Genomic DNA, 111,996 nt, shown 5'->3' with positions numbered 1-111,996 from the left:
GTTCGGCGATCCTGCTGACGCAGGTCATCCCCTGGCGTCCGCCCGGCAATCGCCCGGCGTCTCAGGCGGAAGTGGATATCTGCCGGCCCTTCATCGAGCGGCAGATCGCGCTGGCCGAACCCAAGGTGATCCTGCTGCTCGGCAATTTTTCGGCACGCTTCTTCTTCGGGGAAAACGATACGATTCACGGCCTGCGCGGCCGCTGGAAGGAAATCGCCGTCGCCGAGCACGCCATTCCCGCGATCGCCAGCCTTCATCCTCAGGATCTGTTAACCGCACCCGTCAATAAACGGCTGGCCTGGAACGACCTGCTCGCTTTTCAGGCGAAGCTTAAGTCCCTCTCGCTGCTCAGAAATTAGCCGAAGTTGAATAATTTGTGAAACAGCCCATGCGTTTTTCGCATAGCTGCATCGCGTTATGACGCATTGCGGAATTTATGCTGCATTGCAATATAGGCCTGTGTCTTGGGAGGAATCACAGGAACCAAGGCCATGAACAAGCGTTTTCGTCCTATCCATTGCGGGTTTGAAACCCTTCGCCTCGCCGGCGACCAAGTTCGTTCCACGCACGGCTACAGCCGTTTCGGTTTTGCCACGAACGAACAGATGGTTGCCCGCGGCACCGGCGTCAACAGCCGCACGGCGCGCCCGACCGCCGTCTTCTCCGACTTCCAGCAATATTGAGCGGCAGGCGCTTCGCCTGCCCTCCGCGTCAAGAGTAGCTTGCATGTCCACGATCCTGATATCGCTTCTGCGCAACATCGACACGTTCGAACATATCCGCGCCGCGGTCTGCGCCGCGCGGGAATATGAGCGCGAGCGGGTCAAGCCGGGCGATGCCGGCACAAGCGCTGCGGCAATCGTTCTCTGATCGGACGTACAGTCGTTTGAGCTTAGGCGTCGGGCGTTGCCGATTCCGATTTTCGAGCGGGTGAGGTCGCCCATTCGAAGGCTTCGTCGACATAGGCGAACTTGACCGCCTGCCAGGCGCAATATTGCTCGACGAAATCCCGCGATACCCACAGATGCGTCTTGCGCGTTTCGTCCTGCCAGCCGACGCAGCCGCGCTGCGCCGCCTTTGCCAGCAGCCGCTGCAGATGGGTGCGCGACATCATGAAATCGCTCGCGAGCGCGCGGGTTTCGACACGGCCGACGGGGAACCTGTCCAACTCGGCGTTTTCGATATCCATCCGGGCCATAAAGTGGTCGACGACCAGTCCGCCGGCCTCCGTCCAGAGAAACAGCGCCACCTGCTCCGGCGGCTCGCGCCAGGCGGCGTCTTCCAGGCAATGGCGGGCAATACGCGGCTGGATGAGCCTCATCAATGAAGGATTTGCTTGAAAAGTGGCTGCCCTTTCGCCGCCGTCGAGCAGGTCGAGTGCGGCGAGATTGCCGAGAATCCACGCAAACATAGCCTGATGGCTGACTTCGGCCGGTTCGAAATGGCGCGGCCGCCGCCGCTCGTCGCCGGGCGTGTGGGTGATGAAGCGGTAGGTGTAGAGTTCCTCGATGAAGGCAAGCACGGTGTTGCGGCTTGCCACCTTATGGGCGGTGATGCGCCCGGTCAGCCGCACGGCGGTAAAGCCCGACGTCGGGTCGCGCGGATCATATTCGAGGTTGAGGGCATAGGCAGTCTGGGTCAGAAGCCAGCGCTGCTGGGAGGCGAGCAATCGCGCCAGCCGCGGGCCGGCATCGAACATGCCGCGCAGCTGCCCGGCCAAAAAGCGGATGCTCATCAGGAAGGAGCAGTTCCCCGCCAATTGCTCCGCCGTGAATGCCATTATGCTTTTCTCCACCTCCGTTCGCAGGCCAGCGTTCGGAGCAGCGCTACCGGAAACTCCTCCGGCATCAGCGGCCATTCAGACATGCACGGCATCGAATAAATGATACTCTCTCATGTTCAAAAATCATATTCCACCAGTCATCGGTATCCCTAGAAATCACCATCCTTTCAGCCGTTGAGCGCATTTTTCAAGCTGCGGCAATCACTGCGTTCAAACCGTCGCGCGCTTGCCGATCTTCAGGCTTGAGGCGTCGTGGCCTTTCGCGCCTCCCTTTGCTCGATGCCCAGCTGATGCTCGCGATAGATGATGAAGATGCCGGCGGCGACGACGATCGCCGTGCCGATCAGCATGGTGACGCTCGGCACGTCGCCGAAGACGAAATAGGCGACGATGCTGCCGAGCAGGATCGAGGTATATTCGAACGGCGCGACGGTGGAGACGTCGGCATGGCGATAGCTTTCCGTCAAAAGGATCTGGGCGACGCCGCCGCAAAATCCGGCCGCGATCAGATAGATCGCCGACGGCCATGGCAGGACGAGCCAGCCGAAAGGAAGCGAAGCCAGCGAAAAGACCGATGCGGTGAGCGAGAAATAAAGCACGATCGTCGCTGTCTTTTCTTCCTCGACGAGGCGGCGCACCTGGATCATCGCCATGCCGCCGAGAACGGCCGAAAGCAGCACCGCCAGCGCACCGACCGCCTGCTCTGCCTCCATGCCGCCGTCACGAAACAGCGTGAGCTTCGGCCAGGAGACGATGGCGACGCCGACCATGCCGACCAGCACGGCGCTCCAGCGGTACACGCGCACGGTCTCGCCGAGAAAAACTGCGGCGAAGATGACGGCAACGAGCGGCAGCGCGTAGCCGAGTGCGATCGCTTCCGGCAGCGGCAGATGCAGGAGCCCGTAAAAACCGAAAGCCATCGACATGATGCCGATCGTGCCGCGCTTGAGATGGCCGACCGGATTGGCCGTATAGAAGGCGGCGCGCAGCTGCCCGATATAGGCGAGATAGGCCATGATCGGAAAAAGCGCGAAAAAGGACCTGCAGAAGGTGACCTGTCCAGGCGGAATGTCCGAGCCGGCCAGCTTGATGAAGGTCTGCATGGCCAGGAAGACCACGACCGACGAGACTTTCAGCGCAATGCCTCTCATCGGGTTTCTGAGAACCGAGTGCATGATCCTGGCTCTTGATGCTGACTTCACAGGAACGGGGAGACGCGTTCGACTCGGGAACGCAACGGATGACGTTTCCATCGTAGCGAAAGAAAATCGGAATGGGCGAAAAAATGGCGAACACCGCGGGAGAATCGCAAAATCGGCGCCGGCCGCAGCCCAACCGCGCTTGCCGCCGCAAATTTTCTTCTCTTTGAACCATTCGCCCTAAAATGTTCCGCTCTCGGCGCTCGGCGTTAACCAATTGAAAACCATAGCCACGCATCGTTTTTCGTCACTTGCACCGAAATTTCCTTCCTCGCCAAACGATTGCCCCTTCTCCCAGGATCATTTTGATGAAGCCGCTCAGCGCAGAAACGATTGCCCAGTCGCAGAATGCGACACCGCGCTCCATGCGTGTCGTCACGGACGGCATCAGCACCGACCTCGAACGGTTCAGCGCCGATAACACCCATATCGTGAAACAGATCAAGCTGCTGGCGATCAACGCTCTGATCGAGGCGGCAAGGGCCGGCGAGACCGGCAAGGGTTTTGCGGTCGTCGCCAACGAGGTGCAGAGGCTGGCGCAGATCGCAACCGACATCACCGGCAGGTTCGAGAGCAATGTGCTCGGCCGCATCGGCCTCAGCCGCGCCATGGCCGATTCACTGGTCGAGGAGATGGAGGGCGTTCGCCTGACGGATCTCGCGCAGGCGCTGGTGCAGCTGATCGTGCGCAACCTCTTCGAGCGCACGGCCGATGTGCGCTGGTGGGCGACGGACCCGGCGCTCTGGCAGGCGCTGCAGCAGCCGGGCCAGGAAACCGTCGCCTTCGCGGCGGAACGTCTCGGCGTCATCAACCGCTTCTACACCGTCTATCTCGATCTGGTCATGACCGATCTCTCGGGCAAGGTGATGGCATCGGCCAATCCCGATTTCCAGCGCAAGCTCGCCGGAAAGAGCCTCGCCGGCGATCCCTGGTTCCGGGCGGCAGCAGCCTGCGCCTCCGGCGACGCCTACATCGTCGACGAGGTCAAGGCCAGTCCGCTGCACGACAACAGGCATGCGCTCGTCTATGCCACGGGCATCCGCGAAAACGGCAAGCTCGACGGGCGGCTGATCGGCACGCTCGGCGTCTATTTCGACTGGCAGAACCAGGGCCAGGCGGTCGTCGAGAAAGAGGCGAACCTGCCGCCGCAGCTGGCGGAAAAGACGACGGTCATGCTCATCGACGGCAAGAGCCGGGTGATCGCCACCACCAATCCCGCCCTGCTCTTTTCCCATTTCGCGCTCGCCAATCCGTCCGGTCAGGCAAAGGGCAGCTACTACGACAATAACGGCTCGATCGTCGCCTTCGCGCGCACCCTCGGCTACGAGGATTACGACGGGCTCGGCTGGTACGGCGTGGTCGTACAGCGGACGGAAAGCGACGCGGCGATCAAGGCGGCGCTCAATCTGAAATAGCGGTCTTTCCTGCGGCCGTTGGCTTCATCAATCCGGAATAAGATATTTTGCCCGCGAACTTCGTGTTCGCGGGCAATTTGCTTTAACTTTAGTTCAGACTTTAATGTAATCATGCCCGGCAAATTTATGGCAGAGTGCGCCCGCCTCTGTATTCCGCAGTGTCCAATAACGGTCTTCAGGAAACACCATGCGAACAGATACCGGCCAGGTCATTCATCTGGCAGATTACCGTCCCACCGACTTCGTGCTGGAACGCGTGGACCTGACTTTCGAACTCGACCCGACGGAGACGAAGGTCGAGGCGCGCCTGATCTTTCATCGCCGCCCGGGCGCCGATCCGGCAGCGCCGATCGTTCTCGACGGCGACGAACTGACGCTGTCCGGGCTGCTGTTCGACCAGGTGGAACTCGACCCTTCGCGTTATGACGCGACACCGGACGGCCTGACGGTGCGCGACCTGCCGGAAAGCGCGCCGTTCGAGCTGACGATCACGACGATCATCAATCCCGAGGCCAATACCAAGCTGATGGGCCTTTACCGCACCGGCGGCATCTACTGCACGCAATGCGAGGCGGAAGGCTTCCGCCGCATCACCTATTTCCCCGATCGCCCCGATGTGCTTGCGCCGTTTACGGTCAACATCATCGCCGACAAGGATGCCAACCCGCTGCTGCTGTCGAACGGCAACTTCCTCGGCGGCGCCGGCTACGGCCCGGGCAAGCATTTCGCCGCATGGTTCGACCCGCATCCGAAGCCGAGCTATCTTTTCGCGCTGGTCGCCGGTGATCTCGGCGTCGTCGAAGACACGTTCACGACTATGTCCGGCCGCGAGGTGGTGCTGAAGATCTATGTCGAGCACGGCAAGGAGCCGCGCGCGGCCTATGCCATGGACGCGCTGAAGCGCTCGATGAAATGGGACGAGGAGCGGTTCGGGCGCGAATACGATCTCGACATCTTCATGATCGTCGCCGTCTCCGACTTCAACATGGGCGCGATGGAGAACAAGGGCCTCAATATCTTCAACGATAAATACGTCCTTGCCGATCCCGAAATCGCGACCGATGCGGACTATGCGAATATCGAAGCGATCATCGCGCATGAATATTTCCATAACTGGACCGGCAACCGCATCACCTGCCGCGATTGGTTTCAGCTCTGCCTCAAGGAAGGCCTGACGGTTTATCGCGACCACGAATTCTCGTCCGACCAGCGCTCGCGCCCGGTCAAGCGCATCGCCGAGGTGCGCCACCTGAAATCGGAGCAGTTTCCCGAGGACAGCGGCCCGCTCTCCCATCCGGTACGGCCGACGAAATACCGCGAAATCAATAACTTCTATACGACGACCGTCTACGAGAAGGGCAGCGAAGTCACGCGCATGATCGCGACCCTGCTCGGCAAGGATGGCTTCAAGAAGGGCATGGACCTCTATTTCGACCGGCACGACGGGCAGGCTGCGACGATCGAGGATTTCGTCAAGTGCTTCGAAGATGCAAGCGGCCGCGACCTCAAACAATTCTCGCTCTGGTACCATCAGGCAGGCACCCCGCTCGTCACCGCATCGGGCAGCTACGATGCGGCAGCCGGCAGCTTCACCCTGTCGCTCGAGCAGATGACGCCCGCTACCCCCGGCCAGCCGAGCAAGGAGCCGATGCATATTCCGCTCAGCCTCGCGCTCTTCGGCGAAAACGGCGGCAAGATCGAGCCGACTTCGGTCGAAGGCGCCGAATATGCCGACGAGGTGCTGCATCTCACGGGCCGCACGCAGACGGCGGTGTTCCACGGCATCGGCTCGCGGCCGGTCGTTTCGATCAACCGCAGCTTCTCGGCGCCGATCAACCTGCATTTCGACCAGAGCCCTGCCGATCTCGCCCATCTCGCCCGCCACGAGACGGATCATTTCGCCCGCTGGCAGGCGCTGACGGATCTGGCCCTGCCGAACCTCCTGAAGGCAGCGCGCGACGCCCGCGAGGGCAAGCCTGTCGCCTGCGAAGCGACCTTCGTCGAGACGCTGATTGCAGCGGCCGCCGACGAGAGCCTCGAGCCTGCCTTCCGTGCCCAGGCGCTGGCGCTGCCGAGCGAATCCGACATTGCCCGCGAACTCGGCGGCAACAACGATCCGGATGCCATCCATGCCGGCCGGCAGGCGGTCCTGAAACAGATCGCCGATGCCGGAAAGGATGTCTTTGCCGCCCTTTATGCAACGGCGACACCGGACGATTTCAGCCCGGACGCGAGGAGCGCCGGCCTGCGCGCGCTGCGCAATACCGCCCTCACCTATCTCTCCTACGCCGAACAGACGCCGGCCCGCGCCAAGGCCGCCTTCGATGCAGCCAAGAACATGACCGATCTCAGCTACGCGCTGACGATTCTCGCCCATCGTTTCCCCGACAGCGCGGAAACGAGCGAGGCTCTCGCCACCTTCCGCGACCGTTTCGCCGAGAACGCGCTCGTCATCGACAAATGGTTCGCCATCCAGGCCGGCATTCCGGGCGCGAAAGCCCTGGAGCGGGTTCGCACCCTGATGGACAATCCGCTGTTCAAGCGGACCAATCCCAACCGGATGCGGTCGCTGGTCGGCACCTTCGCCTTTGCCAATCCGACCGGTTTCGGCCGTGCCGACGGCGAAGGCTATCGCTTCCTGGCCGGCCAGATTCTCGATATCGACGAGCGCAACCCCCAGCTTGCCGCACGTATCCTCACCTCGATGCGTTCCTGGCGCTCGCTAGAGCCGATGCGCGCGGAACATGCGCGCGCCGCGCTTGCCGAGATCGAGCGCGCGCCCGCCCTTTCGACCGACGTGCGTGATATCGTCGAGCGCACGCTTAAGGGGTAATTTCGATCGACCAGCCGCGGCCCAAGATGCGGCGGCTGGCCGCCCAGCTGATTCGAATCAGCCGAAAAACCCGAAAATCTAAATAGTTAACGGATTTTTACCTTTGCCTCTGGACAAGGCGAATCACCCATGATTCTCTAGGTCAGGTTCGAGCGAGCGGCGCGCGAATCACACGAGGGACAAGGCGAAGAGATGATGGACGTGCGGCGGGCAACCGTGGCCGGAGGACGGCTGCGTGTCGATTTTGGCGGGCTGAAAGCCTGGCGCGACAGCCTTTCCGGTCATGCGAAATCGGAACCGCTTCTTCGTCACTTGCCGAAGGCGGAACTGGCCCTGAAGCGCGCCATCCCGGCTCTGATCATTGCCTTCCTCTCCGTCGTCGCCGCTTCGCATTTCTTCGGCATGATGAACGAATATGCGCGCCTGGAATCCTCGGCTCGCCATGAGACGGCGCTTTCGGCAGCCACCGCCTCTGCCGTGTTTGCCGATGCGGCCGATATTTTCGACAGCGGCGACATCGACAAGGCGCAGGCCCGCCTCGCCAAGTTCCTGCCTCAGGACCGGCTGGACAGCGGCGCTTTCGTGCTGCTCGTGCAGGCCAGCGGCAAGGTTTTTGCCGCGACGACCGCCGGGCTTTCGCATGTCGGCAGCAATGTCGGCGATTTCTTCCCCGAGGTTTCGGCGATCCGCCGTTTCGGCGATCGCGCCGGCGTCATCGAGACGACGATCGGCGGCGTGCCGCACTATGCCGAGATCACGCTGATGGGCAATGCCGGCGGCTATATCGTCGCCGCCACCTCGCTCGACGAGATCAGCCGGCTCTGGCGCGAGGAGCTGGCGCTCAACGTCACGCTTTTCGCCGGCATCTCGTCGATCCTGCTCGTGATCCTCTATGCCTACTACACGCAGGTGAAGCGCGCTCGCGACGCCGACGACATCTTCCTCGAATCGAACCTGCGCGTCGAGACGGCGCTGTCTCGCGGCCGCTGCGGCCTCTGGGATTTCGATTTCGAGAACCGGGAATTCTTCTGGTCCCGCTCGATGTACGACATGCTCGGCCTGCCGGGCTCCGACAAGACGATGAGCTTCGGCGAGGCCGCACGGCTGATGCATCCGGATGACGGCGGGCTCTACGAGATCGCACGCGCCATCGCCAACGGCCATTCCGGCCAGGTCGATCAGATCTTCCGTATGCGCCACGCCGGCGGCCACTATGTCTGGATGCGCGCCCGCGCCCAGGTGATCCGCAGCAATTCCGGCCGCGTGCACCTCATCGGCATCGCCATGGACGTGACCGAACAGCACCGGCTCGCCCAGCGCTATGCGGAAGCCGACCAGCGGCTCGCCGACGCCATCGAATGCACCTCGGAAGCCTTCGTGCTGTGGGACAAGAACGACCGCCTCGTCATGTGCAACACCCATTTCCAGCAGGCCTACGGCCTGCCGGACAGCGTGCTCGTGCCCGGCACCGAGCGCTCGATCGTCAATGCAGCCGCCGCCCGCCCCGTCATCGAGCGGCGGGTCGCCGATGCCGATGGCTCGGGGCGCACCACGGAGGTACAGCTCGCCGACGAGCGCTGGCTGCAGATCAACGAACGCCGCACCCGCGACGGCGGCAAGGTCTCCGTCGGCACCGACATTACGCTGATGAAACGCCATCAGGAGCGGCTGCGCGAATCCGAGCGCCGGCTGATGGCGACGATCGGCGATCTTTCCGCCTCACGCCAGACGCTGGAGATCCAGAAATCCGAGCTCTCGACGGCGAACGCCAATTACCAGGCGGAAAAGGAGCGCGCCGAGGCCGCCAACAAGGCGAAATCGGAATTTCTCGCCAACATGTCGCATGAGCTGCGCACGCCGCTCAACGCCATCCTCGGCTTTTCCGAAATCCTGCAGAACCAGATGTTCGGGCCGCTCGGTTCGGCGAAATACGACGAATATGCTCGCGACATCCATGACAGCGGCAAACATCTGCTCAACGTCATCAGCGACATTCTCGACATGTCGAAGATCGAGGCCGGCCACCTCAAGCTCCACCGCGAGCGCATCGATCTGGTGCCGCTGATCGAGGAAAGCCTGCGCTTCACCGCCATTCCGGCCGCCGAAAAGAACATCGTCATCGACCAGCACATTTGCTCCGGTCTGACGCTGATGGCCGACCGCCGGGCAATGAAGCAGGTGCTGCTCAACCTGCTGTCCAACGCCGTGAAGTTCACCGACAATGGCGGCCGCATCGCGGTGCGCACTCGCCGCATCGATGGCGCCGTCGTCGTCACCATCGCCGACACCGGCATCGGCATCCCACGCTCGGCGCTCTCGAAGATCGGCCAGCCTTTCGAGCAGGTGCAGAGCCAGTACGCCAAGAGCAAAGGCGGCTCCGGCCTCGGCCTCGCCATCTCCCGCTCGCTGACTGCGCTGCATGGCGGCCGCATGAAGATCCGCTCCCGCGAAGCTGTGGGTACGGTGATCTCGCTGCGTATTCCGGATGATGTTTAGGCTTTCACCGTACTGAGGAATATTTTCCTCACCGCCTTCGAAAGCCGCTTCACTTCCCCCTCCAGCGTCCTGATATCAGGGCAGTCGCCGGCGCGGCAGACGAGTTCGATGAGGCCGGCCGGCGCGTCCTCCGGATCGAACAGGCCATCGATGCAAAGGCGGATCAGCTGTGAGAGGCCGGTATAAAGGGCGAAGGCCTCGAGGCAGATATCGAGGTCGGCGGCCGGCATCAGCCTGTCGCCGAGCACCTTCAAGGCTTCGCCGGTGCTCATCCCGTTCACGGCAATGCCGACACCCTTCGTCGGTGCGATCAGCGCCAGATATTGCGCGATGAATTCGAGGTCGATGACGCCGCCGGGGATCAGCTTCAGGTCCCATGGGCCGGAGGGCGGCTTTTCCCTATCGATCAATTCGCGCATTTCGGCGACGTCATGCGCCACCTTGGTCATATCGCGATCGGCCGACAGGACCTCCCGGATGATGTGTTCCGCCTCGGCGATCAGGCTCTCATCGCCTGAGATCAGCCGTGCGCGGCTCAGCGCCATATGCTCCCAGGTCCACGCCTCCTCACGCTGGTACTTGCCGAAGGCATTGATGCGGGTGGCGACCGGGCCCTTGTTGCCGGACGGGCGCAGCCGCATGTCGACCTCGTAGAGCACACCTTCGGCGGTCGGCGCCGAGAAGGCGGCGATCAGCCTCTGCGTGATGCGGGTGAAGTAGCGCGTCGCATCGAGCGGCTTCGGCCCGTCGGATTCGGAGGCAGCGCCGTCATAATCATAGAGCAGGATCAGGTCGATGTCGGAACCGGCCGTCAGCTCGAAGCTGCCGAGCTTGCCCATGCCTGATATGGCGATGCGCCCGCCGGGATAATCACCGTGCGCAGCGCGCATCTCGCTCACCACGGCATCGAGTGCCGCCGCGATGATGAGATCGGCCAGATGGGTGAAGGCGCGGGCGGCCATCGCGCCGTTGATCGCTCCCGTCAGCAGGCGGATGCCGATCAGAAAGCGTTGCTCGGCGGCGAAGATGCGCAGCCGGTCGAGTACTTCCTCATAGTGGCGCGCCTGGGCAAGCGAGCCTTTCAACCGCTCGCCGAGATAATCGCGCGTCGGCAGTTCGGCCATCAGGCCGGGGTCGAGCATGCCGTCGAAGACATGCGGCTTGGCGGCGATCACCTCGGCCAATCGCGGTGCGGAGGACATGATGTTGACGATCAGCGACAGGAGCGCCGGGTTGCTGCCGAGCAGCGAGAAGAGCTGGATGCCGGAGGGAAGGCCCGAGATGAAACTGTCGAAGCGCAAAAGCGCCTCGTCGGCGCGCTTGCTTTCGCCGAAGACGCGCAGCAGCTCCGGCGCCAGTTCCGTCAGCCGCTCGCGTGCCTCCACCGATTGCGTCGCGCGGTAGCGGCCATAATGCCAGGTGCGGATGATGCGGGAAATGTCGGACGGTCTGTCGAAACCGAGCTTTTTCAGCGTCTCCAGCGTATCCGGGTCGTCGCCCTGGCCGGTGAAGACGAGGTTGCCGGTCCCGGCGGAAAGCTTGCTCTCCTGTTCGAAGAGCTGGGCATAACGCCGCTCCACCGTCTTCAGCACGCCGACCAGCCGTTCGGAAAAACTCGGCGTATCGGTGAAGCCCATCATGAAGGCGATGCGCTTGAGGTCGGCATCCGTCTCCGGCAGCAGGTGGGTCTGCTCGTCGCGCACCATCTGGATGCGATGCTCGACATCGCGCAAGAACCAATAGGCCTCCGTCAGCTCGTCACGGGTCTCCGCGTCGATCCATTTCGCCTTGGTGAGTTCACCGAGCGTCTCCTCCGTCGCCCGGCCGCGCAGCGCCGGCATGCGGCCGCCGGCGATCAACTGCTGCGTCTGGACAAAGAATTCGATCTCGCGGATGCCGCCGCGGCCGAGCTTGACGTTATGGCCCTTCACCGCGATCGCGCCGTGACCCTTATGCGCATGGATCTGCCGCTTGATCGAATGAATATCTGATATCGCCGCGTAATCGAGATATTTGCGGAAGACGAAAGGAGCAAGCCCGCGCAGGAAATCACCGCCCGCCGCCAGGTCGCCGGCGACGGCGCGCGCCTTGATGAAGGCTGCTCGTTCCCAGTTCTGGCCCCTGCCCTCGTAGTAGATCATCGCCGCGTCGACGGAGATCGCCAGCGGCGTCGAGCCGGGATCGGGGCGCAATCTCAGATCGGTGCGGAAGACGTAACCGTCTGCCGTGCGCTCCTGGAGGATACGCACCAGCCGACGCATCATCCGGGGATAGATCTCGATCGCATCATCCGGATCGGGCACGATGCCGGCCTCTTCGTCGAAGAAGACGACGAGATCGATATCGGAGGAATAGTTGAGTTCGGACGCCCCGAGCTTGCCCATGCCGATCACGATCAGCCCGGACCCCTCGCTCGGCGCCGCCGGATTTCGCAGCTTGAGCTTTCCGCCCTCATGGGCCGAGAGCAGCAGATGGTCGATCGCGGCGGCAACGGAAGCTTCGGCAAGCTTGCTCAACCATGCGGTCGTCACTCTCCCGTCGAAGATGCGCGAGAGATCGGCAAGCGCGACGAGGAAGGCCACCTTGCGCTTGATGATGCGCAGCCTGCTCATCACCACCGATTCCACGGGTGCGGCCCCCTCGCCGTCCGGCCGCCAGCAGCCCCGCGCCTCGGCGACCAGCGTCTCGATCTGCGGCTCCAGCGGCTCAGCGATGGCGCCAGCAAGAACGGCAGGGTCGAGATTGACGATTTCGCGCAGATAAGGCGAGAGCGTCAGCACGGCCGCGATAAAATCGCGCAAGGGGCTTTCCGTCTTCAGCATCGCAGCCACCGACGGCTCGCTTTTGCCGGCCTCCTGAAGATCGGCCAGCGCCAGCTTCAGCTCCGTCTGGCTCAGCGGACGCAGCAGTCCTTCGGCCACATCCTTCAGACCATGCGTCGATTTCGTCAGCATGCGCTCTCCCTGCCTTACCGCTGAAGGAAGCAATCACGCAGAATCGCGAGCAGCCTCCTCGATCGACATTAAACTAGGGTCTCGGCGAGAAACCGCCAATACGCGATTCAGCCGATCGGATTTCCATGGAAGAGATCAGGCGGCCTTGGCAGGGAAGATCATGCTGACGGTCAATCCGCGCTGTTCGGGCTTGTCGGGATCGGTATCGGAAAGCTCCAGCCGGCCGTTGTGCAGCTCCATGACGGCCTCCACCAGCGAAAGCCCAAGCCCGGTGCCGGGCTTCGAGCGGCTTTCGTCGAGGCGAACGAAGCGCTTCACCACGTCGTCACGCCTGTCGGCCGGAACGCCCGGCCCGTGATCGGCCACCGAAAGGCAGATGCCATCGGGGCGGCGGGCGAGCTTCAGCGATACCACGCCAGCCCCTTCCGTATCGGAGGAATATTTGATGGCATTGTCGAGCAGATTGAAGATCGCCTGGCCGATCAACTCGCGATTGCCCTGTATCTCCACATCCGGCTCGATGCTGGAAGTGAGGCCGAGCCCGGCCTCTTCCGCGGCCGGTTCATAAAGCTCGGCGCTGTCGGAAACGATCGCCGACAGCTCCACCGGCGACATTTCCGCGGCGACCGATCCGGCCTCGACGCGGGAAATCATCAGCAGCGCGTTGAAGGTGCGGATCAGCTGATCCGATTCTGAAATGATGCCTTCGAGGGCGGTGCGCCGGGTATCGCCGTCAGTCATATCGATCGCATCCGCCGCCTTGTTGCGCAGCCGCGTCAGCGGCGTCTTGAGATCATGGGCGATGTTGTCCGAGACCTGCCGCAGGCCCTCGTTCAGCTTCTCGATGCGTTCGAGCATGGTATTCAGAGACATCGACAACCGGTCGAATTCGTCGCCCGATCCACCGACCGGCAGGCGCTGCGAGAGGTCGCCGGCCATGATCTTCTTGCTCGCATCCGACATGCGGTCGATACGTTTCAGCGCGTTGCGGCCGATGGCGAACCAAATGATGATCGCGCCAAGCCCCATGATCGCCAGAGCCACCATCAGCGCCTGGCGCACCAGCAGACGGAAGCGCTCGGGGTCGCCGAGGTCGCGGCCGACGAGGATTCTGAGGCCGTTGTCGAGCACGAAAATGTTGGCGATCGCCTTGTGCCGGCGCTCGACACCGCCACCGTCGGTATAACGCTGATAGGAGAAGGGAGCCGAGGTCCAGCCGATCTCTTCGAAGACACCGGGCTGCACCGAGGCGACATTGCCGGCCAGGATATCCCCCGACGGACCGGCGATGATGTAGAGATTGGCGCCCGGCTGGCGGGCGCGCCGCTCCATGGTGCGCAGCAGAAGGTTCATGCCGCCGCTGTCATAGGCGCGCTGTACCTGCTCCACCTCCTGCCGGACGGCGTCGCGGATCTGGCCCGTCAGCAGCCGTTCCGACATCGCCGTCACATAGAAGACGAGCGTCGCGGCGCAGATGGCGAAAAGCAGGATGTAGAGTGCCGAAAGGCGGACTGCGGTGGACTTGAAGAGAACCCTGAAGCGGCTCATCCCTCATCCTTGATCATGTACCCCGCGCCCCGAATGGTTTTCAGGAGCGGCTGGCTGAAGTCCTTCTCGATCTTCGAGCGCAGGCGCGAGACATGCACATCGATGACGTTGGTCTGGGGGTCGAAATGATAGTCCCAGACGTTTTCGAGCAGCATGGTGCGGGTCACCACCTGCCCGGCGTTCTTCATGAGATATTCGAGCAGGCGGAATTCACGCGGCTGCAGCGGGATTTCCTTGCCGGCGCGGCGCACCTCATGGGAGAGCCGATCGAGCTCCAGATCGCCGACGCGGTAAACGACGTCCTGTTCCGGCGTGCCCTTGCGGCGGCCGAGCACTTCGACGCGCGCCAGCAACTCACTGAAGGCATAAGGCTTCGGCAGGTAATCGTCGCCGCCGGCACGAAGGCCGGTCACGCGGTCGTCGACCTGGCCGAGCGCGGAGAGGATGAGAACAGGCGTGTGAATGCCCTTGCGGCGCAATTCGCTGATGACGGAAAGCCCGTCGCGGCGCGGCAGCATACGGTCGATGACGATGACATCGTAGGTATTTTCGGACCCCATGAACAAGCCGCTCTCGCCGTCGCTGGCGTGATCGGCGACGATGCCCGCCTCGCGAAAGGCTTTCGTGAGGTAGGCCGCGGCTTCGAGATCATCTTCGATGATGAGAATCTTCATGCGGCCGACATTACCCACCGGCTGCGTTTCGGCAAGGCTCAAAGCATGTTCCTGCGGGGCGGCGCTCATCGAGATCGTCCTTCAAAGATCAGAGGAATCGAGCCGCGCGGACTTGCGTCCGCACGGCTCCAGTTTTCCGGGAGATCAGCCCTGGCCGTTGATCGGAAGTGCGACGAAGCGGCTTCCTTCGCTGGACTGGATCTGGAAGAGCGCACGGGTGCGGCCGTCCTTCTTCGCCTGGTTCAGCACCTTGACGACATCGTCGGGGCTGGAGACCTCCTGGTTGTTGACCGAGGTGATCTTTTCGCCTTCCTTGATGCCCTTGTCGGCGGCGTCGGAGTCCGGATCGATGCCGGTGATCGCCAGACCCTTGCCGTCGTCGGAGGGACCGACGGTCAGGCCGAGATCGGCAAGCGCCTTCTCGGAAGCCGGTGCCTCGGGCTGCTGCGGCTGGCTGTTGTTGTCATCGGCGCTGGCATCCTTCTGATCGGCCGGCAGCGTGCCAAGTTCGACGGTCAGGGACTGGGCCTTGCCGGCGCGCCAGACCGAAAGCTCGGCCTTGCTGCCCGGCTGCATCGCGCCGATGCGGCGGCTGAGATCACGCGCGTCCTTGATCGTCTCGCCATTGAGCGCGGTGACGACGTCGCCGGCCTTCATGCCGGCCTTGTCACCCGGAGACCCGGCCTGCGGGGCAACGACGAGCGCGCCGCTCGGCTCGGAAAGGCCGATGGATTCGGCGATATCCTTGGTCACCGGCTGGATCTGGACACCCAGCCAGCCGCGCGAAACCTGGCCATCCTTCATCAGATCGGCGACAACGTCCTTGGCCGTCGAGGCCGGAATGGCGAAGGCGATGCCGACGCTGCCGCCGGACGGCGAGAAGATCGCGGTGTTGATGCCGACGACTTCGCCGCTGAGGTTGAAGGTCGGGCCACCGGAATTGCCGCGGTTCACGGCCGCATCCACCTGCAGGTAATCGTCATAGGGACCGGAGCCGATATCGCGACCGCGGGCCGAGACGATACCCGCCGTCACCGTGCCGCCGAGGCCAAAGGGGTTGCCGACGGCGACGACCCAGTCGCCGACGCGGACATTGTTGTCGTCGGCCCAGTTGACGTAGGTGAACTTCTTGCCCTTGCCGTCGACCTTCAGCACGGCGAGGTCGGTGCGCGGATCCTTGCCGATCAGCTTGGCATCGAGTTCGGTGCCGTCATTCATGACGACGACGAAGGCCTGGCCATCGGAAACGACGTGGTTGTTGGTGACGATGTAGCCGTCTTCAGAGATGAAGAAGCCGGACCCTTGAGCGACCGGGCGCAGACGGCCCTTGCCGTTCGGACCATTCGGACCGTTGGGGCCGTTCTGGCCGAAGCGGCGCGGATGGCCCTGCTGGTCATTCGGGTCCTGGCCGAACTGCCGGAAGAAGCGCTTCAGCGGATGATCGTCAGGAAGGTCGTCGAAGCCGCGGCCATTAAAATCGAAGGAGAAGCCGTCATTGTTGTCGGCGACCGGATTGACGCGGTTTTCGACACGAACGGAAACGACGGCCGGCGAAACGGCGTCGACGACGTTGGCGAAGCTCGGAACGGCAGGCGCCTGAACCTTGACGGCTTCGGCATAAGACCGGGTGATTTCGAGCGGAACGCCAGTTGCGAGCACAGCAGCCGCGATACCGGCAACGGTAGACGCCTTGAGCACGGTGGCGAGGGACGGACGTCCGTTGAAATTCTTGAGCATTGGAGCACCTTCTCTTGTTCTTAAATCTTCAGATCGGCAGCGCCGGATCAGTCGATGAATGAAGATATAGGACGCCGCACCTTACTGCGAACTGTCCGGCCAATGAAAAGTTGGTAATGTTTGAGAGGTTGTTTGCGCGCGTCCGAACCGGCGCGGCGAACGATCGCCGTTTCGTGCCTTACTTATCCAGAAGCTCGCTCAACCGCGCCTGTTCTTCCGCCGTCAGTTTGCTTCCCGTCGGCCTGCCGGCCCTCCTGCGTGCAAAGACCAGCAGTGAAACGCCGCCGGCAAGGACCAGCAGTACCGGCGTGCCCCAGAGCAGCACCGTCTTGACGTTGAGCCGCGGCTTCAACAGCACGAACTCGCCGTAGCGCGAGACGATATAGTTCAGCACCGCCTCGTCGCTGTCGCCATCGCTGATGCGCTGGCGCACCAGCAGGCGCAGGTCCTTGGCGAGTTCGGCATTGGAATCGTCGATCGACTGGTTCTGGCAGACCATGCAGCGCAGTTCCGCCGAAAGGGTGCGAGCCCGGGCTTCCAGCGCGGGATCGGCCAGCACCTCGTCCGGATTGACGGCGAAGGCCGGTGCAGCCGTCAGCAGCAGAGCCAAAATAAGAAGGAGGCGCTGCATCATTCCGCCGGCTCCATAGCGGTTCCTGCTGGCTTCGCCTTCCGGCGTGGGGCGCCGACGCGCAGGCGCCGGTCGGAGAGCGAGACGAAGCCGCCCAGGGCCATGAGAATTGTTCCGCCCCAGATGCAGAGGATGAACGGCTTCCACCAGATGCGCACGACGATGCCGCCGTCCTTGGTGGCGTCGCCGAGCGAGACGTAGAGCTGGCTGAACCCGAAGGTCAGGATGCCTGCCTCCGTCGTCGGCATCTGACGGGCCATGTAGAGGCGCTTGGCCGACCAGGTCTCGGCAACAGCGATACCGGCACGCCGGACGGTGAAGTGGCCGCGCTCCTCGGTGTAGTTCGGCCCCCTGCCCGCCTGCATGCCGTCGAACTGCAGGCTGTAGCCGCCTGCTTCCGCCATCTCGCCCTGCTTCATCTCGATGACATGCTCGCTCTGGAACGTCGTGACCGCGACGATGCCGAGCACGGTGACGCCGAGGCCGGCATGGGCAAGTGCAGTGCCGAAGGCCGAGCGTGGCAAGCCGGTCAGGCGGCGCCAGGCGACGGAGCCCGCGACCTTGCCGACACCGGCGCGATACCAGAGATCGGCGATGGCGCCGAGGATCAGGAAAAGACCGGCCGCCAGGCCGAGAACCGAAAGCACCGGCCCGCCATGTTCGACATAGAAGAGGATCACCGCGGCAAGGAAGGCCAGACCCGCGACGACATAGAGCCGCTGCAGGGCGCCGAGCAGATCGCCGCGCTTCCAGGCGAGCAGCGGCCCGAAGGGCACGATGACGATCAGCGGCGCCATCAGCAGGCCGAAAGTCATGTTGAAGAAAGGCGGCCCGACGGAGATCTTGTCGCCGGTGATCGTTTCCAGCAGCAGCGGATAGAGCGTGCCGATCAGCACCGTGCCACAGGCGACAGTCAGGATCAGATTGTTGACAACAAGCGCGCCCTCGCGCGAGATCGGTGCAAACAGCCCGCCGGCCGAAAGCAGCGGCGCGCGGAAGGCGAACAGCGACAGCGCCCCGCCGATGAAGATCAGCAGGATGCAGAGAATGAAGATGCCGCGGCTCGGATCGCTGGCGAAGGCATGCACGGAAGTCAGCACGCCCGAGCGCACCAGGAACGTGCCCATCAGCGACAGCGAGAAGGTGAGGATGGCGAGCAGCACCGTCCAGATCTTCAGCGCCTCGCGCTTTTCCATGACGAGGGCGGAATGCAGAAGCGCCGTGCCGGCGAGCCACGGCATGAAGGAAGCGTTTTCCACCGGATCCCAGAACCACCAGCCGCCCCAGCCGAGCTCGTAATAGGCCCAGTAGGAGCCCATGGCGATGCCGAGCGTCAGGAAGGTCCAGGCGGCGAGCGTCCAGGGCCGCACCCAGCGCGCCCAGGCGGCGTCGATGCGGCCTTCGATCAAGGCTGCGACCGCGAAGGAGAAACAGACGGAAAAGCCGACATAACCGAGATAGAGCAGCGGCGGATGGATCGCCAGGCCCACATCCTGCAGCACCGGGTTGAGATCGCGGCCCTCGGCTGGCGCCGGATCGAGCCGGACGAAGGGATTGGAGGTCAGCAGAATGAAGAGGGTGAAGGCAACCGAGATCCAGGCCTGTACGGCCAGCACATTGGCTTTCAGCGTTTCCGGCAGATTGCGGCCGAAGACGGCGACCAGCGCGCTGAACAGCGTCAGGATCAACAGCCAGAGCATCATCGATCCCTCGTGATTGCCCCAGACGCCGGAATATTTGTAGATCAGCGGCACCAGCGAATGCGAATTCTCCCAGACGTTCGCGACCGAGAAATCCGAGACGACATGGGCATAGGTCAGCACGGCGAAGGAGAAGGCGACGAGCAGGAACATCGCCAGCGAGCCGACCGTCGCCACGTCCATCATCGCCCGGTCGTGACGACGGGCTCCCATCACAGGAACGATCGCGAGGATGAGCGCCGTCGCCAGCGCCAGCACCAGTGCGTAGTGGCCGATCTCGATGATCATTGCGTCGCCTTCGCTTCCTGGCCTTGGCCTTCCTTCCACAGCCCCTGCTGTTTCAGCCTGTCGGCCACGTCCTTCGGCATATAGGTCTCGTCATGCTTGGCAAGCACGGTATCGGCGACGAAGACATTGGTCCCCGGGGTAAACATGCCTTCGGTGACGACGCCCTGCCCCTCGCGGAAAAGATCTGGCAGGATGCCGGTATATTTGACCTTCACGGCATTGGCGCTGCCGTCGGTGACGGCGAATTCCACGGTCGAACCGCCGCCGCGCACGACGCTGCCCTCGCCCACCAGCCCGCCGAGCCGGATGCGGGTCTCCGGCGCCACCGGCGTCTTCGCCAGATCCGCCGGCATGTAGAAATAGGCGACCGACTGGCTGAAGGCGAACATGACAAGCAGCACGGCGGCGATGATGAAGCTCACGCCTCCTCCGATCACAGCAAGGCGCTTCTGCTTGCGGGTCATTCCGTCATTCCTTCCGTGCCTATGCCGAGTTCCCTGGCAAGCGCCTGCAATTGCCTGCCCTGTTCGCCGGGCGGCGGAAAGGCCGCGAGCCCGCGCTTCAGTGCCTCGGCTGCGCGGTCCTTATCGTTCAATACCGCGTAGGAGCGGACGAGCCGCATCCATCCCTCGAAATTGTTCGGATCCTGGCTGAGCTTGGCATCGAGGCTTTCGACCATGCCGCGGATCATCTGTTGCCGGTCTCCGGCGTTCATGTTTTCCGCCGCCGCCACATCGTCCTGGGTCGGGTTGCCAGGAGCGGCCGGATCGGCATCCAGCTTTGCCGGCGCACCGCCGTTCGCGGCGATATGCTCGCTGACCAGCGGCAGCCACGGCGCATCGGGAGGCGATTGTTTCGCCAGTGCCTCGAAAGCCTGGCGGGCCTCGTCGCGCTGCCCGGCCTGTTCCATGCTGAGCGCCATATAAAAACGGGCGCGCGGATTGTTCGGCTCCAGCGTCAGCGACTGCTCCAGGGCCTGACGCACCTCCTGCGTCACGACGCCGTCGGAGACTGCCATCAGCGTTTCGGCAAGGCCGTCGAGCCGAACGGGGCTCGGGCCGAGAAGGCGGATGGCATTGCGATAGGCAGCCTGAGCGTCTTCTACCCGCATCGTCCGGAAATAGATGGGCGCCAGCACATCCCAGCCCTTACCGTCATCGGGATTTTGCGCCAGATGCCGCTCCGCCTTGGCAATCAGCACGGCCACATCGTTGCCGGGATTTTCCAGCCGCGCTTCGAGCGGCTGCGACGGCAGGTCCGGCCTGCCCGTCGTCAAATAAAGACAGAGACCGAGAACCGGCAGCACCAAGAGGACGAAGGCTTCGGTGAAACGGTGATGCCGCGCCGCCTTCGCCGCCTGTCCCGGCTCACCGGCGGAGACGGCGATCAGCCGCCGGCCGATTTCGGCCCTCGCATAATCAGCCTCCTCCGCCGTGATCAGCCCGCTATCGAGATCCCGATCGAGCTCGCGCAGCTGGTCACGATAAACCGCCGCCTCGCCGGCACGGTTATCCTCCGCCGCCTTCGCTCCGCGCAGAAGGGGATAGAGCAGGACGGCAGCGACGACTGCCGTCAGAACGGCAACGAGAATCCAGAACAGCATATCCGCCCAAATACGTGAAGCGCGCCGCTATTCCAACTGGCAAAGCCGGAATGACGAAGATTTGAGGCTATTCGCCGCAATCTGGATTGGCAATCGACCTAGCCAAGCGGCGACCAGGTGCCGTCTTCATTGCGGCAGGCAGCGCCCCGCGCCACCGTGTCCTTGCCGTCGACGGTCACCGTATGCGTATATTGCCGGCAATTCTGCGAGCCGACCTGATAGGGCGCTGCCGCAACGACCTTGCCGCTGACGCCCTTGCCGGTCCAGAGTACGGGCTGGCCGACGGCCGCGCCTTCCAGCGCCCGATATTCCGCCTCGAGCGCCCGCTGCTTGTCGCTGTCGCTCAAGCTCACACCGCTTCGGCCGACGATGCCGCCCTGCAGAGCGGTGATGAAGGTGGCCGAGGCCGGGGGTTTACCCGAAAAAATGCCGCGTGAAGCAGCACCCTTCGTCGTCGTGCAGCCGGATAGCGCGACCGCGACGAGAAGGGCGGAAACGATCATGCCTTGCGAGCGTAAAATCATTGCGTCGAACCACGATCAGGGGTCAAAATCAGCCGATCGAAGTGCAGCGTCCCCGTGTCAGCATTAAGGCAAAGCATGCTATGCATTTGCCACTATCTTTGTGACATCAAGTAGTTGCTCATGCAACATCCTTTGTGACGCCGGGCAGGATAAGCTTCGCCTTCAGCCCGCCCCATTCCCCGCGGGAAAGCTCGAGCCGTCCCTGATATTCATTGGAAATCTCGGTGACGATCGAAAGGCCGAGGCCGGTTCCGGGCTTGCTTTCGTCAAGCCTGCGGCCGCGCTTCAACGCTTCGCGGATCTGATCCGGCTCCAGGCCCGGCCCGTCATCCTCGACCGCGAGCTCCACCCAGCGGCGGCGCTGGCTTGCCTCCGCCCCTTTCACATCCTCGCCGGCCTCGACGGCCGAAAGCCGCACCCGGCTCTTGGCGAAACGCGCCGCGTTTTCCAGGAGATTGCCGACAGTCTCCTCCAGATCCTGCTGCTCCATGGCGACGGCAAGATGCGGCGGCGAAACCGTCAGATCGAATTGGGTGTCGACGTTCAGCCGGCGCATGACACGCACCAGCCGTTCCAATGCCGGCTCGGCATCGGTGCGGGCGAGCACGGATTCGCGCTGCGCGGCGATGCGCGCGCGATTGAGATAGGACTGCACCTGCCCCTGCATCGATTCCGCCTGGCTGCGCACCAGTTCGCCATGGGATTTTTCGAGCACGCGCGCCTCGTTCAGGAGAACGGCGATCGGCGTCTTCAACGAATGGGCGAGATTGCCAACCTGCATGCGCGCCCGCTCGACGATGCGGCGGTTGCTGTCGATCAATGCGTTCACCTCGTTGGCAAGCGGCAGGATTTCACGCGGGAAGTCACCCTTCAACTGCTCGCTCTCACCGGCGCGGATGCGCTCCAATGCGGCACGCGCCTTGTCGAGCGGCTTGAGGCCATAGAGAATCGCCAGCGCATTGACGATCAGGCTGCCGACGCCGAAGCCGGCGAGCGCCAGATAGAGACTGTGGGAAAAGGTGCGCACGTCGTCCTCGACGACATCGACATTGCCTGTGACGCGGAAGCGCGCCGCGCGCCCGTCGGTATCGAGCACCACTTCGGTCTCTGCCACCTGCACGCGGTTTCCGGAGGCATCCGTCACCTGATAATAGCGCTCGTAATTCTTGTCGAAGGGTGCCTCGACGACTGATGGAACCGGGATGAGCGCCGAGCCGAGCGAGGGCGATACCAGCGGCGCCGTCGTATAGGTGCCGAGCGGTTCCACCACCCAGTACCAGCCGGTCTTGGGCTGGGCGAAGCGCAGGTCGCCGAGCTGCGGGCTGCCGCTCAGCGCTCCCTGGTCGCCGATCGTCACCGAGTTGATGACGTTATAAAGCTGCGCCCTCAAGAGATCCTGAAAGCCGCGCTCGGCGCTCTTGCGGTAAAGCGTGGAGATCAGCAGGCCGATCACGACAAGCGCCATCGTCGACCAGACCGTGGTCAGCAGCAGCACGCGTGCGGTGAGCGACTTAATTCGCATGTTTCGGCGCTTGGATGCGGTAGCCGAGACCGCGCACCGTTTCGATCAGGTCGACGCCCATTTTCTTGCGCAGGCGGCCGACGAAGACTTCGATCGTATTGGAATCGCGGTCGAAATCCTGGTCGTACATGTGTTCGACCAATTCGGTGCGCGAGACGACCTCACCCATGTGATGCATGAGATAGGCGAGCAGGCGATATTCGTGCGAGGTGAGTTTCAGCGCCGTGCCGTTGACCGTCGCCTTCGAGGATTTGGTGTCGAGCCGCACCGGCCCGCATATGATTTCCGACGAGGCATGGCCGGCGGCGCGGCGGATCAGCGCCCGGATGCGGGCCAGCACCTCCTCGACATGGAAGGGCTTGGTGACATAGTCATCGGCGCCGGCGTCGATGCCGGCAACCTTGTCGCTCCAGCGGTCACGCGCCGTCAGGATCAGCACCGGCATGCCGCGGCCGGCGCCGCGCCATTTTTCGAGTACCGTCACACCATCCATCTCCGGCAGGCCGATATCGAGAATGATGGCGTCATAGGGTTCGGTGTCACCGAGGAAATGGCCCTCTTCGCCGTCGAACGCCTGGTCGACGACGTAACCCGCCTCCCTCAGCGTGTCGGTCAGCTGCCGGTTCAGATTGACATCGTCTTCGACTACCAGGATGCGCATCGGTCCGCCTTCGTCCGCTTTGAATCGATCATGTTATGAATAAGGCGATTCCGCTTACATCGGAACCTTTACCGTCACCTTGCGAGGACGCTGGCCGTTGCCCTGCACGAGAACGGTGATGATGCAGGTATCGCCCACCGGTTGCACGGATAGAAGCTGGCCGCCAGTCTGCTCGACGACCTGGGCTGCGGCGGCGCTGCAATCGCCTGCCACTCGCACGACAAGCGTGCCCGCGGCGTCCGGTGAGGGCGCCGAGACCACCAGTCCGGCGGCCAATGCTGCGACGCTCAGAGGAAAGGCCATGTGTTATGCTTTCAAGGTAATCCAACTTGCTCCGAATATGTACTCACGCGACCTGAATGGCAAATGAATGCACTGTAATGCAGGGTATTTAGAACGGTTCTCGCCTGTTCGCGGCCCTTGATTCCAGCGACCGAAACAGCCGGTGCTGCAAGCTTCGACGGCAATGTTTTCACCTCAAAACAATGCGCTCCACTTAATGCGATCGAGGGGCTCGCACGCCTCCCCCGAGAGAGCGAGGAGCCGGTAAAACTCACGCACTGACGCCGCCCCGAATCGGCTGCGCCGCGCCGACGTCGCAGCCACGGGCGAGACCGACATGTTTCAGCGTTCCAATCGTCCTGCAATTGTACCGATCTTTCGTGTCATTCATGCCACGGCCGCTTTCACCGGACGATTGAAGCTGCTAGGCTCCCGCTACTTCCGTATTTCACGCCTTTTCAGCACCCATGCCAAAATCTCTCCGCTTCCGCTCGGCGCAGACGGTCATCGTCCTCGCCGTTACCCAGCTGATCGGCTGGGGTACGACGTTCGACATGCTCGGCGTCATGGGCCGCATCGTCGCACCCGATCTCGGCCTGCCGAACGAGGTGGCGTTTGCCGGCCTGACGATCATGATGTTGGTCGGCGCCATCATTGGCCCCGCGACCGGCCGTTGGCTCGCTCGATATGGCGCTGCCCGCGTGCTATCGGCCGCTTCGCTGATCTTCACGCTCGGCCTGCTTCTGCTCGCCGCCGCAAACGGCATCGTGCTTTATGCCGCCGCCTGGGTCGTCATCGGCGTCGGCGGCGCGCTCGGCCTTTCGGCGCCGGCCTACACGGCCGTCGTCGAGCGTGAAGGGCTGAACGGCAAACGCGTCATCGCCATTCTGATGCTGTTCACCGGACTTTCGAGCGCCATCTTCTGGCCGATCCTCAGCCTGCTCAACGAAACGGTCGGCTGGCGCGTCACCTTCGCCGTCTGCGCGGGCCTGCAATTCTTCGTCTGCCTGCCGCTGCATCTTTTTGGCCTGCCGAAGCCGATCGCAACGCATGTCGAAGGCGCAACGGCGGAAATCGCCCCGGTGCCGCTGTCGAAGACGGCGCAGCGCAAAGCCTTCCTGCTGATTGCAGCAGCCACGACGATAACGACCTTCATTACATTCGGCATCTCACCGTCGCTCCTCGAAATCTTTCGCCAATCCGGCGCGTCGCCGGCCTTTGCGCTGCAGCTCGGCTCGGCCCGCGGCATCCTCGGCATCTCGGCGCGTTTCCTCGACATGCTGCTCGGCCGTCGCGGCAATCCCATGCTCAGTGCCGCAATGGGCATCAGCATGATGGCGGGCAGTTTTCTGGTCATGCGGGTCGCCAGCCCGTCGACGCCGTTGCTCGTGACTTTTGTATTGCTCTATGGCTTCGGCGCCGGCGTCATGACGGTCGCCCGCGCGCTGCTGCCGCTCGCACTGTTTTCGCCGCGCGAATTCGGCCTGCAATCGGCGCGGCTGTCGCTACCGCAAAACCTTGCCAATGCCATCGCGCCCGTCATCTTCACCGCCATCCTCGACCGTGCCGGCACCGGCCCGGCGCTCTTTGCCTGCGCCGTTCTCGCAGCCTTGGCGCTGATCTTCGTGCTCATGCTGATGGCGCTGGTGCGCGGCGCCCGCGCAGCGGAGCCGAGCCCGGTCGTTTCGTGAGACCTCGCCGAGGCAGAACGGGATAGATCTCCAAACGACCGGCCATCTTTGGCGAATCTTTTGAATCGCTTGCCGCCACTTTTTCGAAGTTCAATTCGATGGCTCAGAAATCGAGTCACCTTTGGCAGGATCTGAATCCGGAAATCCTGTCATCTATCTGAATTTCAATGGAATAATCTAAGACCCCATCAGGGTTTGCAGAATCAGAGCGCCCGCTTCACCGCAGCGCTGCTGTCATAATCGGCTGCGATGCGCTTTTCCCGGAGCGGCCGCACCCGCTCGATCGAGAGCTGGTAATCCGGATGCGCCTTATAGGCGGCAAGCGCCGCCTCATCGTCGAATTCGCCGTAAACCACCAGATCGATCTCCGTGCCCAGTTGATCGGTCTTCACATTGGTGCCGATCTCCAGCAGCCGCGCATACGGAATGCCGGTCAGTATGGAAAGCCCGGCCCTGACCTCCTCCAGATGTTCCTCCGGCACGGTGAAGAAGACGATGTGGCGGATCACGCGGAAGCTCCTGTCAGATTTCAGAGGGTCAGCCGCGCGATAACACGCAAGCCCCTGGCCTTCAACCGCGCAAGCGGCCGGATGCGGCATCCGGACGTATCGCCGCATCGAAGGCGACGGCATAGGCCGCAAGCTTCTCGGCCCGATCCATGCCATTGACGATCCGGCGCGCGTTCACCCAATCCTCGGTCGTCGCATTCAGATGATCTTCGAGCTTGTGGCCGGTGAAGCTGCCTTGCAGCATGCCCTCGATCAGGATCATGACCGCCACGTCCATCTCCATCGCCCGGTCGGGATCAGCAACGAGATCGATACCCGTCAGCACACTCATCGCCTCGTAGTTCCGCTTGTGGGTGAGCTGCACGAGCCCGCGCCCGAGCCAGCTGCGGCCATCCTCATCCGGCCGCCAGTAGGGCGTCTTCACCCAGGAGAGCCTGCCTGCGGCAAAGGCCGTCTCCAGGATTTCGACCGCGCGCACATCGCTTTCAGCCAGCGTCTCACGCACCGGCTGCATCGTATAGGCGGTCTCGTGATAAGCGGTTGCCAGGATGTAGGCGAGCCAACGACGGTCCGCATGCGCAAAGCGCCGTTCCCAAGCATCGAGAATCGCGGTCGCGCCCACTACCTGAGGCTGAGTCATTGCACCCTTGAAGAGCGCTTCCTGCACCACATCAAAAAAGAATGTCCGGTCCATGTGGACAACCATTCCGCGCTCCTCGGAAAATAACGTGGTTAAAACCGTCTTAATCGATTAAAATCAACTTAATCGTTTAAAGTGTTTAAGCCACTGATTTACACACCATTTGTCTTGTGCAATGCATCTGCCTGCCCTGAAGCCTTGACCCCGAAAGAGGAGACTTCCGATGCAGATGCCCGCCAATACCCAAACCACCATTCCCCAGCATGTGGTCGACCAGATGGAAAATGAGTGGCGCCAGATTCGCCTTGAACGGGAAAATCCCCGTCCGGCCCAGCAGCCTCAGCAACAGCGCTGAGAGATACCACAAAGCCTTGCCGATGTAAGGCAACCCTTGATCGGCCGCGTGTCCGCCCTCGCGGTTCATCCCCTCTCCAATTCGTGCGCCGCCAACGCCCGACAAATGCCCGGCCAGTTCCTCGCTGCCGGGTATTTTATTGAATAAGCCGGGCCGCGCCTGATTGATAGCGGCTCATCGCGCCGCCGCGTCAAGCCGTTTTGCCAGCGTTTCGAGCGCCCGAGTGAAAACCGCTTTGTCGTTCAAGGCGCGCGACAGGACCAGCGCTCCCTGGATGCCGGCCACGCTTTCCTCGGCAAGCGCGAGCGCCTCCTCCTCGGGATAGCCTGCCCGCACCAGCGCCGAGCGCAATGCGCCGATCCAGCGGATGAAATAGCCGCCGATCGCTGCCGAAAACCGTTCCCGTGTCTCGTCAAGCGCGAAGGCCCCGACGAGGCAGATGCGGCCGCCGGAGCGGAAATAGTCGTTCACATTCGTCCACATCGCCGCGATCGCCTCACCGGCGTCGTCATGTCTCAACGGCCGATAGACGGCATGCTCGAACCAGGCATCGACCTCGGCGATGACGGCGCCTGCCATCTCCTCCTTGCCGCCGGGAAAGAAGTGATAGAGGCTGCCCTTGCCGATGCCGGTGCGCTCGGTGATCCGGCTGAGCGAGGCGCCCTCGTAGCCGAGCTCGCGGAAGATTTCCGCCAGGAGGGGGACGATGTCGGCGCGTTCATAGACGGTCTTCACCGCTGGACTTCCCGTTCAAAGTCCGAGCTCTGTCAGACCGGGATGGCCATCCGGTCGCCGGCCGAGCGGCCAATGGTATTTGCGCTCCGATTCGCGGATCGGCAGATCGTTGATCGAGGCGAAGCGGCGCTGCATCAGGCCAGCGGCATCGAATTCCCAGTTCTCGTTGCCGTAGGAGCGGAACCAGTTGCCGCTGTCGTCGCGCCATTCATAGGCGAAACGCACGGCGATGCGATTGTCGGTGAAGGCCCAGATCTCCTTGATCAGCCGGTAATCCAGCTCCTTCGCCCATTTGCGGCTGAGGAAAGCAACGATTTCGGCGCGGCCGGTGACGAATTCGGCGCGGTTCCGCCAGCGACTATCCGGCGTATAGACGAGCGAGACGCGCTCGGGATCGCGGCTGTTCCAGCCGTCTTCGGCAAGACGGACTTTCTGGGTGGCGGTCTCCAAGGTGAAAGGCGGGACGAGGTTGGACATGAGATCTCCTGTACTGATCAGACTTTACTTTACCGATCAGTACAGTCATTGACAAGCTGGTTTGGCGTATTGTCCGGCTTCAGAGGTCGGGACCTGGGCGCCAACGCAGCGGCAGAGCATCCTGGCGAAAAACGATGTGTTCCGGCGTGAAACGCCACAGCCTTTCCGCCCGTTGAAAGCTTGCCATTTCGGGCGAAGAGAGCAGCACCTCTACCCTTCCCGTCATCTGCAGCAGATCGCCGGTTTCGAAGTCGACGAAGACCAGCCCAGCCTTCGGGTTGATCAGGAAATTGCCGAGCGTGTTGAAGAACCGATTGCCGGGAAAATCCGGAACGGTGAGCACGCCATCGGCGCCGACACGCACGAAGCCGGCATGGCCGCCGCGATGGGACACGTCCACCTGCCGCTCGCCATTGTCGCGATCGACAAAGGAGGCGACGAAAAACGTATCGGCGCCCTCGATGATCCGCCGCGCCCGATCGTCGAGTTGAACGGAGTGAGCAGGCCTCACCGCCGTCAGGACATCGGGATCTCGAACGAAAGCAGCAGAACGAAGCTGGATATATTGCGGACAATTGCCGAAGCTCTGGCCGACACCCACCTGAAAGGCGTCAGCACCTGCCCTGCGGATCACGCCGTTCAGCCGGTTGCGCCGGCGGGTCTCCAGCTGGATTCCAAGCATCGCGATCGCGTCACCGTCTTCCATGCCGGCATCGGCAGGATCGGCCGGGTCGCGCGGCAGGCCGACATCGAGAACCGCCGGATCCGGCGAGGACATGAAGCCCGGCCGCCCAGACCGCACAGTTGCCCAGACATCTCCCCTGGTATCGACCGCGCCGAGCACGATGAAGGGCAGCATCGGAAAGAAGGCACGGTGCTGCTCCGGCATCGCCCGGCGGACGAAATTCCGTCCAGGCCCATCCATGCGTTCGACGACGCCGACACTGCGCTGCATGGCGAGTTCACCCTCGTGCCAGGGCGATGCGGCGTCTTGTTTTGGCTGCTCCAGCATGGCGACTCTCCTTCAGCTCCACTTCGGAAACCGGGACGATCCCTCAAGCGGCAAGACCGATCCTGGTCTTGCGAAAACCGACGAAACCCGGCAGCGCCTCGATGCGCGCAAGCCATGCCCGGACGCTCGGATAGGGAGAGGTATCGACATTACCCTCCGGTGCATTGGCGATGTAGCTGTAAAGCGCGATGTCGGCGATCGTGGGCTTGGCGCCGAGCAGGAAGTCGCGGTCCTGCAATTCTGCCTCGACCAGTGCGAGGATGCGGTGCGCCCGGGCGATCACCTCCTCGGTGCGGAAATCGGCGCCGAAGACGGTAACAAGGCGGGCAGCGCATGGTCCGTAGGCGATTTCGCCCGCGGCAACCGAGAGCCATTTCTGTATCCGTGCCGCCGCAACGGCATCCTCCGGCAGCCAGTCGGTGCGGCCATTTTTGCGCGCGAGATAGACGAGGATGGCGGAGGAATCGGCAATGACCGTGCCGTCGTCATCGAGAACCGGCACCTGGCCGAAGGGATTGAGCTCGAGAAACTCCGGAGCCTTATGGGCGCCTGCCGCCAAATCGACCTCGATCAATTCATAGGACACGCCGAGCAGCGACAGGAACAGGTGGGCCCGATGCGAATGGCCGGACAGCGGGTGATGGTAGAGTTTCATGGCGGTTCCTCTGGGCTTCTGATGGAGGCTAGGCTTGCGGCGATGGCCGCTCGACCATCCGAGAGGCAATTTACGGCCTTCCATCCAGCCGCAGTAGAATGCTAATCTGGAAAGCGTTCTCTCAATTTATGGAAGGCTGGAATGGACCGTCTCGACGCCATGAGCGTGCTTCTCGCCGTCGTCGAACAGGGCAGCCTGTCGGCCGCCTCACGGCATCTGCGTTCACCGCTGGCCACCGTCAGCCGCAAGGTTTCGGAACTGGAAGCTCATCTCAATGCCCGGCTGCTACAAAGGACCAACCGAAGGGTCGCGCTGACGGAAGCCGGCCGCGCCTACGTGGAGGCGGCGCGCGAGATTCTCGGCCGGGTGGAGGAAGCGGAGCGGACGGCCGCTGGTGAATACAGTGCGCCCAAGGGAGAACTGACGATGACCGCGCCGATCGTCTTCGGGCGGCTGCACGTCCTACCGATCGTGGTGGATTTCCTGAAGGCCTATCCCGAGATCAATCTGCAACTGATGCTTGGCGACAGGCTATCGAACCTCGTCGAGGATCATATCGATCTGGCGCTGAGGATCGGCCACCTGCCGGACAGCAATCTGATCGCCACGAGGCTCGGCGCCATCCGCCGCACCGTCTATGCCAGCCCGGATTACCTGGCGCAGCACCCAGTACCCCGGCATCCGAGCGATCTCTCCACGCATGACTGCATCACCTTCGAGGGCATGGCCTCGACGCGAAGCTGGACATTCAGCGACGGAAAACACGATCTCGCCGTGCCGATCCGTTCACGGCTTGCTGTCAACACAGCCGAAGCCGCGGTCGATGCCGCCGTCGCCGGTCTCGGCATCACGCGCGTTCTCTCCTACCAGGCCGCTCGCGCCGAAACGGCGGGCCTGCTGGTGCCGCTGCTTGCCGATTTCGAGCCGCAGCCGGCGCCAGTGCAGCTCGTCTATCCCTCGCAGGGTCTGGTCCCCCTGAAATTGCGCGCGCTCATCGATTTCGCGACGCCGCGCCTGCGCGCAGCGCTGAAGTAGACTCAGGCGAGCTTGCCCTCTTCCGCCTTGTAGAAATACTGGCTGGCGACCAGCCAACCCTTGAGCGGCCTGAGCGGCGGAATGCAGGTGGCGAGCATGAAGGGGCCGGTGAACAGAAACTGCGCCCAGATCGGCGCGGAAAAGGCCACCTCCAGCCAGACGCCGAGCAGCACGCTCGGAATGCAAGCAAAGCAGATGACGAAGAAGGCCGGACCATCGGCCGGATCGGCGAAGGAATAGTCGAGGCCGCAGACCTCGCATTCCGGCCGGAGCGTCAGGAAGCCCTTGAACATGTGACCCTGGCCGCAACGCGGGCAGCGCCCTCTGATACCGGTCTGCATCGGAGGAAGTGGGGGATATTCGGTGTCCATGATGTTCTCGCTTTCAGATCCTCAGGCATTGATGCAATCAATGCTACAAATGCATGCATTCAATATGATTACATTAAGTCGACATCGCCAATCAATTCGTCAGAATGACGCAGATCCACAGCCGCAGCATGGAAACCGCGCCTGCCGTAAGTGATGATGTCCGTGGGCTTGCTCGTCAGAAGAACGAGGCCGCCATCTCCGGCGGGCCTTCGAGCGCGTGGGCCATGAATTCCAGCGCGCCCTGCAATTTCTCCCGCGTGATCGAGCCGCCGAGGCAGACCCGCGCGGCTTCCGGGGCAGCGCCTTCGACCGTAAAGGCGTCGCTTGCCACCACGCCGATACCGGAAGAGTGCATGTGACTGCCGAATGTGGAGCGGGTCCAGCCGCTCGATAACGGCAGCCAGATGTTGAAGCTCAGCGGATCGGCGCGATAGCTGCCGGCCGGCAGGATTTCAGCGGCCATCCTCTGGCGGGCGGCAGCCTCGGCGCGGATGAAACGCAGGATCGCATCGGCCGTACCGTCCTCGATCCAGCGAGTGACGAGCGCGACGTTCAGCGGCGAGGCCATCACATTGTTGGCGCGCATGGCGCTGACGAAGGGCCACACGGCCTTGGTATCCGGCGCCACGACATAGGCAAGGCGCAAGCCCGCGCCGATACATTTCGCCAGTCCGCCGATATGCCAGGTCAGATCAGGCGCCGTTGCCGCAAGCGGCGGCGGACCTTCCACCGGGATGAAGCCATAGGCATCGTCCTCGACGATCGGCACCTGATATTTGCGGGCAACGGCTGAGATTTCCTCGCGGCGCGCGGCAGGGATCGTCAGTGTCGTCGGGTTCTGCAGCGTCGGATTGAGATAAAGCGCCTTCGGCTTCAATCTCTCGCAGGCTCCGGCAAAGGCATCCGGCAGGATACCGTCTCCGTCCATCGGCAGGCCGGCGAGATTGAGCCGCAACTGGGCGGCGATCGAGCGCATGCCGGGATAGGTGATGATTTCCGAAACTACGGTCTCACCGGGTTTTGCAAGCAGGCCGAAGATCGCAAGCAGCGCCGGATGGGCGCCCGGCGTGACGAAGATCCGCTCCAGCGAAGGTTTGAGCCCGCGACGGCCGAGCCAGGCGGCAGCGGCTTCCTTATCCATGCCGGAGCCGCCGAAACCCTGGTAGCGCAGAAGCGGAACGAGGTTTGCCGCCACCGCCGACATGCCCTCCCGCATGCGCCCGATCAGTTCCGGGTCATCCGGTTCCGGCGGCAGGTTCATCGAGAAATCGACGACGGATGCGCGGCGGGGATCGGGCGCGGCATCAAGCGCGAAACCTCGGCCTTCCCTGTCCGAGCCACCGGTGACGAAGGTGCCTCGGCCAACGTGGGAATCGACGAGGCCACGCTTTTGCGCCTCGACATAGCCTCTTGCCACGGTGGTGAAGTCGACATTCAGCCGCTTGGCGAGTTCGCGTTGCGGCGGCAGCCGGTCTCCCGCCACCAGATGCCCGCTGCGCAGATCCATTTCGATCAGATCGGCAATCGCCATATAGCGGGGGCTGCTGCTGCGGCTGAGATCGGGATGCCAGTCCTTCATTTCGTGAGCCCTGTCGCTATCGCTGTCCGATAAGATTGACTGTATATTGTTGCACTTGCCTCCTGTCATCAAAAATGTGGCGCCACGGGCCGTTGCGGAAAATCCGTTCGCCAAGCCTTGCCTCCATCCATCCATCTCCTTACCTATTCAAGGTGGGATGCGTCCGGGTCAGCCTTCCGCGCCGGCGCCCCATTGGGATGAAAGCATGAATATCGATCCGATCTTGCGGTCCGTGGTGGCCGTGCGCTCCTCAATTCCGGAAGATGCCTACACCGCAGAAACGCTGGGCACCGTCCGGGAGGGCAGCGGCGTGGTCATCCGCGACAACGGGCTGGTGCTGACCATCGGTTATCTCATCACCGAGGCCGACGAGGTGTGGCTGACCACCCGTGACGGGCGCGTGGTTCCCGCCCATCCCCTTGCCTATGATCAGGAAAGCGGCTTCGGCCTGGTGCAGGCGCTCGGCGCGCTCAGCGCTCCGGCGGTGCTTTTCGGCGATGCGGCCGCAGCCAAGCCGGGCGATCCTGTCGTGCTCGTCGACGGAATGGGCGAATTCGTCGAGGCAAATATCGTCGCCAGGCAGGAATTCGCCGGTTACTGGGAATATCTGCTTGATGAGGCGATCTTCACCGCACCGGCCCATCCGGCGTGGGGAGGCGCGGCGCTGATCGGCTCGGACGGCAAGCTCCTCGGCATCGGCTCGCTGCGGCTGCAGATGAGCGATGGCGCCGAGACCGCCGATATCAACATGGCCGTACCGATCGACCTGCTCACGCCGATCCTCGACGATCTCTTGAATCGCGGCCAGGTCAATAAGCCGCCGCGGCCGTGGCTCGGCGCATTCTCCGCCGAAAGCAATGGCGGCGTGGTGGTCATGAGCGTCGCCGAAGGCGGTCCCGCCGCCCAGGCAGGCCTGCGCCAGGGCGATATCATCTCCGAGATCCGGGATGAAGAGGTCGACGGGCTGGCCGATTTTTATCGCAAAGTGTGGAGCAGCGGTCCCGCCGGCGCCGAAATTCCCTTGCGGATTTTGCGGAACGGCCGGGAAGCATGGCTGCGCATCAAGTCCGCCGACCGTAACAGCTTTCTCAGGAAGCCGCAGTCGCAATAGGGCCGCGCCGGCAATCCCGCCTCAAAGATTTTCCGACGTGATCGTCAGGAAGCGCACGGGTTCGGCGCTCACCTCGACATCAATGAGCCCCAGCCTGTTCAGCGCGAGATCTATCGATCGCCTCGCCTGAACCTCCGGCGCCTGGTCGAGCACGATCGACATGATGCCGCGCCGCAGGTAGCTCTGCGTCTCTCCCGTCAGTTCATGACCCACCCAGAAGGGCCGCCCTGCCCCGCTTTCCTCGAGCACCCTGGCGACTCCCTTGTTGTCGCCGCCGGCGCTGTAGACGCCGATGATGCCGGGCTCCCGCCGGAATGCCGAGCACAGCAGTTCCATGGCATTGTGCTCGTCATCGAGGTCGAACATGACCTCGGTGAAGCGGTGTTCGTCCGAACCTCTATCGATGAGATAGGCGGAAAAGCCGCGTATCCGCTCCTTGTGGTTCTCATAGGCGCCGCTATGGCAGAGAGCGACGAAGGAACCGGAGCGTTTGGCCAGCATGCCCGACATGTAATGGGCTGCCGTGCGGCCGGCGGCATAGTTGTCGATGCCGACATAGGGCAGTTCCGGAGCCGGGCGGGTCATGATCTGGACGACGGGAATGCCGAGGTCCGCGGCCTTGCGCACGCTGGTGACGACATCGGCATGATCAGGCGCAACCACGATCAGCGCCGACCGTCGCGCCGTCGGATTGGCGATGTAACGTGCGAACTCCGCCGGCTCGTTCTCGCGGATGAAGGTGCGGTGAACGACGATGCTGTCGTCGAGCGAGGCGGCGATGCGTTCGAAGGCCCGGTTCAGCCGCGAATAGAAGTTGGTTTCCGGGCGAACGAGGATCACCTCGATCCGGATCAGGCCGCGATGGGCGACCTGCAGGCTCTGCCGATATTCGAGCCGTCTCGCCGCGAGAAACACCTTTTCCACGGTCTCCGGCAGCACGCCGCCGCGATTGTTGAGGACGCGCTCCACCGTCGCGGTGCCGACCCCGGCCTCCCGGGCCACATCCTTCAAAGTCACCTTCGTCACGAGGCTTTCTCACTGCCAAACCTGAAATAGCAGAGCATCCGTCGCCCGCGCGGTCAATGATCAAATTTGATCATCGAAGCATTGGAATGCGGAGGCGCCCAGACATTATCGTGCCTGACATCAGGAGGAGCCCCATGAAGATCGCACTCGACCCCCACATGCACCGTCACCTCAACCTGCGCGACCTCTGCCGCAAGGCGGCCGAACTTGGCTACGACCATATCGAGCTTTCGCCGCGCGATGATTTTCTGCCCTGGTGGGTGCGTCCGCGAGCCCACAAGGAACGCATCGCCGAGTTCAAGGCGGCGCTGAAAGAGCATGGCGTGCAACTCGCCTCGCTTCTGCCGATGTATCGCTGGGCAAGCCCGCATGAAGACGAACGGCAGGCAGCCGTCCGCTATTGGAAGGAAGCGATCGAGATCGCGGCGGAGATGGGCTGCGATACGATGAATTCGGAATTCGGCCGCGGCCCGTCGCCCGATCGCAGCCACCGTTCAAATTGTTGCGGCGGCATGCACACGCATGAGCATAGCGAGGCGGCCTGGTGGCGTTCGATGGAGGAACTCGTTCCTGTCTTCGAGCGCGAGGGCGTAACACTCAACATGGAGCCGCATCCGGAAGACTGGTGCGAAACGCTGCATCCGGCGATCGACATGCTGAAGACCATCGGTTCGAAGAATGTCAAATTCCTCTACTGCGCACCGCATACCTTCTATTTCGGTGACGACATGGCGCGGATGATCCGCGATGCCGGCCCGCTGATCGCGCATGTGCATGTGGCCGATACCTATAATCACAAGAAATCGTCGGGCTTGCGCTACATCATCAACCCACCGGGCGCGAAGGTCACGATCCATCAGCACATGGACATGTACCAGGGCGAGATCAACTGGGATGTCTTCTTCTCCTCGCTGGCCGAGGTCGGATTCGACGGCATCATCACCGCCTGCGTCTTCGGCTGGGAGGACCGCGCCGACGAATCCGGCCGCTTCATGCGCTCCGAAATCCAGAAACATGTCGACAAATATTGGCCCGGCAAAGCCGGCTGACCGTCGCTATCACCATTATCAGGAACAAGACCGTGACCATCACGATTACGACAGCCCCCTGCTGCTGGGGCGTTGATGACGTCAACAATCCCAACCTTCCCGCCTGGCAGCGCGTCTTCGACGAAGCGGCCGCCGCCGGCTATGGCGGTCTCGAACTCGGCCCATACGGCTACGTGCCTCTCGATGACAAGCTCGTCGCCACGGCACTCACCGATCGCAATCTTTTCATCGTCGCCGGCACGATCTTCGACGATCTCGTCTCTCCTGAGAACCGCGAGAACTTGCTGCGGCAGACGGACGAAATCTGCGCCGTCATCACCCGGCTGCCGCAGCCGGCGCAGGCGGCGGGCCAGCGCTTCAGGACGCCCTATCTCACCGTCATGGATTGGGGCCATGACGAGCGGGATTACGCCGCGGGCCATTCCGATCGCGCGCCGCGGCTCTCCGACGCAGCCCGGGCCGGGATGATCGCCAATATCAAGGCGATCGCCGAACTTGCGGCAGGCAAATACGGCGTGCGCGCCGTCATTCATCCGCATGCGGGCGGCTATATCGAATTCGCCGATGAGATCGAGCGGGTGGCAGACGATATTCCGAGCGAGATTGCCGGCTTCTGCCTCGACACCGGCCATACCTATTATGCCGGCATGGACCCAGTCGATACACTTCGGCGCTATGCCGACAGGCTCGATTACGTCCACTTCAAGGATATCGACCAGGCCGTTTTCGACCGCGTGCTCGGCGAGAGAATCCGCTTCTTCGAGGCTTGCGGACAAGGCGTGATGTGCCCGATCGGCCGCGGCGTCATCGATTATCCCGCCGTCAAGCGAGTGCTGGAGGAGATCGGCTATCACGGTTTCATCACCGTCGAGCAGGAGCGCGATCCACGAAACGTCGCGGGCAGCCTCGAAGATGTGAAGCAGAGCCGCGACTATCTCAGCTCGGTTGGTTTCTAGGAAAAATGACATGAACGACAACAGCAGAAAGCCGATCCGCTGGGGCATGGTCGGCGGCGGCAAAGGCAGCCAGATCGGCTACATCCATCGCTCGGCCGCCCTTCGCGACAATGTCTTTGCCCTTGCTGCGGGCGCCTTCGACATCGATCCGGAGCGCGGCCGCGCCTTCGGCGTCGATCTCGGGCTCGATGAAGCCAGGAGCTATCCGGACTACGCGGCGATGTTCGCAGCCGAAGCCGAGCGGCCGGACGGCATCGAAGCCGTCTCGATCGCAACGCCCAACAATACGCATTTTGCAATCTGCAAGGCCGCGCTCGAACACGACCTGCATGTGATCTGCGAAAAGCCGCTCTGCTTCACCGTCAGCGAGGCCGAAGAACTGAAGGCACTTTCCCTGGCAAAGGGCCGGATCGTCGGCGTGACCTATGGCTATGCCGGCCACCAGATGATCGAGCAGGCGCGGGCGATGGTCACGAAGGGCGATCTTGGCGAAATCCGCATCGTCAACCTGCAATTCGCCCATGGCTTCCACAGCGCCGCGGTGGAGGACGAGAACCCCTCGACGCGCTGGCGCGTCGATCCCAAATTCGCCGGCCCGAGCTATGTCCTCGGCGACGTCGGAACCCATCCGCTCTACATCGCCAAGGTCATTCTTCCCCATCTCAAGATCAGGCGCCTGCTCTGCAGCCGCCAGAGCTTCGTCAAGAGCCGCGCGCCGCTGGAAGACAATGCCGTAACCCTGATGGAATATGGCAACGGCGCCATCGCCACCGTCTGGTCGAGCGCCGTCAACGCCGGCTCCATGCACGGCCAGAAGGTCCGCATCGTCGGCTCGAAAGCCAGCATCGAATGGTGGGACGAGCGGCCGAACCAGCTCTCCTACGAGATCCAGGGGGAACCCGCCCGCATCCTCGAACGCGGCATGGATTATCTCTATCCCGAGGCCAGGATCGACGATCGCATCGGCGGCGGCCATCCCGAGGGTCTTTTCGAAGCCTGGGCGAACCTCTATCGCCGCTTCGGCTTTGCCATCAACAAAGAGCGCGGCCTTGCACCCGCCGGTATCGAAGACCTCGTCTTTCCCGATGTCGATGCCGGATTGGAAGGGGTGCGTTGGGTCGAAAACTGCGTGCGTTCCGCCGATGCTGGCGGAGTCTGGCTGGACTATCGCTAATCCCGGCAGCGGGCACCGAGGCAAACGAGTCCGCCGTCGAATGGATTCGCATCGCGCCCGCCCAAAATCACGTGACAGCGTCGCTCGCCTTATCATAACTAAAGCTCTGCCGGTCGGGGCCGACTCGCACCGGAATGTCGGCTTTGCCGGCATCAATGTGTTTTGCCTGCCGGAGCTTTCCTGACATGCTGCTTGGAGCCATAGCCGATGATTTCACCGGCGCCAGCGATCTTGCCAACGCTCTTGCTCGAGGCGGCATGTCGACCACGCAGTTCGTCGGCGCCGGCCGCGGCAAGACGGATTGCGAGGCCGGCGTCATCGCGCTGAAGACGCGCTCGGCGCCGATCGACGATGCGGTGCGCCAGTCGCTGGAGGCAGCGCGCTGGCTGCTCGACCAGGGTTGCGAACAGATCCTCTTCCAATATTCCTCGACCTTCGATTCAACGCAGGCCGGCAATATCGGGCCCGTGACCGAAGCGCTGCTGCGCCTCACCAACGCCGGTGTCACCGTCGTCTGCCCTGCCTTTCCGGCGATGGGCCGGCGGCTCTTCATGGGGCATCTCTTCGTCGGCGACCGGCTGCTCAGCGAATCCGGCATGCAGGACCATCCGCTGACGCCGATGACCGATCCCGACATCCGCCGCTGGCTGCGGCAGCAGACGCGCGGCGAAATCGGCGGGATCACGCTCGACGTCGTTCGCTCGGGTACGGCAGCCTTGCGCAACAGCCTGCGCGCCGAGTTGACGGCCGGTCATCGCCTCGTCGTCGTCGACGCCATCGAGGACAGCGACCTCGCGGCAATCGCCGCGGCGATCGCCGACCACAAGCTCGTCACCGGCAGCCTCGGCATCGCGCAGGGCCTGCCGCAGAATTTCCGCGAGCAGGGCAAGCTCTCCGGCACGGCGGCCGCGGTGCCTTTAGTGGACGGCCCCGGCGTCGTGCTCTGCGGCTCCTGCTCGACGGCCTCGCAGAATCAGGTCGCCTGCCATCTGCAGAACCATCCCGGTCTTGCGATCGATCCTGCCGTGCTGATGCGCGGCTCGATGTCGGTGGAGCGCGCCGCGCGCTGGGTGGAGTTGAATGCCGCCGAAAATCCGATCGTTTATTCCACAGCCGCTCCCGAAGTGGTGGATTTCGTGCAGCAGCGCTTCGGACAGGCGGATGTGGGCAAAAAGATCGAAGCCTTCTTCGGTGGGCTGGCGCGACGGCTCGCCGATGCCGGCATACGGCAGATCGTTGTCGGCGGCAGCGAAACCTCTATCGCCGTGGTGGACGCGCTCGGCCTCAAAAGCATGACGGTCGGGCCGGAAATCGATCCCGGCCTGCCGCTTCTCATCGCCGACCGCTCGGGGCCGCTCGGGCTTGCGCTGAAGAGCGGCAATCTCGGTACGCCCGATTTCTTCATTCGGGCGTTGGACAGAATCGCCGGCCTCGAACGCCATTTCGCCGTGCTCTGAGAGGTGTGCTTCTTCGTTGACCTGAGACAGCCGTTGAAAGAGGCTGGCGTCGCGCCATCTCCTGGGGATGGGCCATCCATTTCAGGCATGAACCGACGAAGAGGAGTTCGCAATCCATGTTCGATCATGTCTCGATCGGCGTAAAAGATCTCGACAGAGCCCGTCATTTCTACGACGCGGCGCTCAGGCCGCTCGGATATGAGCGCCTCTCCAATTCCGACGGCATGATCGGCTATGGGCTGGAAAGCGTCGGGCTGTGGGTGATGCAGGTCGAGCACCCCGTTGTCGCCGACATGCGGTCCGGACTGCATTTCTGCTTCGTCGCCCCTGATGAAGCCGCAGTCGACGCCTTCCATGCGGCTGCCGTCACCTCCGGCGGCACGGATAATGGCGAGCCGGGCATCCGGCCGGATTACGGGCGCTTCTATTACGCCGCCTTCGTCATCGATCCGGACGGCTACCGTCTCGAAGCCTATTTCCACAAGGGCGAACTGTAAAAGATCGTTAAAGCGCGTCGCGATCACCCTGCTTACGGCTGCCGGCCTCCGGAAAGCGGCGGCAAAAATCCCGTTGTGTTGCAGGGAGGAAAAGCGCATGATCCGGCCTTCGGCAGCTATCGCACGGGCGCTGCCGACTGAGGGTTTGATACCCTAGCCCCGACGAAAGGAGGACCCGATGTCTTCCACTTCCGAAAAACCATATCTTACGTCATCCGATCTCGACATGCTTCAGTCCGTGCTCGACGATGCCGGCTACCAGGCGAAGATCCTGATCGATGACGAAAAGTGCCTCAACGTGGCGGCGATGCTGCTGGTCAAGCTCTTCCAGGAGGGCGTAAGGTCTCCAGCCATGCTTTCCCTGGCGCTCGAACATCATTTCGGCAAACTGAAGACGCCGCCGAAAGCGGTAACGCCGGTTTACGACCGATATGCAATACAGGGATTGCCCCGCGAAAGGCGCGCCGCCAGCTAAGAGGTGAGCGCTCAGCCGGGCAGAAAACCCGTGGGTGATCACGGCACAGACCGCAGAAATTTCGTCTGAACAGAGGAGATCGATCCATGGCAAAGGGACAGCTGAGAAGCAATCGCGAGGCTCGCAAACCGAAGAAGGACAAGCTGGCGCCGAAGACGGCAGGGACATTCGCAGCCCAGATGAAGACAGCGGCCCAAACCGCTCCGCAGGGAAGCAGCGCGCCCAAGAAATAAAACGGCGTGTAACAGACGGCGTCACCGGTAACCCGTTACGTCGGCAGGTTTACCCGCCTCCTGGACCTCCACCATGTAGCGCCAGCAATCCGGCCGCGAACCATCGATGTCGTCAAAGCCGTAGACCTTGGCCATTCCGCCGCTCGACAGCGACTGACCGTTCCAGCGGGCGCGATCGGGATCGGCTGATATGACCGCAATGGCGCGGCCGACGAAGCGCGGCGTTTCGGAGATGGCGAAGTGCGGCTGTACCTTCGTCGCGTCGCGCCAATTCTCTTCACGCACACCATAAGCATCCAGCATCATTTCGGAGCGCAGCCAGCCGGGTGTGATCGAAACGGCCGTGGCGCCATGTTTTGCCAAATCCTGCGCATGCGCCCAGGCCATGCGGGTGACGCTTGTCTTGACGAGATCATAGAAGGGCGAAAGCCGGTAGTGCGTGGCGTTGTATTCGGCCGTGCCATCGGTCACTTCCACCAGCAGCCCGCCCGGCCGCTCGATCATCAGCGGCAGGGCGTAGTGGGCGGTGATCAGATGCGTCTCGATGCCGAGCCGCAGCATGCGCAGGCCACTGTCCAGCGAATGTTCCCAGACGGCCTTGTCCCATTCGAACAGCTTCTCGCCGCCCCAGATGTCGTTGACGAGAATATCGAGCCGGCCGGTCTCGCCACGAATACGGGCAACCAGCGCCTCGACCTGTTGCGCAACGAGATGATCCACCTGCACGGCAATGCCCTTGCCGCCTGCCGACGTCACCAGTTCGGCCGTTTCCTCGATCGTCTCCGGTCTAAGATATTCGGATTGCCGGGTGCGCGTCGTGCGCCCGCTGACATAGACGGTGGCGCCGGCAGCACCCAGTTCCACCGCGATACCTCGGCCGGCGCCGCGCGTCGCACCGGCAACCAAAGCCACTTTGCCTCGCAAGTCCACTGTCACTTTTCCATCCTCCACGCTAGAACGTCCGTCATACCGATCGCCGGCTCCGGCCGATGCCTATTGTATATAAACGAACGTTCGTTCATATTAGTGGCGAATGCAAGAGGAATTTCATGCCGCGCCGGCGCACCCTTTCCGATGAGCAGCTTCTCGCCATGGTGCTGGCCCTGATCCACGCCGAAGGGCCGGATGCGGCGACCTTTGCGGCGGTCGCCAAGGCAAGCGGCCTCTCCGGCTCGACACTGGTGCAGCGTTTCGCAACGAAGGCGGCGATGCTGCGCGCGGCCCTGCTCCATGCCTGGGACAGGCTGGACGCGGAAACGGCACGGCTTGCCGAAGCCGTGCCGAAGACCCCGGAAGGCGCCGTCGCGCTGCTCGTCGGCCTGTCGCAGGATTACGGCGACAATCCCGCCGCCTATGGCGAGGGATTGCTGGTGCTTCGCGAGGATTTTCGCGATCCGGTGCTGCGCGCCCGAGGCGCGGCCTGGGGAACGGCGCTGACGGCGGCGATTGCGCATTGCTTCGGATCGGCGAAAGCGCCGGAGACCATCGCCCGGCTGATGCTGTCCCAATGGCAAGGTTCGCTTACCTGGTGGGGGTTCGGCCCGGAAGGACCAGTGGACGCCCATGTGGAAAAGGAACTGCGGCGCTTCCTCGCCGTGGTGAAGCTCTGACCCTGCTCCGCTGAGCCTAATAGGCTGTTACGATCATGGCCTGGATAAAATAAAGCAGAGCGGCGGTCACGCCGATGGTCACCGTTGTCAGCAGCAGCCCAATCAAGGTGACGAGCCCGTCACGCTCCATCAACGCAACGGCCAGGACCACCAGCGAGAATACCGGAAGGATATTGCCGAAAGGGATCGGCAGCGCGATCACCACCGCGAGCAGGAAGACCGGAATGCCGAGAAGCACCTGCACCGTCGGGCCTGTGAGCGCTTTCAGCCGGCCGGCACGGACCACCTTCTCCACCCGGGCAATGACGGGAACCGCGTGACGCACGACAAGGTCGAGCGCTGCCGGAGATACCTGGCGGTTCCTTATGACGGCGGGCAGCCACACCTTCCGGCCGCCCGCGACGATCTGGAGGGAGACAAGCGCAAGCGCGGTGCCGAACACCATTCCGAACGGGCCGGGGATCGGCGTCAGCGCCGGGATTGCCAGGAAGAGGATGGTGAAGGCAAGGCTGGTCCTGCCCATCGTTTCCAGCGCCTCGCCGATGGAGAGACTACCTTTCTCCCGGGCGAGCTCCAGCATCTCTCGGAGCCGCGCGGTGGCCATCCCTTGGGATGGCCGTGCACTTCCGTTTCGATCAGACATCATACAGTCCATTCCAACTGGTGGCGGTCACTCCGAGCCGGGCCGGCTCAGGATGCCGATAGCGGCTGCGCATTGCGGGTCTTCGGCTACAGCCCGCTCAAGCGGGCTGCTGTGGACCCCGCGTCTTGATGAGGCTCCAGACCACGCCCGAGGCAATGATCGCGAATGTGATCCCAAGCGACAGCGCGGCCGGGAATTTTTCCATACCCAGCAGATCGGCGAGGAAGATCTTCGAGCCGATGAAGATCAGCACGATGGCGAGCGCCGGCTTCAGGTAGCGGAAGCGATGGATCATCGCCGCGAGCGCGAAATAGAGGGCGCGGAGGCCGAGGATCGCGAAGATGTTCGAGGTGTAGACGATGAACGGATCCGTGGTGATGGCGAAGATCGCCGGAACCGAATCCACGGCGAAGATGACGTCGGCCACTTCGACCATGACGAGCGCCATGAAGAGCGGCGTGATGAACCAGGTCATCCTGCCCGTCTTCGGGTTTGCCTTTCTGACGAAGAACCGCTCGCCGTGATGTTCCTCGGTGACGTTGAATCGGCTGCGCATGAAGCGAACGAGCACGTTCTTCGAGACATCAGGCTCAGCCTCCTTGACGACCAGCATCTTGATGCCGGTCACGATCAGGAATGCGGCGAAGATATAGAGAAGCCAGGCGAATTCGGCGACCAGCGTCGCGCCGACACCGATCATGATGGCACGCAGCACAATGACGCCGAGGATGCCCCAGAAGAGCACACGATGCTGGTAGAGGCGCGGCACGGCGAAGAAGGAGAAGATCAGGGCGATGACGAAGACGTTGTCGAGCGCCAGCGTCTTTTCGACGACGAAGCCCGTCAGATAGGCAAGACCGGCATCGGAGCCGAGATACCACCACACCCAGCCACCGAAGGCGAGGCCAAGAGCGATATAGAGGGCAGAAAGCTTGATGCTTTCGCGGACGCCGATCTCCTTGTTCTGCTTATGAAGAATACCGAGGTCGAACGATAGAATGGCGATGACGAGGACGAAAAAGCTCGACCACATCCAGAGCGGCGTTCCCAGCCACTCGGCGAACAAAAAAGAGAAATCCAAGGATAGTCCCCTGTCGGCACTGGTTATCGGAAAAGAGGTCCGACATCGCAAGAGTGCCGAAGCTCTCGCCAGAGGGGCCCGGACCAGCGGGTCGCACCCCAGATGGGATCCCGCTTTTCGATAATCAAGCGGCGGGCAGCGCCAATTTTACGGCGCGCGGATACAAGGCCGCGAGATCAATCCTCCGGATCATCCTTGTCCTCGCCGACCGTCAGCGGCCAATCGACGACGTAATCCTCGAGATCGTCGATATCGATCTCGTTTTCGTTGATCGTGCGGCCCCGTGCGGAAATGCCGGCGGCATGGACGGTTTCGGGATCGCCGGAAACGAGCGGATGCCACCAATAGAGATCGTGGCCCTCGCTGACCAGCCGGTAGCCGCAGGTGGGCGGCAGCCAGGCGATTTCAGGCACGTTCTCCTTCGTCAGCTGCACGCAATCCGGCACGAAATCCCAGCGGTTCTCATAGCTGGAGCAACGACAGCTTTCGCCGTCGAGCAGCTTGCAGCGGACGGAGGTGAAATAGATGTCACCGCTCTCCCATTCCTCGAGCTTGTTGAGGCAACAGAGGCCGCAGCCGTCGCAGAGGCTCTCCCATTCGGCGGCGGTCATTTCGGTAAGAGTCTTGCTCTTCCAGAAGGGCAGATCGTTCATCGTCCGTTTCTTGCAACAGCGGCCCGCAAATTCACGTGACCGCTCCCGTATCTCTCTTGTTATCGGCTGAGAAATCAATCAATTCTTCAGCATGCTCCTGGTATCGGAGGAACCTCTCCCGATACCGGAGAGCTTTTCGGCCCCATGGGCCTCGCGCTTTCTTCGCTTTCCGGCGGCCGGACATGAGCGATGCGCGATCAGGCGGGAATACAGGACGTGCAGGATCCGGACAAGCCAGAAAACGGGCCAGGAAAAGAGACGGCAGATGCGGCGGCCAAGCGGCCGGCGAAAAAACGTCACATCCTGCTGCGCATCGATTCGTGGATCGATTCGACCGTCTGGAACGCCGGCTTCCGCGCCGGCGAGATCTGGGAAGACACCACCATCTTCTTCCGCCGCTTCCGCGTGCGCGGCTGGAAGCGCATGGTCTTCGAACTTGCCGGCGAAGGGCTGACGCTCGGGGCGGCCGGCTCGGTGCTGATGCTGCTGCTCGCCCAGCCCGCCTTCGAAGCGACCAAGGAAGACTGGCGCAACCGCGGCGATTTTGCCGTCACCTTCACCGACCGCTACGGCAACGTCATCGGCCATCGCGGCGTCATTCACCAGAATTCCGTGCCGATCGACGAGCTGCCGGATTCCTTGATCAAATCGGTGCTTGCCACCGAAGACCGGCGCTTCTTCGACCATTTCGGCATCGACGTCATCGGTCTCTTCCGCGCGATGGTCACCAACGCCCAGGCCGGCGAAGTCGTCCAGGGCGGCTCGACGCTGACCCAGCAGCTCGCCAAGAACCTCTTCCTTTCCAACGAGCGCTCGATCGACCGCAAGATCACCGAGGCCTTCCTGGCGCTGTGGCTCGAAGCGAACCTCTCCAAGAAAGAAATCCTCTCCACCTATCTCGACCGCGCCTATATGGGCGGCGGCACCTTTGGCGCTGCGGCAGCCGCCCAGTTCTATTTCGGCAAGAACATCACCGACGTGAACCTTGCCGAATCCGCCATGCTCGCCGGCCTCTTCAAGGCGCCGGCGAAATATGCGCCGCATGTCAACCTGCCGGCGGCGCGCGCGCGCGCCAACGAGGTGCTGACCAATCTGGTGCAGAGCGGGCTGATGACCGAAGGCCAGGTGATCGCCGCCAGGCGCAGCCCGGCGACCGTCGTCGACCGCAACGAGGTTGAATCGCCCGATTTCTTCCTCGATTGGGCTTTCGACGAGGTACAGCGGCTTTCGCCGCGCTTCCACCAGCATTCGCTGATCGTGCGCACGACGATCGACATGGGCATCCAGAAGGCCGCCGAGGATTCGGTCGAGACGTCGCTGCGCGAATATGGCGAGGCCTATCACGCCAAGCAGGGCGCCATGGTGATGATCGAAAACGGCGGCGCCGTGCGCGCCATGGTCGGCGGACGGGATTACGGCGAGAGCCAGTTCAACCGCGCCACCAAGGCGCTGCGCCAGCCGGGCTCCTCCTTCAAGGTCTACACCTATGCAGTGGCGATGGAGAGCGGGATGACGCCGCAGACGACGATCGTCGATGCGCCGATCTACTGGGGCAATTGGAGCCCGCACAATTATGCCAATCGCTATGTGGGCCGTATCACGCTCGAAACCGCGATCGCCCAGTCGATCAACACGATCCCGGTGCGGCTCGCCAAGGAGAAGCTCGGTATCCAGCCGATCCGGGCCATGGCCAAGAACCTCGGCGTCGAAACGCCGATCCGCGACGACGTCACCATCCCGATCGGGACGTCAGAGGTGACGGTGCTCGATCAGGCGACCGCTTATGCCACCTTCCCGGCCGGCGGCTACCAGTCGCGCCGCCACGGCGTCACCCAGGTCCTCGATTACGATGGCGACGTGCTCTATGATTTCGACCGCGACGAGCCGGCGCCGAAACGGGTGCTGTCGGAACAGGCCGACGCCTATATGAACCAGATGCTGTCGCGCGTTCCCTATGTCGGCACGGCGCGAAAGGCGGCGCTCGACAACGGCATCCTGACGGCGGGCAAGACCGGCACGACCCAGGCCTATCGCGACGCCTGGTTCGTCGGCTTCACCGGCAACTATACCTGCGCCGTCTGGTTCGGCAATGACGACTACACCTCAACCAACGAGATGACCGGCGGCTCGCTGCCGGCGATGACCTTCAAGCGCGCCATGGACTACGCCCATCAGGGTGTGACGCTGCGCGCCATTCCCGGCGTCGAAAACCCCCTGCCCTCGGAAAAGGATGCCGCCAAGACCGTCGCCGCCAAGCCGCAGGACGGATTGCCGCAACTCATCCGACCGCGCATGCTCTCGGTTCCATCCACCAACATTCTCAAGGATCTCGGCGAAAAACTGAAAGAGGCAGCACCTCTCACGCCGCAGAAGGTGGCGAGCGCCGGATAGTCGGCGCCGCTTGGTCCCCAGGCAAGCATTCGTGCGCGCCGCGTGACCGTGGATTGATTGGCGTCCATGTCGTCGCATGGCATTCCACCCTGCCAGAATCAGTGGTAACCCTTTCATCCGATGTGGTTTCCAAGGTTTTGACGTGTTTCGATTCCCCCTTTTCATCCTGATCACGCTGATCGTCGCCTTCGGCGGCGGGATCATGATCACGCAGTATGCGCTGGATGCGACACAGGGTTTCGGCGCCATCAAGCTCGGCGCCTGGGAAGCCTTTCCGGCATTGCAGACGGTGGACGCCGACCCTTACGCCAAGTCGCACCGGGCGCGCGCCGGCAAGCTGCTCTACGGCAGCGCGGAAGGGCTAACTTTTACGGCGAGCGTCGACGACGACGGCGCGCGGCTGAATGCCGGCTGCGGCTACCGCCTCAGCGGGCAGACGCCGCCTGCCCGGCTCTGGACGCTCTTTACCGCCGACAATGGCGGCAATCCGGCGGCGGTGAAGACCGGGCTTCCCTCGGCGCTGAATTCCTGGACGGTGCTGCGTCAGCCCGACAGCAGCTTCTCGATCGAGATCTCAGCCGTCGCGCAGCCTGGCAATTGGCTGGCGCTGCCGCAGGCCGGCACCTTCCGGCTCGTGCTGACGCTGTTCGACACGCCGACCGCCGGCAGTTCCGGCGTGATCGATCTCGCCATGCCGAAGCTCACCAAGACCGGATGCGGCAATGCTTAGAATCATATTCGCCGTTCTCACCGGCCTTTTCGGCGCAGCGCTGCTGCATCTCGTCATCATCCTCTCGCTGCCGCACTTCACCGGCAGGGATGCGGCGACCCGCGTGGAGGCAGAAGGCGACCTCAATAATTTCTACCTGCTGAGCGGCCAATATGACGAGGCAGGCCTCGCCAACGGCGATCCTTTCGTGCGCACTGCCGTCTGCTCCTTCGACGTCGAAGATGCGCCGGTGCACTTCACCGCCAGGGGCAATGTGCCCTTCTGGTCGATCGCGATTTACGACAGCGCCTCCAACGAGGTCTTCAGCATGAACGACCGGACATCGGTCGGCGGCGCGCTCGATGTGCTGGCGGGCGGCCCGATCCAGCTGACGGACCTTCGCAAGAACCTGCCGCAGGAACTGCAGCAGACGATCCTGGTGGAGATGGCGCGGCCGGACGGTTATGCCGTGCTGCGGACGCTAGCGCCGCAGGCAAGCTTCGATGAAGCCGCGCGGAACTTCCTCACGGAAGCCGGCTGCGAACAGTTCACCACGCGCTGAGGTTGAAAGCGCGTTACTTTTTATTGACGCGCGGCTGAGGCGCCGGGCGACGCTTCGGGCTCTCGGCCAGCCGCTCATAGCGGACGCCGGTGAACCAAAGGATCTTGGCTTCGCGGGGCTCTTTATCCGGGCGACGCGGCGCCCGCGGCCGCCGATCCGCCAATGCGACTACTATTGCCATTCTCGTCTCCATGCACTGCCCGAGACGGATGAACTTGCGATGGATTTCACCCTGCCCGCCAATCTGCGGGCCGACGCGTCCTGCGGCGCCGGGATCACCGGACCGAGGGCATTCGCGCCTTTCCCACGGCACCTGACTGAAATACCGTGATGCGGAGTTTCAACGATCCAGTTACTCAAATCGCGTCGTTCCTATCCGAATTGAGACACACGATAGTTAACAGTTTCCTAATGTTCGACTGAAGCCAAACACCGGTTCACCTGATTTTCTTGTAACGCTCGGACAGTTGTTTTGGTTTCACGCCGCCCGCACAAAAGCGCGAACGGAGACAAAGTATAAAATCAGAAGAAATTCATAGAGTTGGCGACAATGCCGCTGTTATCTCGCGTTGCACGGACAGCTGTTGCAAATATACGTCACGAAAATATTCATTGCGGCTCAGACCGATCAGCGTATCTTCGTGATGTCGATGCGGAGGGCAGGCTGTGTCTTTGCTCGTGAATTCATCTTTCTCATCCCAGGATTTCGACGTGCTGTGCAGCGCGCTGGACGCCTGGTGCACGGAACGGCACATCGATATCGTCAGCGTCGAGGCTCAGTCTGCGGCATCGACAGCACTCGACCTCTATCAGGCCGGTTACGACAGCCGCGAAAAGCTGCTGCACGCCCTGCGCGATCACAGGAAAGCCTGAACCATTTCCACCGTTGCATCGCGAATGCACGATCATCGCGACGCCTTTCAAAACAAAACCATTCGCATTGCCGGCTAATCATTTAGCAACACGCAGCGCGTGTATCTTTCTGTTGCATTTTAATAAAATCTTCAGCATGCATTAACCGTACCGGTGTAGGATTTGTTCATAACCGTGTGGCCCGGCATGCGTTCCGCCAGCGCATGTCGATCCCTGGTTCCCCTTGTTCCGCGTTTTCAGGTGTTCTTGTGCGTGACCGGTTTCGAGACCTAGAAGGCCCGTTGGCCGTCAGGAAAAAGGACGTGGTATTGATGGCGACCGTCAGCAGTTTCGAGAATCTGTCTCACCCGACACGATCCGAACTGCGCCAGTTCGCCGAGCTTTTCACGCCGTTGTTCCAGGCCTCCTCCGACGAGGCCAAGCGCCAGGCGGTGGCCGCCCTGTCTCAATGCGATCACATACCGGCAGCCGTGGCGCTGTTCATCGGCAGCCAGCCGATCGAAATCGCGGCGCCCTTCATTGCGGCCTCCAAGGCAATCGCCGACGAGACGCTGATCACCATCGCGCGCACCCAGGGCAAGGATCACGTCAAGGCGATCGTCAGTCGCGATTCGCTCTCGCCGAAGGTCATCGATGCATTGGTGGCGTTGCGCCAGGCCGGCCCGCGGGCAGCAGCCACGGTCACTCAACTCGCCGAGCCTCCGGCAGTGCCGCTTGCGCCTATCCCGGTGGAGACCAATGAAGCGGAGGCGCTCGAGGAACAACGGGTCGCCAATGAAGAGGCGCTGCGCGAGCGCATCCTTGGCCTTGCCGGCCATCTCGGCCGCAGCGACGACGACAGGCTCGGCCTGCGCACGCTCACCGACATTCAGGAAGCGCTGCTGGTGCGCTTTGCCCGCTCACGCGAAGCCATGCATTTCGCAACAGCACTTGCCGATGCCCTGTCCGCCAGCCGCTGGCTTGCCGAGCGCATCATGCTCGATCTTTCCGGCCAACAGCTCGCCACCACGCTGACGAGCCTCGGCATGGGCTTCCTCGACGCCGTCTTCGTGCTCGAAAAGCTCTATCCGCATCTTGCCGAGCCGCAGCACAACGTCACACGTGGCTGGATGGTGCTCGATGCGCTGGATCCGGAAGAATGCCACGAACGGGTCGAAGCCTGGCGGCGCGCCGATCGCTACACGTACAAGCCCGAGGCGCCCGCTGCACCCGCAATTGAGGAAGCGGCCAACTATCGCTTCATCCGCCAGACGCCGCAGCAGCGCGACATGCGCGTCCTGGGGCGGCGGTCACGCTAAACTAAAGCGCGTCGCGATCTTTCAGATTCGCTCCTTGCGCTTTAGATCTTTGTTTTTAAGCATGTCGTTATCGCAAAACCGTCGCACACTTTTGCGCGACATGCTCTAACGCACGCCTTCGACCCGTCAGCCGCCATCCCTCGCGAGCGGGATCAGGTCGCCCAGTTCCTCCGCCTCCAGCTCGACGATCCAGAGATCGGGGTCGAACTTGCGTTCGCGCTCCAGCATCGCCCACACCGCTTCCGGCTCGGCACGCAGCAGGCGGATCTCGAACAGGCGGTCGCCGGTCTGCTCATCGCCAAAGGCGGTCTGCGGCGCCGGCGCATAGAGCGTCTCCAGGCCATCGCGAAAGTGCTGGCGGATGAAGATCGCACCCGCTTCCTCCGCGCCCTTTTTCTCCACGGCGGCGAAATCGCCGCTGGCGAAGACGCGGCGCAGGAGGGCGGAAACGAAAATGTCGGCGCGCAATCTCATCGGCGCGGTATAGACCGGCGCACGGGCGGCGGCAATCCGGTCAAATCCTGATGCCGCGTCAGACCTTGACCGCCAGCCGCAAGCCTCCCCAATGCCGCCCCCGGACGGTGATCGGAGCCGAGATATCCTTCATCATCACGAAATTGCCGCCACCCATGTCGCGCCTGTAGGTCTGGACCAGAAATGGCGCGGTGCTGCGGCCGGCGGCAAGGCCGACACGATCGGCGAAGATGCGGCGGTTGCGGCAATTGGCGGTGTTCCAGACGGTGTCGCCAGGCCGTTGCGGCTGGGAGAATTTCCGGTTGTGGGTCGGGAGGTAGCCGTTCTCGTCGATCGCGGCGCAGAAGGCGATGCGCTCGTCCGCGGCGACAACCGGTTCCTGGATCGGCGGCAGCAGGCGGTCGGCAAGTTCGGTAAAGGCCGCCATCACCTGTGCCGGATCGCTACCGGGAATCGGGCGGTAGCGCCGGTCGAAGAGAGCGTCGAGGCCGATCTGGCCTTCGGCAACGGCGCGTTCGAAAGCGCCGGAAATCTGCCTTGCCACCGATTGCGCCTCCTCGATCCAATGGCTGTCGGCGGTCTTGACGCCGGCGCTCGCCGTCAGTTGGATCAGGGTTTCGGAAAGGCCGACGACGCTGTCGACACGTGTGGCGGCCTGCTGCAGCCTGACATTCGAGCCGGCGACTTCGGCCGACATATCGCTGAGCGTCTGGACGAATCCGGCGCATTGCTGGTCGACCGCCTCGGTGGTGTTGGCCATCACGGTCGAACTGTCGAGGATGCGGGTAATGACATTTTCCATGCTGTCGAAGGCTCCACGCATCGCCTCCGACTTGTCGCGCACGCCGGCAGCGCTCTTGCGCGCATCGCTGCCTGCGACCGACAGCCGATCGATCTTCACGCGCAGTTCGTCCAGCGTATCCTGGATGGAGCCTGTCGCCTTCGACGTCTGCAGCGACAAGGCACGAACTTCGGCGGCGACGACCGCAAAACCCTTGCCCGCATCGCCGGCGCGTGCGGCCTCGATTGCGGCGTTCAGCGCCAGCAGGTTGGTCTGGCGCGCAATGGTGCTGATCTCCTCGGCGATCTTGTCCACATCGGCAAGCGATTTTGAAAAACCGGCGATTTCGGTGCCGATCTCGTTGGAGGACTGAACCATGTGGCCGATCTCGGCGACCGAACCGGACAGGCGGTCGGCTGATTCCTTCAGCATGTGGCGAGCCTCGGCCGCCGTATGGTCTGTCTCGCGCAGCGAGACGGCCACCGCGCGGTTGGTCTCGGCAATCGCAAGCGCGGTGCGGGTAACGTTGTCGAAGGCAGAGGCATGCCTGGCCGACATCGCAGCCATGTCCTGAATGGCGCCGGCGATGTCGACGAGATCGATGCCAAGGGTGGAGGCCTCTTCGGCAAGGCGCAACAGAATATGGCGCAAAGCGTCGGGGTCAGGCCCTCCCGCCTCGGCCGCCGCCTCTCCGGCCCGATCGTCTATCACCTTCAGCGCATGCATGACCGACGCTCCCCCGCCTCAATCAGAAAAGCTTCCGGCAACATGGTTAACAAGTTGCAAACGGCAGCTGCGTCTTAGACTTAGGTTGTAGGACAAGGCCAAGGCGCGACTGCGCGTTTTGGGGCTAAAGCAATTCCAGCAAAAGTGTGCAGCGGTTTTGCGTCCGGAATTGCCTGAAAACAAAGAGATAGAGCAATTCCGTGATTCGAAGAAAAACGGAATTGCTCTAGATCGCGCCGATTTCCTTGAGTTTCTTCAGCACCGCCTCGTTCGGTTCGCCGTTCTCGGGCAGATTATAGTGCTTCTGGAAATGGCGGATGGCCGCGCGGGTCTGCTCTCCGGCGACGCCGTCGACGCCGACATTGGCATAGGCCATGTTGGAAAGGCCCTTCTGGATTTTCAGCACCAGATCGACATTGGCGATTTCGCTTGATGGAACCTGTTTTGCAGCCGATGGGGCCGTCTTGATCGTCTTCTCGGCGCTGCGGATCGCCGCTGCGACCGGATCTTCCGACGATGCCTTCGAACTCACATCCTCGAGCGGCTTTTCGGCGGGCACGGTCGTCGGGCCGGCGGCGTCCGTTTTCAGAGCCGCAAGAACCTCGGGCGTCGCGTCGCCGCTTTGGGCCATGCCGACGGTTTCCTCGAAGAAAAGGATGGCCGCACTGGTGCGGGGGCCGATGATCCCGTCCGGCGTGCCGCTATAGAGACCGCGGCGCACCAGTTGCTGCTGGATGTCCATGACGAGCTGGCTCGGCTGCTGGCCAGCTGCTGCCGGCGCCGGCGTCGCATTGGTGGTGGCTCCATCCTCCGGGCGTTCGATCCGGAAGGTCGTGACGTCGCCCTGCGGCTCCTCGGCCGGGCGGCGGGCGCCGAGCACGTTTGGAGACTGCGGGTCGCGGGTACGGAAAATCGGATGCGGATGCAGGCCCGGCTGATACCAGAGCGCATTGGCGGCGACGAAGGAGAAGATGACGGCGAAGGCGATCGTGCCGCCGGCGACGGACGGATTGCGGCCGATGACACCGCCGAGCACGGTCGCGCCCTGCAGGCTAAGGCCACCGAGGGCGGCCGCACCCGTCATCAAAAGGCCCGGCTGCTGCCGTCCCTTTTTTCCCTTAGGCGATTTTCGCTTGCGCGCGGCCATCGAAAAGCCCCTCTTCCACTTCTGCGCCGGTATTGACCGCGCCCTTCAGCCGCGGTGGAAACTCGACAGTTGCGCCATGGCCGGCTTCATCGGCGCGCGTGGCGCCCGAGCCGTCCGCTGCGATCTCGATGGTGATGATCGTGCCCTCGCCCGGCTGGCTGGCGATAGCGAAGTTTCCGCCATGCAGCGACACCAGCCCCTTGACCAGCGAGAGGCCGAGACCGGTGCCTTCGAAGCGGCGGGTGTAGTCGTTCTGGATCTGGACGAAGGGCTGGCCGAGCAATGCCAGCTTGTCGGCCGGGATGCCGATGCCGGTATCGCTGACCGTCAGCTTCAGGATGCCGTCGCGCACCGCCGCATCGATGGAGACGACGCCGCCGGCTTCCGTGAACTTCACGGCATTGCCGACGAGATTGATGAGAATCTGCTGGATGGCGCGCTGATCGGCGACGATCTCGCCAAGGCCGCGCTGAATGCGGCTCGTCAGGGTGACGCCCTTGGTCTTGGCCTGCAATGCCAGCATCGATTCGCAGGATTTGACGGAGCTCGATATATCGAAGGCTTCCAGGATCAGCTCGTAGCGGCCAGCTTCGATCTTGCTCATGTCGAGCATGGTGTTGACGACGGACAAGAGATGCGCGCCGGATTCACGGACCAGGCCGACATATTCGCGCTGGCGGTCGTTTTCGAACTTGCCGAAATATTCGCCGATCAGGATATCGGAAAAGCCGAGAATGGCGTTCAGTGGCGTGCGCAGCTCATGGCTCACCGCAGCAAGGAAGCGCGATTTGGCGTCGTTTGCGGATTCGGCATCGGCCGCGCGGTTCTGGGCTTCGTCACGCAGCTGCTGCTCGACGGAGACATCGCGCAATTGGGCGACGACAGCGGCAAGCTCGCCATCAGCGTCGCGCCGCGCGGTCATATCCATTCTCAGATGTGCGAACTGGCGCTGGCCGCGTCCGACGGAAGGCCGGTCGAGCCGCAGGTCGACGCTCGCTGCGTCCTCGCCCCGGCGCAGGCTATCGAGCGACTGGAGGAAAAGGATACGGTCGGAGACGTGTACCTGCTCAAAGAAGCCTCTACCCCGGGGATCGCGCATCCAGGCGAGGAAGTCGCAGTGGTCACGGCCACCGACCGTCACCACACTGCCCTGCGGGTCGAGGAAGAAGACGAGGCCGGGAGTCACCGCGAGGAGGAAATCCTCGGCCGACTGGGTGGCGATGCCGGCGGGCGAACCCTGGCGGGCGAGCGCGATGCTTCCGACGGCGGAAAAGAGAAAGGCGGCGCAAACCATGGCGACACCCGCCGGCAGGGCGACGGCCGGGCTGGTGACGGTCGACAGGCCGATCGGAGCGGCCACGAGAGCGGCCGAAGAGAGCAGGACGAGGCGGCGCAGGATGGCGAGCTCGCGTTGGCGCACGGCTTCGCCGCCTCCCGTCCGGGAAAGCCAGCTTGTCGCCGCCCGGTCTACGAGGGCCGTCATCCAGCCGCCAATGTTACCCAATACACGCACGCAATACCCGCCGAAAAGGCTGTCTGTTGATCCGGACAATAGGCCTTGGCGGCTTAAGGAAAGGATAAGGCAAAAGCCCTCTTCACAGCCTGAAAGAGCCGAAATTCCCGTTTTGAGGCATCTGGCAGTCTCTTTGCTTTTTGTGGTTAATAGCGGGTAAGCAGCGGATTTCCTTCATATTTCAGCATAGCGTTAACTCTTGTGGCAAGGCGAATTCGCAAAAGCCGTGCAATTGCAAGCAGGTGCTGCCTTGATGCTTAACGGCGATCGCTCGCATTCGACTAAAATCCGGCTCAAATCCCATTCGCTAAAATTTGAATTAAATTTGCCGCAAATGCGCGTGAGTTTCGAAAAGCGGCATTCGCAACTTGGCGATAGGGTGAAAACACACCGGACAACCGGCCTGATTCGGCGACAAGACCGGACGGGACAAACAGGATGGGCAACGACAATGTGGTTTCTGATCAAAGGATCCTTCTGGTTTGGACTTGTGCTCGTGCTTCTTTCCGTCTTCAGCACGGAAAGTTCCGACAAGCTTGCCAGCGGCCCGCAACTGCAGCTTTCCGACGCGTTTACGGCGGCAAGCGGCGCCTATGACTATCTGACCGGCATGTGCTCGGAAAAACCCGAGGTCTGCGTCAAGGGCGCCGAGACTTTCACCGCCCTCGGCTACCGGGCCCGCGAAGGCGCCCGCGTTGCCTACGAACTGCTCGACAGCCAATTCCAGGACGCGGCGCCGGCGACCGCGAAGCTTGCCGAGGCGCAGGCTCCGGCGACGCTTGCCATGCCCTCTCTCGCCGCGCCTTCGATCCAGGAGAAGGTGCGCGAGGCAAAGGCAGCCCTCAACCAGCCGATGCCTTACCGTCCGCCGGTCGATGATGAGGATACGGCCGAGACGGTGATGACCGGCGCTATCCCGCTGCCGACGCCGAAGCCGGCCATCTGACGAAATTTCTGCGGCCGCTCTAACCTTTTGGATTTAGCGTACCGTTTCTCCAGCTTGCATCGGTGGTCCGCATGACGCGGAAATGCCCCATGCCTGACGTGCCTGCCCTGTTTCAATTCAGCATGTTGCTGCGCCGTGAGGATGCCCATCCCTCACGGCGTTCTTTTTTAACGGTTCAAATCCGCCGGTCTTTCACCTATATGCACTTTAGAAGCATTTCCTGACGCATTCCGGACGCAAAACCGCTGCGCACTTTTGCTGGGACTGCTTGAACGGTGAAAGGCTTTTCCATGGCATCCCTCGACCAGATCATCGACGACTTCACTTTCCTGGACGATTGGGAAGACCGCTACCGCTATGTCATCGAACTCGGCAAGGCATTGCCAGAACTGGCCGAGGAAAAGCGCACCTCCGAGAACAAGGTGATGGGCTGCGCCAGCCAGGTTTGGCTGGTGACGCATACGACGGGCGATCCCGACAATCCCATCATGAGCTTCGAGGGTGATTCGGACGCCCATATCGTACGCGGCTTGGTCGCCATCGTGCTCGCCACCTATTCCGGCAAGCCGGCGTCCGAGATCGCCGGCCTCGATGCCTTCGAGATCTTCTCGAGGATAGGCCTCGTGGAAAACCTGTCTTCACAGCGCTCGAACGGACTGCGGTCGATGGTGAACAGAATCAGGGAAGAGGCACGGGTCCGGGCGGCGGCCTGAAGCGATTGCGTCCGGCCTGATTTGAGAGCCCTCCGCAGAGGATCGATTCGGGCCTGCCGGCCGCGATGAGTATATTAACACTTGCTGATAGTACGGGAATACATTCTACGCCTTGCGCCAAAGCTTAAGGCTGGCCTCTCGCACTATCCTGCCGTTCATACGATTCGTTGCGGCAGGGCACGAAATACTGGAGCGATTATTTTCCGTCCTGAATGCATACAAAAAAGCCGGGCATAGGACCCGGCTTTTGTCTTTGGTGGCTTTCGAAAAAGCTCAGCCGCGGCCGCGCTTGCGGCGCTGCCCGAGGCCCATCTCCTTTGCGAGGCGCGAACGCGCTTCGGCATAAGCGGGCGCTACCATCGGGTAGTCGGTCGGCAGGTCCCACTTCTCACGATATTCCTCCGGCGAGAGGCTGTGATGCGTCATCAGGTGGCGCTTGAGGGACTTGAAATTACCGCCGCATTCCAAACACGTGATCTGCTCGTCCTGCACGGACTTGCGGACAGAAACTGCAGGCTTCTGCTTTTCGACGATCGCCGCAGCGGGCTGCGGTACGGACGTGTTGCTCAATGCCGAATGCACGTCGGAAATCAGATTGGCCAGGTCACTGACCGGGACAACATGGTTGCTGACATAAGCCGCGACGATGTCGGCCGTCAGTTCCACAAGCAGCTCCGGCCCATTGCCGGTCGCTATATCCGTCATATTCTTTCTCCTGTTAGCATGCTCAAACGGTCTTTGACTGACACGTCAAAGACCCGCCTCGTAGAAGCGAACAGCAAAAGCACAGGAAACGACTTCTGTTCCGAAAAACGCGAATCCACCCCTAGATTCCGAAGAGCGAGACCTGTTCTTATACTGCCTGATGGAAAGCCACTACGTCATGCCCCAGGCGATGGCCTCAGTTAGACATTAAAAATCAAAACTGAGGGACTTGGAAGCAGTACGATTGTCATTCACAATCAGAACTCTACTTGCATTTTCAAATACCATCGTTTGGCGGAAACGCCAATTATTATTTGTCGTTTTTCTTGAGAAAAAATGTCAGATGAAGAATTGAGCAGGCCATCGGCAAGGTTTATTCGTTCCTTCCTGTGCATAAGTTCGCGTAAAACTGATTAAGGCGCCGAACAGCATATGTTCTCAGCGCTTGCGCATATCATCACGCACCGAAATGCCGCCAAGATCATATCCCGAACGGTGAGCCGCTCTCGCGAGCAGATGGGCCGATACAGGGGCCGTCAGCAAGAAGAAAACGAAGCCGGCAATGGCGCGGACGAGAATCGCCGGTTCTTGCGAATAAAGGCCGGCGGCAAAGAGCAGCAGGCCGGAGCCGACCGTGCCCGCCTTCGAGGCCGAGTGCATGCGCGTATAGAGATCAGGCAACCTGATCAGCCCGATCGCCGCTGACAGAGCAAAGAGCGCGCCTGTTATGAGGAGCAGAGCTGTGATGACGGCAACGATGAAATCGATCATTTGCGCTTCCTCCCTGCCCGACGGGTCTTCGCGTCAATTTTTGCCGCGGATGCGGAAGGCGCAGATTTGATGCTGCCGCGCGACAGCAAGAAACGGGCGAAAGCGACAGTTGCGAGGAAGCCGACGAGGCCGAGCGCGATGGCGATATCGATATAGAGCGAAAAGCCTGTTTTGACCGCAATGACGGCGATGAAACCGATGGCTATGCCGGTCAGCATGTCGAGAGCGAGGATGCGGTCCGGCAGGGTCGGCCCGGCAATGACGCGCCAGACGGTCAGAAGCAGCGCCAGGCTCAGGATGACGAGTGCGGCCGACGATGCGGCCGCGATGATTGTGTCGGGCGTAATCACCGGAAGGCCTCCATGATCTTGCGTTCGAAACCGTTGGCAATGTCCCGCCTCGTCGCTTCCGGATCGGAACAATCGAGCGCGTGGACATAGAGCGTGCGGCGATCTGTGGAGACATCGACCGAAAGCGTGCCCGGCGTCAGCGTGATGAGGTTTGCGAGCAGTGTGATCTCGAAATCGCTCGTGACCGTCAGCGGAAAGGCGAAGATGCCGGGCTTCAGCTTCATATCGGGCGAGAGAACGGTGAGCGTGACCTTCCAAGCCGACAGCGACAACTCCTTCAGGAACAAAGCGGCAAGCGACAGCACCAGACGGGCGCGGCGCAGATATCCTCTGCTCCCGAAGGGCTCGCGAATGATGATGAGCGCCAGGGTCCCAAGCAGGAAGCCGAAGATGAGGTTGAGCAGCGAGGCGCTGCCGGTGACGGCGACCCAGGCAATGGCAAGCAGCAGATTGAAGAGGAAGACGATCACGGCGTACTTCCTTCCGGGAAGACCGAGTGAAGATAGGCCTGCGGATCGACAATGCCGGCGGCGGCCGATTGCGACAGTTTCAGCAGTTGTTCCGGCAGAATGCCGAAGCCGATGGTCAGTGCCGTCAGCACGGCAAGCGACAGGCCGGTGCGCCAGCACGCCCGGGACGGGGCGAGCACCATCGGCGCGGGACGCCAATAGGCGAGCAGGAAGAGGCGGCCGAAGACGATGGTCATCAGAAAACCTCCCGCAAGGATCGAGGCTGCAAGCCACCAGGCGCCGCTGTCGAGCGACGCCTTGACGAGCATGACCTTCGGCCAAAAACCGGAAAAGGGCGGAAGGCCGCAGGCCGCCAGGAATAGCACGAGAGACAGCGCGGCAAAGCCGCCGCTTTGCCGGTAGAGCCCGCCCAAGGCCGACAACGAAAAGCCGCCGCCCCGCCGGGCGATCTCGCCGGCTGCGAGGTAGAGCGCGGTCATCAGCACGATGGAATGGAGGGCATAGAAGATCGCACCGCCGATGCCGCCGGGGCTGCCGACTGCGACGCCGGCGAGCATGTTGCCGATTCCCGATATGACGACATAGCCGAACAGCCTGCGGATATCGTTTTCGGCAAGCGCGCCGAGCGCGCCGACCAGAATGGTCGCGGCCGCGGCAAGCGCGATGACGAGGCTCAGTTCCTCCCGTTCCACCGGCAGCAGCATGACCATCACCCGGATCAGAGCGTAAATGCCGACCTTGGTGAGCAGGCCGGCAAACAGCGCCGAGACGACGATGCGCGGCGTATGGTAGGCGGCGGGCAGCCAGAAATTGACCGGAAACGCCGCCGCCTTCATGCCGAAGGCGAGCAGGAAGAGGCCTGCCAGCGCCATCAGCGGCGCCGTGCCGCGCAAATCCTTGGCCCTTGCCGCGATGTCGGCCATGTTGAGCGTGCCGAAGGCGGCATAAAGAATGCCGACGCCGATCAGGAACAGCGTCGTGGCGATGAGATTGAGCACCGCATATCTCAGCGCCCCGTCGATCTGTTCACGCTCGGAGCCGAGAATGATCAGCCCGAAGGAGGAGATCAGCAGCACCTCGAACCAGACGTAGAGATTGAAGACGTCGCCGGTGAGAAAAGCACCGGTGACGCCCGCCATCAGCAGCATCAGCAGCGGGAAGAAACCGTACCGCCGGCCGCTTTCACCGATATCGGCCAGCGCATAGATGCCGGCAGCGAGCGCGGCAAGGGCTGCGGTGAACGCCATCAGCGCGCCGAAGAGATCGACGGTGAAGGCGATGCCGAAGGGCGGCAGCCAGCGCCCCATGACCATGGTCAGCGGCCCCTCCGCAGCGACTTTGGCAAGCAGCGCCGCATCCATGACGACCAGCAGCGTAAGGCCTGATATGGCAAGCCAGCCCTGCAGACGCGGATGGGCGCGCACCATCAGCAAGATGGCGCCGAGCGCGATGCAATGGACGACCGGCAGGATGACCAGCCAATGGCCGATCGGCACCGGGGCGGTGATCAGGGCGGCGGAGAGATCTATGGTGATTGGAGCGGCCATGCAATCAGACTTCTTTTCCGCTCGGCACGCCTTGCTCCCTCTTCTCCCCAGCGGGGAGAAGGTGGCCCGAAGGGTCGGATGAGGGGGGCGGCACGGCACGCGCTGTCCTTCGCTCGCGCTGCGGACGCTCGTCGCAATCGCTCCTCGCCCCCCTCATCCGCCCTGACGGGCACCTTCTCCCCGCTGGGGAGAAGAGGGAGGCCGCCTGCCGAGCTTCAGCCAAAACTTCCACGTCCATCCTCAATACCCCAACGGTGGCAGCGGCCGGTCGTCCGGCTCGGCGGCGTGCATTTCACTGGTGTCGTCGGTGCCGAGGTCCTGATAGGCGCGGTAGGTCAGCACCAGCAGGAAGGCCAGGAAAGAGAAGGAAATGACGATCGCCGTCAGGATGAGCGCCTGCGGCAACGGGTTCGCCGTGCCTGACGGCAGGGCGTCGAGACCGGCCGGGATGATCGGCGGCACCTCGCTGGTCAACCGGCCTGATGTAAAGAGCAGGAGATTGACCGCATTGCCGAGGATGGCGATGCCGAGCATGATGCGGATCGAGAATTTCGACAGCATCAGATAGATGGCGGCGGCGAAGAACAGGCCGACGAGGATTGCCAGAAGCGGTTCCATCACTCCACCTCCTTTTCCTCGAGCGCCAGCGCAATCGAGGTGATGGCGCCGAGCACGACGAGATAGACGCCGACATCGAAGAGCAGCACGCTCGACAGCGGCACCTCGGTGCCCAGGAGGCTCGGATAGACCCAGAGGCCGGTCATGAAGGGAACACCAAAGGGGATGGAAAGAAGGCCCGCGATGGTCGACAGCAGCAAGCCGGCGCCGGCGATCGTCAGCGGATGAAAGAAGAGCGCGCGGCGAACGGCGGCAACACCGCGGGCAATGCCGTAGATCGCCAGTCCCGAGGCGGCGATCAGGCCGCCGATGAAGCCGCCGCCCGGCTCGTTGTGGCCGCGCAGCAGCACGAAGACGGAAAACAGCAGCATCAGCGCGGTGAGGAACGGGGCGACGGTGCGGAAGATGAGGGTGTTCACGGGATCACTCTCCTGCCCCCACCGCATCCGGATCATTGGCGGCAAGCTTGCGCTCCGTACCGGCGCGGATGCGGATCAGCGCCAGGATGGCGAGGCCGGTGACGGCGACGACGGCGATTTCGCCGAGCGTGTCGGTGCCGCGGAAATCGACGATGATGACGTTGACGACGTTGGCGCCATGGGCAATCGATTTGGAATAGCTATTGAAGAAGACCGTCAGCGCGTCGTTGAACGGCGCTTGCGTCGCCCGCATCAGCAAAAGCGTAAAGCCGAGGCCGCAGGCGAGCGCGATCGCGCCGTCGAAAAGCCTGCCGGCCATAGGGCGATGATCGGCGGGGGAGAGCCGAAGCCTGGTCATGACGAGCGCGAGGATGACGACCGAAAGAGTTTCGACCATGAATTGCGTGAAGGACAGATCCGGCGCGCCGAACAACAGGAAGATGACGGCGACGGCGAAGCCCTGGATGCCAAGAGAGACCACAGCCGTCAGCCGGTCGCGGGCAACGAGGACAGCGGCAAGGCCCAAGGCGGCGATCAGGAAGACGGCCCATTCATGCAGCCTGACGTCGGCCGGCCAGGCGGGAAGACGCGGCAGCTCATCATAGGCCGCCAGGGGAATGATGAGGATGGCGGCGACACAGAGGAAGGTACAGGTGACATAGATCTCGAGCCGCCCCGGCTGGAGAACATGCATGAGGCGGCCGGCGAAGCGAACAAGACCGGATACGGCGACGTCGAAGCCATGATCCGGCCCGGGACCGGCCGCGCGCAGCAAGACGGCCATCAGGAAACGGGCGCGATCCAGCTGCCAATAGACACCGATGCCGAAGAGCACGGTCAGGACGGAAAGCAGCAGCGGCAGGCCGACATGCGGCACAAGCGAAATATCGATATCGACAGGCGTCTGGCGGATGGCGGCAGCGATGGGCGAAGATATGCCGGCGTGGGTGAAGGCCGAAAAGATCGCGGCGAGCGGCCCGAGAACGGCCAGAACAGCGGGGCCGAGCCAGAGCAGCGCAGGGGCCTCGTGCGGATGTTTCGGCGTCTCCATCGGCTGGCCGAGGAAAGGTTTCAGCGCCACGGCGAAAGCGACGGCGAACATCAGCGCATTGCCGAAGACCGCGATCGACGTAAAGGTCAGCGCGCGGAGATTGCCGCCGAGAAGCGCCGTATAGATCTCCTCCTTGGCGAGGAAGCCGAAGAAGGGCGGCAGGCCGGCCATGGAGAGTGCCGCGGCAAGGGCCGTAATCCATGTCAGCGGCATCGTCCGCCTCAGACCGCGCAATCTGGTGATATCGCGCGTGCCGGTCTCGTGATCGATGATGCCGGCGACCATGAAGAGCGCACCCTTGAACAGCGAATGCGCCACCAGATAGAGCGCCGCCGCCGCCACCGCATGATCCGAACCGAAGCCGATCAGCATGACGAGCAGGCCGAGGGAGGAGACGGTGGTATAGGCGAGCTTCAGCTTCAGGTCGGTCTGGCGGATGGCGAGCGCTGTTCCGACCACCAGCGTCAGCCCGCCGAAGAAGGGCAGCAGGACTTCCCAGGCAGGCGTCGCTCCCATGACGGGATTGAGCCGCATCAGCAGATAGACGCCTGCTTTCACCATGGTGGCCGAATGCAGATAGGCCGACACCGGCGTCGGCGCCTCCATGGCGTTCGGCAGCCAGAAATGAAAGGGAAACTGCGCCGACTTGGTGAAGGCGCCGCCGAGGACCAGGATGAGGGCAGCGAGATAAAGCGGGCTTTCGCGCACGGCATCGCCCGATCGGATCAGCTGCGACATCTCGGTGACGCCCGATATGTTCCAGAGGAGCAGCAGGCCGGCCAAGAGGCAGAGCCCTCCCCCACCGGTGACGACCAAAGCCTGCAGTGCGGCGCGGCGAGCCGCCTCGCGCTCATGGTCGAAGCCGATCAGCAGGAAGGAGGTGATCGACGTCAGTTCCCAGAAGATGAAGAACATCAGGAAGCTGTCGGACACGACGACACCGAGCATCGCCCCCATGAAGAGGAAGATGAAGGAGAAGAAGCGGCCCTGATCCTTATGACCTTTGAGGTAGCCGCCGGCATAGAGAACGATCAGGGTGCCGATACCGGTGATCAGAAGCGCGAAAGCCAGCGACAGGCCATCGAGAAACCATGAGAAAGAGAGGTTGAAGCTCGGCACCCAGAAATAGCCGCCGGTAACGACCTCGCCACGCGCGACAGCGGGAACGAAACGCAGGAAATGCAGGAAGGCAAGGAAAGGAGCAATCGCCAGGAACCAGGCGCCGTTTGCGCCAAAGGCACGGATGACGAAGGGAGCGGCAAGAGCGCCGGCGAGCGGCAGACACAAGGCCAGAAATGTCAGAGCCGTGACATCGGCCATGTCTCCTCCTCTACCGGCAATAGACGAAGGCCAGCGAAAATCGGCCTGTCTCTGACTTAGGCGAAATGGTAGGACCTCTCAAGCAATTTCGATCACAGGGCGAAACTGCACGAGCGTATCGGAAACCGTTCAGGCCATCCGACGGGAAAAACGTGTCAGCAGCCGCGCGACGCAGCCGTGCAGGAGGAAGAGCAAAAGCGTCAGCGGCCAGAGCAAACAGGCGATGAGCCCGGCGAGACGATAGAGTGTCAAACCGTCATGGTTGGCCCAGCCTTCCAACATCGTGACCACCATGGCGGCTGCGGCTACCAGGCCATAAAGCAGGAAGATTACGGTTTCAAACACCAGTGGTTTCTCCAATGCACGTCACATTAACCCTAACGGAAAATTCCTAACGGATGTAAAAGCAAACGTCTTCCCCCAATTGCGCTATGCCGCGAATCTCCTGGCGCTGCGCCGCAGCCTTGATGAAGTGAGGGGGAGGCACCACATTTTCTTGCGAAACGGAACCGCCCCTCGGCAAAAGGAGCACGCCATGTCCGAAACTGCAACCACTCCGAAGATCCACAAGACCGATGCCGAATGGAAGGAGCAGCTCACCCCCGAGCAATATCGCATCACGCGCCAGCACGGCACGGAGCGCGCTTTCACCGGACCCTACTGGGATTCCTTCGAGACGGGACTTTACCGCTGCGTCGGTTGCAACGCGCCGCTTTTCCGCTCCGACACGAAATTCGATGCCGGTTGCGGCTGGCCGAGCTATTTCGAAGCGGTATCGCCCGATGCCGTGACCGAATATCGCGATACGACCTACGGCATGGTGCGCACCGAAATCCGCTGCGGCACCTGCGAAGCCCATCTCGGCCACGTCTTCCCCGACGGCCCGCCGCCGACCGGCCTGCGCTACTGCATCAATGGCCACGCCATGGTGTTCGAGGCTGGGAAGTAAGCGCCTGTTCTGCCATCGGCAAGCGGCTGATCCGAATGCGATGAGCCGCTGACCTCTTATGTCTTTCAGGGAAGAGAAAACCGTGTCGCGAAACATCCTGAAGACCGGCCGGCTGACATTGCGGGAGATCACGCCTGATGACCTGCCGTTTCTCCACCGCATTTTCGGCGATGCCGAATGCATGCGCTATTATCCCGGCATAAAGAGCTTCGATGAAACCGCGCGCTGGTTTCAGCGGCTCGCCTTCGACAGTTATGCCAGCCACGATTTCGGCCTCTGGGCGGTGACGGACCGGCAGAGCGGCGCCTTGCTCGGTGATTGCGGCATCACATTGCAGGAAACCTCCGCGGGGCTGGAACCCGAGATCGGCTACCACCTGTGGCGCGACCATTGGGGCAAGGGCTATGCGGCCGAGGCGGCGACCGCATGCCGAGACTACGCGCTTGAAACCCTCGGCCTTGCGCGCATCGTCTCCATCGTGAGGCTCGACAATATCCCGTCGCAGCGTGTAGCGGAGCGGGTGCATCGACGGCGGGAAAAGTTCGCCAAGGCGGGAAACGCCGATGGCAGCCTGGTGGAATTCTATCTCTACATCACGGATAGGACCTAGGACGGATCTCTGCCGCGAGCCGGCCCGATCACTCGTGCTCGGCAGGGCACGGCCAGCTTGCCGGCGTGCTCAGGCCAGCCGGCAGTTTGGTCGAGGCATCGCCGCAGGCCAGTTCTATCTGCGCCTGTTCGAGCCCGGTTGCGGCCGAAAGATCCAGGCCTTCGATGCGAGTGAGAAACATGAACGCACGATCGAATATGGCCGCGCCTTCGAAGGCCGCTCCGGAGAGATCGGCGCGGGAAAGGTTGGCGAAGGAGAATTTCGTCCCCGTCAACACCGCCTTGTCGAAATCGGCACGGCCGAGTTCGGCCTTTTCGAAGCTTGCTCCGGCAAGCCGGGCGCCGGTGAAATTGGCGCGCTGCAGCTCGGCGCCGGCAAAGGAAGCGCCTTCGGCAACGATATTGGCGAAGCTGGAGCGATAGGCCTCGATCTTGGCGAAGTTGGCGCCTTCGGCACGCGCCCCCTCGAGCGAGGCTCGCACCAGCGTCGCCTTTTCGAGATTGGCGGACTTGACGTTGGCGCCGGCGAGATCGGTCAGCGAAAAATCGGTGCCGAAGAGATTGGCGCCTTCAAGATCGCTGCCCTGCAGCATCAGGTTCTTCTTGGTGCAATCCTGCCAGTCGAGCTTCGGCGAGGCCGTGCTGCCGCAATCGGCGGCACGCGTGGAGATCGGCGCAAAGGCGAGAAAGGCGAAGGCAAGGAGGCCGAAGGGCGATCTGTGCATTGCCATGGAACTGTTCACCTCCGTCACGCTTTCAAGCTTCGTCTGCGAAGCAGGCTGCTCTGATTTCTACACAGCTCAGACTACAATAAAAAGATGGCGAACGCTCGCTATGGATTTGCGGATCAATCCGTCCGCCGGGGCAGCCGGATCAATCCGTTCGCCCGGGCAGCCGGATCAATCCGTTCGCCCGGGCAGCCGGAGTTCCATGCAGGTGAGATCCAGCCAGCGGCCGAACTTGGTGCCGACCTCGGAAAATCTGCCGGCGATGCGAAAGCCGAGCTTTTCGTGCAGCCTGATCGAGGCTGTGTTTTCCGCCTCGATACCGGCGATCATCACATGGATGTTGCCGGCCGCGGCACGCGCGATCAGTTCGCGCATCAGGAGTTCGCCGATGCCTGCGCCCCGGCAGTCCTTGTCGACATAGACGGAATGCTCGACCGTGTGACGGTAGCCGTCGAAGGCTCGCCAGTCGCCATAGGAGGCGTAACCTGCAACCTTGCCTGATATTTCGGCAACGACGACCGGAAAGCCGCGCGCCTTGCGGGCTCTGAACCATTCCAGCCGGTTTTCGAGATCGACCAGCGTGTCGTTCCAGATTGCCGTCGTGTGCTCGACGGCGTGATTGTAGATATCGCGGATGGCGGAAAGGTCGGCTTCGCTGGCGTCGCGGATGAGGACGGCGTCTGTCATGATTGCCCGGCTCGTATTGTCTGCGAAGCGGCATACGCTCCGCCTCGACAGATGTAAACGGCCGATGCGACATGAGGACGATTTGGGCCAAGGCCGCAGGTCAGAGACCCGACGCCGGGGAGCTGAAGCATGTGAAGACGGCCGAATAATGCACCGCCGCGGCGGCAACGACGAAGCCATGCCAGATGGCGTTCTGGAAGCGCAGCTTCTCCCAGACATGGAAGATGACGCCGAGCGAATAGATGACGCCGCCGATGATGATCAGCAGCATCGAAGCGAAGGGAATGCGCGAAGCGACCGGCTCGGCAACCAGCACTCCGCTCCAGCCCATGGCGAGGTAGAGCAGAATGGCGACACGGTCATAACGCCCGGGGAAAGCGCATTTGACGAAAATGCCGGCGGCCGCGAACGTCCAGATTGCGACCAGCATGAACATCAGCAGCGGATCGTCCGCCCCGCGCTCGAGGAACGGGGTGTAGGTGGCGGCGATCAGGACGAAGATTGCCGAATGATCGAGGCGGCGCAGATACCATTTCGTGCGTGAGACCGGCCAGGCATTGTAGGAAAAGGAAATGGCGAGCGTCAGCACCAGCCCGACGCTGTAGATCCAGGCGGCGGCAAGTTCGCCGTAGGAACTCCAGACCGTGGCGTAGAAGATCAGCGCGGTAGCCCCGATCAGCGCCAGCACGAGGCCGACGCCGTGGACGATACCGTCGGCGATCAATTCGTATTTATCATAAGCCCAGCGAATGCCGTTGAACTCGCCCATGCACGCCCATCCGTCTCATGTCGCGACGGAGATCGTCGCATCGAACGGTGAGAGGCGCAACTGCGGCGAACCGCACGGGCGGTAAATCTTCGTGACAGGCCGCAACCGCCGGCTCCGCCTTCGACGGCGAGCCGGTGGGACATCGACGCGCACTCCTACTCCAACGGCGACATCAAACCTTCTGCCGGTCGACCAGCACCGAGCATTTGGCATGGCGCACGACGCGGTCGGCCGTGGCGCCGATGAAGTAATTGGAAAAGTCCGGTATGTGCGAAGCGACGATGATGAGGTCGGCGCCCAGGCTTTCGGCGGTTGAAATGATGGCTTTGGCGGGTGGACCGTTGCGGATCTCGATCGTTGCCGGGATACCGGTTCGGGCGATCAACGCTGCCAGCTTATCACGGCCCTCCTTCATCGCGTCCTCGACGATATTGGCCGGCAGTTCGACCGCGACATATGTCGGCACGTCCTCGACGACGTTGAGCGCGACGATCTCCCCGCCCGCGTCCAGCAGGGAGGCGGCCTTGCGCAGGATTATTTCCCCCTTGTCGATGCCGCCGAGCGCAATCGCTACTATGATTTTCCTATACATGCTGCCCTCCATGACGATGCATGCGTAAGTTCCTTAAAAGAAGATATGAACGCATTGACCGCGATCAAGTGGACGCAAGTCATCGTCAACGTCTGCTCAACGCTTCATCCTCAAAAACAGATCTTCTGTGAACAATCGGAATCCGCCATATAGGGGTCAAGTAGAGCAGCCGAGAGGACACCAGAAGCGAATGGACCGGCGAAACTTTCTCGGACTTGCCACAGGCGGCATCTTTGGCGCCACCGTCGGTACGCCTTCCCTTCTATGGGCCAATTCAAAGCCAGGAGACCAATCCGTGACGACCGAAACTTCCTATGCGCTGACACGGCCCGCCTATATCGACCGGTCGCATCTCGTCGTTACCGATCTCGGCCTCGTTTCCGGCTTCTATCAGTCGATGCTCGGCCTGAAGGTCATCGAGAAGACGGCAAGCGGCGAAGTGCTGGGTGCCGGCGATCTGCCGTTGCTGACGCTGACGACCGCTGGGGATGCCCGCATCGCGCCGCGCAATGCGGCAGGCCTCTTCCACACCGCCTTCCTGATGCCCGACCGCATCGAACTGGCGCGCTGGCTGCGCCATGCCGCCCACAACAACGTCGTTCTCGACGGCGCATCGGACCACCTCGTCAGCGAGGCGATCTATCTCTCCGACCCTGAAGGCAACGGCATCGAGATCTATGCCGACAGGCCGCACGAGCAATGGAAATTCCAGCAGGATGGCATGGTGGAGATGGCGACGATGCGCCTCGACCTGCAGGCGCTCTATGACAGCGCCCCCGAAGACCGCTGGGGCGGTATGGCCGATGGGACGGCGATCGGCCACCTGCATCTGCAGGTCGGCGACATCCCGCAGGCCGACGCCTTTTACCGCGACGTGCTCGGTCTCAAGCTGATGGCGCGCTATCCCGGCGCGAGCTTCTTCGCAAGCGGCGGCTACCATCACCATCTCGGCGCCAATATCTGGAACAGCCGCGGCGCCGGTGCACGCGCCGACAATATGACCGGGCTCTCCGACTACACGATCCGTTTCAACGACGCCGAGACGCTCGGCAAGGCCGTCGCCAAGCTGGACGAACTCGAAATCAAGAGCGAGAAGCGCGATGGTGGCGTGTTTCTGAAAGATCCGTGGGGCATCGGCCTGACGCTTTCGGCGTAATACCCGGCCGTTCGCATAAAACCATCCGCACAAGGTTTGGCGGATGGGTCCTTGCAACCCGCTACGCTCCCAGGGAACCGGAACCGCGCCAGCGCGTTTTCGTGGCGAAGCAATGGGGCTTCGGGGACCTCCTCCGCATGGGCATCGCCAACGGCATCCGCAAACAGGCAAAGAAGATCGCCATAGGCGAACGCCGCACCAGCGCCTGGGCGCAGACGTTGCGGGAAGCGGCGGAAGACTTGCCGCCCCCGCCGCTCCATCGGCTGGAGAAGGACGGGCTCGATATCAGCATGGCCTGGGCGATCATCGGCATCTTCGCCATACTCGGGCTCGCCGCCGTCTATCTGATGTCGCTGATCCTCATCCCGGTCACGCTTGCCGTCGTCGTCGGCATGATCCTCGGCATGGCCGCGGAAAATCTGGGCAAGATGGGTGTGCCGAGGCTTGCCAATGCCTTTCTCTTGTCGAGCGCCGTGGCGCTGGTGCTCTTCCTGCTGGTCAACTCACTCGCCGACCCGCTGACGGTGCTTGTCAACGAGGCCCCGGCTTTCATCGAGCGGACCATCAACCGCATCATGCCTTATCTCGAACGCATCGAATGGCTGCATATCACGCCCGCGACCTTCGAAAGCGGGCCGATGTCGATCGGTGCGCTGCTCGAAAACACCGGCAACGTGCTGCATGTGGTGACCACAAGCCTGACGCCGGCGCTGGTACAGGGGCTGATTTTCTTTGCGGCCTTGCTGCTTTTCCTTGCCAGCCGGGTCAACCTGCGCAAGACCATTATCATGACCTTCCGCACCCGCACGCAACGGCTGGCCGCAATCCGCGTCATCAATGCCGTCGAGCAGGTTCTGGGCTTCTACTTCGCCACCGCCTCGCTGATCTATGTCGGGCTCGGCGTCGTCATGACCGTCATCGCCTATGCGGGCGGGCTGGCGGCACCGGTGCTCTGGGGCTTCTTCGCCTTCCTGTCGAGCTTCATCCCCTATCTCGGCATTACGCTGATGACGCTTTCCGTCGCAGTCGCCGGCATCCTCACACATGACGGCCTCGTCATCGGCCTGATGCCGGCTGCGGCCTTCTTCACCGTGCATGCCGTCATGGAGAACTTGATCTTTCCCGCGGTCATGGGACGGCGGCTGGAAATCAATCCCTTCATCGTCTTCCTCGCCATTCTGTTCTGGACCTGGATGTGGGGTGCGGTCGGTGCGATGCTGGCGCTGCCGCTCTCGCTGATCGTCATGACCGTGATCGAGGAATTGCTGATCGAAGAAAAACCGCAGCCGCAATTGCCGAAGTAGACGGAACGGAGACGCTGGTGGCATCTGATCTCGATCTTCACGAATCCGATCACGGCCAGATGACGAGCGGCCGTTCGCTTTGGGGAAGAAGCGGCATACGGCCCCAATGGCAGCCGATCGAACAGAGCTTTTCCACCGATGTCGCGGTTATCGGCGGCGGCATCACGGGGGCGCTGATCGCGGAACATCTGACGGCGCGCGGCTTTTCCGTTGTTATCATCGACAGGGAAGAGCCGGGCTTCGGAAGCACCGCCGCCAGCACGGCCATGCTGCAATGGGAGATCGACAGCACGCTCGGCGAGCTGGAGGCTTTCTACGGCTTCGAGCGCGCGGCCGGCATCTATCGCCGCAGCGCCGCCTCGGTCGCCGGCCTTTCCAAGCTGATCGCGGCCAACGGCATTGCCTGCGGCTTCCGGCCGCGCAACACACTCTACCTCGCCGCCAATCGTGAAGGCGCGCGCGACCTCTTCGAGGAGCGGCAGCTTCGTCGCCGGGCCGGCCTGCCCGGCGTCTATCTGGAACATCCCGATCTCTTCACGCAGTTCGAGTTCGACCGGGACGGCGCCATCCTATCCCCCGGTTCGGCAGAGGCCGACCCGCTGCTTCTGACCTGGGCATTGATCGAGATGGCCGTCCGTCGTGGCGGGCGACTGGTGAGCGCTTCCGTGACCGAAGTTCACGCCGAAGGCAATCACGTGAGCGCGGAAACGGCCAGCGCCAGGGTGATCGAGGCGCGGCATGTCGTGCTCGCGACCGGTTATTCCATGCCGGGCATCGACATGCCGAAACTGCACCGCATCCGTTCGAGCTGGGCGCTCGCCACGGTCCCTCAGGACCCGGCAATTTTCTGGCGTGACAGGGCGCTGATCTGGGAAAACAGCCATCCCTATCTCTACATGCGCACGACACCGGACAACCGCATCGTCGCCGGCGGCGAGGACGATGAGACGGTCGATGCGCAAGCGCGCGACCGGAAGCTGCCGGCAAAGACCATGGCGATCCTGGAGAAGATGAAACGGCTGTGGCCGAAGGCGGATACGCGTGTTGCCCATGCCTGGTGCGGAACCTTCGGCGAGACCGTCGACGGCCTGCCGCTGATCGGTCCGGTGCCCGGCATGCCGCGTGTGTTCGCGGCCTACGGCTACGGCGGCAACGGCATCACTTTTTCCTATCTCGCAGCGCAGATGACCGGCGCGATGATGGCCGGAATCCATCGCGACTGGTTCGAGGATTTTGCGCTCGACAGGGATGGGCCGGGAATTCGGAAACTTGGAGAGGATATGGCGCGGGCCGGGAATGAGTTGAGATAAAGTCTTCGCATTGGTTGTTGTGCCACACGGCACACCTTCAACCGCGGAATCACTCCGTCGTCTTATCGTCGCCGGTATCCTCGACATCCTCCAGGCGGACGAACTCCGTGCCCTTGGCCTTGAGATCGACCAGCGCCTTCGCCACCCCCTCGCCCGCCGCATGCGTGGGCTGGTTGATGTGGGAGATGACGACGTCGCCGTCCTTGGCCGAGGCGATGCGCTTTTCGGTGATCACGGCGCCCAGCAGCGAACCGCCGTCGCCATTCACGGAATAGCCGGCAATGCGATAGCCCATGGCGCGGATCTCACCGATGGCGGACAGATCGTATTTGGCGGTCGAGCCGCGGAACCAGTGCGGCGCCGGGATGCCGGCCGCGGCCATGGCGGCGGCACCGCCTTCGACCTCCTGCTTCACCGCCTGCGGCGAGCCGGCAGACGCGATCCCGTAGATCAGCGTCGGCGTGTCGACGGCCGGAATATGGTTCTCACCGTGGTTTTCGAGTTCGAAGAGATCCGGGTTCTGCAGGAACACGGCAACCGCGGCGGGGTTGCGCTTCAGCCAGCGGGCGGTGACGAAGATCGTCGCCGGGATGCGCTCGCGCACCAGTGTGGAAAGAATGCGCTCGTCGGCTTGCCCCATGCAGGCATCGAAGGTGAGCGCGATACGGGCATGGCCTGGAATGTTGGAACGGGCGATATGCAGATGCGGCTCGACGAGCTTTGAAGCTTTGGGAGCCGGAGCGATAGCGGCCGCAGCAGAACCGAACATGGTCGGCGCTGACGGCACTTCGGCAGCGAATGCCGTAACAGCGGTGATCAGAAAGAGCGCCGAAGCGGGCAGGATGCGGTTCATGTCGCGGGGATTTCTATGTTTCGATCCGTCGATTTTACCGACAGTCATCATCCGGCGCCATGTGGCCGGATGTCACCGCAGCCGTTCGGAAGGGCAACGGCATCAATCGTAGAGATAATATTTATTCCACTTCTCGCGCGGCACCTTCTCGCCGATCTGGTAGTCGAGCTCGCGCACGTTGATATGCTGCGGACCGGTGATGCAGTTGTAGGAAAGATGGTACCAGTCACCCTTGCTGCGGAAGACCGCGCCCGGCGCCTGCAACGAATTGTCGCCCGGGATCGGGTCCTTGAAAGTATAGGCGATGACCTTGTCGGGCTTGAAGCCGGTGCTGTCATTGTTGATGCGGCTCATCGCCTCGGTATCGCAGCTCTGTTCCAGGCGGGTGGAGGGATCGAGTTTTTCGAGCTGCTTCTTGATGGCGGGATCGACGGCAAAGGCGGGGGCGGCGATAGCGGCCAGGGATACAAACAGGAGCAGACGTTTCGGCATTTCGAAGAAAATCCCTTACTGTTGTGCATATTTCACTGTGCCGCAGGCAGCTTGCCGGAGGCTTGGCACGTATAAATTCGCAGAGATAGCGGACTTTCTTAAACATTGTGGTGACATCAAGGCAGCGTCGATGCAGCCGCCTCCTTGCCTGTGGAAGGTCGTCTGCACCCTTGGCGCAGCCTTGCCGCTTGATCCTGGGTCGCCGCGCCTCTATCTCTTCCCATCCCGACATATCGACCCGGAGCCATTCCTTGTCCGTCTTCAAGAGCCTGCCGACACCGCCCGCCGCACCGAAGAAGCCCGTCTCCGATACGCGCCACGGCATTACCCGAACGGACGACTATGCCTGGCTGCGCGCCGACAATTGGCAGGCGATGTTCAAGGATCCGTCGATCCTCGACCCTGAAATCCGCCGGCATCTGGAAGCCGAAAACGTCTATATGAACGCGGCGATGGAGGACACCAAGCCGTTGCAGAAGGTGCTGTTTGCCGAGATGCGCGGCCGCATCAAGGAAGACGACAGCTCGGTGCCGATGAAGGATGGCGCCTATGCCTACGGCACGTTTTACGTGACCGGCGGCGAGCAGCCGCGCTATTTCCGCATTCCTCGCGACGGCAAGGTTGCCGATGAGGCGATCCGCACCGTGCTGCTCGACGGCGACAAGGAGGCATCGGGCAAGGCCTATTTCCGCCTCGCCGGCCTCGATCATTCGAGCGACCACAGCCGCGGCATCTGGGGATATGACGACAAGGGCTCGGAATTCTTCACGCTGAAGGTACGCGATCTGTCGACGGGACAGGACCTTGAGGGGGAGCGGATCGAGAATACCGGCGGCGGCGGTGTCTGGGCGCCTGACGGCAAGAGCTTCTTCTATTCGGCGCTCGATGAGAACCACCGGCCCTCGAAGGTGTTCCACCATATTCTGGGCCAGCCGCAGTCCGAAGACCGGCTGGTCTACGAGGAAGAGGATGCCGGCTTCTTCATGGGCGTCGGCGGTTCGCTGCTCGACGACTTCATCTATATCGACATTCACGACCACGAGACGAGCGAATACCGGCTGCTGTCGACCAAGGACCTCACAGCCGAGCCGAAACTCGTGGCGGCGCGCGAGGAAGGCATCGAATATTCGCTGACCGAGGGCGGCGACGTCTTCTACATCCTGACCAACGATGGCGGCGCCAAGGATTTCAAGATCATGGAAACGCCGGTTGACAGACCGGGCAAGGAAAACTGGCGCGAAGTCGTCGCCCACAAGCCCGGCACGCTCATCATCAGCCATATGGCCTATGCCCGCCATCTCCTGTGGCTGGAGCGCAAGGACGGGCTGCCGCGCATCATGATCCGCGACCGCAGGACCGGCGAGGAGCATGCGATTGCTTTTGCCGAGGAAGCCTATTCGCTGGGGCTCTCGGGAGCGGCGGAATACGACACGGATGTCATCCGCTTTTCCTATTCCTCGATGACGACGCCGTCGCAGCTCTACGACTACAATATGGTGACGCGCGAGCGCACGCTCCTGAAGACGCAGGAAGTGCCCTCGGGCCACAATATCGACGACTATGTCACCCGCCGCGTCTTCGCGCCGGCATGGGACGGCGAGAAGGTGCCGGTCACCCTGCTCTATCGCAAGGATACGCCGCTCGACGGCAGCGCGCCCTGCCTGCTCTACGGCTACGGCGCCTACGGCATCACCATTCCGGCCGGCTTCAACACCAACTGCCTGTCGCTCGCCGATCGCGGTTTCGTCTATGCCATCGCCCATATCCGCGGCGGCAAGGACAAGGGCTTTGCCTGGTACGAAGACGGCAAGATGGACAAGAAGACCAATACCTTCAAGGATTTCATCGCCGCCGCTGACTATCTGAATCAGGAGAAGTTCACGTCCTACGCGAAGATCATCGCCGAGGGCGGATCGGCTGGCGGCATGCTGATGGGCGCCGTCGCCAACATGGCACCGGAGAAATTCGCCGGCCTCATCGCCGCCGTCCCCTTCGTCGACGTGCTGAACACCATGCTCGACGACACGCTGCCGCTGACCCCGCCGGAATGGCCGGAATGGGGCAACCCGATCGACAGCAAAGAAGAATACGAGCAGATCGCCTCCTACTCGCCCTATGACAATGTCGAGGCAAAACCCTACCCGCCGATCCTGGCGCTCGGCGGCCTGACCGATCCGCGCGTCACCTATTGGGAGCCGGCCAAGTGGGTCGCGAAACTGCGCGACAAGACGACGGGCGGTGCTCCGATCCTGCTCAAGACGAACATGGACGCCGGTCACGGCGGCGCGTCCGGCCGCTTCCAGCGGCTGGAGGAAATCGCGTTTGAATACGCGTTTGCGATCAAGGTGGCCGGGAAGATGTAAGCGCTGGGGCGGCTGCGGCAAATCGTCAACGGAGAGAGAAATGCCCGTCCATATCGCCCTTCTCCGCGCCATAAACGTCGGCGGCACCGGCTCTCTGTCGATGACGGAGCTGAAGGCCATCTGCGAGGGCCTCGGCTTCGCCGACGTGAAGACCTACATCCAGAGCGGCAATGTGCTTTTCCGCTCGGATGAAGCCGAGAAAGCGGTCGAGGAGAAGCTCGACGAGGCGCTCGGGAAAAAGATGGGCAAACCTCCGGGCGTGATGGTGCGCAGCCGGAAAGAACTCGAAGCAATTGCCGCCAACGCGCCCTTTCCCGGTGCCAAGCCGAGCTTCGTGCTGGTTTATTTCCTGCCCGAAAAGGCGCCGGCCGATGCGCTGGAGAAAATGGTGGCGCCTGACGGCGAGGAGGCGAAGCTCGCGGGACGGGAAATCTATGTCCACTATCCCAACGGCTCCGGCCGATCGAAGCTGAAGCTGCCGGCGCTGAAGCTTGGAACCTCGCGCAACCTCAACACCGTGCGCAAGCTCGCGGAAATGGCAGCTGACATGGAGGAGAAGGACTGAGTGCTACGCGCAGAATTTGATTCAAGCGACGCGCTTCAAGTCTTTGTTTCTCCAGCCACCTTCGTCCGCTTCGCCTTGTAGCCGCTGATCTCCTCGCCCGCCGTCGGCGAGAAGCGCAGGTTCCAGACTGTGGCGGTAATCGAGATGACGGTGACGACGATGAAAGCGGCGGAGAAATCGCCGAGATCAGGCGTTTCGGCTCCTGACAAGGCCATGGAGCCGTGCAGCGCCAAGGCCCCGATGCAGATGCCGAGCGACAGCATCAGCTGCTGGAAGGTGGTATAGAAGCTGGTGGCCGAGCTCATCCGCTCCTTTTCGATCTCGTCATAGGCGATGGTGTTGTAGGCCGTAAACTGGAACGACAGGAAGAAGGCGCTGAGGACGAGAACGACGAAGATCAGCGGCATCGGCCAGTCCGGCCGGAAGGCGGCGCAGAGCGCATAACCGACCGTGCCGAGAATGCCGTTGAGAATGAGGCTGCGGCGGAAGCCCAGCCGGCTGAAGACGAACTTCGCCATCGGCTTCATGGCGAGCGCGCCGAGTGCGGTTGATATGACGATCTGACCGGCCGCGGCGGCGGAAAGGCCGAAACCGATCTGGAACAGCAGCGGCAGCAGGAAAGGCTGCGCGCCCTGGGTGATGCGTGTCAGCGAACCGGCAATGACCGAGGTGCCGAAGCTCGGCACCTTCATCAGCGAAAAATCCATGATCGGCGACGGATGCCTGCGGGCATGCCTCAAATAGCCGATGCCGAAGATCAGGCCGAGGGCGATCAGGAAGATCGAGAAAGCGCCTTCGCCTTCATGGCTCGACATTTCGAAGCCGAAGAGCAGGGAGCCCAGCGAAATGCCCGAGAGGATGAAGCCGATCGTGTCGAAGGGGCCGGCCGCCTTGCCCTTTACCTCATCGATATAGATCGAGACGAAGATCATGCCGATGATGCCGATCGGCACGTTGATGTAGAAGATCCAGCGCCAGTCGAGATAGGTAACGATGAAGCCGCCGAGCGGCGGGCCGACGATCGGGCCGATCAGCGCCGGCACCAGCAGCCAGGACATGGCGCTGACCATATCCTTGCGGGCGACGCTGCGCATCAGCACCAGGCGGCCGACCGGCATCATCATCGCGCCGCCCATGCCCTGCAGCAGCCGCGCCAGCACCAGGAAGGACAGCGTCGGCGCGAGCGCACAGAGGATGGAGCCGACCACGAAAACCGCGATGGCCGCACGGAAGACGGTGCGCGAACCGAAACTGTCGGCCATCCGGCCGCTGGCCGGAATGAAGATCGCCAGGCTGAGGAGATAGGAGGTCAGCGCAATCGACATGGCCGGGGCGCTGACGGCGAAATCGCGCGCCATGGTGGGCAGTGCGGTCGCAAGCACGGTCGCGTCGATGTTTTCCATCAGCATCGCGCTCGCGACGATCATCGCGATCACCCGGAAATTGGGCGCGGCGCGCCGAACCATCGGCGCCTGGTAAATCTGATCCGACATCGTCCGGATTCACTCGCGGTAGCGCGGCGGAGCGCGGGAGGCAGCAAGGCCGCGGAGATGACATGGCGCAAGGCCAAGGGGAGACGATTTCGTATACGCCTGCGATCGTGGCGGCGCTATGTCCTTTATGGCAAAGCAGCTTTGACCAGAGGGAAAGGCGGATCACGATTCCTTGCATCGGCCTGATCTTCGTGAGGTCTTTGGAAGTGAAGATCCTCCCTCGGGCGGAACCGGCTTGCGCCAGGGGCACCCCGGCCCTACCTATGAACCATGACCTCCGCCCTTGAGAAAAACCGGCCCGGTGCGGCCTTTCCCTTCGACAACAGCTATGTCGGTTTGCCCGAGCGATTCTTTGCGCCGCAAACGCCGACCCGGGTGGCGGAACCCTGGCTGATCAAGCTCAATGATCCTTTGGCGGAAGAACTCGGGCTCGACATCGAGGCGTTGCGCCGTGACGGGGCGGCAATCTTTTCCGGCAATCTCGTTCCCGAAGGGGCAGAACCGCTGGCGATGGCCTATGCCGGGCATCAATTCGGCGGCTTCTCACCGGTGCTCGGCGACGGGCGGGCGATCCTGCTCGGCGAGGTCGTCGGCCGCAACGGCAAGCGCTACGATATCCAGTTGAAGGGCGCCGGGCAGACGCCGTTTTCGCGCCGCGGCGATGGCCGCGCCGCACTCGGCCCGGTGCTCCGGGAATATATCATAAGCGAGGCGATGTTTGCGCTCGGCGTTCCCGCGACGCGGGCACTGGCGGCGGTAACGACCGGGGAACCGGTCTATCGCGAGGAAGTGCTGCCAGGCGCCGTGTTCACCCGCGTGGCGGCAAGCCATATCAGGGTCGGCACCTTCCAGTTCTTCGCGGCAAGGGGCGACACCGAAGGCGTGCGGGCGCTGGCCGATTATGTGATCGACCGGCACTATCCCGCGCTGAAAGACGCCGACAATCCCTACCTCTCCTTCTTCGAGGCCGTTTCTGACCGCCAGGCGGCGCTGATTGCCCGCTGGCTGCATGTCGGTTTCATCCATGGCGTCATGAACACGGACAATATGACCGTCTCCGGCGAGACGATCGATTTCGGCCCCTGCGCCTTCATGGACAGCTACAATCCGGCGACCGTCTTCTCGTCGATCGATCATCATGGGCGCTACGCCTATGCCAATCAGCCCGCAATCGGCCAATGGAACCTCGCGAGGCTCGGCGAAACGCTGCTGCCGCTGATCGACGCCGAGCCCGACAGTGCGGTCGACAAGGCGAATGCCGTGATCCGGGCCTATGGCGAACGGTTTCAGGCGCATTGGCTGAAGGGCATGCGAGCAAAGATCGGGCTTGGCGGCGAAGAGGACGGCGATCTCGAGCTGGTGCAGGCGCTGCTGACGCTGATGCAGGCGCAAGATGCGGATTTCACGCTGACCTTCCGGCGGCTGTCGGATCTGGCAGGCGATGAGGCTGCGGAGCCTGCCTTCTCGGCGAGCTTCCGGGAACCGGAGGCCTGCCGCGAATGGCTGGCGCGGTGGCGCGAAAGACTGTCTCGCGATCGGCAAACCGCCACTGAACGCGCCAGCGCCATGCGCGGCGTCAATCCGGCATTCGTTCCGCGCAATCACCGGGTCGAACAGGCAATCGACGCAGCGGTCGAGGATGGGGATTTCTCGCTGTTCGAGGCGCTGCTGACAGTGCTTGCAAAACCCTATGAGGACCAGCCGGATTTTGCCGCCTATATGGAACCGCCGAAGCCGGACGAACGGGTGCTGGCGACCTTCTGCGGGACGTGACGACGGCGTCATTCCCTTTACACCCGTGCGTAGCGACCGTCTCCATCCGGCCGGCGGCCTATTCCAGGCCTCCGCATTGACGGGTCCGCTGCGGCAAATGTGGCCGTTGAAAGGCATCTCCTTCGCGCTATCTGGCTGATCGGCGGGGATTTTCCGCCATTCATTCACCCGGCTAAATCAAGCGGGAGAGAGCCTTATGGCGATCGTCATCACCTCCATTTTCTTCATCATCATCGGACTGGCCCTCGGTGGCGGCGGGCTCTGGCTCGTCACGCTCGGCGGCAGCGCCTTTTATCTGTTCGCCGGCCTGATGTTTTTCATCACCGCCGGATTGCTCCTGATGCGCAAGGCGGTGGCGCTCTGGGTCTATGCGGTGCTCGTCGTCGCAGCGCTCGCCTGGGCGATCTGGGAGGTTGGTTTCGACTGGTGGCAGCTCGGGCCGCGCGGCGGCGTCATCATCCTGCTCGGGCTCTGGCTGCTGACGCCATGGATCCGCCAACCGCTCGGCTTTCGCAGCCCAACCGGCATCACCTATGGCGCCAACCCATGGCCGCTCGCCGTGCCCGTGATCCTCGCCATCCTCGTCGCCCTCTATTCGATGACGACAGACCCCCATGATCTTGCCGGCGACTTGCCGACGGATGCGGTCGCCGCCAACGCCACCTTCGGCGGCAGCGTGCCCGATGGTGAATGGCACCAATACGGCCGCACACCCTTCGGCCAGCGCTATTCGCCGCTCGACCAGATCAACGTGCAGAACGTCTCGACGCTGAAGGAAGCGTGGCGATACCAGACCGGCGACGTCAAGCGGCCGGAGGATATCAGCGAAACGACCTATCAGGTGACACCGCTCAAGGTGAAGGACACGCTCTACCTCTGCACGCCGCATAACTGGGCGATCGCGCTCGACGCCAAGACCGGCAAGGAGAAATGGAAATACGACGCCAATTCCGGCATGAACCCCAACCGGCAGCACCAGACCTGCCGTGGCGTCACCTACTATGCCGATCCAACGGTCGCCGCCGGCCAGCCCTGCGCCGAGCGCGTCTACCTGCCGACATCAGACGCCCGGCTGATCGCGCTCGATGCGGCCGACGGGAAGGTCTGCACCAGCTTTGCCGATCAGGGCGTGCTGCATCTCGAAGCCGGCATGCGCTACAATCCGGCCGGCTATTACTACTCCACCTCGCCGCCCGTTGCGGTGGCCGGCAAGATCATCATCGGCGGGGCCGTGAACGACAATTATTCGACGCAGGAGCAGTCCGGCGTCATCCGCGCCTTCGACATCAATAGCGGCGCGCTGATCTGGAACTGGGATTCCGGCAACCCCGATGCGACCACGCCGATCGCCGAGGGCCAGACCTACACCACCAACTCGCCGAACAGCTGGTCTGTCTTCAGCGTCGACGAGGGGCTCGGCATGGTCTACATCCCGCTCGGCAACCAGGTGCCGGACCAGCTCGGCATCAACCGCAGCGACAATGTCGAGAAATTCTCGTCCTCGATCGTGGCGCTCGACATCGCCACCGGCCAACTGCGCTGGGTGCGCCAGACGGTGCATCACGATCTCTGGGATATGGACGTCCCGGCCCAGCCGGCGCTCATCGACCTGACGAAGGAGGACGGCACCGTCGTTCCCGCGCTCGTCGGCCCAACCAAGCAGGGCGACATTTATGTGCTCGACCGGCGCACCGGCGAGCCGATCATCCCGGTCAAGGAAATTCCCGCGCCGGGCGGCGCAATCTCCGGCGATCATACCTCGCCGACGCAGCCGATCTCGAACCTCACCTTCTCGCCCGAGCCGCTCAAGGAAAAGGATATGTGGGGCGTATCGCTGTTCGATCAGCTCGCCTGCCGCATCGATTTCCACCGCTACTATTACGAAGGCCGCTACACGCCGCCTTCGCTTAAGGGAACGATCGTCTATCCCGGCAATTTCGGCACCTTCAACTGGGGCAGCGTGGCGGTGGACCCGGAACGGCAGATCATGTTCGGCATGCCGACCTACCTCGCCTTTACCTCGCGCCTGGTGCCGGCCGCCGACATCCCGCCGAAAGGCCAGGATGAGAAGGGCAGCGAACAAGGGCTCAACCGCAATGACGGCGCCCCTTACGGCGTCTTCATGGGTCCGTTCCTCGGATTGCTCAAGATCCCCTGCCAGGCGCCGCCATGGGGCTATGTCGCGGGCGTGGACCTGCGCACCGGCAAAATCGCCTACATGCACAAGAACGGCACCGTGCATGACATGACGCCGCTGCCCCTGCCCTTCAAGGTCGGCGTGCCCGGCATCGGCGGGCCGATGCTGACCAAGGGCGGCATCGCCTTCCTGGGGGCAGCGGTCGATAACTACCTGCGCGCCTACGACGTGACGGATGGCCGGCAGCTCTGGGAGGCGCGGCTTCCCGCCGGCGGCCAGGCAACGCCGATGACCTATACCACCGACGACAACAAGCAATATGTCGTCATGGTCGCCGGCGGCCACGGCTCGGTCGGCACGAAGCCCGGCGATTACGTGATCGCCTATACCCTGCCGTGATGGGAAATTTGCTCCTAAGGACCAAGGAAACCGGTGCAAGCCACCGAAATTTCTCGTGTTTCCCTCGCGCTCCGGCATCGTCGGACTTGACCCACAGCTGTCCGTTTGGCGCCGTTGGCTGCCCCTCACCCTAACCCTCTCCCCGCTTGCGGGGCGAGGGGACGTGCCCTGCGAGAGGCAGGCGAGGGACGGAGAGGTCGCGGCGTAGTCCCTTCTCCCCGCGAGCGGGGAGAAGGTGCCGGCAGGCGGATGAGGGGCCGGCCTCATCGATCTTTCGGCCGATCGAGAAAGTGTCCCTTCCTCTTCGCCGCACTTGTCTCGCTTCAAACCATCTCAGCGATCATACGACCGACTTCGGCAAAGATCGGATTGAGCTCCTTCGCCGGTACGATTGCCTCGCTGATATAAACGGCCGCGACGATCGGGCCGCGGTCCGGTGGCCAGATTACCGCGATATCGCCGAGAGAGCCGTTCGGGCCGGTGCCGGTCTTGTCGCCGGCCTTCCAATCCTGGGGCAGCCCGGCTCGCAGCCGCTCCTTGCCTGTGGTGCTGGCCACCAGCCAGGCGATCAGCCTGTTGCAGGAAGCTTCGGTCAGAATTGAGCCGAGCGTCAGATTGCCGAGCGTGTCGAGCATCGCATCCGGCGTGGTCGTGTCACGCGGATCGCCCTTCCGGCCTTCATTCAGCGTCGGCTCGGTGCGGTCGAGGCGCGTCGTGCCGTCGCCGATCGAGCGCAACCAGTCGGTCAGGGCTGGCGGCCCGCCGAAGCTTTCGAGCAGCAGGTTACCGGCGGTGTTGTCGCTGACCGTCACCGCCGCCTCGCAGAGTTCGGCAATCGTCATGCCGTCGGCGCCTGCGTGTTTTTCGCTGACGGGAGAATAGTCGACGAGCTTCTCCTTGCCGTAGCTCACACGCCGGTCGAGGCTCTCCTCCCCCTTGTCGACCCGGGCGAGGACGAAGCCCGCGGCCAGCGCCTTGAAGGTGCTGCACATCGGAAAGGCCTCGCCGCCGCGATAGCCGAAGGAAATGCTCGTCTGAGTGTCGAGCACCGAGACGCCGAGGCGGCCGCCGGTGCGTTTCTCCAGAGCAGCGAGACGGTGCTCGATGTTGTCGTCGCTCCCTTCGGCACTCTCTTCAGCATTGGCAGGGAGCGCCAGCGCGGGCAAGCCCAGAGCGGGCAGGTAAAGCGCCGCGCCGATCAGCATGCGGCGGGTCAAACTGATATTCATGAAATCCTCCGGCGAATGAGGAGGACAGCGTTACGGCGCGATTGCGGCGGCATCTCGTCATACACATGGCGGGTTTCATCCCGTCCTGACTTTGTCGGTCATGCAGCGCGCGTAACCTCGACCGTCACATGCGACAATTCCTCGAGTGCCGACAGTCTTCCCTTGTAGAAAGCCGGGTCGCGCGGCTGCGAGGTGACGACGGCGACGATCGCGGCATGATGCCCGGGGCCGACCTGCCAGACATGCAGATCGGTGATCCGGTCATCCTCCGTCTCGATGGCGTCACGGATTTCCCCCGGCAGCGACTCACCTTCGGGCACGACATCGAGAAGGACACCGCCTGAGGACTTCATCAGGCTCCAGGACCAATTGGCGATCACCAGCCCGCCGACGATGCCCATGAGGGGATCGAGCCACAGCCAGCCGTACAGGCTGCCGAGGGTGAGCGCTGCGATGGCGAGCACAGAGGTCAGAGCGTCGGCGATGACATGCAGATAGGCGGCGCGGATGTTGTTGTCACCGCTGTGGTCGCCATGGTCGTGATGATGGTGCCCATGGTGGGCATGGCCGTGATGGCCATGCGCGTGATGGTCGTGGCCGCCGCCGGCAAGCAGCCATGCGCTGGCGAGATTGACGGCAAGGCCGATGACGGCGACGGCGATCGCCTGGGCAAAACCGATCGGCACGGGATTGGAAAGACGCAGGAGGCTTTCCCAGGCCATCAGCACGGCGATCAGAGCAAGGATGATGGCGCTGGCAAAGCCGGCGAGATCGCCGAGCTTGCCGGTGCCGAAGGTGAAACGCGGATTATGCGCCTGCTTTCGGGCGAAGAGATAGGCAAGCGCCGAAATCAGAAGAGCGCTGGCATGGGTCGACATGTGCCAGCCATCGGCGACGAGCGCCATCGAGCCGTAGATGGTGCCGGCTGTAATTTCCGCCACCATCATCACCGCCGTCAGCGCGATCACCAGCCAGATGCGCCGCTCGTTGCGCGCATGATCGGCGCCGAGGAAAACATGGTCATGTTCCATTGCAGCTTTGTCGATTCCGGCACTCATTACAGGCTCCTTCGTCACGGCACTTAGGGCAGTTCAGCTTTTCACGAAAAGGCAGAACCGCCATAAGTTTTTGTTTTTAAATGTCGTTATCGCAAATCGCGCGCACTTTTGCGCGGCATGCTCTAGCGGATATAGGTTCTCAAGACTTCCGATATTTCCTCGACCGCCTCCGCCCTCGCCGCATCGTCTTCGGCGTTCAGCACATGTTCGCGCAGGTGGTCGTCCAGCACCTCGCCGGTCAACCCCGTCAGGGCGCCGCGCACCGAAGCGAGGAGCTGCAGGATCTCTCCGCAAGGGCGCTCGGCCTCGAGCGCCCGCTCGACCGCTTCCATCTGCCCCTTGAGGCGGCTGATGCGGGCGATGAGCTTCTTCTTCTGCAGAGTGGTGTGGGACATAGGGAGCCTCTATTTAATATAGGGGGGTATACTATATTGAAGACGCAGTCCAATGAAAAGGGCGCAACTCCACGCGATCCGCCATTGACAAAAGCCGCGTTTGCGAGGATCTATCACCCATGATCGAAAACGCGCACCAGAGCCGCTCGTATTTTTGGCTGTACCTGTAAAGGGCGGCTGGACAGATCATATTGTCAACAAGCCGCCGTCAGGCGGCTTTGTTGTATCGGCAGCGTCCTGACGGCAGAATATAAAAGGACGCGAAGACCATGACCGAAATCGAAGACAGCGAAATTTCACTGATGCGCCCGTCGGTGGTGACGATCCGCACCGCCAAACCCCGCGACCTGCCCGAACTCAATGAGATGATCGCGCTGCTCGCCGCCCATCACGGCGACCCGTCAGGCACGACGCCGGAGCAGTTGGAGCGCGACCTCTTCGGCCCCCTGCCCTGGATCACCGCGCTCGTCGCCGAGACCGGCGAAGGGCTGATCGGCTACGCCATTCTCGTGCCGCTCTACAGGGCCCAGGAAGGCAAGCGCGGCATGGACCTGCACCATCTCTTCGTGCGTGACGGCCATCGCGGCCACGGCACCGGCCAGTTGCTCGTCGACCGGGCTCGCGAAACGGCGCGCAATGCCGGCTGCGGCTACCTCTCCGTCAGCGCCGCGACTGGAAATGTCATGGCGCACCGCTTCTACGAACAGCTGGATTTCACGCCCCGCCCCGTGACCGGCATGCGCTACATGCAATCGATCGCTTGAGGCTGCAGACTTGTCCTACCGCCCCGGCACGGCCTTCAGATAGGCAGCGATCGCCTCGCGATCGGAGGCCGGCAGGTGGGCGATGTTCTGCTGCACGTCGACCATCGAGCCGCCGACGGAATCGAAATCCGGCGTGAAGCCGGTTTCGAGGTAGCTTGCGATATCGGCTTCGCTCCATCCGCCGATGCTCTTGGAGGCCGGGGTGATGTCGGGTATGCGGCCCTTGCCTTCCGGATTCGGAGCGCCGGCGAGCCACATATTAGCCTGAAAGCCGCCGAGCGCGTCGCGCGGCGTATGGCATTCGCCACAATGTCCGGGGCCTTCGACGAGATATTGCCCGCGCTTCACCTTGTCGTCGCTCTTGGCGAGCGCGACGCGCGGCTGATCGTTGAAATAGAGGAATTTCCAGCCGCCGAGCGCAAGCCGGATGTTGAAGGGGAACGGCAGCTCGTGGGGCGGCGTGACGTTTGCGCTCTTCGGCAGGGTTTTCAGAAAGGCGAAGAGATCGTTGACGTCCTTGTCGCTCATGCGGGAATAGGAGCCATAGGGAAAAGACGGGTAGAGATGCTCGCCATCGGGACCGACGCCGCGCTTCATCGCATTGCCGAATTCGGCGAGCGTCCAGGCACCGATGCCGGCCTTCTCATCCGGCGAGATGTTCGGCACGTGGAAAGTGCCGAAGGGGCTCTTCAACGCGAGGCCGCCCGACAGCGTCAGCTTGGCGTCGCCTTCGGAACCGGGCGCGGCATGGCAGCTGACGCAGCCGCCCGTCCAGAAGACCATCTCGCCGTTTGCCGTGTCCGGCGCACCGAGATTGGCCCAGTGGCTTTCCGGCAGCGGATCGGGTGCGGTGACGAGATAGAAGGCGCCACCGCCGAGAACGGCGACGCCGATCAGACAGAGCAGAAACCGGATGAACCTGCGGACCATGCGCCGCCTCCCCTTTTGCCGAGATTTCCATGCAAATCGATCCCCCGATCGATCCGCGCAGGCGGAGAATAAGGCGATCCGCGCCGGCGGCAAGGCCGGCGCGGATCCAGTATCGGAGCATTTCCGTTTCTTTCCGGCCTACCGCTCACTTGCCGAGGCGATAGGCCTTGTGACAGCCGCCGCAATTGGCGCCGAGCGTGTTCATCGTGGCGCCGACGGCCGCAGGATCGGCAGGAAGCTGGGCCAGCGCGGTTTCTGCATCGGTGGAAAGCTTGGCGGCGCGCGCCTTGAAGTCGTCCATGTTTTCCCAGATCTTCGGGCTCGCCGCTTCGTCGCCCGTCTCCGTGCCCGGCTTGAACTGGTCGGGGAAAACCTTGGCCGTTGCGGCGATCGTCGTCAGCGCCGCCTTTACCGTTTCGGCATCATAGGGCTTCTCGCCCTTGGCGATGGCGGCCATGGCGCCCGCCGAACCGCCGATCTTCTTCATCAACGCAACGCGCGAATCATGCGTGCCGTCGGCGGCGGTCACCGAACCGGCGGCCATGCCGGCCATCGCCAGGGCCGCAGCTACTGCTTTCCAATTCATATTCCTCTCCATTTCTCCTCGGCCAGGGGTGGCCGGAGGCCAATCTGCACCGGGAGCATGACAAAATCCATGCGCCCTCGCGGTCACGTTTTGCCGGATGATCATAAAAACAATGTGATAAGCAGCAACGGCTCAGGCGGTTTTCCAACCTTGCCAAAGGCTGAAGGCGGAAACAGCGATCAGCAGCATTCCAGCGAAACGGCCGACAAAGGCCGTAGCATCAGGGTTTGCGACCAGCAGGTCACGGCTGCGCCCGGCCGTCATCGCGAGCGTGCCGTAGACGGCGAACTGGGTGAGGACAGTCATGGCGCCCATGATCAGGCCCTGTATCCAGACCGGTCCGTATTCCGGTCTTAAGAACTGCGGATAGACGGCAAACATGAAAATATAGGCTTTCGGGTTGACGAGACAGGTGAGCGCGCCCTGGCGGAAAGCCCGCCAGCTGGAATGCGCCGTCCCCGGCCCGACCGCTTCGACGGTGATCGAGCTGCGGATCAAAGAAATGCCGATCCAGATCATATAGGCGACGCCGGCAAAGAGCAGCACGTTGAAAAGCTGCGGCAGCATGGTGACGAGCACGCCGACCCCGGCCGCGCCATAGGCCGAATGCACCGCGCCGCCCGCCATGATGCCGCCGGTCGCAGCCAGCCCCCGCCTGATGCCGCCTGTCAGCGAATTGGCGAGCACGAAGAGCATATCCATGCCCGGCACGATGATGATGCCGAAGAGAAGGGTGAAGAAGAGCCAGAGGTTTTCATGGTAGTTCATGTCAGTTGCCCACTCCGATTCCTTCGGAATTTTCGAAAGACTGTTATTGATTTCAATTCGATAGATGGCTCTATAGCGAAACCCAACTGACAGTGTATTGTCAGGAGCGTTGGGAGCGGAGGCAGGAAAATGCGCAAGGCCTCACGGCTTTTCGAGATCATTCAGATCCTCAGGCTGGCGAGAAAACCGATGACGGCGGCTGTGATGGCCGAGACGCTCGAAGTGACCGTACGCTCGATCTACCGCGACATCGCGGCACTTCAGGCGATGCGGGTGCCGATCGAAGGCGGACGCGGCATCGGCTATATCATGCGGCCGGGCTTCGACCTGCCGCCGCTGATGTTTTCGATCGAGGAGATGGAGGCGATCGTGCTGTCGCTGGCGCTGCTCGAACGGACGGCGGACGAGGAACTGAAGCAGGCCGCCCGCCGCGTCAACCGGAAGATCTCAGGCGCGGTGCCGGCGCCGCTGCGCCAGGCAATGGACAGCAAGGCGCTCTATGCCTGGGGCACGATCGCGCAGCCGCCCGCCGGATTCGACCTTGCGATCGTCCGCCGCGCGATCCGCGACGAGCAAAAGCTGATGCTCGGCTACCGCGACGAACTCGGCCGCGCGACCGAGCGGACGATCCGGCCGATCGCGTTGATCTACTATTCACAGACCGCCAATGTGGTCGCCTGGTGCGAATTGCGCCAGGCGATCCGCAATTTCCGCAGCGATCGGGTGGAACGTTGCGAAGAGGCCGAGGATTTCTTCAAGGGCGACGGCGACCGGCTGCGGGAGTTGTGGACGAGTGGGTGGACAGAGACGAATGCGCCCGCCTAGCAGCTGCCCCGCAGCCTAATAGAGCAACGTACGGCTCTCTTCGCGGCCGAAGCCGCGGATTTCGATGCGGTCGGCATGGACCTCGACGATCGCGAAGGCGTTTTCTTTCTCGGTGTCGACCACGCCCTTGAAATTGACGAAGTGGCAGGCGCCGGCCATGCCGTAGTTGCCGGCGTGGTCGTGACCGTTGAGATAGGCGACGACATGACCTTGCGAGGCGAGCAGCGCGACGATGCGCTCACTGTCCCACATGCCATGCTCGCCAGGCGGATGCACCGGATAGTGGTTCATGACGATGACCTTCTCGCCGGCCGCCGCGGCACTTGCGATTTCATCGCCGAGCCAGGCGAACTGCTCGTCGCTCAGCGCCGCGTTCCAGCGATGGGCGTTGCGGGCTCCCTTGGCCTCCAGCTCCGCCAGCATCTGCGCGGCAAGCGCGCGGTGAGGATGGCCCTCCGGCGGCGCGAAGATGCTGACCTCGTTGCCGTCGAGCACGATGAAACGCCAGCCGTGGCGGGAGAAGCTGTAATAGGGCGACGGCATGCCGAGGCGCCCGGCGACTTCGGAGAGATGCCCCGAGGAAACCGAGAAATCGTGGTTGCCGAGCAGGAAGAGCGTCTCATGCCTCAGCGTCTCATAGACCGGCAGGATATCGTCGAAGCTTGCGAAGCTGCGGTCGATGACATCGCCGAGCGTCATGACGAAGCTCAACTCCTCGCCGTTGAAGACCTCGATCGCCTCGGCGACCTTGGCAAGGCTGTTGGCGTAAAAGCGATCCATGGCCGCATGCGGCGCGATCGCCGCATATTGCGGATCGGCGATGATGCCAAAGCGGAACAGGGGAAGAGCAGAAGAAGACATGGAGCGTGATTAGGAGCGGCCGGTGACAGAGATGTGACGGCTGCATCTGAAAACAGAACACCCGGCGTTTTGGGCGCCGGGTGCGGATTTCAGTGCAGCCAGTGTCGATTACTTCGTGGCTTCTTCGTAGCGTTCCAGGACGTAGTCCCAGTTGATCAGGCTGTCGACGAAGGCTTCGAGGTACTTCGGACGCGCGTTGCGATAGTCGATGTAATAGGAGTGTTCCCAGACGTCGACGCCGAGGATCGGCGTGGCGCCATGGACAAGCGGGTTTTCGCCGTTCGGGGTCTTGGAGATTTCGAGCTTGCCGTTCTTGACGGAAACCCAGGCCCAGCCGGAGCCGAACTGCGTGGCGCCGGCATTGGCGAAATCGGCCTTGAACTTGTCGTACCCGCCGAGGTCGGAGGCGAAGGCAGCTTCGAGCTTGCCCGGCAGCTTGTTGCCGCCGCCGCCCTTCTTCATCCACTTCCAGAAATGGATGTGGTTGTAGTGCTGGGCGGCATTGTTGAAGAGGCCGGCATTGGTGCCGAAGGACTTCTTCACGACGTCTTCGAGCGAGAGATCCGAAAGGCCGGCTTCGGCGGCAAGCTTGTTGCCGTTGTCGACATAGGCCTTGTGGTGCTTGTCGTGGTGAAACTCCAGCGTTTCCTTCGACATGAAGGGAGCAAGCGCTTCGTAATCATAGGGAAGTTCAGGCAATTCGAAAGCCATGTCAGATCTCCTCTTGGCAATAGATTGCGTCATCGGCAGGTGAGGCGGAACATAGGAGGGGAAGCACGGAGAGGCAACCGGCGAAATATCAAAAAACGCGCCGCCGAAGGAAAATTTGCCTCACTTGCGGAGCTGGAATCGCGCCTGCAAATCGCCTGACATGCCCGCCGCGAAATAGCTACGCCGGCGGCCACAGCACCGGAGAAAAGATATGAACAGGAATATAATCCAGCTTCTGACTGCGGCCGCGCTTCTTTCCATGGCAGGCGCCGCACGCGCCTCTTCCGACGAGGCCTGGCAGCAGCTTGCGGCCGATGTGGAGGCAAAATGCACGAAGGCGGCGGTCGCGATCGAAAAGCCGGTCGCCACCGTCGATCCTTTCGGCAGCTCCCATTACGGGCTCGCCCTGCTCACCGGCAAGCCGAAGGGCGCCAAGGGTCTCGTCGCCCAGATCTGCGTCTACGACAAGCAGAAGAAGACCGTCGAGATCGGCAGCGAGCTGGACGCCGGGAAGCTCGGGCTCACGCCGGCAAAATAGCCGCCGCAGTGCCGTTCGGCGGCATTGCGTCATATCCGAGCGGAACCGAAACCCACTCTTGGGAGTTGAAGATTGGGGTTTAGAGCGCCCAGCGTTTCAACGGAATGCACCAGGGTGCTCTGACATTTTTGAAAGGCGCATAATCCATTCCGGAAACGATCCGGAGTTCAGGAATTATGCGGTAGGGAGGTGCCGGATGCCAGAGCTTCGCAGCAGCGCGGAAGATCAGCAGAAAATCTATCAGCGCTGGGCGCCGGTCTATGACCGCGTCTATCGGGGCATCCTGCGCGATGGCCACCGTAAATTGGCCGCGCTCGCCGCTGCGGCCGGCACCGATATACTGGAGATCGGCGTCGGCACCGGCCTGACGCTCGGGCACTATCCGCGCCGCTGCCGGGTGACCGGCATCGACATTTCCGAACACATGATTGCGCGCGCCCGCGAAAAAGCGAGGCGTGAGAACCTGCAGCATGTGCAGGCGCTCGAGGTGATGGACGCGCATGCGCTCACCTTTGCCGACCGGTCCTTCGATGCGGTGTGCCTGCCCTTCGTCATCACCCTGATCCCGGAGCCCGAGCGGGCGCTGGACGAATGCGCCCGAGTGCTGCGGCCGGGCGGCGAGATCATCCTCGCCAGCAAGCTCGGCGAAGGGACCGGCCTGCAAGGCGCGATCGAGACGGCGGTGGCGCCGCTGGTGCGCCACATCGGCTGGTCTTCCGCCTTCCGCGTCCACCGCATCATCGCCTGGGCCGAACGTCGCGGGGATTTTGCCGCTACCGACATCATGCCGGTCTTTCCGAACGGCTTTTTCAAGATCGTCCGGCTGAAGCAGCGCGGATTTGCCGCCTGAGACCGAAACCTTCTTCCCGCGTCGCATGTTCTGATGCTACCGTTCGTCCGAGGGGACTGCATGACATCGGATATCTTCTTCTTCATCGCCGTCGGCTTCTGCGCACAGATCGTAGACGGCGCACTCGGCATGGCCTTCGGCGTGCTGTCGACGACAAGCCTTCTGGCCTTCGGCGTGCCGGCGGCCAACGCCAGCGCCATGACGCATGTGACGGAAATGTTCACGACGGCCGCGTCGGGCCTCTCGCATGCCTATCATCGCAACGTCGATTGGCGTCTGGTGGCGCGGCTTGCGCCGGCCGGCATGATCGGCGGCGCGATCGGCGCCACTCTGCTCGCCAATATCGACGGCAAGACGATCGAGCCCTACGTTTCGGCCTATCTGATCGCCATCGGGCTGCTGATCCTCTACAAGGCCTTCCGGCCGCCGCTACGGCGCGAGGTGCGCGACTGGGCGGTGCCGCCCGTCGGGCTGTGCGGCGGCGTGCTCGATGCGATCGGCGGCGGCGGATGGGGCCCGATCGTCACCAGCACGCTCGTCGGTCGCGGCCATGACCTGAAGCGGGTGATCGGCTCGACCAACTTCACCGAATTCGCGGTGACGCTGACGATTTCGATCACCTTCGTCGCGACGCTGGGCTGGTCGGAACTCAATTCGGCGATCGGCCTCATCATCGGCGGTGTCATCGCGGCTCCCTTCGGGGCGATCCTCGTCAAACGGCTGCCGGTGCGGCCGCTGATGGTGGCGGTCTCGATGATCATCATCGCGACTTCAGCCTTCCGGCTCCTGTGACGCAGGCGATCTCCGCCTCAGCCGGTTATAGATTCCGGCCGAAATAGACCTCCACGGAGGCGATCTTCTCCCCGTGGAAGCGAAGGCTCTCCATGTTGACGAAGCTCGCGCCGTCGCGTTTTTCGGCGCGGTAGCGAACAACAGCCTCGTCGCCGTCGACTGCCAGGAATTCGATCTCGATACCGCGGAAGAACGGCTCCTTCGGCCAGCAGCGCTCAAAATACGCAGCCCGGTCGATATGGTCGTCGCGCGGGCTGGAGAAGGTGAAATCCTCGGTCAACATGGCGCCGACGATATCCTTGCGGTCGTCGAGATAGGCGGCGTAGAGATCGCGGACGATTTGCTTTCGGGATGAGTCCATAGCGTTCATGGCAATGTGCTCCGATCATCCGATTGCATAGCGCAATCAGTTATGTTCTAGCACTTTTACCCGAGATGATCCAGATTGCGGCGCAACTGCGCTACAGGATCGATGCAAGGCATGACGGACACGCAATGGGACGCCAGTGTTAAACCAGGCTCGATCTACTGGAAACGCAACCTCGCCATCTCGCTGATCGGCTCCTTCACCACGATCGTGGCGATGACGCTGCTGCTTCCCTTCCTGCCGCTTTATGTCGAGGAACTCGGTGTCACCGACCATGCGGCGATCGTGCAATGGTCCGGCATCGCCTATGGCGCCACCTTCTTTGCCGCGGCACTCGTCGCGCCCCTGTGGGGTCGGCTCGGCGATATTTACGGCCGCAAGCTGATGCTGGTGCGCGCAAGCCTCGGCATGACGCTGGCGATCTCGCTGATGGGCATGGCCGGCAATGTCTGGCAGCTGGTGGCGCTGCGCCTCTTCGTCGGGCTTGCCGGCGGTTACTCCTCCGGTTCGATGGTGCTGGTGGCGACGCAGACGCCGAAGGATCGGTCCGCCTGGGCGCTCGGCGTTCTCTCTTCCGGCATCATGGCCGGCAATCTCGTCGGCCCCCTGATCGGCGGAGCGCTGCCGCCGATCATCGGCATCCGCGGCACGTTTCTCGCCGCCGGCGGCATGATCTTCCTCGCTTTTCTCGCCACGGCTTTTTTGATCAAAGAGGAGAAATCACCGGCCCGCAAGCAGGCAGCCAAGGCAAGCAGCGGCTGGAAATCCGTTGCCGACAAGCGGCCCGTCGTCGCGATGCTGGCGACCGGCATGCTTTTGATGTTCGCCAACATGTCGATCGAGCCGATCATCACCGTCTATGTCGCCCAGATCGTGCCTCAGCAAAGCCAGGTGACGATGATCTCAGGCCTCGTCATGTCGGCCGCCGCCCTCGGCAGCATCCTTTCGGCCTCGCGGCTCGGAAAACTAGCCGACCGGATCGGCCATTGGCCGGTCATCGCAGGCGCGCTCGCCGTCGCCGGGCTGCTGCTGATCCCGCAGGCCTTCGTCACCAGTTCCTGGCAGCTCATCCTCCTGCGCTTCCTGATGGGGGCGGCACTTGGCGGGCTTCTGCCCTGCATCGCCGCCGTCATCCGCCACAGCGTACCGGATAGCGCGGCCGGCAGCATTCTCGGGCTTTCCATCTCCTCGCAATATGTCGGCCAGGTGGCCGGCCCCCTCCTCGGCGGTTTCGTCGGCGGACATATCGGCATGCGGGCGGTTTTCCTCGGCACTTCACTGCTGCTCGTCGCCGGTGCGGCCTATGCCTGGATGGCGCGGCCGAGGGACACGACGACGTCAGACGTTCATTGAAGATTCGGCCGGACGATCCTCAGAGAGCGTTGACGGCGACCGGCAGAGCGCGCTTATGGGCGGTCGCCCGATAGGCGGCGAGGATGCGGCGGCGGGAAATCTCGCCGACCGGCTTGCCTTCGAGGAAATCGTCGATTTCGTCATAGGTGACGCCATAGGCCTCCTCGTCGGGGCGCAGCGGCCGCTGGTCCTCGAGGTCAGCCGTCGGCACCTTGAAGACCAGTTCGTCAGGCGCACCGAGCGTCTTTGCCAACAGGCGGACGCGACGCTTGTTGAGGCCGGCGAGCGGCAGGATATCGGCTGCGCCGTCGCCGAATTTGGTGAAGAAGCCCATGACGGCCTCGGCCGCATGATCGGTGCCGATGACGAGGCCGCCGAGCGCGCCGGCGAGCGCAAACTGGGCGATCATGCGCTGGCGGGCCTTGATGTTGCCGAGGATGAAATCCTGCCGGCCGGCATCGGCAAAAGCGAGGCCTCCGGTCTGAGCGGCGGCCAACATCCCATCCGCCGCGGCCTTGATGTTGACCACCATCGAGCGGTCGGCGCCGATCGTTTCCAGCGCCCGGTTCGCATCGGCCTCGTCCGCCTGAACACCATAAGGAAGCCGCACGGCAATGAATTCGGCGGCATGGCCGCTGTCACGCAGCTCACGTACCGCCTTCTGGGCCAGCAGGGCGGCCGTCAGCGAATCGACGCCGCCGCTGATGCCGAGGACATAGCTGCGCAGGCCTGAGGCCACGAGATAATCCTTGAGGAAAGCAGTTCGCCGTTCGATCTCATGTTCGGGATCAATATCGGCGGCAACGCCGAGCTCACGGATAATATCGCCTTGTTCGTCAGCCAGAATGGTCATGGGATTCTTTCTTGCTCTGTAGAACTCTCAAGCACTATGGCGGAAAGGGAGCGGAAGGCGAAGGCTTCCAAACGGTTTCACAAGATCGCGCCAGCCCTGCGCTTGCGCTCCGGGCGTTCGCCGCTGCAATCGATTCACTGGATCGATTGCTCCCGCTTCGCGGGATCGCGGCTCACTCCTCGCTCTCGCTCCTGCCGTGGGCCCAGTCCATGTAGAGATCCAGCGCCTTGCGGGTGACCGGGCCTTCCTGGAAATCCCGGCCGTCGAGGCGGGTGACGCCGACAACCTTGGAATAGTTGCCGGTGGTGAAGATTTCGTCGGCCTGCATGAAATCCTCGACGGAAAGCGTTGCTTCGACGACGTCGAAACCGGCCTTGCGTAAGAGGCCGATGACGCGGGCGCGGGTGATGCCGGCAAGGAAAGTGCGGTTGGCGGCCGGTGTCATCACCACGCCGTCGCGCACCAGGAAGACGTTCGAGGAGGCGGTCTCGACGACGTTGCCGTTCAGATCGCGCACCAGCGCATTGTCGAAGCCGCGGCTGCGGGCCTCCGCGATCATGCGGCCGCTGTTCGGGTAGAGCGATCCAGTCTTGGCCTCGGTCATCGCGGTTTCCGGTGACGGGCGCCGATAGGGAGAGACGGTAAGGCTCGTGCCGCCATGGCCGCCCATCGGCGCCTCGAACAGGCAGAGCGCGAAACGGGTCGATTCGGCGTCGACGGAGACGATGCTGCCGGGCGAACCGTGCTCACCCCAATACATCGGCTTGATGTAGATCGCCGTGGCGCCGTCGAATTTCTCAACGCCTTCCCAGGCAAGCGCTGCGATCTCCTCGGCCGATTTCACCGGCTTCAGCCCAATGGCAAGTGCGGAGCGGTTGATGCGCTGGCAGTGCAGGTCGAGATCCGGGGCGATGCCGTCGAACCAGCGGGCGCCGTCGAAGACCGTGGAGCCGAGCCACATGGCATGCGAAGTGGGCCCGATCAGCGGCGGATTGCCGGGGAGCCATTCTCCATCGACATGGGTCCAGGTGGTTGAGCGCGGTGATGTATCGACGGCCATTTTTGCCCTCCCTTATGACGCCGGGAAAGCAAAAACCCCGGCGGCGAGCTGGGTCAAGGACAAATCCGACGCCAAAATACGGAAGCAAGAAAATGCCGGAGGACGGCATCGGGCCGCAATATTCGTGCGCAATGGCAAGCGCTGAAGCGATGGGTGCATCAGCAAAAGTGATAGAATCGAATATTGGAACGTCTGCCCGCCGCATGTCATCATGTCGGGGAATCTCGGATAGGCAGCAAGGGAAGACGCCGATGAAAGCCATGTTTTACGAAGCCTTCGAAAAGGCGCCCGAGATCCGCACCCTGCCCGATCCCACCCCGGCCGAAGACGGTGTCGTCATCGCGGTCGGCGCAAGCGGGCTCTGCCGCAGCGACTGGCACGGCTGGATGGGACACGACCCTGATATCCGCCTGCCGCATGTGCCGGGACACGAGCTTGCCGGGCGTATCGTCGCCACCGGCCGCGGCGTGATGCGTTTCAAGGTCGGCGACCGGGTAACCGTGCCCTTCGTTTCAGGCTGCGGCCGTTGCGGCGAATGCCATTCCGGCAACCAGCAGGTCTGCCCCAACCAATTCCAGCCGGGCTTCACCCATTGGGGCTCCTTCGCCGAATATGTGGCGATCGATTATGCAGACACCAATCTGGTGCACTTGCCCGATACGATCGACGATGCAACGGCGGCAAGTCTCGGCTGCCGCTTCGCCACCTCGTTTCGCGCCGTTGCCGACCAGGCGCGCACCGGCCCCGGCGAGTGGATCGCCGTGCATGGCTGCGGCGGTGTCGGCCTTTCGGCGATCATGATCGCCACCGCGCTCGGGGCCAATGCGATCGGCATCGACATTTCGGAAGAGAAGCTCGCCTTCGCACGCAGCTGCGGCGCAGTGGCGACCGTCAATGCGTCAGGCGTCGCAGACGTCGCGGAGGCCGTGCGCGAGATCACCAAGGGCGGCGCGCATGTCTCGATCGACGCGCTCGGCCATCCCGCCACCTGCTTCAACTCGATCAAGAACCTGCGCCGGCGCGGGCGGCATGTGCAGGTGGGGCTGATGCTTGGCGAGCACGCCACGCCTCAGATCCCGATGGCGCAGGTGATCGGCCACGAACTTGAGATCTACGGCAGCCACGGCATGCAGGCCTGGCGTTACGACGCCATGCTGTCGATGCTCGCCTCCGGCAAGATCGCGCCGCAGAAGCTGATCGGACGGCGAGTCAGCCTGGAAGAAGCCGTGCCGGCGCTGATGGCGCTCGACAAGGCGGAGGCGACGGGCATCAGCGTGATCACGCGGTTTTCGTGAGGAGCGGATAAAGGGAAGTTACAAAGATGGCGGCAGGCAGATGAGGGGGCCACACGGCAGATTGGTAAATTCGCTGAGCGCAAGCGAAGGGCAATGATAGGGCGTGCCGTGTGGCCCCCTCATCCGACCCTACGGGCCACCTTCTCCCCGCTGGGGAGAAGAGGGAACCTAGCCGCGACTTGGTCATCCCATAAGATAGGGCTTCACAGGTTCTCCGCTTTGCAACCCGCCTCACTCAGCCACCCCAATCGAGGCGAGATAGGCCGCAGACGCCGGGATCTTCGACTTGTCCTTGATCTCGATGATCAGGCGCGGGTTGCTGTCGAGCTTGCCAAGTGCTGCAAAGACGGCGCGCCAGTGGATCGAGCCCTCACCGAGGCTCCAATGGCGATCGGCGTATCCGTCGGCATCCTGCAGATGGACATGCTGCAGGTGGTTGCCGGCCGCCTTGATGTAATAATCCACAGGCGGAGCACCGGTATAACCATGGGCATAATGGGCGTGGCCGGTATCGATCGAGACGGCGACGGCCGATGAATTGAAGCTTTCGGCGAGCGCCACGCGGATATGCGGATCCTTGTCCTCGATGTTCTCGATGACCATGGTGCAGCCGATATCCTCGGCGCGCCTGACGGCATCGCGCAACGTCAGATGCACGCGCTCGATTAGCTCCTCGCGAGCGCCGTCATTATTGTCGAGGTTGTTGTAGGACCATGAGGTGTAGGGACTGTGGACGACCATCTGCGTCGCGCCGATGGCGGCGCAGACATCGAGGCCCTGCAGCAGACGTCTGCTGACGACGGCGCGGATATCGGGATCTTCTGAGGCGATGGTGAAACCCCAGAACGGTCCATAATGCCGAGACGCCCGGCATGACCGTCGAGCAGCCGCCTGGCGCGGGCGGCGAGCGGCGTCCAGTCGCCGTTCAGGATGTCGGCATCGACGAAGCTTTGCAATTCGAGATCGCGAGGCTTTTCGAACAGCCAGTCACGGTGAAGCTCGACTTCATCGAGCGTCACGGCGGCGCCGACGACGGGAAGAGAAGACATGGATGCGCTCCGTAAAGGTGAATGCGAGGGGGCGTGGAGGGCCGGAACAGCCGCCGCGTTCTATGAGCTCCTTCTGTGTCGGCGGTATTACAGGCGCAGCGCCCTCAAAGGGCGGCCGGGACGACCTAGCGCAATTGTCGCAGCCGCACAGGCCTTGCGAAAGCAACCCGCCACACCGATATCACCGCTCATCGTCTTCATGATGCATCGATGCGCGGGAAGCCTGGATCTTGGCGTCAGAGCCGGTGCCGTCGCGGAGACTGGCACGGCGATCCCGGCATCGGGCTGTTGCCAAAAGCGGCGCAAAGGCCTATCGGCTGCGCCCGCAAGAAAAAGAAAGAGACATGATGTCCAACTCATTTGTGAAAAAGCATGCCGAGAACGAGAAGCGATTTTTCGTCCTGGGCGACCGGATCGAACGGCGGCTTCGTCTCCGCGGAAATTGGCTCAACATCTTCGACGTCACCGTGCCGCCCGGCAGCCGGACGCCGAAACATGCGCATGCCAGTCCTGAGGTGTTCCGCATCCTGGAGGGGCGCCTGACGATCTGGCGTCTCACCGACAACGGTCCCGAAGAGATCGAGGCCGGAGCCGGCGACATCGTCACCATCGCGCCCTTCATGGTGCACGGCTACTCCAATCGCGGAACTGTCCCTGCGGTCTTTTCCGCGGTCGTGGATCGGGAGATGGCCGAATTCATCGAAGCGGAAGGTGCGACCGAGCCACCGAAGTCCAGCCCTTCGGCTGAGACCATCGCCCGCATGACGGCGGCCGCCAATGCTTACGGGATCACCATCCTGGCGGCCTGACGGCGCAGGAGCAGGAGCAGTGATGCCGGAACGTTTCTAGCGATTTTCGGCATCACGCAGAAATGTGAGAAAACTCCCCAAAACTCTTGCCCAGAACACAGCGCCGCCGTTTTCGAAACTGTCATATCAGTGCGGTACAAGGATTTTCGCCCGGCGCCTCTTGCGCCGGATCGGTTTCACCGCCAAAATTGCGCCATGCCTGACAGCGACCCATCCAGTACACGTTCCGCCCGTTCCAGCCGGGATCTCCCGGCCGAAGACGCGGGTGGCCATTGTAGACGGCGTCGCGATCTCCGCCGCGTCTCGGGCCTGTCACGACTTGCGCAGAAAGGGCCGCTTTCCGGAGCCTCCCCGCTGACAGCCCCCTTATGGCCGGCCTCCTCTTGCCGACGGCATATGACTTTCACTTCAGAGGAGCGGTCCTCCGTGACGACGACCGTGCCTCGCCGCGTCGCCTGATGAATGCGGCATTACAACCTCAACGAATAGGGTCCCTGTGTTTCTGGAAATTGGAATTGTGGCGTTTCTTACCATCCTGAATGGTGTGCTCGCCATGTCTGAACTGGCCGTCGTGTCTTCTCGAACGGCCCGCCTGAAGGTTCTCTCCGACAATGGAAGCAAGGGGGCAGCTCAAGCGATCAAACTTGCCGAAAACCCCGGCCGTTTTCTCTCGACCGTGCAGATCGGCATCACGCTGGTCGGCGTTCTCTCGGGCGCGTTCTCGGGAGCCACGCTTGGCGGCCGCCTGGCCGGATGGCTGGTGGCCCAGGGGATATCATCGGCGGCCGCTGACGCCATCGGCGTCGGTTCCGTCGTCGTGGCGATCACATATCTCTCCCTGATCGTCGGCGAACTTGTTCCAAAGCAGATCGCATTGCGGGAACCCGAAGCGGTTGCGGCAAGGGTCGCGCCGGCCATGGCAGTGCTTTCGAAGATCGCGCTGCCGCTCGTGTGGCTGCTGAACGCCTCCGGAAATCTTGTCCTCAAGCTGCTCGGCCAAGCGGGAAAAGGCGGTGACAATGTCTCAGACGAAGAGATCAAGACCGTTCTGGCCGAGGCGCAGTCGGCCGGCGTGATCGAAAGCGAAGAGTCCGCGATGATCTCAGGCGTCATGCGGCTGGCGGACCGCACCGCCCGGGCGCTCATGACGCCTCGACGCGACGTCGAAATCATCGATATCGACGACAGCCTCGATGAAATTCGAACGCAGTTGCACCGGACGAAACGGTCGCGGTTGCCCGTTCGGAAAGGCAGCTCGGACGAGGTGATCGGCATCCTTCCGGTCAAGGACTTCTACGACGCCATGTCCGAACACGGCAGTGCCGACATCAAGGCTCTGACGCAGGATGTCCCGGTGGTTTCGGACCTTTCGACTGCCATCAATGTCATCGAAGCCATCCGGAAATCGCCCGTCCACATGGTCCTGGTTTTCGACGAGTACGGTCATTTCGAGGGGATCGTTTCATCAGGAGACATTCTGGAAGCGATCATGGGGGCTCTCCAGGAAGGCCCTGTCGATGAACAGGCCATCGCTCGCCGGGATGACGGTTCGTACCTCGTGTCCGGCTGGACGCCGATTGACGAATTCGCCGAGTTCTTGAACCTTAAGCTCGATGACGATCTCGAATATCAGACCGTGGCCGGCCTGGTGCTGGAAGAGTTGAAACATCTGCCGGAATTGGGCGAGAGCTTCACGAGGGATGGATGGCGCTTCGAAGTCATCGATCTCGACGGGCGGCGCGTGGACAAAATACTTGTGTCTGCTGATTGAACTCGACGGTCGCAACATCGACAAGATCCGCATCCACGACAGGGAAGATGTGGCCTGACAGCAGGAGTGAACCCCATGGCATGGTCCGCAAGCCAGTATGTGAAATTCGAGGATGAGCGCACAAGACCGGCGCGCGACCTTCTGGCGCAAGTGCCGTTGCAGAGCCTTCGCCGCGCCGTTGACCTCGGTTGCGGACCGGGCAACTCGACCGAACTGATCATCGACCGCTACGGGGCGGACGGCATCTCCGGCCTCGACAGCGATTTGAACATGCTGGAGGCAGCCCGCAAGCGGCTTCCGGGTACCGCCTTCGTCGAGGCGGATCTCGCCAGCTGGCAGCCCCAGGAACCGGCCGACCTGCTCTTTGCCAACGCCGTCTTCCAATGGCTGCCCGATCATGTCGATATCTTCGACCGGCTGATGGACGGGCTTTCTCCCGGCGGCGTACTTGCCGTGCAGATGCCCGACAATCTCGGCGAACCCTCGCATCTGGCGATGGAGGAGACCGCGCATGCCGGCCCCTGGAAGGCTGCCTTCGAGGCAAAGAGCGTGCGTCGCAAGGGACTACCTGCGCCGTCCACCTATTACTCCCGGCTGATCGCCAAAGCCTCGCGCGTCGATATCTGGCACACCATCTACAATCACCCGATGGCCGATGCGGCCGCGATCGTCGAATGGGTGAAGGGGACCGGGCTGATGCCCTATCTCTCCCATGCCGGTGATAGATATCGCGAGGCATTTCTCGCCGACTATCTCGAGCGGGTGGAAAGAGCCTATCCGAAACTGTCGGACGGGCGCGTGCTGCTCAGATTTCCAAGAATTTTCATGGTTGCCGTGAAGGCATAAACTCAATCGCGACCAATGGGCGCACGTTGCGGAAATCGACGCGCGCGCACTTCAAATTGATGTCAAACGCTTGTTATCGCTCGCCCTCATGGTGCTTGCGGCGAAACAGGCAGGCATTATAGTCGGCCGAAATCTCGGGAGATGACATCATGGACGCTGCCCCTACTCCACCGGTCACCCTCGTCATCTTCGGCGCCACAGGCGACCTGACGCGCCGCCTGCTGGTGCCGGCGATCATCAACCTGACGCGGAGCCGTCTCGTCGGCGAGGATCTCCACATTCTCGGCATCGGCATCGAGCAGGGCGACGACGAGTTCCTACGCGGGCGGCTCGACGATTTCCTGAGCCATCTGCACGGCGAAGAGCAAACGGTGAAGGATGAGGCGTGGGAGAGCCTGCGCCGGCGCATTTCCTATATGCCCGGGGATTTCACCAAGGATGAGATCTTCATCGAGATCGGCAGGCGGCTGGGGCCGAATGCCAATGCCGCCTTCTATCTTGCCGTGCCGCCGTCCTTCTTCGGAACGATCGTCGAAAAGCTCGCCGCACATGGCCTGACCGACGAAAAGGACGGCACCTTCCGCCGGATCGCCATCGAGAAGCCGTTCGGCACCGATCTCGCTTCAGCGCAGGCTCTCAATGCACAGATCCTTGCTCAGGTTGCAGAAAGCCAAGTCTACCGGCTCGACCATTTCCTCGGCAAGGAAACGGTGCAGAACCTGATGACGGCGCGATTTGCCAACATGATCATCGAGTCCTTGTGGAACAGCCGCTACATCGACCATGTGCAGATCACTGCTGCCGAGATCGTCGATGTCGGCAGCCGCGGCAAATTCTACGATGCGACAGGCGCGCTGCGCGACATGGTGCCGAACCATCTCTTCCAGCTGCTGGCGATGATCGCCATGGAGCCGCCGAACAGCTTCGATGCCGAAGCGATCCGCAACGAGAAGAGCAAAGTGCTGAAAGCTCTGCGCATCTATACGCCCGAGGAGGCGAAGACGCACGGCGTACGCGGCACCTATGCGGCGGGTCCGCTCAACGGCGTCGAGCTTCCGGCCTTTCGCGACACCAAGGACGTCTCGCCGGACAGCCGGACGGAAACCTTCGTCGCCCTGAAACTCTATGCCGATACATGGCGCTGGGCCGGCGTGCCCTTCTACCTCAGGACCGGCAAGGCGCTGACGGCGCGCGATACCGAGATCGTCATCACCTTCCAGCCGGTGCCCTTCGCGCAGTTCCGCGAGACCGAAGTCAATCGCCGCCTGCCGCCGAACCGGCTGGTCATCCAGGTGCAGCCGGACGAGGGCATGAGCATGGAAATCTCGATCAAGTCGCCGGGACTTTCGGTCGATACCGTGCCTGTCTCGCTCGACTTCCACTATGCCGACAAATTCGATATCGGCAAGACGACCGGCTATGAGTCGCTGCTCTATGACCTCTTCATCGGCGATCAGACGCTGTTCCAGCGCGCCGACGGCATCGAGGCCGGCTGGGCGGCCGTCCAGCCCTTTCTCGACATTTGGAGCAAGGATGAGGCCACGCCCGACGCCTACGCGCCGGGCAGCATGGGGCCGGCCTGCGCCGATGAGCTTATCCAGCGCGACGGGCGGCAGTGGCATGAACTCGGCGTTGTGCTGCATCGAAACGAAGAGAACGGCAAATAGCGTCGCTCTCCCCGCCGCTGTCAGTTTCCGCTATTGTCCGGGCAGGCAGGGTTGACGGAGGCGCCGCTATTGCCGCCCTGCGTGGCAAGAGCGCCACGGGCCTTGCGCGGCGGGCAGCGCGCCCAATCGACGGGGCCGCTTAATGGTTCACTGCCGACGCTGCCCGTTTCGAACGAGTCGAGCGGGATCGTCAGTCCGCTTTGCGTTTCGGCTCCCGGCGCGGTGCCGAGCGGCGGCGTGCCGTCGAAACGACCGCTGGCGTCCATGCCCATGTTCGACTGGGCAAGAACCGGGGCTGAGAGGCTAAGGAGAGCGATCGAAGTTGCTGCAATCAACCTGCGCATGATGCTGTTCCTCCTGGTTTCAACGATGCGATAATAACAGCAATTCGATCTCCGTGGTTCCCCATGGATCAGGCCGGACGATCAAAGTTTGGCGATTGAATATGGTCCTTGCGGCGGCGGTGCTTCCAGTAGTGGCGGCTACAAACTCGAACTCAATCCGCCGGTAAATTCCTGCAGCGGCTGATCGCTGACGAATACGAATAGGCCCGCGATCTTGGATGGCTGCCTAAGTCAAAGATTGACATCTATTGCCACAAAAAAGCGACTGCCCCATACTGTCGACAACGAAAGGAGCCCCTATGCCAAACGTTGCGCTCGGAAGCCACTACGACGAATTTGTCCGGAAGCAGCTGGAGTCTGGCCGTTACAACAACGCCAGCGAGGTTGTCCGTGCAGGCTTGCGGCTGCTGGAGGATCATGAGGCGGCCCGCGAGCGCTGGCTCAATGAGGAGATCCCGGCGCGCTACGACGACCTGGTGAAAAACCCGGGCCTCGGCATCCCGGCCGAGACAGTGCGAGCCCGCTTTGCAACCAAGCGCCGGAATGACGCGGCGAAAGCCAAGTAGGCATGGCCTACCGCATCATCTACCATCCAAAGGCGGAAGCCGAACTCGACAAGCTCTATGCAGATATTGCCGTTGAGGCGGGAACCGGCATCGCCGGCGACTTCGTTGACGCGGTGATCACCTTCATCGAGGCACTGGAAACGTTCCCGAAACGGGGCACGGTGCGGGAAAGCCGAATTCCCGGCCTCAGGGTTATCGGCTACCGGCATAGCGTCAGCGTGGTGTTCTCAGTGAGCGGCGATGACATCAGCATATTGGGCGTGTTCGCGCGTGGGCGTGATATTACAGACGAGATCCTGGAGGAGCGACAACGGTAAGCCGGCAGGCGAGCCAAATGAACGGTCAGTTATAGACTTGTTTCGGTCGGCTCAGGGTATCGAGCCCCGCAGCGGCACCGCGGGGCTCTTCTGTTTTCCGCCGCCGTTTAGACGAACTGGCTGAGGCCGGGAACGGAAGCGACCACCTCGTCGACGACCTCCTCGCCGGCGTATTGCTTGGCAATGGCGATGGTTTCCTTGGCAAGCGAAGTGATCTCGCCCATGCCGAGGCCCTCGCCCATCAGCTGCTGGCCGAGGCCCATGATGCCGCCGCCGCCGAGCGCGCTCATCAGCCCGCCGAGGAGACCGCCGCCGCCGGCACCTGCGCCGTTGAACTGGGCGACGAGATCGGCGCCGCCGGGGATCGCCTCGATCATCCGGGCGACAGGACCGTCGGCAGCTTCGCGCTGCAGGAAGCCGAGCATCATGCCGAGCGCCTTTTCGGCCAGATCCGGCGCGATACCTACGCGATCAGCGATCTGAGTCACAATTTCATTCATCGTCAGCCTCCTTATTATTTTGACGTTAACGTCAACGTTAATCGAGATTCGGCCGCAACTCAAGCGGCCCCTCCGGCCAGCACATTGTCCGGTTTCGCTATCAATGCAACCAGTTGTTCGCATCCGCCTCCCTGCTTATAACAGAGAAACAATGGTTCGATGAAGGCGGCGGAAGAACCCATGCCTTTCGACACAAGCGGCGTAGGCCGAGGGAGACATTCCGAATGCTCGAGGAAGGTAAGATTTTCATCGGCGCGAGCCGCAATCCCGATGACAGCATCAACAAGCCGGAATATCTCGACCTGAAATTCGGCAACCGTCACGGCCTCGTCACCGGCGCCACCGGCACCGGCAAGACGGTGACGCTGCAGGTGCTGGCGGAAGGCTTCTCCCGCGCCGGCGTCCCGGTCTTTGCCGCCGATATCAAGGGCGACCTTTCCGGCATCGCCGCCAAGGGCGAGACCAAGGATTTCCTGACCAAGCGCGCCGAGCAGATCGGTTTTGCCGATTACGAATTCGACCAGTTTCCGGTCATTTTCTGGGATCTGTTCGGGCAGAAGGGCCATCGGGTGCGCACCACCGTCGCCGAAATGGGACCGCTGCTGCTCGCCCGGCTGATGGATGCCTCGGAGCCGCAGGAAGGCGTCATCAACATCGCCTTCAAGATCGCCGATCAGGCCGGGCTGCCGCTGCTCGACCTCAAGGATTTCACGTCGCTGCTCAATTATATGGGCGAAAACGCCAGTGAGCTTTCCAGCCAATACGGCCTGATCTCCAAGGCTTCCGTCGGCTCGATCCAGCGGGCGCTGCTCGTTCTCGAGCAGCAGGGCGCCGAGCACTTCTTCGGCGAGCCGGCGCTGAAGATTACCGACATCATGCGTACCAGCAATAACGGCTACGGCCAGATCTCGGTGCTTGCCGCCGACAAGCTGATGATGAACCCGCGCCTCTACGCCACTTTCCTGCTCTGGCTGCTCTCCGAGCTCTTCGAGGAACTGCCGGAAGTGGGCGATCCGGAAAAGCCGAAGCTGGTCTTCTTCTTCGACGAAGCGCATCTGCTCTTCAACGACGCGCCGAAGGTGCTCATCGAACGCGTCGAGCAGGTGGTCCGGCTGATCCGCTCCAAGGGCGTCGGCGTCTATTTCGTGACGCAGAACCCGCTCGACGTGCCGGAAACGGTGCTTGCCCAGCTCGGCAACCGCGTCCAGCATGCGTTGCGCGCCTATTCGCCGCGCGAGCAGAAGGCGGTGAAGACGGCAGCCGACACGTTCCGCCCGAACCCGGCCTTCGATTGCGCCACCGTCATCACCACGCTCGGCACCGGCGAGGCGCTGGTCTCGACGCTGGAGGCCAAAGGCGCGCCATCGATCGTCGAGCGCACGCTGATCCGCCCGCCTTCAGGCCGCGTCGGCCCGCTGACGGATCCAGAACGTCAGCAGATCATGGACAGGAGCCCGGTTCTCGGTGTCTACGACGAAGACGTCGACCGCGAATCCGCATTCGAGATTCTCGCGGCCCGGGCAAAGAAGGCAGCGGACGCCGATGCCGCCAAGCGGGCGCAGGACGACGCGGCCCAGCAACAGTCGGGCAGCACCACCTCAGGCTGGACAATACCGGGCTTCGGCGGCGATGACGACAGCCAGCAAGGCCGCGGACAATCGCGCGGCCGGGCTTCCGGCTATCAGCGCGAGACGGTGATGGAGGCCGCAATGAAGAGCGTGGCGCGCACGGTGGCGACCCAAGTCGGCCGGGCGCTGGTGCGCGGGATATTGGGAAGCTTGAAGCGGTAGGGTCACGATCTGAATTGTTTCGGGAACCGGTTCTCCGTTCAGGCCGGCGCCCCCTCATCCGCCTGCCGGCACCTTCTCCCCGCCGGGGAGAAGGGAAGCAAGCCGCAAGGCGCCGAATTGGCGATAGGTGGGTTTAATAACGGCAGAACAGCGCCGCATATCTCTTCTCCCCTCGGGGAGAAGATGCCGGCAGGCAGATGAGGGGGCTCCGAACTCCCACTTTTCCGTCGCCATGATGTGAGGCTGACAAGATCATATCTACCACCTGAATACCTGCCGTGCCTTGAACCCGACGCCTTTCTTCCCTAGATTCCTCACCATCGACCATTTCAACAGGATGTGTGCAGCAATGGATTTCAACCCAATCGCAAAGCCGGTTCGCCTTGCCAACGGGGAAATCCATATCCATGCCTGCCTCCATCACCCTCTCGCACATTTCATGGGCCGCGCCTGACGGGCGGTCGCTTTTTTCCGATCTCGACCTGAGCTTCGGGACCGAACGCACCGGCCTCGTCGGACGCAACGGCGTCGGCAAGACGACGCTGCTCAAGCTCGTCTCCGGCGATCTTCGGCCGCAGTCGGGAACGATAGCCGTCGGCGGCAGCCTCGGCGTGCTGCGTCAAAGCGTTCAGGTCGCGGCCGATGAAACCATCGCCGATCTCTTCGGCGTGGCCGGGGCGCTTGAACTTCTTCATCGTGCGGGAACCGGCGCGGCAACGGCCGACGAGCTCGCCTCGGCGGATTGGATGCTGGAGACGCGCATTGCTGCCGCTCTCAATCGCACCGGGCTCGACGCAGAACCACAGACGCCACTTGCCGCACTTTCCGGCGGGCAGCGCACACGCGCCGGGCTTGCCGCCCTGATCTTCGCCGAGCCGGATTTCCTGTTGCTCGACGAACCCACAAACAATCTCGACCGCGACGGCCGCGAGGCCGTGATCGCGCTGATATCGGGTTGGCGGGCGGGTGCGATCATCGTCAGCCATGATCGGGAACTGCTCGAAAACGTTGACGCGATCGTCGAACTGACGTCGCTCGGCGCCGCGCGCTACGGCGGCAACTGGAGCCATTATCGCGAACGCAAGGCTCTCGAGCTTGCGGCCGCCGAGCACGATCTTGCCGATGCCGAAAGGCGCATGGCGGAGGTTGCCAGGAAGGCGCAGGCGACGGTGGAGCGTCAGGCGCATAGGGACCGCGCCGGGCGGAAGATGGCCGCCAAGGGCGGCATCCCGCGCATTATGCTCGGCGGTATGAAGGAGCGGAGCGAAACGACAGGCGGCGACAATGCCCGCCTTGCCGAACGCCGACGCACCCAGGCACTGGAAGAGGCAAAGGCAGCACGCGAAAAGATCGAGATCCTCCAGCCGCTGTCGGTGAAATTGCCATCAACCGGCTTGCCCGCCAACAAGATGATACTGAAAATGGATGGCGTGACGGCGGGTTATCAGCCGGGCGATCCTATCATCCGCGATCTCTCTTTTGACATGACGGGACCGGAGCGCATCGCCGTCATCGGCAGCAACGGCTCGGGCAAGACGACGCTGCTTTCGCTTGTCACCGGCGAACTGAAGCCCTGGGCCGGCACGGTCGGCGTCATGACCGCTTTCACGATGCTCGATCAGACGGTGAGCCTCCTCGATCCGTCGGCTTCGATCCGCGATAATTTTCGCCGGATCAATCCGCAAGCCGACGAAAATACCTGCCGGGCAGCCCTCGCCCGTTTCATGTTCAGGGCCGACGCGGCGCTGCAGGTGGTCTCGACGCTGAGCGGCGGGCAATTGCTGCGCGCCGGCCTCGCCTGCACGCTCGGCGCAGCACCCCCGCCCCTTCTGATCCTCGACGAGCCGACCAATCACCTCGACATCGATTCGATCGCCGCGGTCGAGGCCGGGCTGCGGGCCTATGACGGCGCACTGCTTGTCGTCAGCCACGACGAGACGTTCCTTGAGAACATCGGGATAACGCGGCGGCTGGGACTGCACGGCGCCGGGCCAGCCGGATAATTCCGGCTCATGCCCGTTGCGTGCTTCGACCGCGGCGGTTGCTGCGAACGGCGACGATCAACGCCGTTGCACAGATCAGGAGTTCCAGGCCGAAAGTCCAGTGCAGCATGAAACTGACGACCCAGTTGCCATAGGTCGCAGGCACCGTCGTCAGTTCGAATTTCGTCCAATCGAAGGGGGCCAGCCAGAACAGCGGTGCGGCGACGGTATCCATGACCATGTGGAGCATGACGGCCGTGAAAAAGACGGTGGCCACGGGAAACCACCGTGGTGCCAACCGCCCCACCGCGGGCAGAATTACGGCGGCGAGAGCGAGCCAGAACAGCGGCCAGTGGGTGACATAATCGTGATGGTGAACTTTTCCGCCGGTCAGAAAGAAATAGACCATGTCGAAATCCGGAAGCACGCTGCCGACCAATGCGGCGGTCATGATGCCGGATGCTTTGGATCGCTGCCGCGCGGCGCTCCCCAGAATGTAACCTGCAGGCAAATGAGCAATGAGCATGCGTCTGATCTCCCGATCGGCCCCCGAGAATCGTCTATGCATGATTTATGGCTGGAAATCGGCGCGTATGCGGTTCTCTTGCCTGTTCTTGCAGGCAATGTTATTTCAATGCCCTACAACTCTTTCGAGAAAGGAGGATCACGCCTTGCAATATTATTTCCGGTTTAATCGCCAGCGTGGTCCCGTCAACGCCCTGCAGATGCGTTTGCAGGGCTGACCAGAGACCGTTCCCGATATCTCTTCCTGGTCTGCCCTTCGTGGCCAATGCGGCGCCGTACAGCTTGCAGCGCGCATTCCTTTGATTTTCCGGCCCCGATACCGCGCAATTCCGTGACGGCTGAGTGCCCCGGATCGCGCGCTTCCCGGCCAAGACCAGAGAACGATCATGACTCTCATCAACATCCGCAATCTCGGCGTGACGCTGGGCAATCCCTTGTTTTCCAAACTCAATCTCGTCGTCAATTCAGGCGACCGCATCGGCCTCGTCGCGGCCAACGGGCGGGGAAAGTCGACGCTGCTTGCCTGTATCACCGGCGCATTGGAGCCGACCGAGGGCGAGATCACCAAAGCGCGCGGGCTGACCATTGGTCATGTCGCGCAGAACGTGCCGCCCGGGCTTTTCGACACGCCGTTCTATGACGCGGTGCTGCAGGCGCTGCCGGCCGATCAGGCCGAAAGCGAAGCCTGGCGCGTCGACGTGGTGCTGGAATCGCTCGATGTGCCCGAAGCGATGCGCAGCCGGCCGCTCAAGCATTTGAGCGGCGGATGGCAGCGGCTCGCCCTGCTTGCCCGCACCTGGGTCACCGAACCCGACGTGCTGCTGCTCGACGAGCCGACCAACCATCTCGACCTCGAAAAGATCGCCCAGCTGGAAGGCTGGCTGAATGCGCTGCCGCGCGACGTGCCGGTCATCCTCTCCAGCCACGACCGCGCCTTTCTCGATGCGACGACCAACCGGACCCTGTTCCTGCGGCCGGAACAATCGCCGATCTTCGCCCTTCCCTATACACGCGCGCGCACAGCCCTCGACGAGGCCGACGCCTCCGAAGCCAAACGATACGAGCGCGACATGAAGACGGCGGAGCAACTGCGCAAGCAGGCAGCCAAGCTCAACAATATCGGCATCAATTCCGGCAGCGATCTGCTCGTCGTCAAGACCAAGCAGCTCAAGCAACGGGCCGAAAAGCTGGAGGATGCGGCAAAACCCGCCCATCTCGAGCGCTCGGCCGGGGCGATCCGGCTTTCCAATCGCGGCACGCATGCCAAGGTGCTGGTGACGCTTGAGGATGCGGCGGTGACGACGCCTGACGGAACACTGCTGTTCAAGACCGGCCGGCAATTCATCTGCCAGGGGGACCGCATCGTGCTGCTCGGCCTCAACGGCGCCGGAAAGTCGCGGCTGGTGTCGATGCTGAAACAGGCCATTGAAACGCAGGAAGCTGGACGAGACGGCATCAAGGCGACGCCTTCGGTCGTTCTCGGCTATGGCGACCAGGCGCTTGCCGATCTTGCCGATACCGATACGCCGATCGGCACGATCATCCGCCGCTTCGATGTCGGGGACCAGCGGGCGCGGGCCTTGCTCGCCGGAGCCGGGATGACGATCGACATGCAGGCCAAACCGATCGGCCAGCTTTCCGGCGGCCAGAAGGCGCGGCTCGGCATGCTGGTGCTCAGGCTGACGGAACCGAACTTCTATCTGCTCGACGAGCCGACCAACCATCTCGATATCGAGGGGCAGGAAGCGCTGGAGAGCGAACTGATGGCGCACGACGCGAGCTGCCTGCTGGTCTCGCACGACCGCAGTTTCGTGCGGGCGGTCGGGAACCGGTTCTGGCTGATCGAGAAGAAACGGCTGGTGGAGGTGGAGAACCCGGAGGGTTTCTTTGCTTCGGTTGCCGGGTGATGGATTGACTGGAAAGTGATTGTCGCTGGGTGCCGTGCAGCCCCCTCATCCGCCCTACGGGCACCTTCTCCCCGCTGGGGAGAAGAGGAATCGAGAGGTCGCGGCATAACCCCTTCTCCCCAGCGGGGCTATTAGATTCACACATTGTCGAAAGCGGATAGGAGAAGGGATACGCCGCGCTTGGCGGCCTGGAACTGTTGCCATCCGTCGAGCATGACGATCGGTCCTGGCTTGCCGTAGTAGCCGGTCCA

The 111,996-nt window shown here is 62.6% G+C and carries 110 protein-coding genes and 3 pseudogenes (1 of these 113 only partly in view); 49 read left to right on the top strand and 64 right to left on the bottom strand.

What is annotated here, in order from left to right; translation table 11 throughout:
* The 3 genes from ATY78_RS10695 to ATY78_RS28545 form a co-directional block, all read left to right on the top strand.
* A protein-coding gene (locus ATY78_RS10695) for a uracil-DNA glycosylase (RefSeq protein WP_088682318.1) crosses the window boundary here: on the top strand, positions 1-359 show its 3' portion. It extends 529 nt beyond the left edge of the window; only the last 359 of its 888 coding nucleotides appear in the window; its start codon lies off the left edge, out of view; its stop codon occupies positions 357-359.
* A 132-nt stretch (positions 360-491) separates the two neighbouring features.
* Positions 492-683 carry a hypothetical protein gene (locus tag ATY78_RS10690; RefSeq protein WP_088682317.1) on the top strand — a complete coding sequence of 64 codons (192 nt, stop codon included), beginning with the start codon at positions 492-494 and terminating at the stop codon, positions 681-683.
* Between the two features lie 43 nt (positions 684-726).
* Positions 727-870, top strand: a complete 144-nt coding sequence (locus tag ATY78_RS28545; RefSeq protein ID WP_190237433.1) for a hypothetical protein — start codon at positions 727-729, stop codon at positions 868-870.
* A 22-nt stretch (positions 871-892) separates the two neighbouring features.
* On the opposite strand, the gene ATY78_RS10685 is transcribed toward ATY78_RS28545, so the two are convergent.
* Positions 893-1,780 carry a hypothetical protein gene (locus ATY78_RS10685; protein WP_088682316.1) on the bottom strand — a complete coding sequence of 296 codons (888 nt, stop codon included), beginning with the start codon at positions 1,778-1,780 and terminating at the stop codon, positions 893-895.
* A gap of 239 nt (positions 1,781-2,019) precedes the next feature.
* Complete coding sequence (locus tag ATY78_RS10680; protein WP_088682315.1) at positions 2,020-2,958, bottom strand: DMT family transporter; 939 nt, start codon at positions 2,956-2,958, stop codon at positions 2,020-2,022.
* A 332-nt stretch (positions 2,959-3,290) separates the two neighbouring features.
* Between ATY78_RS10680 and ATY78_RS28975 the strand changes: the two genes are divergently transcribed.
* The 3 genes from ATY78_RS28975 to ATY78_RS10660 all read left to right on the top strand — a co-directional run bounded on the left by ATY78_RS28975 (position 3,291) and on the right by ATY78_RS10660 (position 9,726).
* Positions 3,291-4,397 (top strand): methyl-accepting chemotaxis protein, encoded by a 1,107-nt coding sequence (locus ATY78_RS28975; protein WP_088682314.1) that lies wholly within the window; start codon positions 3,291-3,293, stop codon positions 4,395-4,397.
* Between the two features lie 187 nt (positions 4,398-4,584).
* Positions 4,585-7,230 carry an aminopeptidase N gene (pepN, locus tag ATY78_RS10665; RefSeq protein ID WP_088682313.1) on the top strand — a complete coding sequence of 882 codons (2,646 nt, stop codon included), beginning with the start codon at positions 4,585-4,587 and terminating at the stop codon, positions 7,228-7,230.
* A gap of 192 nt (positions 7,231-7,422) precedes the next feature.
* Positions 7,423-9,726, top strand: a complete 2,304-nt coding sequence (locus tag ATY78_RS10660; protein WP_088682312.1) for a PAS domain-containing sensor histidine kinase — start codon at positions 7,423-7,425, stop codon at positions 9,724-9,726.
* Here the strand turns inward: ATY78_RS10660 and ATY78_RS10655 are convergent.
* The 12 genes from ATY78_RS10655 to ATY78_RS10600 all read right to left on the bottom strand — a co-directional run bounded on the left by ATY78_RS10655 (position 9,723) and on the right by ATY78_RS10600 (position 23,871).
* Complete coding sequence (locus ATY78_RS10655) at positions 9,723-12,680, bottom strand: bifunctional [glutamine synthetase] adenylyltransferase/[glutamine synthetase]-adenylyl-L-tyrosine phosphorylase (RefSeq protein WP_088682311.1); 2,958 nt, start codon at positions 12,678-12,680, stop codon at positions 9,723-9,725. The genes ATY78_RS10660 and ATY78_RS10655 overlap by 4 nt on opposite strands.
* Positions 12,681-12,815: 135 nt before the next feature.
* Positions 12,816-14,228, bottom strand: a complete 1,413-nt coding sequence (locus ATY78_RS10650; RefSeq protein WP_088682310.1) for a HAMP domain-containing sensor histidine kinase — start codon at positions 14,226-14,228, stop codon at positions 12,816-12,818.
* The gene (locus ATY78_RS10645) at positions 14,225-14,971 is read right to left on the bottom strand and encodes a response regulator transcription factor (RefSeq protein ID WP_088682309.1); all 747 of its coding nucleotides are present in this window, start codon (positions 14,969-14,971) and stop codon (positions 14,225-14,227) included. Before ATY78_RS10645 ends, ATY78_RS10650 begins: the two co-directional genes overlap by 4 nt.
* Before the next feature lie 75 nt (positions 14,972-15,046).
* On the bottom strand, positions 15,047-16,639 hold the full coding sequence (locus ATY78_RS10640; protein WP_088682308.1) for a Do family serine endopeptidase: 1,593 nt from the start codon (positions 16,637-16,639) through the stop codon (positions 15,047-15,049).
* Between the two features lie 178 nt (positions 16,640-16,817).
* Complete coding sequence (locus tag ATY78_RS10635; RefSeq protein ID WP_088682307.1) at positions 16,818-17,273, bottom strand: cytochrome c-type biogenesis protein; 456 nt, start codon at positions 17,271-17,273, stop codon at positions 16,818-16,820.
* A complete protein-coding gene (locus ATY78_RS10630) occupies positions 17,270-19,258 on the bottom strand; it encodes a heme lyase CcmF/NrfE family subunit (RefSeq protein WP_088682306.1) in 1,989 nt (662 codons plus the stop codon). Before ATY78_RS10630 ends, ATY78_RS10635 begins: the two co-directional genes overlap by 4 nt.
* On the bottom strand, positions 19,255-19,722 hold the full coding sequence (gene ccmE / locus ATY78_RS10625; RefSeq protein WP_088682305.1) for a cytochrome c maturation protein CcmE: 468 nt from the start codon (positions 19,720-19,722) through the stop codon (positions 19,255-19,257). The genes ATY78_RS10630 and ccmE overlap by 4 nt, the downstream gene beginning before the upstream one ends.
* Positions 19,719-20,861 carry a c-type cytochrome biogenesis protein CcmI gene (gene ccmI / locus ATY78_RS10620; RefSeq protein WP_088682304.1) on the bottom strand — a complete coding sequence of 381 codons (1,143 nt, stop codon included), beginning with the start codon at positions 20,859-20,861 and terminating at the stop codon, positions 19,719-19,721. The genes ccmE and ccmI overlap by 4 nt, the downstream gene beginning before the upstream one ends.
* Before the next feature lie 98 nt (positions 20,862-20,959).
* On the bottom strand, positions 20,960-21,385 hold the full coding sequence (locus ATY78_RS10615) for a hypothetical protein (protein ID WP_088682303.1): 426 nt from the start codon (positions 21,383-21,385) through the stop codon (positions 20,960-20,962).
* A 118-nt stretch (positions 21,386-21,503) separates the two neighbouring features.
* The gene (locus ATY78_RS10610) at positions 21,504-22,907 is read right to left on the bottom strand and encodes a HAMP domain-containing sensor histidine kinase (RefSeq protein ID WP_088682302.1); all 1,404 of its coding nucleotides are present in this window, start codon (positions 22,905-22,907) and stop codon (positions 21,504-21,506) included.
* Positions 22,897-23,568 carry a response regulator transcription factor gene (locus tag ATY78_RS10605; RefSeq protein ID WP_088682301.1) on the bottom strand — a complete coding sequence of 224 codons (672 nt, stop codon included), beginning with the start codon at positions 23,566-23,568 and terminating at the stop codon, positions 22,897-22,899. The genes ATY78_RS10610 and ATY78_RS10605 overlap by 11 nt, the downstream gene beginning before the upstream one ends.
* A 54-nt stretch (positions 23,569-23,622) precedes the next feature.
* Positions 23,623-23,871, bottom strand: a complete 249-nt coding sequence (locus tag ATY78_RS10600; RefSeq protein WP_088682300.1) for a hypothetical protein — start codon at positions 23,869-23,871, stop codon at positions 23,623-23,625.
* A gap of 446 nt (positions 23,872-24,317) precedes the next feature.
* Here ATY78_RS10600 and ATY78_RS10595 point away from each other — a divergent pair, with 446 nt between their 5' ends.
* A complete protein-coding gene (locus tag ATY78_RS10595; RefSeq protein WP_088682299.1) occupies positions 24,318-25,541 on the top strand; it encodes an MFS transporter in 1,224 nt (407 codons plus the stop codon).
* 203 nt (positions 25,542-25,744) lie between these two features.
* Here the strand turns inward: ATY78_RS10595 and ATY78_RS10590 are convergent, their stop codons facing one another.
* From ATY78_RS10590 to ATY78_RS10565, 7 genes and pseudogenes are all read right to left on the bottom strand, one after another.
* Positions 25,745-26,050, bottom strand: coding sequence for a Dabb family protein (locus tag ATY78_RS10590; protein WP_088682298.1), 306 nt, complete (start codon positions 26,048-26,050; stop codon positions 25,745-25,747).
* Between the two features lie 20 nt (positions 26,051-26,070).
* Positions 26,071-26,756: pseudogene (locus ATY78_RS10585) on the bottom strand (hypothetical protein).
* A gap of 73 nt (positions 26,757-26,829) precedes the next feature.
* The gene (locus ATY78_RS28715; RefSeq protein WP_210191795.1) at positions 26,830-27,114 is read right to left on the bottom strand and encodes a hypothetical protein; all 285 of its coding nucleotides are present in this window, start codon (positions 27,112-27,114) and stop codon (positions 26,830-26,832) included.
* 105 nt (positions 27,115-27,219) lie between these two features.
* A complete protein-coding gene (locus ATY78_RS10580; protein WP_088682297.1) occupies positions 27,220-27,780 on the bottom strand; it encodes a TetR/AcrR family transcriptional regulator in 561 nt (186 codons plus the stop codon).
* Between the two features lie 15 nt (positions 27,781-27,795).
* On the bottom strand, positions 27,796-28,257 hold the full coding sequence (locus tag ATY78_RS10575; protein ID WP_088682296.1) for a nuclear transport factor 2 family protein: 462 nt from the start codon (positions 28,255-28,257) through the stop codon (positions 27,796-27,798).
* A 79-nt stretch (positions 28,258-28,336) separates the two neighbouring features.
* Positions 28,337-29,269: a pyridoxamine 5'-phosphate oxidase family protein gene (locus ATY78_RS10570; RefSeq protein ID WP_088682295.1), complete on the bottom strand. Its 933-nt coding sequence runs from the start codon at positions 29,267-29,269 to the stop codon at positions 28,337-28,339.
* A gap of 43 nt (positions 29,270-29,312) precedes the next feature.
* Positions 29,313-29,924: a glutathione S-transferase gene (locus tag ATY78_RS10565; RefSeq protein ID WP_088682294.1), complete on the bottom strand. Its 612-nt coding sequence runs from the start codon at positions 29,922-29,924 to the stop codon at positions 29,313-29,315.
* Positions 29,925-30,065: 141 nt separating this feature from the next.
* Between ATY78_RS10565 and ATY78_RS10560 the strand changes: the two genes are divergently transcribed.
* Positions 30,066-30,959 carry a LysR family transcriptional regulator gene (locus tag ATY78_RS10560; RefSeq protein WP_088682293.1) on the top strand — a complete coding sequence of 298 codons (894 nt, stop codon included), beginning with the start codon at positions 30,066-30,068 and terminating at the stop codon, positions 30,957-30,959.
* 2 nt (positions 30,960-30,961) lie between these two features.
* Here the strand turns inward: ATY78_RS10560 and ATY78_RS10555 are convergent, their stop codons facing one another.
* Both ATY78_RS10555 and ATY78_RS10550 read right to left on the bottom strand, forming a co-directional pair.
* Positions 30,962-31,330 carry a DUF983 domain-containing protein gene (locus ATY78_RS10555; RefSeq protein WP_088682292.1) on the bottom strand — a complete coding sequence of 123 codons (369 nt, stop codon included), beginning with the start codon at positions 31,328-31,330 and terminating at the stop codon, positions 30,962-30,964.
* 175 nt (positions 31,331-31,505) lie between these two features.
* Positions 31,506-32,909, bottom strand: coding sequence for a PLP-dependent aminotransferase family protein (locus tag ATY78_RS10550; protein ID WP_088682291.1), 1,404 nt, complete (start codon positions 32,907-32,909; stop codon positions 31,506-31,508).
* A gap of 205 nt (positions 32,910-33,114) precedes the next feature.
* Between ATY78_RS10550 and ATY78_RS10545 the strand changes: the two genes are divergently transcribed.
* Entirely contained in the window at positions 33,115-34,020 is a 906-nt protein-coding gene (locus ATY78_RS10545; protein WP_088682290.1) for a S1C family serine protease, read from the top strand.
* A 21-nt stretch (positions 34,021-34,041) separates the two neighbouring features.
* On the opposite strand, the gene ATY78_RS10540 is transcribed toward ATY78_RS10545, so the two are convergent.
* Positions 34,042-35,046: a LacI family DNA-binding transcriptional regulator gene (locus tag ATY78_RS10540; RefSeq protein WP_088682289.1), complete on the bottom strand. Its 1,005-nt coding sequence runs from the start codon at positions 35,044-35,046 to the stop codon at positions 34,042-34,044.
* Positions 35,047-35,180: 134 nt separating this feature from the next.
* Between ATY78_RS10540 and ATY78_RS10535 the strand changes: the two genes are divergently transcribed.
* From ATY78_RS10535 to ATY78_RS28540, 7 genes and pseudogenes are all read left to right on the top strand, one after another.
* Positions 35,181-36,095 carry a sugar phosphate isomerase/epimerase gene (locus tag ATY78_RS10535; RefSeq protein ID WP_088682288.1) on the top strand — a complete coding sequence of 305 codons (915 nt, stop codon included), beginning with the start codon at positions 35,181-35,183 and terminating at the stop codon, positions 36,093-36,095.
* Positions 36,096-36,127: 32 nt separating this feature from the next.
* The gene (locus ATY78_RS10530) at positions 36,128-37,051 is read left to right on the top strand and encodes a TIM barrel protein (protein ID WP_088682327.1); all 924 of its coding nucleotides are present in this window, start codon (positions 36,128-36,130) and stop codon (positions 37,049-37,051) included.
* Between the two features lie 10 nt (positions 37,052-37,061).
* Complete coding sequence (locus tag ATY78_RS10525; protein ID WP_088682287.1) at positions 37,062-38,225, top strand: Gfo/Idh/MocA family oxidoreductase; 1,164 nt, start codon at positions 37,062-37,064, stop codon at positions 38,223-38,225.
* Between the two features lie 185 nt (positions 38,226-38,410).
* Positions 38,411-39,682: a 3-oxo-tetronate kinase gene (gene otnK, locus ATY78_RS10520; RefSeq protein WP_088682286.1), complete on the top strand. Its 1,272-nt coding sequence runs from the start codon at positions 38,411-38,413 to the stop codon at positions 39,680-39,682.
* A gap of 116 nt (positions 39,683-39,798) precedes the next feature.
* Positions 39,799-40,179 (top strand): VOC family protein, encoded by a 381-nt coding sequence (locus ATY78_RS10515; protein WP_088682285.1) that lies wholly within the window; start codon positions 39,799-39,801, stop codon positions 40,177-40,179.
* A gap of 97 nt (positions 40,180-40,276) precedes the next feature.
* Positions 40,277-40,654: pseudogene (locus tag ATY78_RS10510) on the top strand (hypothetical protein).
* Positions 40,655-40,740: 86 nt separating this feature from the next.
* A complete protein-coding gene (locus tag ATY78_RS28540) occupies positions 40,741-40,887 on the top strand; it encodes a hypothetical protein (RefSeq protein WP_190237432.1) in 147 nt (48 codons plus the stop codon).
* Positions 40,888-40,908: 21 nt separating this feature from the next.
* Here ATY78_RS28540 and ATY78_RS10505 read toward each other — a convergent pair whose 3' ends face one another.
* Positions 40,909-41,823, bottom strand: coding sequence for an SDR family oxidoreductase (locus ATY78_RS10505; protein ID WP_088682283.1), 915 nt, complete (start codon positions 41,821-41,823; stop codon positions 40,909-40,911).
* Between the two features lie 113 nt (positions 41,824-41,936).
* On the opposite strand from ATY78_RS10505, the gene ATY78_RS10500 reads away from it, so the two are divergent.
* A complete protein-coding gene (locus tag ATY78_RS10500; RefSeq protein WP_088682282.1) occupies positions 41,937-42,497 on the top strand; it encodes a TetR family transcriptional regulator in 561 nt (186 codons plus the stop codon).
* Between the two features lie 16 nt (positions 42,498-42,513).
* On the opposite strand, the gene ATY78_RS10495 is transcribed toward ATY78_RS10500, so the two are convergent.
* From ATY78_RS10495 to ATY78_RS10485, 3 genes are all read right to left on the bottom strand, one after another.
* Positions 42,514-43,140 (bottom strand): exopolysaccharide biosynthesis protein, encoded by a 627-nt coding sequence (locus ATY78_RS10495; RefSeq protein ID WP_088682326.1) that lies wholly within the window; start codon positions 43,138-43,140, stop codon positions 42,514-42,516.
* Between the two features lie 97 nt (positions 43,141-43,237).
* The gene (locus tag ATY78_RS10490) at positions 43,238-44,221 is read right to left on the bottom strand and encodes a TerC family protein (RefSeq protein WP_088682281.1); all 984 of its coding nucleotides are present in this window, start codon (positions 44,219-44,221) and stop codon (positions 43,238-43,240) included.
* A gap of 176 nt (positions 44,222-44,397) precedes the next feature.
* Complete coding sequence (locus ATY78_RS10485; protein ID WP_088682280.1) at positions 44,398-44,874, bottom strand: YcgN family cysteine cluster protein; 477 nt, start codon at positions 44,872-44,874, stop codon at positions 44,398-44,400.
* A 189-nt stretch (positions 44,875-45,063) separates the two neighbouring features.
* Here ATY78_RS10485 and ATY78_RS10480 point away from each other — a divergent pair, with 189 nt between their 5' ends.
* The 5 genes from ATY78_RS10480 to ATY78_RS10460 all read left to right on the top strand — a co-directional run bounded on the left by ATY78_RS10480 (position 45,064) and on the right by ATY78_RS10460 (position 50,707).
* Positions 45,064-47,265: a PBP1A family penicillin-binding protein gene (locus ATY78_RS10480; protein WP_245313533.1), complete on the top strand. Its 2,202-nt coding sequence runs from the start codon at positions 45,064-45,066 to the stop codon at positions 47,263-47,265.
* Between the two features lie 142 nt (positions 47,266-47,407).
* Positions 47,408-47,995, top strand: a complete 588-nt coding sequence (locus ATY78_RS10475; protein ID WP_088682279.1) for a DUF1214 domain-containing protein — start codon at positions 47,408-47,410, stop codon at positions 47,993-47,995.
* Positions 47,988-48,536 carry a DUF1254 domain-containing protein gene (locus tag ATY78_RS10470; protein WP_088682278.1) on the top strand — a complete coding sequence of 183 codons (549 nt, stop codon included), beginning with the start codon at positions 47,988-47,990 and terminating at the stop codon, positions 48,534-48,536. Before ATY78_RS10475 ends, ATY78_RS10470 begins: the two co-directional genes overlap by 8 nt.
* Before the next feature lie 666 nt (positions 48,537-49,202).
* Positions 49,203-49,409 carry a hypothetical protein gene (locus tag ATY78_RS10465; protein WP_088682277.1) on the top strand — a complete coding sequence of 69 codons (207 nt, stop codon included), beginning with the start codon at positions 49,203-49,205 and terminating at the stop codon, positions 49,407-49,409.
* Positions 49,410-49,657: 248 nt separating this feature from the next.
* Positions 49,658-50,707, top strand: coding sequence for a DUF2336 domain-containing protein (locus tag ATY78_RS10460; RefSeq protein WP_088682276.1), 1,050 nt, complete (start codon positions 49,658-49,660; stop codon positions 50,705-50,707).
* A gap of 126 nt (positions 50,708-50,833) precedes the next feature.
* On the opposite strand, the gene ATY78_RS10455 is transcribed toward ATY78_RS10460, so the two are convergent.
* From ATY78_RS10455 to ATY78_RS10440, 4 genes are all read right to left on the bottom strand, one after another.
* On the bottom strand, positions 50,834-51,181 hold the full coding sequence (locus tag ATY78_RS10455) for a DUF1491 family protein (protein ID WP_088682275.1): 348 nt from the start codon (positions 51,179-51,181) through the stop codon (positions 50,834-50,836).
* 58 nt (positions 51,182-51,239) lie between these two features.
* The gene (locus ATY78_RS10450; RefSeq protein ID WP_088682274.1) at positions 51,240-52,688 is read right to left on the bottom strand and encodes a methyl-accepting chemotaxis protein; all 1,449 of its coding nucleotides are present in this window, start codon (positions 52,686-52,688) and stop codon (positions 51,240-51,242) included.
* A 226-nt stretch (positions 52,689-52,914) separates the two neighbouring features.
* Entirely contained in the window at positions 52,915-53,835 is a 921-nt protein-coding gene (locus ATY78_RS10445) for a peptidoglycan-binding domain-containing protein (protein WP_088682273.1), read from the bottom strand.
* Complete coding sequence (locus ATY78_RS10440) at positions 53,807-55,387, bottom strand: HAMP domain-containing sensor histidine kinase (RefSeq protein ID WP_245313532.1); 1,581 nt, start codon at positions 55,385-55,387, stop codon at positions 53,807-53,809. The genes ATY78_RS10445 and ATY78_RS10440 overlap by 29 nt, the downstream gene beginning before the upstream one ends.
* Before the next feature lie 412 nt (positions 55,388-55,799).
* Here ATY78_RS10440 and ATY78_RS10435 point away from each other — a divergent pair, with 412 nt between their 5' ends.
* Both ATY78_RS10435 and ATY78_RS10430 read left to right on the top strand, forming a co-directional pair.
* A complete protein-coding gene (locus tag ATY78_RS10435; protein WP_088682271.1) occupies positions 55,800-56,294 on the top strand; it encodes a DUF5330 domain-containing protein in 495 nt (164 codons plus the stop codon).
* Positions 56,295-56,584: 290 nt separating this feature from the next.
* Positions 56,585-57,007 (top strand): SufE family protein, encoded by a 423-nt coding sequence (locus ATY78_RS10430; protein ID WP_088682270.1) that lies wholly within the window; start codon positions 56,585-56,587, stop codon positions 57,005-57,007.
* Positions 57,008-57,280: 273 nt separating this feature from the next.
* On the opposite strand, the gene ATY78_RS10425 is transcribed toward ATY78_RS10430, so the two are convergent.
* The 9 genes from ATY78_RS10425 to ATY78_RS10385 form a co-directional block, all read right to left on the bottom strand.
* The gene (locus tag ATY78_RS10425) at positions 57,281-57,712 is read right to left on the bottom strand and encodes a MucR family transcriptional regulator (protein ID WP_008528845.1); all 432 of its coding nucleotides are present in this window, start codon (positions 57,710-57,712) and stop codon (positions 57,281-57,283) included.
* 438 nt (positions 57,713-58,150) lie between these two features.
* Positions 58,151-58,483 (bottom strand): monovalent cation/H(+) antiporter subunit G, encoded by a 333-nt coding sequence (gene mnhG / locus ATY78_RS10420; protein WP_088682269.1) that lies wholly within the window; start codon positions 58,481-58,483, stop codon positions 58,151-58,153.
* Positions 58,480-58,833 (bottom strand): cation:proton antiporter, encoded by a 354-nt coding sequence (locus ATY78_RS10415; RefSeq protein WP_088682268.1) that lies wholly within the window; start codon positions 58,831-58,833, stop codon positions 58,480-58,482. Before ATY78_RS10415 ends, mnhG begins: the two co-directional genes overlap by 4 nt.
* Positions 58,830-59,303, bottom strand: coding sequence for a Na+/H+ antiporter subunit E (locus ATY78_RS10410; RefSeq protein ID WP_088682267.1), 474 nt, complete (start codon positions 59,301-59,303; stop codon positions 58,830-58,832). Before ATY78_RS10410 ends, ATY78_RS10415 begins: the two co-directional genes overlap by 4 nt.
* Entirely contained in the window at positions 59,300-60,850 is a 1,551-nt protein-coding gene (locus tag ATY78_RS10405) for a Na+/H+ antiporter subunit D (protein ID WP_088682266.1), read from the bottom strand. The genes ATY78_RS10410 and ATY78_RS10405 overlap by 4 nt, the downstream gene beginning before the upstream one ends.
* Positions 60,851-61,090: 240 nt before the next feature.
* A complete protein-coding gene (locus ATY78_RS10400; protein ID WP_088682265.1) occupies positions 61,091-61,468 on the bottom strand; it encodes a Na+/H+ antiporter subunit C in 378 nt (125 codons plus the stop codon).
* Positions 61,468-61,887, bottom strand: a complete 420-nt coding sequence (locus ATY78_RS10395) for a Na+/H+ antiporter subunit B (RefSeq protein ID WP_088682264.1) — start codon at positions 61,885-61,887, stop codon at positions 61,468-61,470. The genes ATY78_RS10400 and ATY78_RS10395 overlap by 1 nt, the downstream gene beginning before the upstream one ends.
* 4 nt (positions 61,888-61,891) lie before the next feature.
* Positions 61,892-64,258 (bottom strand): putative monovalent cation/H+ antiporter subunit A, encoded by a 2,367-nt coding sequence (locus ATY78_RS10390; RefSeq protein ID WP_088682263.1) that lies wholly within the window; start codon positions 64,256-64,258, stop codon positions 61,892-61,894.
* A gap of 129 nt (positions 64,259-64,387) precedes the next feature.
* A complete protein-coding gene (locus tag ATY78_RS10385; protein ID WP_088682262.1) occupies positions 64,388-64,603 on the bottom strand; it encodes a hypothetical protein in 216 nt (71 codons plus the stop codon).
* A gap of 190 nt (positions 64,604-64,793) precedes the next feature.
* On the opposite strand from ATY78_RS10385, the gene msrB reads away from it, so the two are divergent.
* Positions 64,794-65,207, top strand: a complete 414-nt coding sequence (msrB, locus tag ATY78_RS10380; RefSeq protein ID WP_088682261.1) for a peptide-methionine (R)-S-oxide reductase MsrB — start codon at positions 64,794-64,796, stop codon at positions 65,205-65,207.
* 82 nt (positions 65,208-65,289) lie between these two features.
* Positions 65,290-65,817, top strand: a complete 528-nt coding sequence (locus ATY78_RS10375) for a GNAT family N-acetyltransferase (RefSeq protein WP_088682260.1) — start codon at positions 65,290-65,292, stop codon at positions 65,815-65,817.
* A gap of 28 nt (positions 65,818-65,845) precedes the next feature.
* Here the strand turns inward: ATY78_RS10375 and ATY78_RS10370 are convergent, their stop codons facing one another.
* The 4 genes from ATY78_RS10370 to ATY78_RS10355 form a co-directional block, all read right to left on the bottom strand.
* The gene (locus ATY78_RS10370; protein ID WP_088682259.1) at positions 65,846-66,547 is read right to left on the bottom strand and encodes a pentapeptide repeat-containing protein; all 702 of its coding nucleotides are present in this window, start codon (positions 66,545-66,547) and stop codon (positions 65,846-65,848) included.
* Positions 66,548-66,715: 168 nt separating this feature from the next.
* Positions 66,716-67,231, bottom strand: coding sequence for a GNAT family N-acetyltransferase (locus ATY78_RS10365; RefSeq protein WP_088682258.1), 516 nt, complete (start codon positions 67,229-67,231; stop codon positions 66,716-66,718).
* A 100-nt stretch (positions 67,232-67,331) separates the two neighbouring features.
* Complete coding sequence (locus tag ATY78_RS10360) at positions 67,332-68,000, bottom strand: hemolysin III family protein (protein WP_088682257.1); 669 nt, start codon at positions 67,998-68,000, stop codon at positions 67,332-67,334.
* A 172-nt stretch (positions 68,001-68,172) separates the two neighbouring features.
* Positions 68,173-68,592 (bottom strand): universal stress protein, encoded by a 420-nt coding sequence (locus tag ATY78_RS10355; RefSeq protein WP_088682256.1) that lies wholly within the window; start codon positions 68,590-68,592, stop codon positions 68,173-68,175.
* 190 nt (positions 68,593-68,782) lie between these two features.
* Between ATY78_RS10355 and ATY78_RS10350 the strand changes: the two genes are divergently transcribed.
* The 3 genes from ATY78_RS10350 to ATY78_RS10340 all read left to right on the top strand — a co-directional run bounded on the left by ATY78_RS10350 (position 68,783) and on the right by ATY78_RS10340 (position 72,362).
* Entirely contained in the window at positions 68,783-69,748 is a 966-nt protein-coding gene (locus ATY78_RS10350) for a VOC family protein (protein WP_190237431.1), read from the top strand.
* Positions 69,749-69,885: 137 nt separating this feature from the next.
* The gene (locus ATY78_RS10345) at positions 69,886-71,052 is read left to right on the top strand and encodes an AI-2E family transporter (RefSeq protein ID WP_088682254.1); all 1,167 of its coding nucleotides are present in this window, start codon (positions 69,886-69,888) and stop codon (positions 71,050-71,052) included.
* Between the two features lie 17 nt (positions 71,053-71,069).
* Entirely contained in the window at positions 71,070-72,362 is a 1,293-nt protein-coding gene (locus tag ATY78_RS10340; RefSeq protein ID WP_088682253.1) for an FAD-dependent oxidoreductase, read from the top strand.
* Between the two features lie 49 nt (positions 72,363-72,411).
* Here the strand turns inward: ATY78_RS10340 and ATY78_RS10335 are convergent, their stop codons facing one another.
* Entirely contained in the window at positions 72,412-73,215 is an 804-nt protein-coding gene (locus ATY78_RS10335; protein WP_088682252.1) for a polysaccharide deacetylase family protein, read from the bottom strand.
* A 102-nt stretch (positions 73,216-73,317) separates the two neighbouring features.
* Complete coding sequence (locus ATY78_RS10330) at positions 73,318-73,707, bottom strand: DUF930 domain-containing protein (RefSeq protein ID WP_088682251.1); 390 nt, start codon at positions 73,705-73,707, stop codon at positions 73,318-73,320.
* A gap of 251 nt (positions 73,708-73,958) precedes the next feature.
* On the opposite strand from ATY78_RS10330, the gene ATY78_RS10325 reads away from it, so the two are divergent.
* Both ATY78_RS10325 and ATY78_RS10320 read left to right on the top strand, forming a co-directional pair.
* Complete coding sequence (locus ATY78_RS10325; protein WP_088682250.1) at positions 73,959-76,070, top strand: S9 family peptidase; 2,112 nt, start codon at positions 73,959-73,961, stop codon at positions 76,068-76,070.
* Positions 76,071-76,110: 40 nt separating this feature from the next.
* Positions 76,111-76,635 carry a DUF1697 domain-containing protein gene (locus ATY78_RS10320; protein ID WP_088682249.1) on the top strand — a complete coding sequence of 175 codons (525 nt, stop codon included), beginning with the start codon at positions 76,111-76,113 and terminating at the stop codon, positions 76,633-76,635.
* 35 nt (positions 76,636-76,670) lie between these two features.
* Here ATY78_RS10320 and ATY78_RS10315 read toward each other — a convergent pair whose 3' ends face one another.
* Positions 76,671-78,128, bottom strand: a complete 1,458-nt coding sequence (locus tag ATY78_RS10315; protein WP_088682248.1) for an MFS transporter — start codon at positions 78,126-78,128, stop codon at positions 76,671-76,673.
* Between the two features lie 270 nt (positions 78,129-78,398).
* Between ATY78_RS10315 and ATY78_RS10305 the strand changes: the two genes are divergently transcribed.
* Positions 78,399-79,901: a protein adenylyltransferase SelO gene (locus ATY78_RS10305; RefSeq protein ID WP_088682246.1), complete on the top strand. Its 1,503-nt coding sequence runs from the start codon at positions 78,399-78,401 to the stop codon at positions 79,899-79,901.
* Between the two features lie 196 nt (positions 79,902-80,097).
* Positions 80,098-82,437 (top strand): glucose/quinate/shikimate family membrane-bound PQQ-dependent dehydrogenase, encoded by a 2,340-nt coding sequence (locus ATY78_RS10300; protein ID WP_088682245.1) that lies wholly within the window; start codon positions 80,098-80,100, stop codon positions 82,435-82,437.
* A gap of 323 nt (positions 82,438-82,760) precedes the next feature.
* Here ATY78_RS10300 and bla read toward each other — a convergent pair whose 3' ends face one another.
* The 3 genes from bla to dmeR form a co-directional block, all read right to left on the bottom strand.
* The gene (bla, locus tag ATY78_RS10295; protein WP_088682244.1) at positions 82,761-83,666 is read right to left on the bottom strand and encodes a class A beta-lactamase; all 906 of its coding nucleotides are present in this window, start codon (positions 83,664-83,666) and stop codon (positions 82,761-82,763) included.
* A gap of 98 nt (positions 83,667-83,764) precedes the next feature.
* The gene (gene dmeF / locus ATY78_RS10290; protein ID WP_088682243.1) at positions 83,765-84,724 is read right to left on the bottom strand and encodes a CDF family Co(II)/Ni(II) efflux transporter DmeF; all 960 of its coding nucleotides are present in this window, start codon (positions 84,722-84,724) and stop codon (positions 83,765-83,767) included.
* A 122-nt stretch (positions 84,725-84,846) separates the two neighbouring features.
* Positions 84,847-85,119, bottom strand: coding sequence for a Ni(II)/Co(II)-sensing transcriptional repressor DmeR (dmeR, locus tag ATY78_RS10285; RefSeq protein WP_088682242.1), 273 nt, complete (start codon positions 85,117-85,119; stop codon positions 84,847-84,849).
* Between the two features lie 269 nt (positions 85,120-85,388).
* Here dmeR and ATY78_RS10280 point away from each other — a divergent pair, with 269 nt between their 5' ends.
* The gene (locus tag ATY78_RS10280; RefSeq protein WP_088682241.1) at positions 85,389-85,883 is read left to right on the top strand and encodes a GNAT family N-acetyltransferase; all 495 of its coding nucleotides are present in this window, start codon (positions 85,389-85,391) and stop codon (positions 85,881-85,883) included.
* A gap of 15 nt (positions 85,884-85,898) precedes the next feature.
* Here ATY78_RS10280 and ATY78_RS10275 read toward each other — a convergent pair whose 3' ends face one another.
* The 3 genes from ATY78_RS10275 to ATY78_RS10265 form a co-directional block, all read right to left on the bottom strand.
* The gene (locus ATY78_RS10275) at positions 85,899-86,813 is read right to left on the bottom strand and encodes a cytochrome c (protein ID WP_088682240.1); all 915 of its coding nucleotides are present in this window, start codon (positions 86,811-86,813) and stop codon (positions 85,899-85,901) included.
* 145 nt (positions 86,814-86,958) lie between these two features.
* Positions 86,959-87,399: a cytochrome c gene (locus ATY78_RS10270; protein WP_088682239.1), complete on the bottom strand. Its 441-nt coding sequence runs from the start codon at positions 87,397-87,399 to the stop codon at positions 86,959-86,961.
* 132 nt (positions 87,400-87,531) lie between these two features.
* Positions 87,532-88,167, bottom strand: a complete 636-nt coding sequence (locus tag ATY78_RS10265) for a LysE family translocator (protein ID WP_088682238.1) — start codon at positions 88,165-88,167, stop codon at positions 87,532-87,534.
* Between the two features lie 129 nt (positions 88,168-88,296).
* Between ATY78_RS10265 and ATY78_RS10260 the strand changes: the two genes are divergently transcribed.
* The gene (locus tag ATY78_RS10260; protein WP_088682237.1) at positions 88,297-88,992 is read left to right on the top strand and encodes a YafY family protein; all 696 of its coding nucleotides are present in this window, start codon (positions 88,297-88,299) and stop codon (positions 88,990-88,992) included.
* Positions 88,993-89,007: 15 nt separating this feature from the next.
* Here ATY78_RS10260 and ATY78_RS10255 read toward each other — a convergent pair whose 3' ends face one another.
* Both ATY78_RS10255 and ATY78_RS10250 read right to left on the bottom strand, forming a co-directional pair.
* Entirely contained in the window at positions 89,008-89,853 is an 846-nt protein-coding gene (locus ATY78_RS10255) for a metallophosphoesterase (RefSeq protein ID WP_088682236.1), read from the bottom strand.
* Positions 89,854-89,961: 108 nt separating this feature from the next.
* Positions 89,962-90,564 carry a superoxide dismutase gene (locus ATY78_RS10250; RefSeq protein ID WP_003569477.1) on the bottom strand — a complete coding sequence of 201 codons (603 nt, stop codon included), beginning with the start codon at positions 90,562-90,564 and terminating at the stop codon, positions 89,962-89,964.
* 211 nt (positions 90,565-90,775) lie between these two features.
* Between ATY78_RS10250 and ATY78_RS10245 the strand changes: the two genes are divergently transcribed.
* The 3 genes from ATY78_RS10245 (at position 90,776) to ATY78_RS10235 (ending at position 92,744) form a co-directional block, all read left to right on the top strand.
* Positions 90,776-91,102: a hypothetical protein gene (locus ATY78_RS10245; RefSeq protein ID WP_088682235.1), complete on the top strand. Its 327-nt coding sequence runs from the start codon at positions 90,776-90,778 to the stop codon at positions 91,100-91,102.
* Between the two features lie 196 nt (positions 91,103-91,298).
* Complete coding sequence (locus ATY78_RS10240; RefSeq protein WP_088682234.1) at positions 91,299-91,952, top strand: class I SAM-dependent methyltransferase; 654 nt, start codon at positions 91,299-91,301, stop codon at positions 91,950-91,952.
* Between the two features lie 60 nt (positions 91,953-92,012).
* Positions 92,013-92,744, top strand: coding sequence for a sulfite exporter TauE/SafE family protein (locus ATY78_RS10235; RefSeq protein WP_088682233.1), 732 nt, complete (start codon positions 92,013-92,015; stop codon positions 92,742-92,744).
* 25 nt (positions 92,745-92,769) lie between these two features.
* On the opposite strand, the gene ATY78_RS10230 is transcribed toward ATY78_RS10235, so the two are convergent.
* Positions 92,770-93,114 carry a nuclear transport factor 2 family protein gene (locus tag ATY78_RS10230; protein WP_088682232.1) on the bottom strand — a complete coding sequence of 115 codons (345 nt, stop codon included), beginning with the start codon at positions 93,112-93,114 and terminating at the stop codon, positions 92,770-92,772.
* A gap of 111 nt (positions 93,115-93,225) precedes the next feature.
* Here ATY78_RS10230 and ATY78_RS10225 point away from each other — a divergent pair, with 111 nt between their 5' ends.
* On the top strand, positions 93,226-94,464 hold the full coding sequence (locus tag ATY78_RS10225) for a multidrug efflux MFS transporter (RefSeq protein ID WP_088682231.1): 1,239 nt from the start codon (positions 93,226-93,228) through the stop codon (positions 94,462-94,464).
* 19 nt (positions 94,465-94,483) lie between these two features.
* Here the strand turns inward: ATY78_RS10225 and nadE are convergent, their stop codons facing one another.
* A complete protein-coding gene (gene nadE, locus ATY78_RS10220) occupies positions 94,484-95,317 on the bottom strand; it encodes an ammonia-dependent NAD(+) synthetase (protein ID WP_088682230.1) in 834 nt (277 codons plus the stop codon).
* Positions 95,318-95,489: 172 nt separating this feature from the next.
* Positions 95,490-96,377 carry a branched-chain amino acid aminotransferase gene (locus ATY78_RS10215; protein ID WP_088682229.1) on the bottom strand — a complete coding sequence of 296 codons (888 nt, stop codon included), beginning with the start codon at positions 96,375-96,377 and terminating at the stop codon, positions 95,490-95,492.
* Positions 96,378-96,628: 251 nt separating this feature from the next.
* On the opposite strand from ATY78_RS10215, the gene ATY78_RS10210 reads away from it, so the two are divergent.
* Positions 96,629-97,672, top strand: a complete 1,044-nt coding sequence (locus ATY78_RS10210; protein ID WP_088682228.1) for a zinc-dependent alcohol dehydrogenase family protein — start codon at positions 96,629-96,631, stop codon at positions 97,670-97,672.
* Between the two features lie 231 nt (positions 97,673-97,903).
* On the opposite strand, the pseudogene ATY78_RS10205 reads toward ATY78_RS10210, so the two are convergent.
* Positions 97,904-98,721: pseudogene (locus ATY78_RS10205) on the bottom strand (sugar phosphate isomerase/epimerase family protein).
* A gap of 344 nt (positions 98,722-99,065) precedes the next feature.
* On the opposite strand from ATY78_RS10205, the gene ATY78_RS10200 reads away from it, so the two are divergent.
* The 4 genes from ATY78_RS10200 to zwf all read left to right on the top strand — a co-directional run bounded on the left by ATY78_RS10200 (position 99,066) and on the right by zwf (position 103,814).
* A complete protein-coding gene (locus ATY78_RS10200; protein ID WP_088682227.1) occupies positions 99,066-99,530 on the top strand; it encodes a cupin domain-containing protein in 465 nt (154 codons plus the stop codon).
* 496 nt (positions 99,531-100,026) lie between these two features.
* Positions 100,027-101,301 (top strand): hemolysin family protein, encoded by a 1,275-nt coding sequence (locus ATY78_RS10195; RefSeq protein ID WP_088682226.1) that lies wholly within the window; start codon positions 100,027-100,029, stop codon positions 101,299-101,301.
* Positions 101,302-101,376: 75 nt separating this feature from the next.
* Positions 101,377-102,147 (top strand): trans-aconitate 2-methyltransferase, encoded by a 771-nt coding sequence (tam, locus tag ATY78_RS10190; RefSeq protein ID WP_088682225.1) that lies wholly within the window; start codon positions 101,377-101,379, stop codon positions 102,145-102,147.
* 149 nt (positions 102,148-102,296) lie between these two features.
* The gene (gene zwf, locus ATY78_RS10185; RefSeq protein WP_088682224.1) at positions 102,297-103,814 is read left to right on the top strand and encodes a glucose-6-phosphate dehydrogenase; all 1,518 of its coding nucleotides are present in this window, start codon (positions 102,297-102,299) and stop codon (positions 103,812-103,814) included.
* 20 nt (positions 103,815-103,834) lie between these two features.
* Here zwf and ATY78_RS10180 read toward each other — a convergent pair whose 3' ends face one another.
* Positions 103,835-104,158, bottom strand: coding sequence for a hypothetical protein (locus ATY78_RS10180; RefSeq protein ID WP_088682223.1), 324 nt, complete (start codon positions 104,156-104,158; stop codon positions 103,835-103,837).
* Positions 104,159-104,457: 299 nt separating this feature from the next.
* Between ATY78_RS10180 and ATY78_RS10175 the strand changes: the two genes are divergently transcribed.
* Both ATY78_RS10175 and ATY78_RS10170 read left to right on the top strand, forming a co-directional pair.
* The gene (locus ATY78_RS10175) at positions 104,458-104,724 is read left to right on the top strand and encodes a type II toxin-antitoxin system ParD family antitoxin (protein WP_088682222.1); all 267 of its coding nucleotides are present in this window, start codon (positions 104,458-104,460) and stop codon (positions 104,722-104,724) included.
* A gap of 2 nt (positions 104,725-104,726) precedes the next feature.
* Positions 104,727-105,041 (top strand): type II toxin-antitoxin system RelE/ParE family toxin, encoded by a 315-nt coding sequence (locus tag ATY78_RS10170; RefSeq protein WP_088682221.1) that lies wholly within the window; start codon positions 104,727-104,729, stop codon positions 105,039-105,041.
* A 107-nt stretch (positions 105,042-105,148) separates the two neighbouring features.
* Here the strand turns inward: ATY78_RS10170 and ATY78_RS10165 are convergent, their stop codons facing one another.
* Positions 105,149-105,541 (bottom strand): hypothetical protein, encoded by a 393-nt coding sequence (locus ATY78_RS10165; protein ID WP_088682220.1) that lies wholly within the window; start codon positions 105,539-105,541, stop codon positions 105,149-105,151.
* Between the two features lie 224 nt (positions 105,542-105,765).
* Here ATY78_RS10165 and ATY78_RS10160 point away from each other — a divergent pair, with 224 nt between their 5' ends.
* Entirely contained in the window at positions 105,766-107,331 is a 1,566-nt protein-coding gene (locus tag ATY78_RS10160; RefSeq protein WP_088682219.1) for a helicase HerA-like C-terminal domain-containing protein, read from the top strand.
* Between the two features lie 133 nt (positions 107,332-107,464).
* Here the strand turns inward: ATY78_RS10160 and ATY78_RS28535 are convergent, their stop codons facing one another.
* Positions 107,465-107,740: a hypothetical protein gene (locus ATY78_RS28535; RefSeq protein WP_190237430.1), complete on the bottom strand. Its 276-nt coding sequence runs from the start codon at positions 107,738-107,740 to the stop codon at positions 107,465-107,467.
* Here ATY78_RS28535 and ATY78_RS10155 point away from each other — a divergent pair.
* On the top strand, positions 107,739-109,334 hold the full coding sequence (locus ATY78_RS10155) for an ABC-F family ATP-binding cassette domain-containing protein (RefSeq protein WP_088682218.1): 1,596 nt from the start codon (positions 107,739-107,741) through the stop codon (positions 109,332-109,334). The genes ATY78_RS28535 and ATY78_RS10155 overlap by 2 nt on opposite strands.
* A gap of 7 nt (positions 109,335-109,341) precedes the next feature.
* On the opposite strand, the gene ATY78_RS10150 is transcribed toward ATY78_RS10155, so the two are convergent.
* Positions 109,342-109,839: a metal-dependent hydrolase gene (locus ATY78_RS10150; RefSeq protein ID WP_088682217.1), complete on the bottom strand. Its 498-nt coding sequence runs from the start codon at positions 109,837-109,839 to the stop codon at positions 109,342-109,344.
* A gap of 385 nt (positions 109,840-110,224) precedes the next feature.
* Here ATY78_RS10150 and ATY78_RS10140 point away from each other — a divergent pair, with 385 nt between their 5' ends.
* Positions 110,225-111,745: an ABC-F family ATP-binding cassette domain-containing protein gene (locus tag ATY78_RS10140; protein WP_088682215.1), complete on the top strand. Its 1,521-nt coding sequence runs from the start codon at positions 110,225-110,227 to the stop codon at positions 111,743-111,745.
* Positions 111,746-111,996 lie beyond the last annotated feature (251 nt).

Origin of the sequence: Rhizobium sp. R635 (genome assembly GCF_002211285.1) — a bacterium.
Lineage (GTDB): Bacteria > Pseudomonadota > Alphaproteobacteria > Rhizobiales > Rhizobiaceae > Rhizobium.
The sequence above is the reverse complement of the archived record's forward strand: the minus strand, read 5'-3'. Positions and strand labels throughout refer to the sequence as shown.

Bases quoted from the DNA above. Each gene is read 5' to 3' on its own strand.
- ATY78_RS10480 (WP_245313533.1), top strand. From the start codon at position 45,064: ATGCGCGATCAGGCGGGAATACAGGACGTGCAGGATCCGGACAAGCCA.
- ATY78_RS10275 (WP_088682240.1), bottom strand. From the start codon at position 86,813: ATGGTCCGCAGGTTCATCCGGTTTCTGCTCTGTCTGATCGGCGTCGCC.
- ATY78_RS10445 (WP_088682273.1), bottom strand. From the start codon at position 53,835: ATGGCCGCGCGCAAGCGAAAATCGCCTAAGGGAAAAAAGGGACGGCAG.
- ATY78_RS10320 (WP_088682249.1), top strand. From the start codon at position 76,111: ATGCCCGTCCATATCGCCCTTCTCCGCGCCATAAACGTCGGCGGCACC.
- ATY78_RS10610 (WP_088682302.1), bottom strand. From the start codon at position 22,907: ATGCGAATTAAGTCGCTCACCGCACGCGTGCTGCTGCTGACCACGGTC.
- ATY78_RS10150 (WP_088682217.1), bottom strand. From the start codon at position 109,839: ATGCTCATTGCTCATTTGCCTGCAGGTTACATTCTGGGGAGCGCCGCG.
- ATY78_RS10645 (WP_088682309.1), bottom strand. From the start codon at position 14,971: ATGAGCGCCGCCCCGCAGGAACATGCTTTGAGCCTTGCCGAAACGCAG.
- ATY78_RS10260 (WP_088682237.1), top strand. From the start codon at position 88,297: ATGCGCAAGGCCTCACGGCTTTTCGAGATCATTCAGATCCTCAGGCTG.
- ATY78_RS10680 (WP_088682315.1), bottom strand. From the start codon at position 2,958: ATGCACTCGGTTCTCAGAAACCCGATGAGAGGCATTGCGCTGAAAGTC.
- ATY78_RS28535 (WP_190237430.1), bottom strand. From the start codon at position 107,740: ATGGATATGGATTTCCCCGTTGGCAAGGCGAACCGGCTTTGCGATTGG.
- ATY78_RS28715 (WP_210191795.1), bottom strand. From the start codon at position 27,114: ATGAACCGCGAGGGCGGACACGCGGCCGATCAAGGGTTGCCTTACATC.
- ATY78_RS10350 (WP_190237431.1), top strand. From the start codon at position 68,783: ATGGACCGGCGAAACTTTCTCGGACTTGCCACAGGCGGCATCTTTGGC.
- ATY78_RS28545 (WP_190237433.1), top strand. From the start codon at position 727: ATGTCCACGATCCTGATATCGCTTCTGCGCAACATCGACACGTTCGAA.
- ATY78_RS10485 (WP_088682280.1), bottom strand. From the start codon at position 44,874: ATGAACGATCTGCCCTTCTGGAAGAGCAAGACTCTTACCGAAATGACC.
- ATY78_RS10560 (WP_088682293.1), top strand. From the start codon at position 30,066: ATGGACCGTCTCGACGCCATGAGCGTGCTTCTCGCCGTCGTCGAACAG.
- mnhG (WP_088682269.1), bottom strand. From the start codon at position 58,483: ATGATCGATTTCATCGTTGCCGTCATCACAGCTCTGCTCCTCATAACA.
- bla (WP_088682244.1), bottom strand. From the start codon at position 83,666: ATGAATATCAGTTTGACCCGCCGCATGCTGATCGGCGCGGCGCTTTAC.
- ATY78_RS10435 (WP_088682271.1), top strand. From the start codon at position 55,800: ATGTGGTTTCTGATCAAAGGATCCTTCTGGTTTGGACTTGTGCTCGTG.
- dmeR (WP_088682242.1), bottom strand. From the start codon at position 85,119: ATGTCCCACACCACTCTGCAGAAGAAGAAGCTCATCGCCCGCATCAGC.
- dmeF (WP_088682243.1), bottom strand. From the start codon at position 84,724: ATGAGTGCCGGAATCGACAAAGCTGCAATGGAACATGACCATGTTTTC.
- ATY78_RS28540 (WP_190237432.1), top strand. From the start codon at position 40,741: ATGGCAAAGGGACAGCTGAGAAGCAATCGCGAGGCTCGCAAACCGAAG.
- ATY78_RS10430 (WP_088682270.1), top strand. From the start codon at position 56,585: ATGGCATCCCTCGACCAGATCATCGACGACTTCACTTTCCTGGACGAT.
- ATY78_RS10280 (WP_088682241.1), top strand. From the start codon at position 85,389: ATGACCGAAATCGAAGACAGCGAAATTTCACTGATGCGCCCGTCGGTG.
- ATY78_RS10655 (WP_088682311.1), bottom strand. From the start codon at position 12,680: ATGCTGACGAAATCGACGCATGGTCTGAAGGATGTGGCCGAAGGACTG.
- ATY78_RS10390 (WP_088682263.1), bottom strand. From the start codon at position 64,258: ATGGCCGATGTCACGGCTCTGACATTTCTGGCCTTGTGTCTGCCGCTC.
- ATY78_RS10400 (WP_088682265.1), bottom strand. From the start codon at position 61,468: ATGGAACCGCTTCTGGCAATCCTCGTCGGCCTGTTCTTCGCCGCCGCC.
- nadE (WP_088682230.1), bottom strand. From the start codon at position 95,317: ATGACCATTCTGGCTGACGAACAAGGCGATATTATCCGTGAGCTCGGC.
- ATY78_RS10140 (WP_088682215.1), top strand. From the start codon at position 110,225: ATGACTCTCATCAACATCCGCAATCTCGGCGTGACGCTGGGCAATCCC.
- zwf (WP_088682224.1), top strand. From the start codon at position 102,297: ATGGACGCTGCCCCTACTCCACCGGTCACCCTCGTCATCTTCGGCGCC.
- ATY78_RS10335 (WP_088682252.1), bottom strand. From the start codon at position 73,215: ATGAACCGCATCCTGCCCGCTTCGGCGCTCTTTCTGATCACCGCTGTT.
- ATY78_RS10170 (WP_088682221.1), top strand. From the start codon at position 104,727: ATGGCCTACCGCATCATCTACCATCCAAAGGCGGAAGCCGAACTCGAC.
- ATY78_RS10180 (WP_088682223.1), bottom strand. From the start codon at position 104,158: ATGCGCAGGTTGATTGCAGCAACTTCGATCGCTCTCCTTAGCCTCTCA.
- ATY78_RS10500 (WP_088682282.1), top strand. From the start codon at position 41,937: ATGCCGCGCCGGCGCACCCTTTCCGATGAGCAGCTTCTCGCCATGGTG.
- ATY78_RS10330 (WP_088682251.1), bottom strand. From the start codon at position 73,707: ATGCCGAAACGTCTGCTCCTGTTTGTATCCCTGGCCGCTATCGCCGCC.
- tam (WP_088682225.1), top strand. From the start codon at position 101,377: ATGGCATGGTCCGCAAGCCAGTATGTGAAATTCGAGGATGAGCGCACA.
- ATY78_RS10545 (WP_088682290.1), top strand. From the start codon at position 33,115: ATGAATATCGATCCGATCTTGCGGTCCGTGGTGGCCGTGCGCTCCTCA.
- ATY78_RS10355 (WP_088682256.1), bottom strand. From the start codon at position 68,592: ATGTATAGGAAAATCATAGTAGCGATTGCGCTCGGCGGCATCGACAAG.
- ATY78_RS10245 (WP_088682235.1), top strand. From the start codon at position 90,776: ATGAACAGGAATATAATCCAGCTTCTGACTGCGGCCGCGCTTCTTTCC.
- ATY78_RS10175 (WP_088682222.1), top strand. From the start codon at position 104,458: ATGCCAAACGTTGCGCTCGGAAGCCACTACGACGAATTTGTCCGGAAG.
- ATY78_RS10235 (WP_088682233.1), top strand. From the start codon at position 92,013: ATGACATCGGATATCTTCTTCTTCATCGCCGTCGGCTTCTGCGCACAG.
- ATY78_RS10425 (WP_008528845.1), bottom strand. From the start codon at position 57,712: ATGACGGATATAGCGACCGGCAATGGGCCGGAGCTGCTTGTGGAACTG.
- ccmI (WP_088682304.1), bottom strand. From the start codon at position 20,861: ATGCTGTTCTGGATTCTCGTTGCCGTTCTGACGGCAGTCGTCGCTGCC.
- ATY78_RS10605 (WP_088682301.1), bottom strand. From the start codon at position 23,568: ATGCGCATCCTGGTAGTCGAAGACGATGTCAATCTGAACCGGCAGCTG.
- ATY78_RS10555 (WP_088682292.1), bottom strand. From the start codon at position 31,330: ATGGACACCGAATATCCCCCACTTCCTCCGATGCAGACCGGTATCAGA.
- ATY78_RS10450 (WP_088682274.1), bottom strand. From the start codon at position 52,688: ATGCATGCGCTGAAGGTGATAGACGATCGGGCCGGAGAGGCGGCGGCC.
- ATY78_RS10250 (WP_003569477.1), bottom strand. From the start codon at position 90,564: ATGGCTTTCGAATTGCCTGAACTTCCCTATGATTACGAAGCGCTTGCT.
- ATY78_RS28975 (WP_088682314.1), top strand. From the start codon at position 3,291: ATGAAGCCGCTCAGCGCAGAAACGATTGCCCAGTCGCAGAATGCGACA.
- ATY78_RS10405 (WP_088682266.1), bottom strand. From the start codon at position 60,850: ATGGCCGCTCCAATCACCATAGATCTCTCCGCCGCCCTGATCACCGCC.
- ATY78_RS10215 (WP_088682229.1), bottom strand. From the start codon at position 96,377: ATGGCCGTCGATACATCACCGCGCTCAACCACCTGGACCCATGTCGAT.
- ATY78_RS10565 (WP_088682294.1), bottom strand. From the start codon at position 29,924: ATGAAACTCTACCATCACCCGCTGTCCGGCCATTCGCATCGGGCCCAC.
- ATY78_RS10230 (WP_088682232.1), bottom strand. From the start codon at position 93,114: ATGAACGCTATGGACTCATCCCGAAAGCAAATCGTCCGCGATCTCTAC.
- ATY78_RS10690 (WP_088682317.1), top strand. From the start codon at position 492: ATGAACAAGCGTTTTCGTCCTATCCATTGCGGGTTTGAAACCCTTCGC.
- pepN (WP_088682313.1), top strand. From the start codon at position 4,585: ATGCGAACAGATACCGGCCAGGTCATTCATCTGGCAGATTACCGTCCC.
- ATY78_RS10305 (WP_088682246.1), top strand. From the start codon at position 78,399: ATGACCTCCGCCCTTGAGAAAAACCGGCCCGGTGCGGCCTTTCCCTTC.
- ATY78_RS10650 (WP_088682310.1), bottom strand. From the start codon at position 14,228: ATGAGCCGCTTCAGGGTTCTCTTCAAGTCCACCGCAGTCCGCCTTTCG.
- ATY78_RS10630 (WP_088682306.1), bottom strand. From the start codon at position 19,258: ATGATCATCGAGATCGGCCACTACGCACTGGTGCTGGCGCTGGCGACG.
- ATY78_RS10360 (WP_088682257.1), bottom strand. From the start codon at position 68,000: ATGGGCGAGTTCAACGGCATTCGCTGGGCTTATGATAAATACGAATTG.
- ATY78_RS10525 (WP_088682287.1), top strand. From the start codon at position 37,062: ATGAACGACAACAGCAGAAAGCCGATCCGCTGGGGCATGGTCGGCGGC.
- ATY78_RS10240 (WP_088682234.1), top strand. From the start codon at position 91,299: ATGCCAGAGCTTCGCAGCAGCGCGGAAGATCAGCAGAAAATCTATCAG.
- ATY78_RS10300 (WP_088682245.1), top strand. From the start codon at position 80,098: ATGGCGATCGTCATCACCTCCATTTTCTTCATCATCATCGGACTGGCC.
- ATY78_RS10495 (WP_088682326.1), bottom strand. From the start codon at position 43,140: ATGTCTGATCGAAACGGAAGTGCACGGCCATCCCAAGGGATGGCCACC.
- ATY78_RS10660 (WP_088682312.1), top strand. From the start codon at position 7,423: ATGATGGACGTGCGGCGGGCAACCGTGGCCGGAGGACGGCTGCGTGTC.
- ATY78_RS10550 (WP_088682291.1), bottom strand. From the start codon at position 32,909: ATGAAGGACTGGCATCCCGATCTCAGCCGCAGCAGCAGCCCCCGCTAT.
- ATY78_RS10575 (WP_088682296.1), bottom strand. From the start codon at position 28,257: ATGTCCAACCTCGTCCCGCCTTTCACCTTGGAGACCGCCACCCAGAAA.
- ATY78_RS10635 (WP_088682307.1), bottom strand. From the start codon at position 17,273: ATGATGCAGCGCCTCCTTCTTATTTTGGCTCTGCTGCTGACGGCTGCA.
- ATY78_RS10265 (WP_088682238.1), bottom strand. From the start codon at position 88,167: ATGAACTACCATGAAAACCTCTGGCTCTTCTTCACCCTTCTCTTCGGC.
- ATY78_RS10210 (WP_088682228.1), top strand. From the start codon at position 96,629: ATGAAAGCCATGTTTTACGAAGCCTTCGAAAAGGCGCCCGAGATCCGC.
- ATY78_RS10685 (WP_088682316.1), bottom strand. From the start codon at position 1,780: ATGGCATTCACGGCGGAGCAATTGGCGGGGAACTGCTCCTTCCTGATG.
- ATY78_RS10515 (WP_088682285.1), top strand. From the start codon at position 39,799: ATGTTCGATCATGTCTCGATCGGCGTAAAAGATCTCGACAGAGCCCGT.
- ATY78_RS10570 (WP_088682295.1), bottom strand. From the start codon at position 29,269: ATGCTGGAGCAGCCAAAACAAGACGCCGCATCGCCCTGGCACGAGGGT.
- ATY78_RS10615 (WP_088682303.1), bottom strand. From the start codon at position 21,385: ATGATTTTACGCTCGCAAGGCATGATCGTTTCCGCCCTTCTCGTCGCG.
- msrB (WP_088682261.1), top strand. From the start codon at position 64,794: ATGTCCGAAACTGCAACCACTCCGAAGATCCACAAGACCGATGCCGAA.
- ATY78_RS10255 (WP_088682236.1), bottom strand. From the start codon at position 89,853: ATGTCTTCTTCTGCTCTTCCCCTGTTCCGCTTTGGCATCATCGCCGAT.
- ATY78_RS10370 (WP_088682259.1), bottom strand. From the start codon at position 66,547: ATGGCAATGCACAGATCGCCCTTCGGCCTCCTTGCCTTCGCCTTTCTC.
- ATY78_RS10225 (WP_088682231.1), top strand. From the start codon at position 93,226: ATGACGGACACGCAATGGGACGCCAGTGTTAAACCAGGCTCGATCTAC.
- ATY78_RS10470 (WP_088682278.1), top strand. From the start codon at position 47,988: ATGCTTAGAATCATATTCGCCGTTCTCACCGGCCTTTTCGGCGCAGCG.
- ATY78_RS10365 (WP_088682258.1), bottom strand. From the start codon at position 67,231: ATGACAGACGCCGTCCTCATCCGCGACGCCAGCGAAGCCGACCTTTCC.
- ATY78_RS10160 (WP_088682219.1), top strand. From the start codon at position 105,766: ATGCTCGAGGAAGGTAAGATTTTCATCGGCGCGAGCCGCAATCCCGAT.
- ATY78_RS10640 (WP_088682308.1), bottom strand. From the start codon at position 16,639: ATGCTCAAGAATTTCAACGGACGTCCGTCCCTCGCCACCGTGCTCAAG.
- ATY78_RS10535 (WP_088682288.1), top strand. From the start codon at position 35,181: ATGAAGATCGCACTCGACCCCCACATGCACCGTCACCTCAACCTGCGC.
- ATY78_RS10315 (WP_088682248.1), bottom strand. From the start codon at position 78,128: ATGTCGGATCAGATTTACCAGGCGCCGATGGTTCGGCGCGCCGCGCCC.
- ATY78_RS10345 (WP_088682254.1), top strand. From the start codon at position 69,886: ATGGGCATCGCCAACGGCATCCGCAAACAGGCAAAGAAGATCGCCATA.
- ATY78_RS10600 (WP_088682300.1), bottom strand. From the start codon at position 23,871: ATGGCCTTTCCTCTGAGCGTCGCAGCATTGGCCGCCGGACTGGTGGTC.
- ccmE (WP_088682305.1), bottom strand. From the start codon at position 19,722: ATGACCCGCAAGCAGAAGCGCCTTGCTGTGATCGGAGGAGGCGTGAGC.
- ATY78_RS10165 (WP_088682220.1), bottom strand. From the start codon at position 105,541: ATGAATGAAATTGTGACTCAGATCGCTGATCGCGTAGGTATCGCGCCG.
- ATY78_RS10270 (WP_088682239.1), bottom strand. From the start codon at position 87,399: ATGAATTGGAAAGCAGTAGCTGCGGCCCTGGCGATGGCCGGCATGGCC.
- otnK (WP_088682286.1), top strand. From the start codon at position 38,411: ATGCTGCTTGGAGCCATAGCCGATGATTTCACCGGCGCCAGCGATCTT.
- ATY78_RS10200 (WP_088682227.1), top strand. From the start codon at position 99,066: ATGATGTCCAACTCATTTGTGAAAAAGCATGCCGAGAACGAGAAGCGA.
- ATY78_RS10155 (WP_088682218.1), top strand. From the start codon at position 107,739: ATGCCTGCCTCCATCACCCTCTCGCACATTTCATGGGCCGCGCCTGAC.
- ATY78_RS10595 (WP_088682299.1), top strand. From the start codon at position 24,318: ATGCCAAAATCTCTCCGCTTCCGCTCGGCGCAGACGGTCATCGTCCTC.
- ATY78_RS10455 (WP_088682275.1), bottom strand. From the start codon at position 51,181: ATGAGATTGCGCGCCGACATTTTCGTTTCCGCCCTCCTGCGCCGCGTC.